Origin of the sequence: Caulobacter sp. (assembly GCF_017744445.1) — a bacterium.
Lineage (GTDB): Bacteria > Pseudomonadota > Alphaproteobacteria > Caulobacterales > Caulobacteraceae > Caulobacter.
Map to the genome: position 1 here is coordinate 111374 of NZ_JAGIBH010000002.1, position 112136 is coordinate 223509.

Below are 112136 nucleotides of genomic sequence, written 5' to 3' on the forward strand. Positions count from 1 at the left end.
CACCCTAGCCCGCGCCTCGCCGGCTCAGCTAGTGACTCGAGACGCCCAGGCGATTCCAGAGGTTGATCTGGGCGACGATGACCGTCAGGGCGCTGGCCTGCTGGTCGGTCCAGTGCTCGCGCAGGGCGGCCCGCAGCGGGGCGAAGCCTTCCGGCTGGGGCAGCTTGGTCAGGGCCTCGGCCCAGGCCAGGGCGGCCTTTTCGGCGGCGGTGAAGTCCTCGACGTGGCGCCAGACGACCAGGCGGTCCAGGCGCGCATTGGTCTCGCCGTCCTCGCGGGCCTCGTGGCTGTGCATCTTCACGCAGTAGGCGCAGTCATTCAGCTGCGAGACGCGCAGATAGATCAGGTGCTTGAGGCCGCTGGGGATGCCCGCGGCGCGCACCGCCATCTCGGCGGCGAAGAAGGCCTTGTAGACCTCGGGAACGTTCTGATCGTGGCGGAAGGCGGCGGTGTCGCCCATGGTCTCATCTCCTTGGGGCCGGAAGCGGCCCTTCAGAGACAAGACGAGGCAGGCGCGGCGGACGTGACGTCCGCCACCAGAAATTTACTGCAGGCCGGCGCGGCCGATGGCGTAGAAGCGCTCGGCGCGCTGCTTGCGCAGCGCCTCGGCGCTCATGGCGGCCATGCCCTTCAGCTCGTCCTCGACCGCGTCGCCGACGGCCTGGATGGCCGTCTCGGTATCGGAGTGCGCGCCGCCGGCGGGCTCTTCGATGATGCGGTCGACGATGCCCAGCTTGATCAGGTCCTGGGCGGTGATGCGCATGTTGGTCGCCGCGTCCTTGGCCCGGGCGCCGTCGCGCCACAGGATCGAGGCCGCGCCTTCCGGCGAGATCACCGAATAGATCGAGTGCTCCAGGATCAGCACGCGGTTGGCGCCGGCCAGGGCGATCGCGCCGCCGCTGCCGCCTTCGCCGACGATGGTGGCGACCATCGGCACACCCAGCGTCAGACACCTTTCTGTCGAGCGGGCGATGGCCTCGGCCTGGCCCCGCTCCTCGGCGCCCAGGCCCGGATAGGCGCCGGCGGTATCCACGAAGGTGATGACCGGCAGGCTGAAGCGCTCGGCCATGTCCATCAGGCGGACGGCCTTACGGTAGCCCTCGGGGCGGGCCATGCCGAAGTTGTGCTTCAGGCGCGTCGTCGTATCGTGGCCCTTCTCGTGGCCCATGACAACGACGGGCTGACCGCGGAAGCGGCCCAGGCCCCCGACGATGGCCTGGTCGTCGGCGAACTTGCGGTCGCCGCGCAGCTCGACGAACTCGTCGATCAGGCCTGCGACATAATCGCGCAGATGGGGCCGCTGGGGGTGCCGGGCGACCATGGTCTTCTGCCAGGCGTCCAGATTGGCGTAGGCTTCCTTGCGGAGGTCCTGAGCGCGATCGCGCAGGGCCTGGATCTCGGCGTCGAACGCGCCCGGCCCAGCCGTCTCGGAGAGCCGGGACAGCTCTTCGATTTTGCTTTCCAGGTCAGCGATTGGGCGTTCGAAATCGAGATAATGGGCGGCCATGGACTCTTAAACGTCGCCGTTGATGAAAGGGTGCGAACCTAGTGGCGGAATCCCTCAAGGGAAAGAGGCGAGATTCCGGCAGGGAACCGACTCGAATCCGCCGGATTCTATCCACAGGCTCGAAGGTGCGGTTCACAGGTGAGTCTCGAATTGAGACTCTCTCCCCTGGTGAATCGCGACAAAGAGTCCTACGTTGTTTTGTAGCAGGTCGCGGAAGACGACTTGCGCCCCTGCGGCCCCGCCATCGAATGTGCGCGGACCCGCCTGATGAGAGCGCACAGTTCCCATGCAGGTGTTCACCTTTTTCTGTGTCGAGTCTGACGGCTCGGTCCCGCGTTTTGACGTCACGCCCTGCGCTGATGACTCGGCCGCGCGTGCGAGAGCTTACGAGTTGCTGGACATGCACCACCGCTGTGACTTCGTGGAAGTCTGGCGCGGATCGCAGCGCGTGTTCGATGTCTCGCCTCTGGTTCTCGCTGCTTAAGTAATTTCAAGGCGCGATGAATTATTGCGCCGCAACCTGAGCGCGCTTAGGCTTCACGTCCGGATGGGATCCAAAACGGGTCCAGCTTTCCGGAAGGCCGCAGCTCCATGGACACCACAGTCCTCACCGCGCCGCTTATTCCTCCTGCTCCCAAGGTCCATCCACGTCCTCTCGGCGTCACGCCGCTGGGCCAACTGCGCGTGGCCCTGGAGATGGGCCGCAGCCTGATCGGGGCCTATTGCGAGGAAGATTATGAGAGCCTCGCCGCGCCTTACATGTTCATGGGCCAGCCGGGCCTGTTCCTGAACGACCCCGCCAGCGTGCGCCGCGTGCTGAGCTCGCCGAAATACGCCCGGCCGGTGAAGGCCGCCCGCTCGCTAAAGCCCCTGGTCGGCGAGGGCGTGCTGATGTCCGAGGGCGAGACCTGGCGGCGCCAGCGCAGGAGCCTGGCCCCGGTCTTCACCCCCGCCGCGACCGGCGGCCTGCTGCCCCACTTCATCGCCGCCGGCGCTGGACTGACCGACGCGCTGGCCGGGAAGGATCGCGCCAACCTGGCCCAGACCTTCCACCACGCCACCCTGGACGCCGTGCTACGGGCCCTGTTCTCACGCCGCGCCGACGCGGAAGGCGCGATCCTCGCCGACCTGGCTCGCCGCTACATGGAAGGGCCGGCGCACTTCAACCTCTTCGACTTCATGGCCAAGGGCGCCGACGACCTGACCTTCCTGGACGGCGAGCGACGGCGGATGGGGGCGCGCTGGTTCAAGGCGGTCGACGCCCTGATCGAGGAGCGGCGGCGCAATCCGCACCCCGAAGTCCTCGACATGCTGGACCGCCTGCTGGCCGCCCGCGACGAGGACGACCGGCCCCTGCCCGATCAGGAGATCCGCGACCAGTGCAGCTCGATGCTGGCCGCCGGCTTCGAGACCACCTCGCGCCTGCTGTTCTGGGCGACCTATCTGCTGGCGCTGGATCCCGTGACGCAGAGCCGCGTCCGGGCCGAGGTCGCGGCCTTTCCGTCCGAGCGGGTCGCCAGCCTGGACGACCTGAAGGTTTGGCCCCTGCTGCGCTCGGTGCTGTTCGAGACCCTGCGGCTCTATCCCACCGCCCCGATGATCGCCCGGCAGGCCCAGGAGGCGGACGAGGTGCTGGACTGCCCGGTCGTTCCCGGCTGCCAGATCACCATCAGCCCGTGGGTCATGCACCGGCACCGCAAGCTGTGGGACGCCCCCACCGCCTTCCGGCCCGAGCGCTTCCTAGACCAGGCCCATCCCTGGGGGATCGAGGCCTTCATGCCGTTCGGGGCGGGTCCCCGCGTCTGCATTGGGGCCGGCTTCGCCCTGGCCGAAGCCCAGATCGTGCTGGCCAGCCTGCTCGAGCGGTTCGAGGTGGCGATGGCCAGCGACCGGCCGGTCATTCCCCGCGCCTCGATCACCCTGGGGCCGGACCACGAACCAGAGTTCGTCTTGACGCCGATCGTGCAAGCGCGAGCGTGACGGTTGCGGTAGGAAGATCCGCCTTACCTGTTTCGAGGACCTCCCATGACCGAAGCCGCTACCCGCCCGTTCGCCACCGCCACCGACACCGGCACGGGCGTCCTGCAAACCTTCGTCACGGCCGGCCCCTCGACCATCGTCGCCGACATCTCGGTGGCTCAGGGCGGGCTGGACCTGGGTCCCGATCCGCACGAGCTGGTCGCCGCGGGCCTGGCGGCCTGCACCAGCCAGACCCTGCGCCTCTACGCCAACCGCAAGAACTGGGAAATCTCGGCCATGCATGTCGAGGTGTTCTCGCACTTCGACGCCGACGTGACCCCGCACGAACGCTTCGAGCGCGTCATCACCATCGAGGGCAACCTCAATGAGGAACAGATGGAGCGCCTGTTCGAGATCGCCGAGAAGTGCCCCATCCATAAGCTGCTGACGAACGGGGCGCGGGTGGTGACGACGGTGGGGGGCGCTGACTAGGCCACTTGCCCCCACCTGACCGCTTCGCGGTCGTCCGCCCCCGGAGGGGGCGGAAGGTGCGCGCCGATCCTTCTTCCCCCTCCGGGGGAGGAGCGCGCAGCGCGGAGGGGGCAAGTAAGACTAGAACCCGTACAGCCCCGCGTACTCCGCATCCTTCCCCGCGATCTGCCGCGCGCAATCGACCATCACCTTGGCCTGCTTCCAGGTGGCGTCGTCCTGCATCTTCCCGTCGATCATGGCCACGCCCGTGCCGTCCGGCATCGCCTCCAGGATCCGTCGCGCGAAGGCGACCTCGGCCGGGTCCGGACTGAAGACCTTCTTGGCGATGTCGATCTGGCTGGGGTGCAGGCTCCAGGCGCCCGCGCACCCCATCAGGAACGCATTGCGGAACTGCTGCTCGCAGGCCACGGGGTCATCGATCGCCCCGAACGGACCGTAGAACGGCTTGATCCCATGCGCCGCGCAGGCGTCGACCATCTTGGCGAAGGTGTAGTGCCATAGGTCCTGCTGCACCGAGACGCGCGGTGAACCATCCGCATGCGGATCTTCAACCACGCGGTAGCCGGGATGACCGCCGCCCACGCGGGTGGTCTTCATCGCTCGGCTGGCCGCCAGGTCCGCCGGACCCAGCGAAATCCCCTGCATGCGCGGGCTGGCCGCGGCGATGGCCTCGACGTTCATCACGCCCTCGGCCGTCTCCAGGATGGCGTGCAGCAGGATCGGCCGCGTGACGCCGTGCTTGGCCTCCAGCGAGGCCAGCAGCTGGTCCATGTACATGATGTCCCATGGCCCCTCGACCTTGGGAACCATGATCACGTCGAGCTTGTCGCCAGCCTTCTCGACGATGGTCGACACCTCATCCAGGTGCCAGGGCGAGTTCAGGCAGTTGATCCGCGCCCAGAAGCCGACGCCCAGCGCCTTGAAGTCGACCTCGCGCGACATGGCGACCAGGCCGGCCAGGGCCGCGCCCTTGGCGTCGGCGGGGATGGCGTCCTCCAGGTTGGCCAGGATGACGTCGACGGTCGGGGCGATCTCGGGGACCTTGGCGCGCACCTTCTCCAGGTGCGGCGGCACGAAGTGGATCATCCGCTCCACGCGGGCCGGCAGCTCGCGATAGGGCTCGGGCGCGCCGATGGCCAGGGGTTTGAAAAAGCCGCGCGGCGTCTTCATCCGCCTACTCCCCGATTGTTCTTTTCGCAGTTGCGAGAAGACTGCGGCGACGCCGCAACCAGGTCAAGGCTTCGCCGGCGGCGGCTTGGCGACAGGCGGCGGCATCTCGTCGGGATCCTCGCGCTCCAGATCCTGGGCCGCGTCGTTGCTGGAGCCGGGTTTCACCGCCTTGGCGGCCTTGCGGCGGCGGGCGGCGGGCTCCAGGCGCAGGCTGGTCAGGGCGTCTTCGCCCTCCTCGCCGAACAGACCGCGCAGACGCACGTCGCGCTGCGGGTACGGGATCTCGATGCCGGCCCCGCGCAGGGCGTCGTCGATCAGCCAGGTATAGGCCGCGAAGATCGCCGCCGGACGGCGCACGGCCTCGACCGTCGGCCAGACCACCAGCTCGAACTTCAGGCTGCTCTCGCCATAGCCGACCAGCCACACTTGCGCGCGGCGGGTGGCGTCGTCGGGCGAGGTGTAGGGCGCGGCCTTGGCGGCCTTCAGCACCGCCTCGCGCACCTTCTCCTTGTCGGCCCCGAAGGCGGTGACGAACGGCACCCGCAGGCGGCGGTTGGTGTTGCGCAGGGTCCAGTTGATGACCTGGTCGTTCACCAGCACCGAGTTGGGGACGATGATGTCGGTGCTGTCATTGGTGCGGATCCGCGTCGCGCGCGGGCCGATCTCGTGCACCACGCCCCGGCCGCCATTGGGCAGCTCGACGAAGTCGCCCACCGCCACCAGCCGCTCGAACACCAGGCTGACCCCGGACGCGAAGTCCTTGATGATCCCCTGCAGGCCCAGACCGACACCCACGCCCAGGGCGCCGGCGAAGACCGTCAGCGAGGTCAGGTCGACGCCCATGGTCGACAGGCCCGCCACGATGCCGATGACCACCAGGCCGTAGGTGGCGACCTTCTCGACGATGTACAGCGAGGCGGCGTTACCCGCCGCCTTCTCGCGCAGCCGGCGCAGGCCCGCCGAGGTCAGTCGCGCGGCGAAGATCGCCGCCACCACGATCAGGCTGCCCGCCGCCAGCCCGCCGACGGTCACCGACGCCTTGCCCAGCTTCAGGAGTTCAAAGGAATCGAGCGTGCGGAGCGGGTTGCCTTCCATGGCGCGCAGTGTGTCCGGATGACACGCATCGGATCAAGGCCTCCCCAATGTGCGTTATCCGACACTTCAACAAATGTAATTCGTGCGCCATGCTCACGCCTATAGCGTTCACGACGAGTTCCGACTCAATCAGTTAGCGAGCGTTTTGGAGGACGGCATGCTGAGACAGCCTAGGGGGCTGGCAGGCCGGAAGAAGCTACAGTCGATCATCGACGCGGCCAGCCGTATCGTGCTGGCGCAAGGCCTGGATCAGGCCAAGATGAGCGCCATCGCCACGGCGGCCGGCGTCTCCACGGCGACCGTCTACGCCTATTTTCCCAGTAAGGATGACCTATTCCGCGCGGTCGTCAAAAAGGTGGCCGGCAATATCGAGGTCGAGCTGCTGGAGGCGCTGCATGCGCCGGATGGCGATCCGATCGAGAAGCTGGCCCTGGCCATCATGGGCCGACTGAACGACCCGGAACTGCGCGCCCTATTCCGCATCATGGGTGAGCAGGGGCGAAAGTTCCCTGACGCCCTGGCCTTCTTCGACTCTCATAGCCGGCTGAAGGCGCACCAGTCGGCGGTCGCGCTGTTCGAGCGGCTGGCGAGGGAGGGCCGCTTCACCCATGGCGTGGCCGAGATGGCCTCGCGCCAGCTGCTGGGCATGCTGAAGCACGAGACCCTGGTCCTGGGCATCCTGAACGGCACCGACGATCCGGGACCGCGCAATGCCGCGGAAATCGCGCGCGAAGCGGTGAAGACCCTGCGGGCGCGGTTCGGACGGGACGGCGAAGCGCTTTAAGCGGCCATCGCGTGGCCGCCCAGCACCGGCTGCAGGGCCAGCATGGCCTGGGTGCGGTTGTGAACGCCCAGCTTGCGGAAGATGCCCGTCAGGTGGGCCTTGATGGCGGCTTCCGAGACGTGCAGGTCGGCGGCCACCTGCTTGTTCAGGCGGCCGTCGGCGACGCTCATCAGCACCTTCATCTGGGTGGCGGTCAGCGAGGAGAGACGCTTGCGCATGGCGGCGATCTCCTGATCGGCGGTGACGGCGCCGTTCAGCGACGGGAACGACCGCGCCCCGGCGGCGGCGGCTTGCAGCACCGATAGAAGCTCGTCGATCTGGGCGGACTTGTGGACATAGCCGGCCGCGCCCAGGGCGTTGCTGGAGCTGATCACCTGGTCATCGCGGCGGGCGGTGTAGACGACCACCGGCGCGTCCGGCAGGCGGCGCTGGATGGCGACCAGGGCCCCCAGGCCCGTTGCGTCCGGCAGGGCCGGCTCCAGGATCACCAAGCCGACATGCCCCGCGCGGCAGGCCGCGTCGACTCCGGCCAAATCACCGGCCTCGACGATGCTGGCCTTGGGCCAGGCGGTTTCCAGCAGACGGACGATGGCCGCGCGCATCAGCGGTTGGCTCTCGACGACCAGTACTCGTTTCATGTTCATGCCCCCACTCGGCAACTGCAAGGCGAGCATGGGCCGGATGTGCGACCACAGACAAAGTCCAATATGTCGCATAGGGGTGCGCGGGGCGTTTCTATTCGCACGCCGCACGCCACAATTTATTGTTTTATTTCATTGAGATAAAAGATAACGCCACTATATGGCCATCATCCTCCATAGCGACCGGATGTCGCGAAAGTGGTACTGACCGTTTTAGTTTTCGCAGGACGCGAGCCGCCTCAGCGCACGTAGTTGAAGGCGATGGCGGGCGTTACCGAGGCCGTGGTGTTGCGGCCGGCCGGGACGATCCGGGCGCCGACGATCACCCCGACGCGGCTGTTGAAGTTGTACTCCACCGCCGGGGCCAGGATCAGCGCCTTGCTGACGGGGTAGCGCCGCTCGAAGGCCGAACCGCGCAGCATGCCGGTGACCTTCGTCGAGGCGTCGCGCTGCCAGCCCAGGTCCAAGGCCGCCACCCAGTTGCGGGTGATGCTGTACTCGAAGGCCAGGTCGACCAGGACGCTGTCGCCCGGCTGGGCCTTGCCCGCGAAGCCCTTGGGCGTGCCGTAGACGCTGGCGCCCCGCACCCGCGTATTGTCCGAGCGCGTGTACTGGGCGTTCAGGCGTGTGCGGACGATGCGGCCGTTCGGGGCCCACCAGACGTACTGCGAATTGAGACCCACGGTCGTGGCGTAGGCCCCGCTGCCGAAGCCGTCATTGGGCCGGTCGTCCAGCCGGTCGTGGCGGCCAATCGGCAGGTTCTCCTGCAGCATCAGCGAGACGGTCGGCCGCTTGCCTTCCTCGTACTGCATCAGGCGGTACTGGGCCTGGGCGGTCAGGTCGCCGATGCCCAGCCCCTGGCTCCAGCCCCCGCCGGCGCGCCTGTAGCCCAGGTGCGGGATGAAGCCCGCCGTCAGGGCGTCGGTGACGCCGTACAGCATGTAGGCCGATGAGCCGATATTGTCGGCGTCGGGCGCGCTCCTGCGCTTGCCGCTGGCGTCGAAGCTGCCGTACGGCTTGGCGCCGTACAGATAGGGCTCGAACAGGATGTGGCCCTTCGGCAGGGTCGAGGCGCCGGAGGCCAGCAACGGCCCGGTCCACCAGGCGTCGTCCGGGCTCTGACGCTCCGGGGCCTCGACGGTGGCGAAGGCGGGCGTTGCGGCGGCGCAGGCGGCAGCCATCACGGCGGCGCGAATGGTCGAGTACATGAATCCTCCCCGGAAAGACGTCTTTGCGCCTTAGGCCGCACGGCGACGCGGCTCCGCCCGAAACTTGCGGATCGACGACCAAAACCTGTCAGCAGAATGCAGATGGGAGGCAGGAAATGACTGTGTGAGGCGCCAATCCCGAGGAGTTCCGGGGCGCCAGTCAGTCGGGCGTGAGGATCCCTTGCAGGCCAACGATCATGGCGATGACGCCGAACACCGCCAGCACCAGGCCTGGCCCGCTGGACCCGCTGGCCGGCAAGGCGCGCCCGGCCCGCAGGCGGTCCCACAGCAGCAGCACCCCGACGACGATCCCTACGACCTCGAAGTGGAAGACCTTGGGTCCGCTGGTCAGGTGGACGATCAGGAAGTAGCCGCCACACACCAGCGCCGCGACGCCGACGATCCAGCGAAACGGCGCCAGGCGCTCAGCGAACCGACCCAGGTCGTCACCAGCGCGCGGCAGCAGCGTCAGCAGGCCGATGGCGAGCAGGAAGCCGCCCAGGATGTTGCAGAGGTCGAGGATCAGTTCGAGCATGACCGGGGAATGCGGCGGGCTCGAGCTATGTTCCCTTCTCCCCTTGCGGGAGAAGGTGGCGCGAAGCGCCGGATGAGGGGTCGCGCAAACGAAAACCGCCGCGACGGCGGTGAGGCTGTCGCGGCGGTTCTGTCTTTCAACCCCTCACCCGACCCGCTGGCGCGGGCCCCCCTCTCCCGCAAGGGGAGAGGGAGAAGCGAGTCAGCGCCCCACCATCGCCAGCCCGGCCGGCGCATAACGCTCACCCTCGATGCCCGTCTCCGGCACCGCCGCCGCGATGGCGGCCAGGTCCTCAGCGGTCAGCACCACGTCCACGGCGCGGATGTTCTCCTCCAGCCGCGCCAGCTTGGTCGTGCCCGGGATCGGCGCGATGTCCTCGCCCTGCGTCAGGATCCAGGCCAGGGCCAGCTGGGCCGGGGTAATGCCCTTCTCAGCCGCGATGGCGGTCAGGGCGTCGACCAGCGACAGGTTCTTGGCGAAGGCCTCGCCCTGGAAGCGCGGCAGGCCGCGACGGAAGTCGTTCTGGGCCACGGGCGCATCCTTGAAGGCCCCGGTCAGGAAGCCGCGCCCCAGCGGGCTGTAGGGCACCAGGCCGATGCCCAGCTCGCGCAGGGTCGGGATGATCTCTGCCTCCAGCTCGCGGAACCACAACGAGTATTCGCTCTGCAGGGCCGCGACGGGCTGGACGGCGTGGGCCTTGCGGATGGTGGCCGCGCCGGCTTCCGAGAGGCCGAAATGCTTGACCTTGCCCTCGGCGATCAGGTCCTTGACCGTCCCGGCCACGTCCTCGATCGGCACGTTCGGATCGACGCGGTGCTGATACAGCAGGTCAATGACCTCGACGCCCAGGCGTTGCAACGAGGCCTCGACCACCGCCCGGATGTGCTCGGGGCGGCTGTTGACGCCGCGCATGCGCGAGAAGCCCTCGCCCGCGCCTTCCGGCGCGATGTCGAAGCCGAACTTGGTGGCGATCACCACCTTGTCGCGGAAGGGCTTCAGGCCGCCGCCGACCAGGACCTCGTTCAGATAGGGGCCATAGACCTCGGCGGTGTCGAAGAAGGTCACGCCGCGCTCGACCGCCTGGGCCAGCAGCTTGTGGGCGTCACCGGTCTCCAGCGCCGTGCCGTAGACCTGGCCCATGCCCATGCAGCCGAGGCCGATGGCCGACACTTCCAGGCCGTCGCCGAGTTTGCGCGTCTTCATGGGGATGCTCCTTGTCCGGAATGGCGCGGCGGTCCCTGCCGCCGGCTGCTGGGAGATGGGCGTCGCGCGCGTGCAGGCCAGGGCCCACCGCGCGGTTCTGGAGGATCGGGCAATAGTCCGCCTCCGACAGTCAATCGACGCGGCGAGATTTTCTTTTTCGCCCGTGTCGGAACGCCGGCGCCCCCACCGTCCTTGGCTCAGACAATGGAGGACGCCATGCCCAAGATCACCCCGTTCCTATGGTTCGACAACCAGGCCGAGGACGCCGCCAAGCTGTACGTCTCGCTGTTCCCCAACTCGAAGATCACCAGCGTCGACTACTATCCCGGCGAAGCCCCCGGCGGCGGCAAGCCCGGCAAGGTGATGACCGTGGTCTTCGAGATCGACGGCCAGAAGGTCACCGCCCTGAACGCTGGGCCCACCTTCAAGCTGGACGAGGCCTTCTCGTTCGTCATCGACTGCGATGGCCAGGCCGAGGTCGACCACTACTGGAACGCCCTGACCGCCGACGGCGGGCAGGAAAGTCAGTGCGGCTGGCTGAAGGACCGCTTCGGCCTGTCGTGGCAGGTCACGCCGCGCCAGCTGATCGAAGCCACCACCAGCAGCGACCGCGAAGCCGCCGGCCGCGCCTTCCAGGCGATGATGGGCATGAAGAAGATCGACGTCGCGGCGATCCAGGCGGCGTTTGAGGGGAAGGCCTAGATCCACCCCCACACCCCACACCCTCACCACCGATCATCCCCGCGAAAGCGGGGACCCAAGCCGAGTCAGCAGATGAGCCGCAGCAGCGCTACGTCCTGAAGGTCAGCTTGGGTCCCCGCTTTCGCGGGGATGGTCGGGTTAGGAGAGAGGTCTACGGACCTTGCTGACAGGCAGCGCCAACGCCAGGCTGCTGCCGCGCTGGGTTTCTTCCCAGCGGATGGCCCCGCCGATGGCCTCGGCGCGGCTGAGCTGGTTGGCCAGGCCCCGGCCGCCAGCGGGTAAGCCGGCTGGTTCGAAGCCCCGGCCGTCGTCCTGCACCCGCACCAGCACCTGGTCGCCCTCGGCTCGCACCGAGACCGTCAGGGTCTTGGCGCCGCTGTGCTTGAGCACGTTCGCTATGGCTTCCTGCATGATCCGCAGGATGTGCAGGGCGTGGCGCTGGTCCAGCCACTCCAGCGGCGGGACCTCGCCGGCGTCCCAGACCAGCTTGACCCCGGCCGCCTCCAGGCGCGGTTGCAGGCGGAAGCGCAGGGTGGCCAGCAATAGCAGCAGGTCGGTCTCGACCGGCTCCATGGAGTCGATGGTCAGCTTCAGGTCGTCGATGCAGCCGCGCAGGATGCCAACGGTGTCCAGTTCGGCGGTCTTGCCGCCCTCGAAGGCGCGCAGGGCGCCGACCAGGGTCGAGCCCAGGCCGTCGTGCATGTCCTGCATCAGCCGCTGGCGTTCCTGGTGCAAGAGCTCGCGGCGCTCGACCTCGCGCAGCTTGGCGTGGCTGGCGGTCAGCTCGGCCTCGCGCTGGGCGAGGCGCCGGGCCAGATCGGCCTTGGCCTGGGTCGCCGTCTCCAGCGCCTCGATGTAGCGGCCGAACATGATGTACCAGAACAGCAGGGTGAACCCGACGCCCGTGAAGTTGCTGACGAACACGCTCTCGATGCTGATCAGGTTCTGTTGCAGGCCCAGGTCGTAGATGCCCGACACCACCGTGATCAGGCACCAGATCGACAGAAGCATGGCGTCGCGCGACTTGAACCGGACCGACTGGCGTACGCCGTTGAAGGCCACCACCACCCCCAGGATCAGCAGGTTCACATAGACCGGCGCCGACATCAGCGTGGGATCGATCAGGCCTGGCAGGGTGGCGATGGTCGAGACGATGCTGACCAGCAGGGCCGCGCCGGTCAGCCAGGGCTGGCGCTTGCCGTGCAGCTCGGCCACGAACAGATGCAGCACCACGATCATCCAGTAGGGCGAGGCGACGGTGAGCCAGCCGAACCAGGCGTCGGAAATGATCAGCGGGTGCACCCCGACGAAGGTGTGCAGCATCCGCAGGAAGACCAGCGCCGAGGTCAGGAAATACAGCAGGTAGATCGGCTCGTTGCGCCGGGTCAGCCAGACGAAGAAGGCGAACACCCCCGTCGCCAGGAAGGCGAAGGACGAGAACGAGGTCAGCTGCACCTGCAGGATCTCGCGGATGGTGTAACGCGGGGCCAGCTGGCGGTAGGTCCCGATCCAGACCGACGAGAACGCCCCGCCGATGCCGCGCACGTGCTGCATGCGGATGTCCAGCCTGTGGGGCGGATGCGAGACGTCGGTGCGCGGGACCTTGATCAGCAGGGGCTCGTTGGAGCCGTTCCATTGCAGGTTGGCGTGCGACTGGTGGATCAGATGGCCATCGGCATAGACCGCCAGCGAGCCGTCCGACTTCCAGCGCGGGATGTAGAGATAGAGCTGGCGGCCGTCGTCCGGCAGCGGCGGGACGCTAAGCGAGTACCAGGTGACGCGGGTGGCGATCTTCTGCGGCGAGGTCTCGGCCGTGGGTGCGAACACCGGCGCCGGCGCGTGCGGCATGGTCACCGCCCGGCCGCTGGTCCGCAGGCTCTCAGGGCTGGTCGCCGGCGGCAGCTGGTAGCCGGTGGTGTCGCTCGTGGTCATCCGCGCGGCGGTCAGGCGATGGCCGCCGGATCGCGACTCGATGACGAAGGCCACGCCCAGGGCGACCAGGCCCGCCAGGACCCAGGCCACCCACGGAAACCAGCGGTGCTGCGTCAGCGCCAGCCTAGAGGAGGCCATAGGCGCGGGCCTCGAACACCGCCTCGGTCTTCGAGCGCACCTCCAGCTTGGCGTAGATGCGGCGCACGAAGGTCAGCACCGTGTTGCGCGACACGCCCATCAGCTCGGCGATCTCCTCGAACGAGAAGCCGCGGGTGATCAGCTGCAGCGTTTCCTTCTCGCGTTCGGACAGGCTGGGTATGCCCGACTTCTCGGCCGCCTCGGCGTCGGCGCTACCCTCCTCGGCGGGCTTCTCGTCGGGGCGGAAGCGCATCAGCACCTGGCGGGCGATGCGCGGGCTGATCGGGCTGCCGCCGGCGTGCAGGACGCGAATGTCCTCGGCGATGGTCGGCAGCGGGCTGTCCTTCAGCAGATAGCCGCTGGCCCCGGCCTCGATCGAGGCGATGACGTGACGCTCGTCGGCGAAGGTGGTGGCGACCATGATGGCGCAGCCGGGCCAGCGCCCGTGGGCCTCGCCGATGATGTCGACGCCCGAACCGTCAGGCAGGCCCAAGTCCACCACCAGCACGTCGCAGGGCGCTTCGCCCAGCATGACGCGCGCCTCGGCGGCGGTCGCGGCGACGCCGACCATCGACAGGTCCGGCGCGGCGGCCAGGGCGTTGCGGAACGCCTGCTGGAACGCGGCGTCGTCCTCGACCAGGGCGACCTTCAGCGGCGTCGTCGACGCAGCTTCCATGCTCATTCGGCCTTTCCTCGTCCTCCGGCCAAACCCGGAGACAAATCCCTACACAAACCCTTGTAGCAAAAGGCGTCCTGGAACTCGCGTCACACGACGTCATCACATCTTGCGACACCCCCGACATTGCTCCGCTCGCCTTCTGTCGGCAACTAGACTGTGTCGAAAGGCTGGTGAGCAACGGCCTTCGAAGGGCTCGCGCGGTGGGGCGCATAAGGGCCGGGGACGTCGCACGCCCGCGACGTCCCCGCTCCGGCTCGATCCCGTCTTGCGAGGCGGGCGGCATGTCGCCGCCGATCCGGCGACATGCCGCTAGCTCCGCGAGGCCTGTCCGTGCCGTGGCGTTCGTTCAGTTCCCGCCGATGGAGACCCGAGAACCGGGCGCTGGTGGTCGTGGTCACGGCGCTGCAACTGCTGCTGATCATCGTGGTCTGGCTGCTGGCCATCGTGCCGGCCGGCTTGCTGGCGCTGACGGCCATGGCCGTGAGGACGATCAAGGGCGGCGCGGCGCCCGGCGGGCCTGATCCTCGGCCGTAACCGGCGCGGCATAGTCGCCGGCCGGCGCCGGCTGGCTGTGGTCCAGCTGCGCCAGGCTGATCGGATACCCGCCAGCCGACACGAACACCTTGGTCTTGGCCTGGGCCAGGCCCTCGGCGCTGGTGGCGGTCAGGCGGATTTCCTTTAGGAAGACCGGCCCCGCCTTCGTCGGCGCGGCCTGCCAGGAGCAGGTCAGCTCATCGCACGCCATCCGAAAGACGACGCAGGCGCCGTCCGCGCAGGTCTGGCGCAGAAACTTCGCCGGCACGGTGTTGATGAAATCGTTGGAGACGACCTGGATCCGTACGCCCAGCCGCTGGACCGCCTGCTCATCGGCGCGGATCGCCCGTCCCGCCGTATCCACCTTGCGGAACATGCCCGTGGTCTCGGCCGCCGGGGCGTAGTCGCGGGCGATGCAGAACGGTGCGGTATCGCAGATCAGATCCAACATGGGCGGCCCCCGATCCACCCAAGGTAGATCAGATGCGCTTAGGCTTCCAGCTTCATCAGGCTGCCCGGCGGCATGTCGCGGCGGATCTGCTGGTCCAGGTCCTCGGTCATCGTCTCGAGGTCCTTGATGCCTTCCTCAGCCTCCTTGACCTCGTCCGAGCGCTCGAACTTGCCCGGCTGGGTCAGGATGCCCTTGGTCTTGGCCGTGGTCAGGTCGTCCTTCAGCGCGTTGGCGATGCTGCGCACGCCCTTGATGAAGTCCATGTCGGCGCTGGCCTCGCCCTTGGCCTGGTCCTCCAGGTCCTTGCGGGCCGCCATCTGCTGGTCGGGCGTCAGCGAGGCGTCCGGCGCGGCGGCGAAGTCGGCCTTGAACATCTCGCCGCTCTCCTTGGCGGCCTTGGCGTAGTCCTTGACCGCGCCCTGCAGCTCCTTGGCCGCGGCGGCCAGGGCCTTGGCCATCGTCTTGGGGTCGTTGGCATACAGCTTCTTGAGCAGCTTCAGCTTTTCCAAAAGCTTCTGCAGCTTCTCGCGGGCCCGCCCCTTGGCGTCGCCGATGGCGTTGCGGCGATCATTGCGCTGGCTAGCCTTCAGGCGATCCAGCGCCTCGGCCTCGGGGCTCTTGGGCGCCGCCGGCTCGTCCTTGTTCGGCGTAGGCGTCACGCCCATCGCCTTGCCATAGGCCGCCAGGACCATCGGTCCCGCCTGCCCCGCCGCCGTCATCATGGCTTCTGCCCCACCGGCCTTCTGGCCTGTTCGTGGGGCAGAGTAGCGCCGACGGGTTAAGCTAGGCCTTCTTCACGAACTCGGTGCGCAGAACCAGGCCCTTCACCTTGTCGACATTGGCCTCGATCTCGTCGGGGTCGCCGGTCAGGCGGATCTTCTTGACGACCGTGCCGCGCTTGAGGGTCACGCCGCCCGAACCCTTGACCTTCAGGTCCTTGATCAGGGTGACGGTGTCGCCGTCGGCCAGCAGGGTTCCGTTGGAGTCGCGGGTTTCTTCGGACATGTGAAGCCTTCCGGATGGGGCGGCCGATTGGCAAACCCGTACACTTTGTAGGGGTTTCCTACGCATTTTCGGGCCGGCGTCAACGCGAGCGGCGCCTTAAGGCTTCTTGCGCCCCAGCGGATGCTTGGTCTGGACGACGTGCGCCAGGTGCTCGCCGGCCACGTGGGTGTAGATCTGGGTGGTGGCGATGTCAGCGTGGCCCAGCAGGGTCTGGATGACCCGCAGGTCGGCGCCGCCTTCCAGCAGGTGGGTGGCGAAGGCGTGGCGCAGGACGTGCGGGCTGACCTTCTCGCGGTCGACGCCGGCGGCGATGGCGGCGTCCTCCAGCAGCTGGGCGACACGGCGGGCGGTCAGGCGGCCGGTCGAGCCGCGCGAGGGGAACAGCCAGGCGCTGTCCTTCGCGCCCTTCGGCAGGAATGATGGCCGTTCGGTCAGATAGGCCTTCACCGCCGTCCGCGCGGCGTCGTTCAGAGGCGCCAGCCGCTCCTTGCCGCCCTTGCCCTTGACGATCAGGTAGGCCGGATCGCGCGCCAGGGCCGACAGCGGCAGGGCCAGCAGTTCGGAGATCCGCAGGCCCGAGGCGTAGATCAGCTCGATGATGCAGGTCAGCCGCAAGCCTTGCGCGCCGTCCTTCCGGGTCGCGGCGGCCAGCAGGCGCTCGATCTCCTCGCGCTCCAGCACCTTGGGCAGCGGACGGCCGGCCTTGGGGGCGGCGACGCGTCTGGAGGGGTCGTCGGCGCGCCAGGTCTCGCCCAGCACGAAGCGGTAGAACTGGCGCACGGCCGAGCGCCGGCGGGCGGCGGTGGCCGGCGACAGGCCGCGCGCGGCGAGGTCCTGAAAATAGGCCTCGACCGTTTCGGCGTCGGCGTCGTCCAGGTCGCAACCCTTGCCGGCCAGGAAGGTCCGGGCGTCGTCCAGGTCCTTGCCATAGGCGGTCAGGGTGTTGCGGGCGGCCGCGCGCTCGACGGCCATCATCTCGAGGAACGCGTCGACCCAACCCGCGCCCTTGGTGCTCATTTCACGAAGGCCAGGCCCAGCAGGCCCTCGACGACGATGGCGCGGGCGTCGGCGGACAGGCCGGCGTGGTTCAGGGCGCGGGCGATACGGGCGCGGTCGGCGGGGATCGGGCCGGTCGCGCCGCTGTCGACGGCGATCGACAGCGCGATAAGGCCCGCCTCGCCCTTGCGCTTGGCCGCGCCTGCGTCCTCCAGCACCTGCATCCGGGCCGGCGAGGCGACGGGCTTTCCGAGGTCGAAGCCTGCGAACTGGGCGCGGGCCTCGGGATCCAGGCTGCCGCCCAGGCTGGACAGCAGCACGGCGGCCGCCTGAGCCTTGGCGCCGCCCGACACGCCGCGCGAGATCAGGTTGCCCAGCACCTGGTTGTCGACCTTGCCGGACGCCGCCGCGATCAGGGCGTCCAGCGTGGCCAGATCGGCGGCGGTCGCGCCGGGGATGGTGTCGCCGGTCAGGCGGCCGCGAATGGCCTGGGCGCTGGCGACATCGCCCGCCGCCAGGGCCGCGCGGGCCATCAGCACCGGATCCTGCAGCGGCCCTCCCGCCGCCGCCAGGGTGGCGATCGAGGCCGAGGCGGCGCGCGCGGCGTCGATGAAGGCCGGCAAGGTCTTGGCCTGGCGCAGGAAGGCCAGGTTCGAGGCTTCCTGCGCGGTCAGGTCGGCGCCGGACGACACGCCCGAGATGTCCCCGCTGGTGGTGATCAGGGGCTTCAGCGCCGGCGAGGCCGAGGCGATGGCGGCGGCCGACTGGATGTCCAAGTTCAGGCGGCGCGACAGGGCGTAGTTCACGCCGTTCTTGAGGTTGGCCGCGCCGGGGGCCGTGCCGCTCAGCGCCGCGCCCATCAGGCGGGCATAGTCGGCGTCCTTGGTGGCGTTCTGAGCCAATTGGAAAGTCAGCTGAGCGGGATCGGTCTGGCCCGCCTTCAGCTGGCAGAAGGCCCGCAGGCGCAGCCAGTAGGCGCCGCCGCGATCGACGGTCAGGGCGTCCTGGGTGCGGCAGGCCTTGTCGTCGTCGCCGGCGATCAGGGCCGCCTCGGCGGTGGCCATCGACAGCGCCGCGCTGCCCGGCGCGCCGGTCGCGCGGTCCAGGATCGTGTTGGCGCCCTTGGCCTCGCCCAAGGCGATCAGGGCCAGGGCCCGCTGGGCGCCCATCTCGACATTGTCACCCACGCCCGCCGGGCCGTTGGCGCCGGTCGACAGCAGCCGCTTGGCCAGGCTGGCGAAGGCCGGCGACAGGGGCTTGGATCCGCCAAGCTTGGGAATCACGTCGCGCAGGATGTCGGGGGCGGTGTCCTTCCACAGGTCGCCCGGGAGGCCGGTGTCAGCGGCGGGCGCCGAGAAGTAGTCGGGCGCGGCCAGGCTGGTGACCTTGACCTCTTCCTGGGCGGCGACAGGGGCGGAAACGCCCAGAGCGAGGAGCAGCGCGAGACGCATGATAAGGACCATGGACCGGTTATGACGCATGACGGAGTTCTCGCAAACTTGGCGGTTTGGCCAAGCCTCGTGTAAACCCGCGACCGCATCATGACCGAACACGCCCTCACCTCTGAAGATCTGGCCGCGCTGCGCGAGAAGACCATCGTCCTGGTGGGGCTGATGGGCGTGGGGAAATCCAGCGTCGGCCGCCGCCTGGCCGGGGTTCTCGACCTGCCGTTCCGCGACGCCGACAACGAGGTCGAGGCCGCCGCCGGCCGGTCGATCTCCGAGATCTTCGCCGAGCTGGGCGAGTCGGCCTTCCGCGACGGCGAGCGCCGGGTGATCGGCCGCCTGCTGGACGAGCCGCCACATGTGCTGGCCACCGGCGGCGGGGCTTTCGTCAATCCCGAGACCCGGGCCCTGATCAACGAAAAGGCCGTCTCGGTCTGGCTGAAGGCCGATGTCGAGCTGCTGGCTCGCCGCGTCTCGCGCAAGGACAACCGGCCGCTGGTGCGGGGCAAGGATCCCGTCCAGGTGCTGACCCAGCTGGCGCAGACCCGCAACCCCGCCTATGCCGAGGCCCAGGTGCACGTCCAGACGGGCGACACGCCGCACATGGTGGCCGTCGAGGCCATCCTGGCCGCGCTGCGCGCCCGTCCCGCTGTCGAGTAAGGAGCTTAAGCCCATGATCCGCACCGTTCCCGTGGGCCTGGGCGATCGCGCCTATGACGTGGTCATCGGTCCGGGCCTGCTCGACAAGGCCGGCGAGCAGATCGCCCCGGTCCTGGGCAAACGCAAGCGCGTGGCCATCGTCACCGACTCGAACGTCGGCGAACACCACGGCGAGCGCCTGGCCGTCTCGCTGGAAAAGGCCGGCGTCGCGGTCGACGTCATCACCATCCCGCCCGGCGAGGAGAGCAAGAGCTTCGAGGGTCTGCAGGATCTGTCGGACCAGCTGCTGGCCCTGGGCCTGGAGCGCGGCGACCAGATCGTGGCCTTCGGCGGCGGCGTCGTGGGCGACCTCGCCGGCTTCGCGGCGGCGATCTACAAGCGCGGCATCGACTTCGTGCAGGTCCCGACCACCCTGCTGGCCCAGGTCGACAGCTCGGTCGGCGGCAAGACCGCCATCGACACGCCGCGCGGCAAGAACCTGATCGGCGCCTTCCACCAGCCGCGCCTCGTCCTGGCCGACCTGGACGTGCTGTGCACCCTGCCCGCTCGCGAGCTGGCCTGCGGCTATGCCGAGATCATCAAGTACGGCCTGCTGGGCGACTTCGCCTTCTTCGAGTGGCTGGAGACCAATGTCCGGGCCGTGCTGGACCGCGACGTCGACGCCCTGGTCCGCGCCGTCGGCCGCTCGGTGCAGATGAAGGCCGAGATCGTCGCCGAGGACGAAAAGGAAGCCGGCCGCCGCGCCCTGCTGAACCTGGGCCACACCTTCGGCCACGCGATCGAGGCCGAGATGGGCTTTGGCGATGCGCTGAAGCACGGCGAGGCGGTGGGCGTCGGTATGGCCCAGGCGTTCCGGTTCTCGGCCAAGCAGGGCCTATGCTCGAGCCAGGACGCCGTCCGCGCGGAAGCGGCGATCAAGGCCGCCGGGCTGCCGACCACCATGGCCGATGTGCGGGCCGAGCCGTTCTCGGCCGACGCCTTGGTCGCCCACTGCGGCCAGGACAAGAAGGCCGAGGGCGGGAAACTGACCTTCGTCCTGGTGCGCGGGATCGGGGATGCGTTCGTGGCCAAGGACGTGGATCGCGAGGCGCTGAAGGCGTTCCTCTTAGAGGAAGGCGCCATCTAAAACCTCCGGGGCAGAGCCCTCTCCTCCCCCTCTTGGGGGAGGTGGCGCGCCTGCGAAGCGCGGCGTGACGGAGGGGGCTGGTCATGAGTCGGCCGCGCTGGCCCCTCCACCGGCGTTCGCCGGTCCCCCTCCCCCAAAGGGGGGAGGAGAGAAGAACCCCGCGATCAGACTGACTTGCGCCCCTTCACGGTGAGAGCAATGGCCGCCACCAGGAAATAAAACGCCCCGAACCCCGCATAAGGCGCGATCTCCACCGGCGCCGGGGGATGACCGCCGCCGGCGAGCGACCGCGTGATCATGAACACGCCCGCCAGCACCGACTGCGCCCCGCTCAGCACCATCGGCCACTGCCCGCCGACCGAGCGCCAGCGGCGCAGGCCCGCGACCAGTTGCAGGATGCCCGAGAACGCCGCCCAGACGCCGAACACGGTCAGCACCCGGTGCGGCTGGGCCTGCAGCGTGAACAGCACGGCGCAGGCCACCGTCAGACTGACGATCAGGTTGAAGGTCTGCGGCCCATTGGCCGCGAAGCCGCCGTTGCTCCGCGCGTCCAGCGCGTTGGCCAGAGCGTCCCAGGCCGGATAGGCGACCAGCAGCACGCCGCCAATCAGCGGATTGCCGGTCCCGACCGCCACGGCGGCGATGATCCAGGCGACCGACACGCCGGCCCGCAGGAAATAGTAGCGCTTGAGACCGTCGCGCTGAACGTCTTCGACATGGGCCATGACGGCCTCCCTGAAGTGAGATTTTTCATGCCGAGACATTATATGTCGCGACATATGAAATCCTCTAACGCATCGACCACCGCCGAGTCTAGCCGTTATTTGTCACGACATCTAATTTCGCGGTATGAAAGCCGACGACCAGGAGCCACGCCGTGTCCGACCACACCCCCACCCTCGACCAGCAGCTGTGCTTCTCGCTGTACGGCGCCAGCCTGGCGATCAACCGCGCCTACAAGCCGCTGCTGGACGCGCTGGAGATCACCTATCCGCAGTACCTGGTGCTGAGCGCCCTGTGGGAGACGGACGGCCTCAGCGTCGGCGCGATCGGCGAGCGGCTGGGGCTCGATTCCAGCAACGTCACGCCGCTGGTCAAACGCATGGAGGGCGCGGGCCTGGTCAGCCGCCTGCGCAACCCCGCCGACGAGCGCCAGGTGGTGGTCAGCCTGACCGACGCCGGCCGCGACATGCAGGCCCGCAGCACGTGCCTGGGCCAGACCCTGTTCGCCGCCGGCGGCATGAGCATTCAGCAGCTGGTGCAGCTGAACAAGGACGTCCAGGCGTTCAGGGACTCGGTCGCGCGGTTTGTCAGCGACACGCCGGCCACCTAGGAACGCCGAACGATCCCCGCCAGCGCCTCATTGATCCGCCCCTGCCACCCCGGTCCTTGGGCTTTGAAATAGTCGACGACGGTCCGATCCAGTCGAATGGAGACAGGGACCTTGGTGTCGGCCTTCTGCGCGCCCCGCACCCGCACGGCCGTCTTGGGAAAAGCCGCTAGAACGTGGGCCGGCAGGCTGTCGGCGCCTTTAGCGCGAGCGAAGTCGGCCTCCGACCATTCCGGGTTTTCAACATCGACAACCGGCTTACGGGACATGGCGCTTCATCTCCTTCTGATGGGCGCGGCGCAGGCTGATCGCCCCGCAACACGCCTTCTCGATCGGTGAACACCAGGCAATGGGCGATACCGTCGATCAGGCCGAACGCGCGGTAGCGGGTTTCGCCATAGTCGTGACGGTCGTCCTCAAGGACAGCCTGGATGTCCATCTCAGCGGCCCGTTCAAGCGAAACACCATGCTTGGCGATGTTGGCTTCGTTCTTGGCAGGGTCGAACTGCATATCAAATCGTATATACGATTTAACTCATCCGTTCAACGACACCCTCCCCGGCCTCACCGGCTTGGCCTAAGAACACCGATATGCTCACCGCCCTGCTCGGCCTCGCGCCCGTCGTCATCGCTCTGCTGACCCTGTCGGCGATCTTCTCGGCCGCCGAGACGTCGATGACGGGGGCCAGCCGCGCCCGCATGCACCAGCTGGAGCGGGAGGGCGACGCGCCGGCGCGGCGGGTCAACAAGCTGCTGTCCGACCAGGAGACGATGATCGGGGCGGTGCTGCTGGGCAACAACCTGATCAACATCCTGGCCTCGGCCCTGACGACCCAGGTGTTGACCACCCTCATCCCCGGCCCGTGGGGCGTGGCCGTCGCCACCGCCCTGATGACCGTGCTCGTCCTGGTCTTCGCCGAGGTGCTGCCCAAGACCGTGGCCATCGTCCGCTCCGACGATGTGGCCCGCACCCTTTCGGGGCCGACGCTGTTCATCGTTCGGCTGTTTGGTCCGATCATCTACGCCATCCAGTGGATCGTGCGCCGCACCCTGCGGCTGTTCGGCGTCAAGCTGGACATGGCCGTCGACGTGCTGGCCGCCCACGAGGAGATCCGCGGCGCGGTCGACTATCACCACTCCGAAGGCCTGGTCGAAGCCGGCGACCGGCGCATGCTGGGCGGGGTGCTGGACCTGTCGGACATGGACGTCTCGGAGATCATGGTCCACCGCAAGTCGATGGTGCTGCTGGACGCCGACCTGCCCGCCCGCGAGCTGGTCGACGAGGTGCTGGAGGCCCAGCACACCCGCGTGCCCCTCTATCGCGACGAGCCCGACAACATCGTCGGCGTGCTGCATGCTCGCGACCTGCTCAAGGCCCTGGCCCAGTCGCCGACGGGGGTCGAGGGCCTGGACATCGCCGCCATCGTCCGCGAGCCGTGGTTCATCCCCGACACGACGAACCTCAAGGACCAGCTGAACGCCTTCCTCAAGCGCAAGAGCCACTTTGCTTTGGTCGTCGACGAGTACGGCGCCCTGCAGGGCCTGGTGACCCTGGAAGACATTCTGGAAGAGATCGTCGGCGAGATCGACGACGAGCACGACACCGCGCTGGATGGCGTGCGGCGCCAGGGCGACGGCTCGGTCAATGTCGATGGCCACGTCACGGTGCGCGACCTGAACCGGGCCATGGACTGGCGTCTGCCCGAAGGCGACGCCGTCACCATCGCCGGCCTGGTCATCCACGAGGCCCAGATGATCCCCGAACCGGGCCAGACCTTCATCTTCCACCGCCATCGGTTCCAGGTGTTCCGTCGACAGAGGAACCAGATCACCGCCCTGCGGATCAGCGCCCCTCTGGACGACGACGACGAACTCTGAATCACTACAGCCAAGTTTCCGGCGCCATCTTTGGAACCGGATGAGAAAGGACGCGTTTCGTGTCCTTACGGACCAGGGGCGGTCCGGTGTGGAGGGGCGCGTTGGTCAAGTTGGCTGAGACCGACATTCGCGGGGACGGCGAAGCCGTTCTGCGTGCGCGTCTGGCCCGGCTTGAAGGCGCGCTGGCCGATGAGGTCCGCAAGTCCGACACCCTGGCAAGGGTCAGCGAGGCGGTCGCCTCCAGCCTGGACATCGACGCTTGCGTGCAGGTGGTGATCGACGGGGCCCGTGAGATCAGCGGCGCGGCGTTCGGCGCATTCTTCTACAATCTGGTCGACGCCGACGGGGAGTCCTACACCCTGTATCGGTTGTCGGGCGCGCCACCCGAGGCCTTCGCCAGCTTCCCGATGCCGCGCAAGACCGAGATCTTCGCCCCGACCTTCGACGGGACCGGGGTGGTGCGCTCGGACGACATCACCCAGGACCCCCGCTACGGCCGCAACGCCCCGCGCAAGGGCATGCCCGAAGGCCACCTGCCGGTGCGCAGCTACCTGGCCATTCCCGTCTCCACGCGCCAGGGCGAGGTGCTGGGCGGGCTGTTCTTCGGCCATCCCGAGCCCGGCCGCTTCTCGCCGCGCGACGAAACCCTGCTGGTCGGCCTGGGCGCCCAGGTCGCCGCCACCATCGAGTCGATCAAGCTGAACGTCGGCTCGCGCGCCGAGCTGGACCATCGTCGCAAGGCCGAGGAACGACTGAAGTTCGCCCTGGACAGCGGTCGCATGGGCTCGTGGGATCTGGACGTGGCCACCAAGGCCTACGAGGCCTCGGACCTGTGCAAGGTCAATTACGGTCGTCGGCCGGACCAGACCTTCACCTTCGCCGACCTGGTCGCCACCATCCACCCCGAGGATCGCCCGCGCATCCTCTCGGCCATCGAGGCGGCCATCCGCGATGGGGCCGAGTACGATGTCGAGTACCGCGTGGTGCACCCGACCGGCGAGCTGCGCTGGCTGCATGCTCGCGGCCGCGCGGCCACGATCGCCGACGACGGCGGCGTGCGTCGCCTGGCCGGGGTGTCGCTGGACATCACCGAGCGCAAGCGCGCCGAGGAACGCCAGAAACTGCTGGTCAACGAACTGAATCACCGGGTGAAGAACAGCCTGGCCACGGTGCAGTCGATCGCCGCCCAGACCCTGCGCTCGGTGGCCGCGCCGGAATTCTTCCGCGACGCCTTCGAGACCCGGCTGATCGCCCTGTCCCAGACCCACGACCTCCTGACCCGCGAAAGCTGGGCCGGCGCCAGCCTGCGCGAGGTGTTCGACGTCGAGCTGCACGCCATGGCTGGGGAGGACCGCGTGACGTTCGACTACACCGGCGACGTGCGGCTGAACCCCAAGGCCGCCGTGGCCTTGGGCATGGGCATCCATGAACTGGCCACCAATGCCGTCAAATACGGCGCCCTTTCGACACCGGATGGCCGCGTGGCCGTGGAATGGTCGGTCGAGGACGGAGTCCTCCGCCTGACCTGGACCGAAAGCGGCGGCCCGCCCGTCACCCCGCCGGCCCGTCGCGGCTTCGGCGTCCGCCTTCTTGAGCGCGGCCTCGCGGCCGAGCTATCCGGCGGGGTCGAGCTGACCTATGATGCCACCGGACTCGTCTGCCAAATGGCGTTGCCCCTGCGCGCGCTGGAGCCCTGACACATGACTGCACTTTCCGCCCTCAAGGTTTTGGTCGTCGAAGACGAGGCCCTGGTCTCGATGCTGGTCGAGGACATGCTGACCGATCTCGGCTGCACGATCGTCGGCCCCGCCGCCGAGATCGAGGAGGCCCTGAAGCTGGCCACCACGGCCGACATCGACGCGGCCCTGCTGGACGTCAATCTGGGCGGCCGCCCGATCTTCCCGGTGGCCGACGCCCTGAAGGCGCGCGGCGTACCCTTCGCCTTCGCCAGCGGCTATGGCGAGGCGGGCCTGACCGAGGACCACAAGGGCGCCACGGTGCTGCAGAAGCCCTTCCGCGAGGCCGACCTGCGCCGCGTGCTGGAGAGCCTGGTGGGCCAGACGGCGTAACCGCCTTCTCCACCGGAAAACAAAAAGGGGCGGCTCCGCGAGGAGCCGCCCCTTCTTTTTGGCTGAAGCCTGCTCTGGGAAGAGCGGCCGGGAGCCTGGGCTCCCGGCCGTCGTCGCTTAGAAGCGGGCGTTCAGGCCGATCTGGTAGTAGCGACCCAGGACGTCGTAGACGCCCAGGCCCGTGGTGCCCCACGGCGCTTCTTCGTCGAACAGGTTGCGGACGTTGAGGCGAGCCTTCACGCGGTCCAGACCCAGACGGCCGCCGACAACGTCGGTCAGGTCGTACGAGATGGCCAGGTCGTTCAGGTAGTAGTCCTTGACCCACAGCGGATCGCGGGTTTCCGGGGTGAAGTCCTTGTTGAAGTAGGACTTGCCCGTGAAGCTGGTCGTCAGGGTGACGGCCAGCGGACCGCGCTTGTAGGTGGTGTCCAGGCGCCAGGAGACGTCCGGGTTACCGATTTCGCCCTTGTCGTCGTTCAGGTCGAAGCCCAGGCCGGTGACCGAGGTCTCCTGCTTGTTGACGTGGAACAGGTCGAAGTTGAAGCCGAAGCCGCCCAGGTCGGCGCCGTTGGCGCTCTTAGCCAGGAACGGGATGTCGGTCAGTTCGAAGTTGTAGTCCACGCCCAGGGTGGCGCCCTGGAAGTTGGTGTAGCCGGCGTTGACGAAACCAGCGGCCGGGCCGGTGTAGCCCGTGGTGGTGTCGGCCGTGATGATCTGACCGGCCGAGTTACGACGGAAGCGCGAGCAGACGTCGGCCGGCTTGCTCGGCGAGTCGTAGCAGACCTGCATGATCGAGGTCAGGCTGAAGTTCACGATCGCGTCGGTGATGTCGACGTTCACCCAGTCGAAGCTGACCGCCAGGCCCTTGATGAACGAGGGCTGATAGACGAAGCCGACCGACCATTCGTCAGCCAGTTCGTTGCGCAGACCACGGTTGCCCGAGGTGGTGCCTTGGACGGTCGCGGCCTGGACGTTCGAGGTCAGGTTGAAGTTCGTCGGCAGACCCAGGGCGGCGAAGTCGGCGCGGCAGTTGGCGCCGCGGGTCGCCGGGTTCGGACCCGAGTTGATGTTACGCGCATCGCAGGGGTCGGTCGCGGTCATGAAGCTGACCGCGTTCGGCAGGAACAGCTCGGTGATCGCCGGAGCGCGGAACGCGCCCGAACGGGTGCCGCGGATCAGCAGGTCGTTGATCGGCTTCCAACGGATGCCATAGCTCCAGGCATCGTTCTTGCCGGCCAGCGAGTTGTCCACGCGACGACGGGCGCCTTCCAGTTCCAGGCTACGCATGCCCGGGAACGAGAAGTCGCCGCCGAAGATCGGGATCAGACCTTCGATGTAGGCTTCCTTGGTCGTGTACGAACCGCTCAGGGCCGTGATGGCGGCCGAACGGCCGACGCCCAGGCGCTGCGGATCGTTCGGCTGGAAGCGCGACTTCTCCTTGCGGTACTCGTAACCGGCGTTGAAGCTGACCATGCCGGCCGGCAGCTTGACCAGGTCGCCGCCGAAGTTGGCTTCGTAGCCCGTCTGGATCAGCGCGTAATCGCTGACGAACTGAACGCCGATGTACTTCTTGGCGGCTTCGCTGGGCGCGCCCAGGCCGAACATGTTCAGCGGGGCGCAGCCTTCGGCGCGAGCAGCGGCGCTGCGGCAGACGATGGCGCCCGACGAGTCACGCACCGCGTCGATCGCGTTGTTGAACTTCACCTGGTCGATGTTGGGCGACGAGAACGAGCCCCACGACTTGCCGAAGTTGGCCGCGGCGTTCCAGAAGAACTTGCGGTCGGCGAATTCGAAGTCGCCTTCCAGGTTGAACACCGTGCGCAGCAGGTCGCCTTCGGTGCTGGTCTTGTTGTTGCCCAGGTCGGCCGAAGCGCGGCTCAGGTAGAAGATGCCTTCGCCCGGGTTGGCGGCGTCCGGCGTCAGCGGGGTCGGTTGACCCAGCAGAGCGGTGCGGGTCGCGGCCGGCAGGAACGGGTTGGCCGTCGAGAAGGCCAGCGAAGCCGAGGTGCCGCCGAAGATCGGGGCGTTGTAGATCGGCTGGTTGTACGGCTCGACCGAGGTCTGGTGGTTGTAGAACACTTCCGAGTTGAAGCGGATGTGGTCGGTGACGTCGTAGCGCGCGAAGAAGGTCGCGACGTGACGCTTCACCGGCGAGATCAGCGACGACAGGTCGGCCAGGTTCATGCCGTCACCGCCCGAGGCGACGCTGGCGCTCCAGAACTGTCCGGTGTTGTACGGGATCAGCGTGCCGCCCGGACCAAACTGGGCCGTGACGCGCTGGCCCGGGTTGCTCGGGTCGGCGATGGTCAGCAGGCTCGACAGGGCCGAACCGTTGTTGCGGAACGCGATGCCGCCCAGGGTCACTTCCGGGATGCGGCGGTTCAGGGCGATGATCGAGCCCGGGATGCCGTCCGTGGTGGTGCGGTTGGCCGGGTTGACGACGAAGGCCAGCTGACGGGCGGTGATCGGACGATCGTTGAAGCCCAGCTGGGTGGTTTCGTTGTACTCGTAGCTGCCCGACAGGTTCAGGCGGCCGTCCATGAAGTTACGGCCGGCCGTGATGCGGCCGCGATAGACGTCAGCGTCGTTGCGGTCCGACACGCCGTACTGGCCGTCGATTTCCACGCCTTCGAAGTGCGTCTTGGTGATGACGTTGATGACGCCGGCGATGGCGTCCGAGCCGTAGACGGCGGCGCCGCCGGCCTGGATGGTTTCGATACGGTCGATCAGGCCGGTCGGGATGGCGTTGAAGTCGACCTGACCACCGCCGCCAGCGCCCGAGAACAGCGAAGCGACGTTGCTGCCGACGAAGCGGCGGCCGTTCACCAGGGTCAGGGTGCGGTTGGTGCCCAGGTTGAACAGGTTGATGTAGTTACGACCCGTGCCGAACGAGCCTTGGTCGCCGATCGGATTGATCGGGACGCCGGCCGACGGCATGTCGTTCAGGGCGTCGGCGACGTTGGTGTAGCCCTTCGAGTCGATCGACTCCGAGCTCAGCACTTGGATCGGTTGAGCCGAGACGAGGTCCGGACGGCGGATGCGCGAACCGGTGACGACGACGGCTTCGAGTTCAGCGGTATCCTCTTTCGGAGCGCTGGCTTGCTCGGCTTGAGCGAAAGCGGCGCCCGCGCTGGCCAGCGCGATGAGCATGCTGGTGCCGAGAAGGACGGAACGACTGATCATGTAAGGAAAAACCCCCGAATTGGACAAGCGGCCCACTGAGCCCCGCATCAGCCAAACGCGGGACTTCGGAGTGAGCCTTGTGGGGGAGCCTAGGCGAGCGTCGGGTGGGTGACATCACCCAATGAGGCGATTGCCTCGACTTCGTGCTGAAACCGTTACCTCCAGGACACAGAAATGCCATAGAGCCCCGACTTCGACACGCAACGTTGCATTACGCAAAGTTAATAGGTTCTGCCCGCCGGCCCGGAAATGGCGGCAAAAACATCCATTTTTCCGTACATGTCACGCAGTCAGGGCAAAAATTTTCACCTAACGTCAAAATTCGATGATTGAGTTCGGAACATGCGTTTGAACTGTACGTCGAAATTCTAAAGTCCAGGATTTTGACCTTTTCGCCCGAATTCGGCCTCAGTCCAGGTCTCGCGGACCGAAGGAATGCGGCAGCAGGCTCCAGAAATCGACCCGCTGGGTTGTCTCTCCGCCCTGCACCGAGACCACCTGACAAGCGTCACCGGCGAACTCGGCGATACGCTGGCGACAGGCCCCGCAGGGCTGGACCACGGCGTCCGAACCCGCCGCGATCAGCACCTTGTCGATGACCCGCGAGCCGCCGGCCGTGATCATCGCCCCGATCGCCGTCTGCTCGGCGCAAGTGCCGACTGGATAGGCCGCGTTCTCGACATTGACGCCGTAGTGGACCCGGCCCTCGGCGTCGATCACCGCCGCCGCCACCGTGAACTTGGAATAGCGGGCGTACGAACGCTCCAGGAGGCCCGGCAGGGCCTTGGCGGCGTCTTTTTCAAGCGAGTGAGCTGCGAGGCTTTCTGGGGCGCTCATGGTGTTCCTAGCCTTCCGGCAAAGGATCGCGCCGGGGAGAGAGGCAATCAGCCGCAGCCGTCCCACGCAAGTGAAAAAGTAAGCGCCGCCTTACCCCTCGCCAGGAGCCGTTGCGACGATCGACAGGGCGTGGACCGGCCCCGCCAGCTCCTCGGCCAGCACCTTCATCACCATGCGCTGGCGCATCACCCGCGCCTTGCCCGCAAAGGCCTCGGCTTCGATTCGCAGATTGAAGTGGCTTTCGCCCGAACCATTGTGCCCGGCGTGGCCATGGTGGCGATCGCTATCGTCCACCAACTCCAGGCGGGAGGGCGAAAAAGCCTCGTTCAGCTTGCGTACGAGGGTGTCGGCGACGGCGCCCATGTCGGTCTCTTGCTTGTCAATCCTTGAACGGAAATAGCCTGGGCTTACTCTAGACGCCATGAGCCGCGAGTTCGAATACCGCCCCAAATTCACCGACATCCGGGTCCGGCCGCCCAAGAAGGGCGAAGACGACCCGGTCAACGACGTGCTGGGCCTCAAGCCTGGCGAAAAGCGTTGCGACCATCCCGACTGCCGCCTGGCCGGAACGACCAAGGCGCCGAAGTCGCGCGACCTGCCCAACCAGCACTACTGGTTCTGTCAGGCGCACGCGGCCGAGTACAACAAGAACTGGAACTTCTACGCCGGCATGAGCGAGGCGCAGATCCGCGCCGCCCAGGAGACCGAGCGGATGACCGGCGGTCGTCCGACCTGGAGCTTCAAGGCCGACGCCAATTCGCGCGAGGCCGCGGCCGCCGCCGCGCGTGACGCCCGCGCCTTCGCCGACCCGTTCGGGATCTTCCGCGCCCAGCAGCGCCGGGCAGAGTCCGCGCGCACCGCCGCCGAGCGCAGCCTGGGCAAGCTGGAGCGCGGCGCTCTGGCCGACCTGGACCTGGAAGCCGGGGCCGACAGCGCCGCGATCAAGGCCAAGTACAAGGAGCTGCTCAAGCGCTTCCACCCGGACGCCAACGGCGGCGACCGCGGCACCGAGCACAAGCTGCAGCGGGTCATCAAGGCCTATAAGACGCTGCAGAAAGCCGGGATGGTGAAGAGCTAGGGGGCGGATGGCAGCTGCCGGTGGGAAACGGACATCCGGACTCGGAGAGCCAGGTCGCCCAGGTCAGCCGCCGTAGTCGAAGTTGGACGGCTTCTTGGACTTGCCGCCGAGGGCATAGCTTAGGCCCAGCGTGAATCGGCGCGAATTGTTGTCGTAGTCCACCCTCTGTCTCAGGCCGGACTGCGTAACGTATTCCCGGGTCTGGCTGGTGTTGAGCACGTCGCGCGCCGTGGCGACCAGCGACAGGCGCTCGTCGATCTTGTGGCGAAAGCCCAGGTTCAGCGTGCTGTAGGCCGGGGCGTAGCCTTGCGGCGTCAGGCGCTTGGCGCGGAGCTGGGCATTCAGCTGGAAGAGATCGGCGGAGGTGATCTGGCAGTTCAGTGAACCCTTGCCGCCCACCAACAGCGCCGAACGGGTCTTCTCGCCGGTCAAGCCCTCGGCCTCGATCTCGGAATAGGTCGCCGTCGTGCTGGCGGTGTAGGTCAGCTTCGAGGTCAGTCGCCCGCCCACCGACAGCTCCAGGCCGACGTTACGCTTGCGACCCAGGTTCTGCTTGGTCGACAGCAAGGTCCCGCCTTCCAGCGGCGTGACGATGTCGGTGACCGTGTCGCGGATGTCTCGATAGAACACCGTCGCCAGGTGATAGGCCGGGCCGTCGCGATACTCGTAGGAAGCCTCGACGCCACGGGTTTCTTCCGGTTTCAGGGCGGGGTTGCCGGCCGTGACCGTCAGCGCGCCGGCGGTGTTGGGGAAAGGGTTCAGATCGTCGGGATCGGGCCGCTCGAGGCGTTGGGTGTAAGACCCCTTCACCTGGCGGCGATCGTCGAGGGCGTAGCTGAGGTGCAGTGACGGAAAGGCGCGGGTGTCGGTGTCGCGATGCGTCCCGCCCAAAGTCAGCTGCTCGGTCTTGATCCGCGCGCTCTCGACACGCAGTCCCATCAGGGCTGTCAGCTTGCCGAACGGCCGCTCCAGCGTCGCATAGGCCGCCGAGACCACCTGGCCGTAGCGGAAGCGGTTGGTCAGGCTGGGGTCCGGGCGGGCCGTCGCCGCGTCGGCTCCCCGCGCGCCGCTGTTCTCGTAGAGATAGCCGTCGTCCTCGACCTGGACGCCGGCCGTCAACTTGGCGCCCTCCGGCAAGGGTTTGCGGTAGTCGGCGGAAAGCCGCGTCAAGGTCTGGCGCTGGTCGAAGTCCATGGCCTGATACGCGCCCGTTTCCGGCGCGCCGGCCAGGTAGGCGTAGGGCTGACGGTCCTTGTTGGTTATCGCGCCGTGATCAAGGTCCAGCGTCAGGTCGTGATCCTCGCCGGCGAACTTGCGCACCAGCTGGGCCTCGATCCCGTCGTCATAGACCCGATAGGTCTTGCGGCCGACGCGCGTGGACGAGATCTCGCGCCCAGGGGAGCGGATCTCGAAGGCGTCCGCCTCACGGGTGACCCAGTCGAGGCGCAGGTGGTGGGCGTCGGCGGAAAGCTGCGTACGCTCGCCGACCTCGTATTGCGCCGACAGATGGAGATTGCTGAAAGAGGCGGATGTGCGCCCCTGATAGACGCCGTCGCTCTCGACATCGCCAGCCAGGTCGCGGTGCTCGCGCGTCCTTTTCTTGAGGATGTTTCGCCGGACGGAAAGGTCCCCGTTCAGCGACAGCCTGCTGGAATTGTAGCCGACGTTCCCAGCGCCGTTCGCCAGGCCCTGGTCGCCGACATTGGCCTGCAGCGAGCCCGTGATCCCGGCGCCCTTGGCCTTCTTGCTGATCAGGTTGATGACCCCGCCCGAGCCGTTGGCGTCGAAGGCGGCCGACGGGTTGGTGATGATCTCCACCCGCGCGTATCGGTCGGCGGGCAGCTGCTGCAGGGCGGCGGCGCGACCCGCGCCCTTGAACAGGCCAGAGGGCTTGCCATCGACCAGGATGGTGACATTGGCGTCGCCGCGCAGCGAAAGCTTCCCGTCCGGATCGACCTCGACCGACGGCAGATTGCCCAGCGCATCGCCAATCGAACCGGTCTTGGCCTGGAGGTCGTCGGAGAGACTGTAGCTCCGGCGATCGATCCGCGTCTGCACACCCGCTTGCGAGGGCGCGGAGATGACGACACCGTCGATTTTGTTGGCGGGCGCAGGCGGCGTGGGAGCTTGGGCTAGAACGGGTTGAGCGGCAAAAATAACGGCGAGGCCCGACTGGCCAAGCAAAACTCTCATCGCCGCGTCTCACCCTGAAGGCTGCAAAATCCGAGCAACCTAGAGATTATGTCGGGGCCCGCAACAAGGACGAGGGCCCACCGGGCGGCGGCGGCGGCTACCTGTTTCCGCGACGGCCGCAGGTGGCGGACCTTCTTCGGCAATGACGACCAGACGCCCTTCCGCGAAAAGCCGGGCCTGATCGCCATCGCGTTCGACAAGGCCGGTCGCGTGGTCGCTTCCAGGGACCAGCCGTTCAAGCCTTTCGCGTAGGTAACTTGCGAAGCAGTCGCGGACTGAGCCATCTTTCGCCGCCTGGTTTCAGGACCATTGGGGCGAGGGACGACTCTTCGATGACCGACAGCGATCGCGAGTGGCGCGCCCCGGCCGATCCGCCGACGCCGGTGACGCCGGTGCCGTTCGGCAAGCCCTGGAGCATCTGGTTCTGGGGCGGCCTGCTGTCGACGGCGGGCCTGGCCCTGGCCGTCGCCCCGCGCGTGGTCCTGCACCTGCTGGACGTCGATGTCGGCGAGGCGGGCCTGCCCTGGGTGCGGTTCGCCGGCCTCGTCCTCCTGGCATACGCCATGGGCTATCACGTCGCCGGCTGGACCGGGCAACGCACCTATATGCGGGCCTCGGTGGTGCTGCGGGTGTTCTCGCTGGTGGTGATCGGTGCCTTCGTGCTGCTGGACTGGCTGCCGAAAGCCTGGCTGGCCGTGGGCCTGGTCGACTTCGTCGGCGCGGTGTGGACGACGCTGGAACTGCGCTGGCGGCCTAAGCCGAAGGCCGCTTGAACCGTCGCTGCACCAAAAAGGCCGCCAGCCAGCAGGCCATCGCCCAGGCCGCGCCCACGCACCAGCCGGCCAGCACGTCGCTGGCCCAGTGGACGCCCAGATAGACGCGGCTCGCGCCCACCAGCAGGCTGACCAGCACCGCCGCGACCATCGCCAGCACCTTGACCCGCCGCCGATCGGCGAAGCGCGAGGCCAGCACGCCCAGGGTCAGGAACACCACGGCCGACAGCATGGCATGGCCTGACGGAAAGCTGGCGTTTACCGCCTCGACCGCGCGATAGGCCAGGTCGGGCCGCTCGCGCCCGAAGACCAGCTTCAAAGTCTGACTGATGACCAGGCCGCCGCCCGCACCGGCCAGCAGCAGCAAGGCCTCGGTCCAGCGGCGCAGGGACGCCAGCAGGGCGACGGCCAGGGCGATCACCAGGGTCAGCACCGCCACCGAGCCCAGGGCCGTGATGTCGGTCGCCGCCAGGTGCAGCCACTTGGGACCGATCATCTGGTCGGGCAGGCCATCGACTCGCAGAGCGCGCAGCACCGCCATATCGAAAGCCCGAGTCTCACCTTCCGCCACTTCGTCGGCGATCGACAGGAACCCCCAGGCCCCAAAGGCGGCGATCAGCAAGGCGGCGGTCGCGCCCAGCTCGCGCCGCGCGGTGTCCAGCAACCCTCGAAAGGCGATACGGATCAAGCGGATAGCTCCAGCAATGCAGGGGTCACGCTACAATATTTCCTTGTTGAAACATGAACTTAAGCTGACCAAGGCCGTTCAGGTTCCGACCATGTTGGACCTCGTAGGTTCGACTTCTCAACAAGGAGACCCGACATGAAACGCCTGATCACTGCTTCCCTCGCTGTTCTGATGCTGGCTGGTACGGCCGGCGCCGCCTCGGCCCAGTACCGCGACCACAACAACAACGGCCGCTACGACCAACGCGACCGCGCCTATGAACAAGGCCGCCGCGACCAGGCCCGCGCCGAAGACCGTCGCGACCGTCGCGACTACCGCCGCTGGGCCAAGGGCCAACGCCTAGACCAGCGCTATCGCGACAACCGCTACTATGTCAGCGACTATCGTCGCTACGGCCTGCGCCAGCCGCCGCGCGGCTATCGTTGGCAGCGTGTGGACAACCAGTACCTGCTGACGGCGGTCGCCACCGGCCTGATCGCCTCGGTGATCATCGCCAACCACTAAAAAAATGGGTCTCTGGGGGCGTCGCGGTGCGGCGCCCCCTTCCCTCACCCAGAGCGCGACGGGTCGCGCTCAGTGTTTGAATCCTGCCGTTTCAATTGGATTTCCAATTGAAACGTGGGGGGTCAAAGCGCTAATTCGGGACCATGCCCGAGTTCGCCGATAACAGCTCCGCCAACGATCCCCTGATCACCCTGGTCCCCGACAAGTGGGTGACGCTGCGCGACACGTTCGGCGTCGACAGCGACATGAAGGTCCCGTTCTTCTCGCACCGCGACGCGCACGTCCCCGAGATCGACACGGCCTACAAGTTCGATCCGCAGACGACGAAGGCCATCTGCGCGGGCTTCGCCAAGGACCGCCGCGTGATGGTCCAGGGCTATCACGGCACCGGCAAGTCGACCCACATCGAGCAGATCGCCGCGCGCCTGAACTGGCCGCTGGTCCGCGTGAACCTGGACAGCCACGTCTCGCGTATCGACCTGGTAGGCAAGGACGCCATCGTCCTGAAGGAAGGCAAGCAGGTCACCGAATTCCGCGAAGGCATTCTGCCCTGGGCCCTGCAGCGCCCGATCGCCCTGGTGTTCGACGAATATGACGCCGGCCGTCCGGACGTGATGTTCGTCATCCAGCGCGTGCTGGAAGCCGGCGGCAAGCTGACCCTGCTGGACCAGAACCGCGTCATCCGCGCCAATCCGTATTTCCGGCTGTTCTCGACGACCAACACCATCGGTCTGGGCGACACCACCGGCCTCTATCACGGCACCCAGCAGATCAACCAAGGCCAGATGGACCGCTGGTCGATCGTCACGACGCTGAACTATCTGGAGCACGACGTCGAAGCCGCCATCGTGCTGGCCAAGAACCCGTCGTACGACACCGCCGAGGGCAAGCGCACCCTGGCCGCCATGGTCCGCGTCGCCGACATGACCCGCAACGCCTTCATGAACGGCGACATCTCGACCGTCATGAGCCCGCGCACGGTCATCACCTGGGCCCAGAACGCCGAGATCTTCGATCACGACGTGGCCTTGGCCTTCCGCCTGACCTTCCTGAACAAGTGCGACGAACTCGAACGCCCCACGGTCGCCGAGTTCTTCCAGCGCGCGTTCGGCACGGACCTCCCGGAAAGCGCGGCGCGGGTGAAGGTGGCTTAGCGCCTGGAGGTCACGCCGCTCGCGGCGTGATCTTCTCTAGTTCAGCACCCATCTTCCGGCGCTGCTCCATCAGGTCGTAGTCCATCTGAAGGTGAAGCCAGAAACCTTCAGAGAGCCCCCAATAGCGCGCCAGGCGCAGGTCCGTGTCGGCCGTGACCGCGCGTTTGCCCAGAACAATCTCGTTGATCCGGCGCGGCGGCACGTTGATCGCCTTGGCCAAGGCGGTCTGGCTCATGCCGATCGGCTTGAGGAACTCTTCCAGCAGAATGTCGCCCGGCGTGGGATTGGGCAGCCAATCGGCCGGGTCGATCTCAATGGTAGTCGCAAATCTCGACATCTTGGGCGCCTTGGTCACACCAGCGGAAGCAGATGCGCCACTGGTCATTGATGCGGATGGAGTGCTGCCCGGCGCGGTTGCCCTGCAACGCCCCTTATAACGCATAACGTTATACGGATCAAACATTCACCACCTTCGCTTGATCACGTTTAAATTACTTAACCATAGAGTGCATTTTTGGCAATGCAAACCCATAGCGACGCCGCGGTCATTTCCGACAAGACCGCGTCATCGGAACCGCGTTAACTGGCGGTCGTTCGATCCTGACATTTTTCGGAGACGCCCCATGACCGACATCACCTACAACATCGTCGAGCACGACGGCGGCTGGGCCTACAAGGTCGGCGACACCTTCTCCGAGACCTTCCCGTCGCACGATGCGGCGCTGAAGGCGGCCAAGACGGCGGCGGCTGAACAGCGCCAGCCCGGCGAGACCGAGGGCATCGTCTATGAGGACAAGAACGCCGTCTGGCACGGCGAGGTCTCGTCCGGCGACGACCGCCCGACGACCCACGTCCGGGACTCCGAATAGCGCGGTTCGGAAATTGGCCCTGATCTTGCGGCACGAAGCTTCCTGAAGCCCATTTTGAGACAAGGTCGCCGCCGATGTTCGCCAAGAAGAAAGAAGCCCCCGCGTCGCTGGCCCTGACTCCGCTGGAACAACCGCGCCCGGCAGCGCCGGCGGCGCAGGTCCAGCCGCAGCAGGCCGCCCCCGCGCGTCCCAAGCCCGCCTCGCTGTTCTCGCAAGGCCTGACCGTGCGCGGCGACATCGTCGGCGACGTCGAGGTGCACGTCGACTGCGCGGTGCTGGGCGACGTGAAGGTGGGCAAGCTGGTGGTCGGTCCGAACGCGCGCATCGAAGGTTCGGTCGTGGCCCAGGCCATCGAGGTCCACGGCCTGGTCATCGGCTCGGTCACAGCCCAGGCCGTGCGCCTGTACGGCACCGCCCGCGTCGACGGCGACATCACCCATGAGCAGCTGGCCATGGAGACCGGCGCCGAGTTCCAGGGCCGCAGCCTGAAGTTCCGCCGCCCGGCTCCGCCGCAACCGCAGGCCCAACCGCAGCAGCACGCGCCGCAAGCTCACGCGCCCCAGCCGCAACCGGCCCCGCAAGCCGCGCCGGCGACGCCGTCGGCCTCGCAAAGCCCCTACAGCCACACCTCGCACTGACGCGTTTTGAGGCGCCGCGCCGCTCATTGTGGCGCGGCGGCCACGCTGCCGAGGGTTCGGGAAAACCGGCGGAACGCTCACGCTAAGCCGGGCTTTGTTATGGTGTGGGTTGGCGTCAGCCGACCCGGATCCAAGGAGCCCAAATCCATGGCCGGCAAGCCGTTGAAGATCGTGTCGCCCGTCCCGGGCGTGGCCGAGGTCTACGACCTGGGGCGTGGCCCCGAGTCCACCGCCCAACGCGTCAAACGCCTTCAGGACGAGGCCCGCATGCTGGCCCGCGAAGAGGTCGAGCGCCTGGATCGCGACCTTCGCAAGCTGGCCGACCAGGCCAAGACGATCGCCGACGGCGGCGACGCCTATCCGGCCGGCATCCGCGAACTGGCGGGCCGCATCGGGGTGGACACCGCCCAGCGGGCGGAGATCCTGCGGGCGCTGCTGGAGCGGCTGCACTAAGGCGCAGTACCCATCCCACCCAAATTGCCTTCCTAGGCCTTGTGCCTAGGACCCATGGATCGACTTGGCTGAGATTGCCCGTGAGCACGCCGTCAGCGTGGGCGCACACCCTGCCGAGCCGTAGCAGCTGAACGATGGGTCCTAGGCACAAGGCCTAGGAAGGCAGGATCTTTTGAGCTGTGGGCGCAGCGTCCCAAAACGACCCTACGCCCCCGCATTCGCCATCTTCCTCAGTCGCCGCGCCAGGTCTTCCGGCCGGTCGGCGATCTGGTCGAACAGGGCCTGGACCTCGGCCTCGCCGAAGCCCGCCGCGCGCAGGGTGCGCCAGGCGCCCGCCAGCACGGCCTCGGCGATGTCCAGGCGGTCGTCGGCCAGGGCGAGGCCCGCGCCAAACGGGCTCTGCGAAACAGCGTAATCAGCGGCGAGCGACATGACGGCCTCCATCGGTCGGCAGTAATGTTCCTTTTTTGTTCGCATTCCGCAAGAGAGTCGAGTCCCCATTTCAGGACACGAAAAACCCCGAGGTCCGGAGACCTCGGGGCTCGCGCGGTCGGGGCGGACCTACGCGGTATCAGGCGGTCGGCTCACAACGCCCGCCCAATTGTCAGAAGGGCTTAGCGGCAGACGGTCCGCTCGCGGTAGACGCCCTCGTAACGATCGTAGTCGCGCGTGGTCCAGCACTCGCGGTCGCCATAGTACGGACGAGGGGCGTAGCCGTAGCCATAGCCGTAACGCGGCGGGGGCGGCGGGGCGTAGGCGCGGCGGCCGTAATAGCGATCGTCGTAGTAGCGGTCGCCTCGGTTGCCGTCCGAGATGGCGGCGCCGACGGCCAGGCCGACAATGCCGGCGGCGACGGCCACGGCGGCGGTGTCGTTGCCGTGACCACGGTGATGACGATAGCGCGGATCGGCCGAGGCGGTCGTCGCCACGACCAGCGACAGGGCGGCCGCGCCGGCGGCGACCTTGCCGATCGTGCTGAACAGGTTGCGGGCCATGGAGCCCTCCTTGGGTTTCGCTTCCCGGCGCCCTTCGCGTCGTCCAGCGTCGAAGATGACGATCGGACTTCGTCCCTGAACGGCGCCTGAACGGAGCATTCAACGGACCTATTCAACGATCGGCGGAACCGGTTTGTTCACCTTTTTGCGCCAGGGTGGTGTCGAACGGGGGTTCCAAGCGACCTCCGCGCTACGGAGATCGCCATGTCCAGCACCGTGTCGTACGCCCAAGGCCAGGCCCTGCAGGTCCTGTCGTTCGAGGTTGGCGCCCAGACCTATTGCGTGCCCGTCAGCGCCGTCCGCGAGATCCGCGGCGTCACCCCGCCAACCCCTCTGCCCGAGGCGCCGCCCTATGTGCGCGGCGTCATCAACCTGCGTGGCCAGGTCATGCCGGTCATCGACCTGTCGTGGCGCCTGGGCAAGGGCGCGGCGCAGGACGGCGCCCGCCAGGTGATCATCGTGGTCGAGAACCAGAACGACGTCGCCGGCCTGCTGGTCGACGCGGTCTGCGACAGCTTCACCGTCGAGGCCGAACACATCAACGCCCCGCCGCCCCTGGGCGATGGCGAGGACTCGCCGCTGGTCTCGGCCGTGATCACCTCGGGTGAGGGCGACATGACGGTCCTGCTGGCCGTCAGCCGTATCCTGCCCGAGCGCCAGATCCAGCTCGCGGCCTAAACCGCCACTTCTCCTGCCACCTCGGCGATCAGCGCCCGCAGCCAGCGGTGCGCGGGATCCTGCCGATAACGCACGTGCCAGCCCATCTGCACCGGGAAGGTCCCCAGATCGACGGGGGCCGGCAGCACCTTGAGCCGTGGATCGCGCGTCAGATGGCGGCAGATCAGGTTCGGCAAGGTCGCGCAGTAGTCCGTGGCCGCCACCATCTCCGGCACCGCCAGGAAGTGGGTGACCGACACGGCCACCTCACGCCTTAGGCCCCGCTGATCCAGCGCCTGGAACAGGCCCGTCCGCATTCGCCCCGGCGGCAGCACGTTGACGTGTTTCAGCCGCTCGTACTGCTCGCGCGAGAGCGTGTCGCCGATCTCCGGATGATCGGCGCGCACCACGCAGGACAGGCCCTCGTCCATCAGGTGCTGCACGACCAGATTGTCCGGCGGATCGACGATGCGCCCCAGCACCATCGCCGTGTCGCCTGACATCACCCCCGTCTCGGTCAGGTCATTGCCGAACGGCATGAGCCGCAGCTTGATGCCCGGCGCCCGCTCGCGCAGCCGCGTGACGATCGCCGGGGCCAGCACGAACTCGACATAGCTGTTGGGCGCGATGGTGAAGAGGCGCACGGCCTCCCCCGGATCGAAGTCCTGCTGCCCCAGGATGGCGTCGTCCAGCCGGGCCAGGGCCGCGGCGATCACCGGGGCCAGCTCCTCGGCCATCTGGGTGGGCCGCACGCCGTAGCGCTCGCGGATGAACAGTGGGTCGCGCATCGTCGTGCGCAGCCGCGCGAGGGCGTTCGACAGGGCCGGCTGGGTGATGCCCAGGCGCTGGGCCGCGCGCGTGACGCTGCGCTCTTCCATCAGGGCCACGAAGATCGGCAGCAGGTTCAGGTCGTATCGCATCAGATATCAGCCTGATGGATATCCAAGATCACATCAATAAAGTTCTGGAATACTTGCGTCCGGCGCATGTTTGGTCTGTCCCGAGGGGACGCCAACAACCGGCTCAGGAGGCCAACATGTCCAAGGGTAAGGTTCTCATCATCGGCTCGAACGCTACGCAGATCGAGGTGCGCGGCGGCCTGGGCGCCACCGGCCAATATCTGAACGAGACCGTCGTGCCGGCCATGGCGCTGGTCGAGGCCGGCTACGAGATCGTGCTGGCCACGCCTACGGGTGCGAAGCCCTACATCGATCCGGCCTCGGACGACGCCGGTCACTTCGACAACGACCAGGCCGCCTATGAGCGGGGCAAGGCCTTCTACGAGACCGATCCGGCCATGAACCAGCCGCGCACCCTGCGCTCGGTGATCGGCGAGGGTCTGGACAACTTCGTCGGCGTGTTCGTGCCCGGCGGCCAGGCTCCGGGGGTCGACCTGATGCAGGACGCCGAGACCGGCGTGATCCTGCGCCACTTCCACGACCGTGGTCAGCCGACGGCCCTGCTGTGCCACGGCCCGATCGCCATCGCCTCGGCCATCGATGACGCCGCCGGCTTCCGCGCCGCCCTGATCGCCGGCGACACCGCCAGGGCCGCGCAGCTGGCCAAGGGCTGGCCCTATGCCGGCTACAACATGACCATCTTCTCCAACAGCGAAGAGAAGGTCGTCGAGGAGCACATCCTGCACGACAAGCTGTTCTTCAACGTCGCCGACGCGCTTGAAATCGCCGGCGGCAAGGTGAGCACCAACCCGGTGAACTTCGAGCCGAACGTGATCGAGGACCGCGAGCTGATCACCGGCCAGAACCCGCGCTCGGACCACCCGCTGGCCGCGACGCTGGTCGCCGCGCTCGACCGGTCGCTGAAGGCGGCCTAATCCCTGACGGCCTGGGCGGTCGGTACACCGGCCGCCCGGTCTCTGAACGAGGAACTCCTACGATGTCGAACACCGTGAAGATCGTGGCCATCCTGACCGCCCGCCCGGGCAAGGCGCAAGCGCTGTGGACCCTGCTGTCCGGCATGGTCGCCCCCAGCCGCGCCGAGCCGGGCAACCTGCGCTGGGACATCTGGCGCGACCAAGCCGACGCGACGCGCTTCGTGCTGGACGAGCTCTATGTCGACAACGCCGCCGTGGCCGCCCACCGCCAGACGCTGCATTTCCAGGACTATTTCGCGCGCATCAACGACCTGGCAGAGCGGACCGCCTTGGTCGCCGATCCCGTCGAGGTCGCCGACTAAACATTTGTTCGAATTTCCTCTTCCGCTCGCCCCTCGGCGAACGCTAGTCTCCCGGCAAGTCAAAGGGAGAGACGCATGAAGGCCGCTGTTCTGCGCGAGGTGGGCAAGCCCCTCGAGATCGAGACCGTGGCCATCGGCAAGCCCGGCCCGCGCGAGGTGCTGATCCGCACCAAGGCGGCCGGCGTCTGCCACTCCGACCTGCACTTCATCGAGGGCTCCTACAACCACCCCCTGCCCGCCGTGCTGGGCCACGAGAGCGCCGGCATCGTCGAGGCGGTTGGCGACGAGGTGCGGACCGTGAAGGTCGGCGACCACGTGATCACCTGCCTCAACCCCTATTGCGGCCACTGCGAGGTCTGCCTGACCGGGCACATGAACCTGTGCATCAGCCCCGAGACCAAGCGACCCAAGGACGCCGAGCCCCGGCTGTTCAAGGAAGACCTGGGCGGCGGCGGCAACGGCAAGATGGCCCAGTTCCTGAACCTGTCGTCCTTCGCCGAGTACATGCTGGTGCACGAGCACGCCTGCGTCGCCATCCGCAAGGACATGCCGTTCGACCGCGCCGCCCTGATCGGCTGCTCGGTGATGACGGGGGTCGGCGCGGTGATGCACACCTCCAACGTCCGGCCGGGCGAGACCGTGGCCGTGATCGGCTGCGGCGGCGTGGGCCTGGCCACCATCAACGGCGCGGCCATCGCTGGGGCCGGACGGATCATCGCCATCGACCGCGTGGCCTCCAAGCTGGAGCTGGCCAAGCAGTTCGGCGCCACCGACGTCATCGACGGCTCGGCGGTCGACGATATCGCCAAGGCCGTGGTCGAGCTGACCGGCGGCGGCGTGCACCACAGCTTCGAGGCCATCGGCCTGAAGGCCACCGCCGAGGCTTCCTTCAAGATGCTGCGCCGGGGCGGCACGGCCAACGTGATCGGCATGATCCCGGTCGGCACCAAGATCGAGCTGCACGGCGTCGATTTCCTGGGCGAGCGCCGCATCCAGGGCAGCTATATGGGCTCCAACCGCTTCCCGGTCGACATGCCGCGGCTGGTGGATTTCTACATGCAAGGCCGGCTGAAGCTGGACGAACTGATCTCGCGCCGGATCAAGCTGGAGGACGTCAACTCGGCGTTCGACGAGCTGAAGCGCGGGGAGCTGGCGCGATCGGTGATCGTGTTTGACTAACACTCCCTAACCCGTCTCCCCGGCGAAAGCCGGGGCCCAGATCGAACACATGAGCGCTTCGGAAGCGGACAGAGCGTTAGGCGCGAACACCCAAACCTCTCCGGATGAATCTGGGCCCCGGCTTTCGCCGGGGAAATCGGATAGGGGTTGAGTCTTGGATTGTTTAGGACGCCACCGCATGCTCCGCCCCTCCCTGCTCGCGCTCGCCGTCGCCCTGGTCGCCCTGCCCGCCTCGGCCGCGGCAGACCCCGCCAAGCTGGTCGCCTCGCCGGCGTTCAAGAAGGCCGTGGCCAAGCTGGACGCCGACTACGACCGCACGGTCGCCGACATCGTCACCCTGACCGAGATCCCGGCCCCGCCGTTCAAGGAAGAGGCGCGCGCCAAGGCCTATCTGGAGATGCTGAAGGCCCACGGCCTGACCAATGTCGAGATGGACGCCGAGGGCAATGTCATGGGCGTGCGCCCTGGCACGGCGACCAAGGGCAAGGGCCCGTTCGTGGTCATCGCCGCCCACCTGGACACCGTCTTCCCCGAAGGCACGGACGTGAAGGTCAAGCGCGAGGGCACGAAGCTGATGGCCCCCGGCATTGGCGACGACACCCGGTCCCTGGCTACCCTGCTGGCCTATCTGCGCGCCCTGGACGCGGCGGGCGTCAAGACCAAGAGCGACATTCTGTTCGTCGGCAATGTCGGCGAGGAAGGCCCCGGCGACCTGCGCGGCACGCGGTTCCTGTTCAACAAGGGTCCGTACAAGGGTCGGATCAGCGCCTTCTTCTCGATGGACGGCTCGGACCCGTCGCGGATCGTCGACAAGGGCGTGGGCTCCAAGCGCTATCGCGTCACCTTCAAGGGTCCGGGCGGCCACAGCTACGGCGCGTTCGGCATCGTCAATCCGATGGCGGCGATGAGCCAGGCCGTGGTCGACCTCTACGCCGTACAGGCACCGAAGGCCCCGAAGGTGACCTATTCGGCCAGCGTCACGGGCGGCGGCACCTCAGTGAACTCGATCCCGAACGCGGTGTTCATGGAGTTCGACATGCGCTCGGAAAGCGCCGCCGAACTGGCCAAGCTGGACCAGACCTTCATCGGCATCCTGGACAAGGTCGTCGCCGGCGAGAACGCCGCGCGCGACACCCGCAACGGCAAGATCAGCTACGAGGCCAAGGTGATCGGCGAACGCCCGGCGGGGAACACGCCCCAGACGGCGGAGATCGTGAAGCTGACGGCGGGCGCGATCACCGCCCTGGGCTTCACGCCCCAGCACGAGGACAGCTCGACCGACAGCAACGTGCCGATGAGCCTCGGCATCCCCGCCGTCACCATCGGCGCCGGCGGCAAGGCCGGCCGCGCCCACGCCCTGGACGAATGGATCGACGTCGAGAAGGCCGACAGCGTGAAGGGGATGCAGGTTGGGCTGGCGGCGTTGTTGGCCGTCGCTGGCGTCAACTGACTCCCACACCGCTCATCCCCGCGAAAGCGGGGACCCAAGCCGAGTCCGAAGATTGGAGTTCGGCCGCGCCAAATCCTGAAGGGCCGCTTGGGTCCCCGCTTTCGCGGGGATGAGCGGTTTATTGGGGTTTGGCCTGGGGTTTGCGCGTCACCAGCCAGATCCCCGCGCACACCAGCGCCAGGGCGGCGGCGTTCTTCCAGGCCAGCACCGGCTCATGCAGGAACACCGCCGACAGCAGCACCCCGAACACCGGGATCAGGAAGTTGAACACCGCCAGCATGCCGACGGGGTTGTGCTTGATCAGCAGGCTCCACAGCGCGAAAGCGGCCGCCGACAGCGCCGCCATATAGGCCAGCAGGGTCAGCGACCGCGCGTCGAAGCCGCCCAGATGTCCGCCCGCGACCTCGCCGATCGCCAGCAAGGCCGCCCCGCCGATGGCCAGCTGCCAGCCCGTCATCACCATCGGGTCGATCGTCCGCGAGATGGCCTTGCCCCAGATCGAGCCCGCGGCCAGCACGGCGGCGGCGATGACCACGAAGCCTTCGCCCAGCAGGCTGAACTCAAAGTCCAGCCCCTTGCCGCCAAGGTTCACGGCCAGCACGCCGGCGAAGCCCAGCAGGCAGCCGGCGACCTTGCGCGGGGTCAGGCGGTCGTCCTCGAACAGGAAGTGGGCCAGGATCACGCCGAAGAACGCGCCGGTGGCGTTCATGATCGACGACTTCACGCCGGTGGCGTGGGCCAGGCCGACATAGAAGAACACGTACTGCACGGTGGTCTGAAACAGGCCCAGGCCGACGATCCGTCCGACCTGATCGCGCGGAATGGCGACGGGCTTGCGATTGACCAGCGCCAGGACCAGCAGGATCAGCCCCGCTGCCAGGAACCGCCAGCCGGCGAACAGCATCTGCGTCGCCGTGTCGGTCTTGGCCACATGCAGCAGGGCGTAGCCGGCCTTCACCGCCGGAAACGCGCTGCCCCACAGCAGGCAGCACAGCACGGCCATGCCGATGACGAAACGCTTGTCGCGATAGAGGTCGGCGGAGGAACTGGACAAGCAAGGCGTCTCGAAGGGCGGTCGAAGCGCCGCTTCTAGGGCGCAGGGCGGCGCGCTTCAATCACGACCACAGCCGGGCGTTCATGGAAATATTCGTTGAACGACTTTGAATAACATCGTTCTTCACGGAGACATTTCGCCGCAGGCTACAAGTCTTCTCAGGCAATCTTCCCAGGGTTGTCACGCTACTCAAGCGTCACTGATATCGATGTTCTAGCTTTCGATGTCAGCGAGGGACCTGGTCGCGATGACCCAGACGGCCGTCCACAAGACCCTGTCCGAGGACATCATCGCCTTCTTCGACGTCTCGCTGGACCTGCTGATCATCCGCGACATCGAGGGCCGCGTGCTCAAGGCCAGCGGCTCGTGGCTGACCAAGCTGGGTCACGACCCCAAGGAGATGGAAGGCCAGAAGCTGCTGCGCCTGGTCCATCCCGAGGACATGCCCGGCACGCTGAGCAGCGTCATCGAGGTCGAGAACCGCAAGGATGGCGATGCGGTCGTCGGCTACACCAACCGCTACCGGCACAAGGACGGCCACTACCTGACCTTCGAATGGCGGGCCCAGCGGCTGGGCGACCGCATCTATGGCGTGGCCCGCGACGTCACCGAACGGGTGGAGGCCGAGCGCGCCCTGGTCGAGGCCAAGGCCGCCGCCGAGGCCTCCAACCGCGCCAAGACCGACTTCCTGGCCAATATCAGCCACGAGATCCGCACGCCGCTGAACGGCGTGATCGGCATCGTCGACGCCCTGTCGCGCACGCCGCTCAACGCTGATCAGGCCGAGATGGTCGGGCTGATCCGCGACAGCGGCGCCACACTGGAGCGGCTGGTCTCGGACTTCCTGGATGTCGCCAAGATCGAGGCCGGCCAGCTGCGGCTGGAAGAGCGCGCGTTCTGCCTGGACCAGACCCTGCGCCCCGGCATCGAGGTCATGCGCCACCGCGCCGAGGAGAAGGGCCTGTCCTTCCAGGTCGAGGGCGAGGTGCGCGGCCGTTACCTGGGCGACGGCACGCGCATCGGCCAGGTGGTCGGCAACCTGCTGTCCAACGCCATCAAGTTCACGGAAGACGGCGGCGTCACCTTCCGCGTCGCCACGCAGGCAGCGGGCCTGACCCTGGAGGTCGAGGACACCGGCATCGGCTTCGACGCCGAGCACGCCGCGGGCCTGTTCGCCCGCTTCCACCAGGCCGACGCCTCGATCAGCCGCCGGTTCGGCGGCACGGGCCTGGGCCTGGCGATCTGCCATTCGCTGGTCGAGATGATGGGCGGACGGATCTCGGCGGTCTCGACGCCCGGCGCCGGCAGCCGCTTCACCGTCTTCCTGCCGCTGTTGCCGATCGATGCGACGCCGGAGGTGCGCGAGACGTCGACCGACGCCATCGAGCCTTCCGACGCCCCTCTGCGCGTGCTGCTGGTCGAGGATCACCCGACCAACCAGCGCGTCGCCCAGCTGATCCTGGCCACCCAGGGCGCGGAGGTGGTCACGGTGGGCGACGGGCTGGAGGCGATCGACGCCTTCAAGGCCGGGACCTTCGACGTCGTGCTGATGGACATGCAGATGCCGCGTATGGACGGCCTGGCCGCCACCCGCGCCATCCGCGCCCTGGAGCTGGAGGCCGGCGCGGCCCGCACCCCGATCATCATGCTCAGCGCCAACGCCCTGACCGTCCACCGGGAGCAGACACTGGCGGCGGGCGCGGACTTGCACGTGTCCAAGCCGATCACCGCCGCGAACCTGCTGGCGGGGATCCAGGCGGCGGTGGGCTAGCCCGCTAGCGCTGGAACATCATCAGACCCACACGCCACATCCGCTGGAAGTGTTCCTTGAGGAACGCCCGGCGTTCGGCCGGATCGTACCCGGCGAGAACCGGGTCCGCCTCCATTGCCGCGATCGTTCGCGAACCGTCGCACCAGGGGAAGACAAGCGTCTCGGCCTCGCTCACGGGGAAGCCCGCGGATCCCCGGATGATCAGCCGCTGGCCATCCTGCACACCGACCGACGCGTCGGGAAAAGCGCGGGGCCGATACGCCAGGTAGTCATCCCCCTCGAACGACACCCGATGCACACGGTCAGGATGGCGCAGAATGAACATGTGGCGCATCGCCGTGCCCAGAAGGGCCTCGACCGCCGCCCAGCGATCCTCGTCGGGCAGCGCCTCCAGCCTGGACGCGATGTCCGGCAGGTGGGCATAGGGCTCGTACCGGGCGTTCTCCATCCACGACTGGAACCCCAGGCCGACGCCTTTGACCCAGTCCATGATCTGCGACACGTCGTAGGCGCGGTCCTGAGGATGCAGGAACGTATCCACGATCCCCGCGTCATAGCTCAGGTCCGTCGCGCAGCTGCGGTACCACTGCACGGGATGGCCGGGCGGCAGCTTGTCGAGCAGCGCCCTTACGAAGGCCACGTCCTCGGGGGTCTGGGACACCCCCATGCGCCGAAGCGCGTCCTGCACCAGATAGACGCCGGCGCGGCCGATCGAGGCGTAGAGCATGATGAACATGGCGCCGTCGGGCGACAGCACCGACTTCAGGGCCGACAGCCCCGAGGCCGGATCGGCCATGTGGTGCAGCACGCCCGTCGAGACGATCAGGTCGAACGTCCCGCCGATCTTGCCGACGTCACGCAGGTCGCCTTGATAGAGCTCGAGATTTTTCAGGCCGAACGTTTCGCGCAGATAGCGCTGGTGCCCCAGGCTGGCGTCGGAGATGTCGATGCCGACAACCTGGGAATCCGGGTTCGAGTAGGCGATCACCGAGGCCTGGACGGTGCCGCAACCCGCCACCAGGATCCGCGGCGGCGTCGACCGCCCCTCGGGCCAGAACATCGGCCCGAAATACGCAGGGTCGCCGAAGTCGACGTGGCCGGCCTTCATCCTGACATCCAGGTCGGCGAAGGCCTCAGGATAGCTATAGGCCGTGTACTGCGCGGCGACGCGAGCGGTGACGTTGTCCATGCCGCCTGAATAGCCGATCACGCCTACCGCGCAACCGCTCTGGCTCGTCCTAGCGCAGCTTGACCTTGTCCAGGTCGGCCTGGGCCAGCTTCGGGGTGTCCTCGCCGCTGACCGCCTCGCCGCCGGCCGCCAGCATGCGGTCGATGCGCGACTTCTGCGACTTGAACGAGGCCAGTTCCGAGCCCGCCAGGATGGTGCCTTGCGGCACCTTGGCGCCGATCGGATTGACCCGCTCGCCCTTCAGCCAGACCTCGTAGTGCAGATGCGGACCGGTCGCCAGACCCGTCGAGCCGACATAGGCCACGACCTGGCCCTGGCGCACGCGCGTGCCGGCGCGGATGCCCGGCGCGTAACGCGAGATGTGGCCATAGCCGGTGTCCCACTGGCCCGAATGGCGGATGCGCAGCCAGTTGCCGTAGCCGCTCCAGCGGCGGGCCTCCAGCACGACGCCGTCGCCGGCGGCCAGGATCGGGGTGCCGGTGCCGGCCCCGAAGTCGACGCCCTTGTGGGCGCGGGTGTAGCCCAGCACCGGGTGCTTGCGGGTGCCGAACACCGAGGTGATCCGCGCGCCGTCCACCGGCGTGCGCAGCAGGAAGCCTTTGATGTTCTTGCCAAACTCGTCGAAGAACTGGCTCTTGCCGTCGCTGTCTTTCCGGTCGAAGGCGTAGAACTTCTGGCCCTTGACCTCGGCATATTCGAGATCGCCGGCCTCGATGGTGCGGCCGCTCTCGGTGACCTTGCGGTCGAACACCAGGCAGAAGCGGTCGCCTTCCTTGATGTCGCGCGAGAAGTCGATCTTGTGCGAGAACAGCTTGGCCGCCTGGCTGATGATGGCCGGCGTGCCGCCGACATTGGCCACGCTCTCGTAGAACGAGCCGTTCATCTCGCCGCACGCCACCTTCTGCTCGTCGCGGACCTTTTCCTCCAGCTCGCGCAGGCGCATGGCGCCGTCGAAGGTGCGCGAGACGGTCAGGGTCGAGGACGGGCTGGCCCGCATGGACAGGCCGATCAGGCGGGCCGGGCCACGCTGGCCGCGACGCTGGGCGATGGCGGCCTCGAAGGCCATGCCGGCCTTGATGTTCACGGTGTCGATCGCGCCTTGCAGGGTGGCGACCACGGCCTGGGCGTCTTCCGGGGCGACGCCGGCGCGCTGCACGGCGCCTTGCAAGGTCTCACCCGGACGAACCTTGACGGCGACGTTCTCGGGACGCTCGAAGCCGGGCTGAGCCTCGGCGCTGGCGAAGGCGACGTGTTGCAGGGCGACCAGGGCGGCGGGATCCAGCGCGGCCTTCTCCGCGCCCGGAGTCTTGGCGTCATCGGCGGTCAGCTTCCAGCCCAGGCTCAAGGCGGCAAGGCCGGCCACGGCGGTGAAAACCCTCGGCGCCCAGCGCGTTGCGCTGCGTCGCGGATCAAATTCCTGCATCGTGCCCCCGTCGGTTCGATGCCGCGCAAGTCAAAATGACACGGCCGAGAAGCCCCCCAGCAACTGTCGGGCCGGAACATGCTCAGGCGCGCCCTCGGCGGCAAGAACTATTCGGCGCTTCGGTCGATTTGTCACGGCATGGTTAACGTCGGTTAACGGCCGAAGCGTAACCATATGATCGATAAAAGAAAACGCCCACCGTTTCCGGTGGGCGTCTTGGGTACGCTTTTACTGTTACGCTTACTGAAACTTGGAGACCTTAGGCGGCGTTGACCGCTTCGTTCGGGTCGCGCAGCACGTAGCCGCGGCCCCAGACCGTCTCGATGTGGTGCTTGCCATGGGCCGAGGCCGCCAGCTTCTTGCGCAGCTTGCAGATGAAGACGTCGATGATCTTCAGCTCGGGCTCGTCCATGCCGCCGTACAGGTGGTTCAGGAACATTTCCTTGGTCAGGGTCGTGCCCTTACGCAGGGAGAGCAGCTCGAGCATCTGGTACTCTTTGCCGGTCAGGTGAACGCGGTTGCCGTTCACTTCGACCGTCTTGGCGTCCAGGTTCACGATGATGTCGCCGGTCTTGATGACCGATTGAGCGTGACCCTTCGAACGACGAACCACCGCGTGGATGCGGGCGATCATTTCGTCCTTGTGGAACGGCTTGGTCATGTAGTCGTCGGCGCCGCCCGAGAAGGTCTTCACCTTCGTGTCGATTTCCGACGAGCCCGACAGGATCATGATCGGCGTGTTGATCTTCGCGACCCGCAGGGTGCGCAGAACATCAATGCCGCTCATATCCGGAAGATTGAGGTCGAGCAGGATGAGATCGTAGTCGTAGATCTTGCCCAGATCGACGCCTTCCTCACCCAGATCCGTCGTATAGACGTTGAAGCCTTCAGACTTCAGCATCAGTTCGATGGTCTGCGCCGTCGCGCTGTCATCCTCGATCAACAGTACGCGCATGAGCCCCTCCACGCCAAAGCTGGCGTATTCGAACGTCTTAGGCGGAAGTCCGCCGATAAACCCTGCGGCCACTGTGGCGTAGAGTTAATTTAAGACTGGTTAATGGTGAATGTTTCCGTTGGCCGAATGGTTAATCTGATTTGCGAATCGGGTGCAAGCGGCCCGCGGGCCCTTGGTCACATTGGTCGCAGGCGTCGCAGGGGCCTCTGAGAAACCCCTAATTCGGCGGTAAAGATCCCTAAAATCCGTGCGCTTGCAACGATCCGAACGGCGTTACGCCAGTAAGGCTCAGCTGCCTTTCCGTTCGCTCATGAGGCGAGATTGCGGCGTTCCGTCGCGGGAATTTGAACGCCATGCTCGCGCTTTGCGGGTGGCGATCCGCAGGTTGAAGCTTGGCTGTTTCGACGAGGCCGCGACGCCCCGCCGCAGCCCTCAGGCGGGATTTTCTTCGGCCAGCCAGCCGGCGGCCCGCAGCTTGGCCACCGAGGCCCGGCTGACCGGCGCGGTTTCGCCGTCCACGAGCTTCAGCCGAAGGTTCCGACCATCGCGCTCCACGCCCACGATCGCCCGACGCGCCACCCACCACGAGCGGTGAACCTGCAGCCCCTCGATCCCGGACAGGCCGGACGTCACCCGCCCCAGCGGCCCCATCTCCAGCCGCGAGCCATGCTCGGTGCGGATCCGGACATAGTGGTCCTCCATCTTCAGATAGAGCACCGCCCCCGGATCGGGCGCCGGCGCGGCCACCGGGACCAGCCCCTCGCGCGCGGGCGTATGCGTGAGCGCCCGCGTGTGCGCTCGTACGCGGAGGAAGTAGTAGGCCAGGACGATCGGCGTCGTGATGGCCACGCACTGCCCGTACCATTCCAGCGGCGGCACGGCCCGCTGGATCTGCGGCCAGATGGCGATCGCCACGGCCCGCAGCGGCAAGCCCTGGATCGCGCTGCCTAGCAAGATGACCGGCGGGACGATGGCCCAGTCCGGAACACCGAACCGCAGCGCGCCCGCCGCGGCCAGCCGCGTCAGGATCCCGAAGAACACCATGCCGCTGCAGGTGGTCCCGACCCAGTAGGCGATCCGCAGCGGCGGGTTATCGTTGAAGAAGCTCCCGAACGGCCCCATCAGCCCGAGCAGCAACCCGACGCCCACGCCCACGGCCAGGTCTGCCGCCCATTCACGGGCGGTCCCCAGCAGCGGCGGATTGGAAGCGGCGGTCATATCCCTCGTATAGATCGCCGTTACGCGGAGTCGCCAGAGGTCAGGCGGCGGCCTCGTCGCCAGCGTCGCCATCCGCTTCGGACGCCTTGGAGACGGTCAGCTTCAGCCCCAGCGCCTGAATGACCCGCAGCACGGTGTCGAACCGCGGCGAGGCGCCGTCCTTCAGGGCCTTGTACAGGCTCTCGCGACCTAACCCGGCCTTCTCGGCGACCTCGGTCATACCCTTCACGCGAGCGGCCACGGACAACGCGTCGAGAATGACGCCCGTATGGCCGCTCTCCAGGCAGTCAGTCAGGAAAATCGCCAGATCCTCGTCGTCCTCGAGATAGTTCGCGGGATCGAAACGCCTCAATTCCAGCGTCATGGGTCTGCTCCGAAGATCCGCAACGACGTCAAATCGCTCGCCTGGAGCGCTTCCGCCATCGCCTTTGCGCGTTCGATATCCGCTGCCTGCGAACCCTTGTCGCCACCCGAAAGCAGCACCACCACGAGTTCGCCTCGGCGGACGAAGTAGATGCGATAGCCGGGACCAACATGGATGCGCAGTTCGCTGACGCCGCCGCCAACAGGTCTCGCATCACCGAACAGACCGCGCTGAAGACGATACAGACGACCGATGACCAGGTTGCGCGCCTGCCTGTCTCGCAGAGCATCAACCCAATCGATAAAGGCCTTGGTTTCCAGAACATCGACCACGGAAACGTATCCAATTAGATACAAACATGCAAGGCCGGACCAACAGCCATCGCTAGCTCTCAAATAGAACATAACAGGAACACAACTTTCTCGATACCCGCAAGCTGCAACCCATCCGCCCGCCCGCGAACCCATTCGCCCATTCGCGCAAACGCCCTGGCGAGGCGGCGGCCCGGCGGTCACAGCGGCGTCATCGTCACTCGCTGAAGGACCGCCATGTCGCTCCGCCATTTCTTCGCCGCCGCCGTGATCGCGGCCGCCGTTTCCTCCCCCGCCCTCGCCGCCAACGCCGGTTTCATGGTGCTGCAGGAGCCCCGCCCGAACGCGCCGCCGGTCGAGGTCGGGGTCTGGTATCCCACCGACGCCGCGCCCAGCTTCATGGCCCTGGGCGCCTGGGGCCACACGGTGGCGGCCGGCGCGCCGATCACCGGCGAGCGCCTGCCGTTGATCGTCATGTCGCACGGCAACGGCGGGTTCTTCGGCGGTCATGCCGACACCGCCCAGGCGCTGGCGGAGGCCGGCTTCGTGGTCGCCGCCCTGACCCACCCCGGCGACAACTACAAGGACCAGAGCCGCGCCACGGCCATGGCCGATCGCCCGGCGGCGCTGTCGAACCTGATCGGGTGGATGTTGGACGCCTCGCCGCTGAAGGCCAAGCTGGATCCGAGCAGGGTCGGGGCGTTCGGCTTCTCGTCGGGTGGCTTCACAGTGCTGGCGGCGGCGGGCGGTGAGCCGGACATGGGCCGGGTGCCCAGCCACTGCAAAGTCCACCCGGCCAACTACGACTGCAAGCTGACCGCCAGCCACCCGATCCCAGCCGACATCCTGACCGCCAAGTGGGCGCATGACTCCCGCATCAAGGCCGTGGTCTCGGCCGCGCCCGCCCTGGGCTTCGCGTTCGGCAAGGATGGGCTGAAGGGGATCAAGGTCCCGCTGCAACTCTGGAAGGCGGCCGACGACGAGGTTCTGCCCGGCGACGACTATGCCGAGTTCGTCCACAGGAACCTGCGCCGCCCGCACGACTACCGGGTCGTCAAAGGGGCGCGGCATTTCGACTTCCTGACGCCCTGCACCACCGCCAAGGACGTCGAGATCCTGTGCGTCAGCGCCCCCGGCTTCGACCGCGTGGCCTTTCACAAGGACTTCAACACGGCGGTCACCCGGTTCTTCACCGACCAATTGGTCGCACCGGCAAAGCCGCCCACCAGGCCGTAATTTCATACCTGATTAACCACGATCGCAGAGTCTGGCCATGCACTTCAGGAGCCGTCTTGCGTAGCCTCATCGCCGCCGTCGACCGTATCGATCCGCTGACCATCTACGGCCGCGTGGCCGCCGTGAACGGTCTGCTGATCGAGGTGCGCGGCGGCCTGACCCGGCTGTCGGTCGGGGCCCGCGTCGAGATCGAGCGCCTGGGCCAGAAGCCCCTGCCGGCCGAGGTCGTCGGCTTCCGCGAGGCTCGCGCCCTGCTGATGCCGTTCGGCCCCGTCGAGGGCGTCGGCCCGGGCGCGGAGATCCGCATCATGCCCGAAGGCGCCGTGGTCCGTCCGACCAAGGCCTGGCTGGGCCGCATCATCAACGCCTTCGGCGAGCCCATCGACGGCCTGGGCCCGCTGCCCCAGGGCGAGATCCCCTATCCGCTGAAGACCTCTCCGCCGCCGGCCCACGCCCGCGGCCGGGTGGGCGAGCGCCTGGACCTGGGCGTGCGCTCGATGAACGTCTTCACCACCACCTGCCGGGGCCAGCGCCTGGGCATCTTCGCCGGCTCGGGCGTCGGCAAGTCGGTGCTGCTGTCGATGCTGGCCAAGGAGGCCACCTGCGACGCCGTCGTCGTCGGCCTGATCGGCGAACGGGGCCGCGAGGTCCGCGAGTTCGTGGAAGAGACCCTGGGCGAGGACGGCCTGCGCCGCGCCGTCGTCGTCGTCGCCACCTCGGACGAGCCGGCCCTGACCCGCCGCCAGGCCGCTTACATGACCCTGGCGATCAGCGAGTACATGCGCGACCAGGATCAGGAAGTCCTGTGCCTGATGGACTCGGTGACCCGCTTCGCCATGGCCCAGCGCGAGATTGGCCTGGCCGCCGGCGAGCCGCCGACCACCAAGGGCTATACGCCCACCGTCTTCACCGAGCTGCCCAAGCTCTTGGAACGCGCCGGTCCCGGTCCGATCCGCCCGGACGGCACCACGGCCGCGCCGATCACCGCCCTCTTCACCGTCCTGGTTGATGGCGACGACCACAACGAGCCGATCGCCGACGCCACGCGCGGTATCCTGGACGGCCACATCGTCATGGAGCGCGCCATCGCCGAGCGCGGCCGCTTCCCGGCGATCAACGTCCTGAAGTCGATCAGCCGGACCATGCCGGGCTGCCAGCACCCGCACGAGCGCGACATCGTCAAGGGCGCGCGCCAGGTGATGGCCGCCTACGCCAACATGGAAGAGCTGATCCGCATCGGCGCCTATCGCGCCGGGGCCGACCCGACGGTCGACCGCGCGATCCGGCTCAATCCCGCAATCGAGGCCTTCCTTAGCCAGGATAAGGAAGAAGCAACCTCTCTGGACGACTCTTTCGGTCATCTGGGGCACATCCTGGCGAGTGAGTACTGATGACCAAGTGGGCCGCCTCGCTGATCCGCATCTCGAACCACGAGGTCGAGACGCTGCAAAAGCGCCTCGCCGAGATCAATGAGCGCCGCATGGCGGCCGAACTGCGCATCACCATGCTGGACGCCGAGGCGGAAGCCGAAGCCAAGAACGCCGAGGGCGACGCCCAGGCCGGCTGGTACATGATCGGCTACCGCGAGGGCTACAAGCGCCGCCGCGCCGACATGCTGGTGCAGATCGAGCAATGCCAGGCCGAGGAAATCGGCGCCCGCGACGCCCTGTCGGAAGCCTTCGAAAACCTCAAGAAATACGAGCACGTCGCCGAGCAGGCCAAGGTGCTGGCGGCCAAGAAGCTGGGCCAGTTCGAAGCCGCCCAGATGGACGAGGTCAGCATCCGCCGCGCCGCCATGGGCGGCCGGTAAACACGATGACGCGGCTGACCCGCCGCTCCGCGATCGCCTCGGCGCTGGCCCTCACCGCCTGCAGCCAGGGGGCCAAGAGCCAGCCGGCCGTGACGCCGCCCCCGCCGCTGCGGACCCTGACGCCCTTCCCGATCGGCTGCTGCGTCCAGGAACGCTGGCTGCACGAGCCCGAATACGCCGACCTTCTCGGCGAGCAGTTCTCCCAACTCACCGCCGAGTGGGAGATGAAGATGGAATACATCCTGCGCGACGACGGCGGTTTCCAGTTCGACCGGCCCGACAGCATCGCCTCGTTCGCCAAGGCTCGCGACATGGCCCTGCACGGCCACTCGCTGATCTGGTTCGCCAACGAGAACGAGGCCTTCAAGCGCCTGGACGGTCGAGGCAAGCCATTCGCCGACGCCTATCGCAACTACATCCTGGCCGTGGCCGGACGCTACAAGGGCGTGGCCCGCAGCTGGGACGTGGTCAACGAACCGGTGGCCGACGACGGCGAGCGCCTGCGCGACAGCCTGTGGAGCCGGAACCTAGGCTCGGACGACCACATCGCCCTGGCCCTGGAGCACGCCCACGAGGCCGATCCAAACGCGGTGCTGTTCCTCAACGACTACCACCTGGAACTGAAGCCCAACAAACGCGCCACCTTCATGCGGCTGATCGAGCGCCTCTTGAAGCGCGGCGCGCCGCTCAGCGGGATCGGCACCCAGACCCACATCGACTACGACCTGCCCCAGGGCGCGGTCGCTGAGGCCCTGCGCGACCTGGCCAACTTCGGCCTGCCGATCCATCTGTCAGAGCTGGATATCTCGCTGGGCGACCACTACGTCCCGGCCATCCCCGGCGACCGCGTCAAGCGCCAGGTCGCCAAATACGCCGAGGTCGCGGAAGCCTTCATGGCCCTCCCCGCCCGCCAGCGCTTCGCCTTCACCATCTGGGGCCTGCGCGACGACAACACCTGGCTGCGGGGAGATTCCGGCCAGCGCCCGAAGGACCAGCCGCTGCTGTTTGATGAAGCTGGCAAGGCGAAGGCCACGTGCCGGGCGCTGGCGGACGTGTTTGGGCGGCGGGGTTAGGCACGCGGCTCTGAGCCACCCCTTCCCCGATTTTCCCCGCGAAGGCGGGGATCCAAGCCGAGTCAGCGGATCATCGCTCGGCCTTGCCCCATCCTGAGAACCAGCTTGGGTCCCCGCTTTCGCGGGGATGGTCGGTGGTTGGGGGTGATTTCGCTGAACTCGGGCAGCTCGCCCATAAGGTGCAGCTTTGCACAGCCAGCACCGGGGTCCAGCGCCCAAATTCCCCCCGTGCTCGCCTTAACGAAACACCGACGTTTTGCGACGCATAGTCGCATCCTTAGACCATCGGGGAGAGGTGGGGCGAAGTGAGCGTGGGCGTGCAGCGGGGGGCGGCGTTCCAGGGGTCGGCCAAGCCGATCGCCTTGACCTGCGCCTATGTCGCCGGGCTCGCCTACAGCCTGTTCCTGGCCGGCGCCACGCACAACATCCCCACGATCTGGACGGCCAATGCGGTCGCCATCGCCGCCTTCATGATCCTGAACCGGCGCCAGGCGCTGAGCTTCATGGTCGCCACCGGCGTGCTGCACATCGTCGTGGAGCTGCTGATCGGCGCGCCGCTGCGCTTCGTCATGATCGTCACCGTGCTGGACACGATCCAGACGGCCGGCACGGCGGCGCTGCTGCGCTGGATGCGCGTGCCGACCCGGGTGCGCGACCCGCGCAGCCTGTTCCTGGTCATCGTCGTCGCCTCGCTGGTGACGGCCATCGGCTCGATCCTGGTCCACGGCATGCTGGTCGCCAGCCGAGGCGGGCCCTTCTTCAAGGGCTGGGAGGACTGGACGGCGTCCAACGTGCTGGGCGTGGCGGTCATCCTTCCGGTGATCCTGATCCTGACCGACCACCGTCATCGCGAAGGCTACCACGTGCGCCCGCTGGAGGCCGCCGCCACCCTGCTGATGGTGATCGGGGCCTCGTCCTGGGTGTTCGTCAACGACGCCAGCCTGCAAGTGCTGCTGTTCGCTCCCGCCTTGCTGGCCGCGTTCCGAGGCGGGCCGCGCGCGGTGGCGGTGATCGTCACCACCTCGCTGGCCGTGGCCATTCCGGCCGTGCTCCATCGCACCGGCATCGACATCAAGATCGCCCTGGGCCCGCTGCGCCATGCCCTGCTGTTCCACGTCGTGCTGTACGCCGTCAGCTTCGTGGCCGCCCTGGCCTTGAGCCGCCAGGCGCGCCTGCAAGCCCTGCTGCTGCGCCGTCAGGCCGCCGCCCGCGCCGCCCAGGCCCGCGCCCAGGCCGCCAGCCAGGCCAAGTCCGACTTCCTGGCGACCATCAGCCACGAGATCCGCACGCCGCTGAACAGCATCCTGGGCTTCGCCTCGCTGGTCGCCGACGATCCGCAGCTGTCGCCCGAGAACCGCCGCCGCCTGGACCTGGTCGGCCGCGCCGGCCGCTCGCTGGCCGAGATCGTCGGCGACCTCCTGGACTTCGCCAAGGTCGAGGCCGGTCGCCTCGATTTGACCCTGACCCCCGCCTCGCCGTCGGCCCTGCTGCGCGACGCCGTGGCCATCATCGCCCCCGAGGCGGCGGCCAAGGGCCTGTATCTACGCACCGTCTGCACCGCCGAGGGCGAAGGCGACGTCGACCAGCCGCTGTCGCTGGACGAGACCCGTCTACGCCAGGTGCTGCTGAACCTCTTGGCCAACGCCCTGAAGTTCACGTCCGAAGGCGGCGTCACCGTGCGCCTGACGGCCGGTCCCACGCCGGGCCTGCTGCGGTTCGAGGTGGTCGACACCGGCATCGGCATCGCGCCCGAGGTGCAGGCGCGCCTGTTCCAGCGCTTCAGCCAGGCCGACAGCTCGATCAGCCGCAGCTATGGCGGCACGGGCCTGGGCCTGGCGATCAGCAAGGCCCTGGTCAGCCGCATGGGCGGTTCGATCGGCGTCGAGAGCCAGCTGGGCCATGGCGCGCGCTTCTGGATCACCCTGGCCGCCGAGCCGGCGATCCTGCCGCTGCCGTCCGACGGTCCGGCCGCCGAGACGCCCGAGCGCGCGGCCCGCGTGCTGCTGGTCGACGACCACCCGATGAACCGCGAGCTGGGCAAGGCCCTGCTGACCCTGGCCGGCTGCGAGGTGGTCACCGCCGACGACGGCCATCAGGCGCTGGACGCCGTGCAGTCAGGCGACTTCGACCTCGTCTTGATGGACGTGCACATGCCGGGGATGGACGGCCTGGCCGCCACCCGCGCCATTCGCGCCCTGCCCGGCCCGGTCGCGGCCATCCCGATCGTGGCGCTCAGCGCCGACGTCCTGCCCGAGCAGATCGCCCGCTGCCGCGCCGCCGGCATGGACGACCACGTGGCCAAGCCGATCCGCCGCGAGGAGCTGATCGCCACCGTGGCTCGCGCCCTGGAAGCCGCGCCTTACGCCCGCCCGGACGCCGCTCACGGCTGATTTTGTCGCCTGGTCTCGTCGCCGGCCGCCCCGGTCGCGGCCGCCGAGACGTCGCGCGAAGGCTTGGACTACCCATCCCCTGTCGCGCTTCGCAGGGTTAAATCCGCCTCATGACAATCTTGTAAGTTGAGACTTACCTCGGTCGCCCGTACACCGCGCGACCTCGGCGAAGTAACGCCGTTCGATTTTCCATCATCAGCGTATCCCGAACGCGCGCGACGGCTGTTGCGCGCCGCGCGGACGGTTGCGCCTTCATCACGCAGAGCAGCACTCCAATGATCCACCACCTGTCCGTCAGCGCCGCCGCCCCCCAGGGCGCGGCCGAGTTCTTCGCCGACATCATGGGCGGCGTCGTCGTCGACTTCCCGCCCAATCCCGGCAGCTTCATGGTGTTCAAGGCCGACGGCATGGGCACCGCCATCGAGATCTATCCGGCCGGCAGCGTCATGGTCCCGAACGGCGAGCCCGGCTCGATCTTCGTGCGCCAGGCCGAAGGCGCCGATCGCCGCTCGCCGACCCACTTCGCCCTCAGCGTCTCGATGGCTCGCGAAGAGGTCATGGCCAAGGCCGCGGCCAAGGGCTGGGAGACCTATGTCTGCGACCGCGGCGGCCACTTCCACGTCATCGAGGTGTGGATCGAGAACACCTGGCTGGTCGAGATCCTGCCGCTGGACTTCGCCGCCGAGTATCTGAGCTTCGCCGGCGCGATCACCGAGATGGCCGACCCGAACGAGGCGCTGGACGCTCACCAGCCGCAGGCCAAGACGCTGGAAAACGCGTAGTCCGCCTTCATTGTCATCCCGGACAAGCGCGTAGCGCGCCGATCCGGGACCGCAGGAAGCGCCGAGCTTGTTGCGGTCCCGGCTCTTCGCTTCGCTACGGCCGGGATGACAGGAAGGCTCAAAAGCCAGCCAGCATCCGCGTCAGCGCCCCCGCCCCCATCGGCCGGCTGGCGCGGAACGCCTGGCCGGCCCAGAGGGAGCTGAAGTCGCCGCGGCCGCCGGCTTCGGCGGCCTTGCGCAGGGGCAGCACCGCCGCGCCAGCGGTGGGGAACGGCGGGGCGATCTCCGACAGCGGACCGACCTCGGCCATCAGACGGTTGACGATCCCCCGCGCCGGGCGGCCGGTGAAGAGGTTGGTCACGGCGGTGGCCTCCTCGGCCGACGCCAACGCCTGTCGATAGACCTCCGAGATCGCCGCTTCGGGCGTGAACAGATAGGCCGTGCCGACCTGGGCGGCCTCGGCCCCCAGCGCGAAAGCCGCCAGCACCCCGCGCCGATCAGCGATGCCGCCGGCCGCGATCACCGGGACCGAGACGGCGTCGACGATCCGGGGGACCAGCGAGAAGGTCCCGACCTGCTGGCTCATGTCGTCGGTCAGGAAATTCCCGCGATGGCCGCCAGCGTCGAAGCCCATGGCGATCACCGCATCGACGCCCCGCGCCTCCAGCCAACGCGCCTCGACCACGGTCGTCGCCGACGAGATGACCTTGGCGCCGGTGCGCTTGACCCGCTCGACCAGCTCCGGCGACGGCAGGCCGAAGTGGAAGCTGACCACCTCGGGCCGGTAGTCCTCGACCACCTTGGCGAAGGTGTCGTTGAACGGCGCGCGGCCAGCGGCGGGGATCGGCTGGTCGGGATCGAGGCCTTCCTCGATGTAGTAGGGCCGTAGCCGCTCGCGCCAAGCCGACTGCCGGGCGGGTTCGTCCTCCGGGGTCTGGTGGCTGAAGAAGTTGACGTTGATCGGCTTCTTCGTCCCCGCCCGCACCGCATCCAGCGCCGCCCGTAGCTGCTCCTCGGAATAGAGCGCGCTGGGCAGGGAGCCCAGGCCCCCTGCCTCGCTGGCGGCGATGACCATGTCCGGCGAGGTCGCCCCGGCCATCGGGGCCTGGATGATCGGCAGCTCGATCCCGAACAGGTCGAGCACGCGGTTGGACGTGGTCATCACGACCTCCTAGACCTGACCGGCGGCCTGGCGCCGACGGTATTCGAGCACGGGCACGCCGCCCACGCCCCAGTTCTCCAGCTCGACCTCCTGGATGACCACGAACGTCGAGTCCAGCGGCTTGCCCAGCACGTCCAGCAACAGCTGGCTGACGCCCGCGATCAGCTGAGCCTTCTCGTCCGCCGTGACGGCCGAGCGGCCGGGGGCGGAACCTTGGCGGGTGACTTGGATGGTGACCATCGGCATGGCGGCTCTCCCCCTAGTGACCGGCGCTCTGGCCGCCGTCGACGTGCAGGATCTCGCCCGTCACGAAGCCTGCGGTCTCGAGGTAGAGAACGGCCTCGACCACGTCGCGGATCTCGCCCAGGCGACCCACCGGATGCAGGCCGGCCAGGAAGGCGTGGGTTTCGGGGGCGTGCATCGGGGTCTTGATCACCCCCGGTGAGACGGCGTTGACCCGCACGCCCTTGTTCGCGAACTCGATGGCCAGCGACTTGGTGGCCGAGTTGATGCCGCCCTTGGTCAGGCTGGCCAGCACCGAGGGTACGTCGGCCAGGGCGTGGTCGGTCAGGGTGGTGGTGATGCTGACGATGTGGCCGCTGCCCTGCTTCAGCATCTGCGCGGCCGCCCGCTGGGTGACGTGGAAGAAGCCGGCCAGGTTGGTGGCGGTCTTGGTGGCGAAGTCCTCGGCGGTGTAGGCCGTGAACGGCTTGGCCATGAAGATCCCGGCGTTGTTGACCAGGGTGTCGACGCGACCGAACCGCGCCAGGGCTTCAGCGACCACACGGTCGGCGGTGTCGGGATCGCCGATGTCGCCGGCGACGGCCAGGATGTCCGGGTCGCTGCCTTGCTTGATCGATCGCGAAGTGGCGACCACCCGATAGTCGCGGTCGCGATAGGCCTTGACCAGCGCCTCGCCGATGCCTTGCGAGGCCCCGGTGATAATGGCGACTTTCCGTTCGTTGCTCATGACTGCCTCCTTGGCGTTGTCTGATGAGCAGGAAGATCGGATCGATCGCCTTTCGCGTGAATGGGTGCCTTAAGGCAGTCACCCTTCCGTCAAACGGCGGAATGAAAGCTCGTCATCCCGGCCGCAGCGCAACGGAGAGCCGGGACCCAGGGGCCAAGGCAATGCGGTTGCCCCTGGGTCCCGGATCGGCCTTCGGCCGTCCGGGATGACGGCGATGGGTAGGAAGGATTTCTCAGCTCCCCGCCAGCACCTCGGAGTCCGCCGACAGCCGCGCGAACACCGCCCGCAGCCGGGGCGCGGCGAAGTCGATGAAGGCGCGGACCTTGGGCGTGGCGGTGCGGCCCTGGGGCGTGAGCAGGTGCACCGGTAGCGGCGCGGGCTCGGCGTCGCGCAGGACGATGCGAAGACTCCCGTCCAGCACCCGCTCGGCCACGTGATAGGTGTAGAGCCGGGTCACGCCGCGCCCCTCGACCGCCGAAGCCAGGGCCGCGCGCACGCTATTGACCACCAGGCGGGGCTTGAAGTGAACGGCGCGGGCGATCGTCTGGCCCGGCGCGGGCGGGAACACCCAGGTGTCGTGGCCGAAATGGGTGGTGGTGACGACCTGGTGCTTGGCCAGATCCGCCGGCTCGTCGATGCGCGGATGCTGGTCCAGATAGCGCGGCGCGCCGACGATCACCCGCCGCACGTCGCCGCCAACCCGCGTGGCCACCAGCGAACTGTCCGGCAACTGGCCCACCCGCAGGGCGACATCGAAGCCCTCCTCGACCAGGTTGGTGTGGCGGTCGAGCAGGACGAGGTTCACCGACACGGCCGGATAGGCGTCCAGATACGCATCGACGATCGGGCGCAGCACGTCCTCGCCGCTGATCGGCGGGGCGGTGATGGTCAGCATGCCGCGCGGGGCCGAGCGCTCGCCCAGGGCCGCCAGGTCCGCCTCCTCCAGGTCGGTCAGGATGCGGCGGCAGGCGACGGCGTAGCGCTCGCCGGCTTCGGACAGCCGCAGCGAACGGGTCGTGCGGTGCAGCAGCTCGGCCCCGACATGCTGCTCCAGGAAGGCGATGGCGCGGCTGACCGCGGCCGGCGAGCGGTTCAGGCGGCGGCCGGCTCCGGCCAGGCTGCCCTCTTCCAGGGCCGCCACGAACACCCGCATCGCTTCGATCCGATCCATTCGACCACTTTCCGCACGAGTGAGCGCTAAGACGGGCAAGCTACCGCTGCCGTGCAGCGCAATCCACGCATTACGCCGAGTTCACTTCCCTCGCTACAGGCGTAGCGCTACACCTGTAGCGACACGTGAGGGAGCCTGCCTTGATCGACGCCCTGCCCAGACGCGAACGCGAGGTCTTCGAGACCCTGTGCCGGCTCGAGGCCGGCACGACCGCCGAGGTGCGGAGCGCCCTGTCGGATCCACTCAGCGACAGCGCCGTGCGCACCATGCTCTCGCGCCTGGAGGCCAAGGGCCTGGTCGAGCGGACCAGCGGCCCGGACGGCGTGCGTTTCAGCCCCGTGCAGGAGACCGAGACGGTCGCCGTCAGCGCCCTGCGCCGGGTGATCGACACCTTCTTCGCGGGCTCGGCCGCCAGCGCCGCCACAGCCCTGCTGGGCATGGGCGAGCGGCTGACGCCGGAAGAAGCCTCCGCCCTGGAAGCCCTCATCGACGAGCGTGTGGAGACCAAGTCATGACCTGGATCCTGCTGATCTCGCTGCTGGTGAAGTCCAGCCTGGTCGCCGGCGCGGGCCTGATCTGCTCGCGCTACATGACCCGCCGCCCGGTCGAGCGCGTCGACATCCTGCGCGGCACGGTCTGCCTGCTGCTGGCCCTGCCGGCGATCATGAACATGCTGCCGCCGCTGGAACTGGCCCTCTTGCCGCCCCTGCCGGCCGAGCCCGTCGTGACCTTGCCCGTCACCGGCGATGGGCCGGCGCCGCAGTTGGATCCCTATCCCTGGTGGATGTCGCCCGCCTCGATCACCGGCGGCCTGTGGCTGCTGGGCGCGGCGCTGATCGGCGGCCGCCTGGCCGTGGGCCTCAACACCCTGGAGCGCTGGACCCGCAAGGGCGAGCCCGTGACCGATCCCGCCTGGCTGGCCCCGATCGAGGACCTGTCGCCCGCTGACCGTCCGGGCCTGGTCGCCTCAGACCGTGTCTCAGGCCCGCTCAGCTGGGGCGTCGCGCCGGGCGCCATCCTGCTGGACCCGGCCACCCTGGCCGAACCGCAGACCGCCCCCGCCATCATGGCTCACGAACTGGCCCACCTGCGCCGCCACGACTGGATCTTCCTGATCCTGTCACGGCTGGTCCTGGCCATCTTCTGGTTCAACCCGCTGGTCTGGCGCCTGCACGCGGTGCTGGCCGAACGCACCGAGGAGGCGGCCGACGCCGCCGCCGTCGACAGCGTGGACCGCACCCTCTACGCCCGCACCCTGGTGCGCCTGGCCGCTTCACCCGTCCCGCACGGCGCCACTGCGATGGCCGCCGACGCCAAGACGCTCAAGACAAGGATCGCCTGCCTGATGACCGACACGCCCGAACGCCGCCGCCCGCTGACCGTGGGCCTCACCGTCGCCGCCCTGGCCATCGTCGCCACCCCGCTGGCCGCCTTCGGCCTCAGCCGCCAGGTCGCCCCGGTCCCGCCCGTTCCGCCGACGCCGCCGGCCATCACCAGCGCGCCGCCGGCTCCCCCTGCGCCGCCTGCCGCTCCGGCTGAAGCCGCCCCGCCCGCGCCCGAAGCGCCGCCCGCCCCGCCGACCCCCGCCGCGCCCCCGGCAAGTCCCTGGACCTACGCCTTCTCGCACCGCTGGCTGAGCGACGCCGACATCAAGGCCATCGAGGAAGCCCGCCAAGGCGCCGAACACGCCCGCGCCCAGGCCGAGCTGGTCCGCCTGTCGGCCGAAGACACCCGTCGCATCGCCGAGGACGCCCGCCGCGAAGTCGAGGCCCATCGCGGCGAGATCGAAGCCGCCGCCCGCATCGCGTCGGAGCAAGCCCGCCTCTCGGCCGAGGACGCCCGCCGGATCGGTGAGGAAGCCCGACGCGCCGGTGAAGAAGCCCGCCGCGACGGCGAACGCATCCGGATCCAGGCCATGAAGGTGGCGCGTGTCGAGATGACCAAGGGCGTAGGCCAGATGCGCGCCGGCGCCCGCCAGATGCGCGAAGAAGCCATCCGCCTGCGCGATCCCGCCTACCGCGCCAAACAAATCGCCGACAACCGCGCCCGGGGTAACCGCGAGGTCACCGACGAGGAACTGCTGGACGTGGCGCGCAAGCTGCCGGCGCAGGCCGATGACCTGGAGCGCCAGGCCGAGAAGCTGGCGGAGAAGGTGCGGGATATGAGCTGATCTCTAGCCGCTCATCCCCGCGAAAGCGGGGACCCAAGCCGACCATCCAACAACACCCCGCTTTCCTAGGCCTTGTGCCTAGGACCCATGGGTCAGCTGGGCGGGCAGTCCTCCGGGAGAGTTGCCGCCGACCTTGGCGAACACCGGCCCGTCCCATGCTCTCGGAACGATGGGTCCTAGGCACTAGGCCTAGGAAGGCAAATTAGATGAAGCGTCTGACGGGTTGTGGCTGGCCGGTCCTCTCAGCACTACACCGCGAGTGCGGGCGGGAGGTACGAGCAGGCGGGATTGCACGACCGGACGTCGAACCCCCATCTTACGGCATAGCGCCTTGACCATTTCCAGGAACCAAACATCTGCCGCCGGTGAAATGACGACGCGCTCTATGAGATGGTTCAGATTGCACGCAACCTCTACCCCCGGCGGAGGCGTAGGAAGCGGTCCTATTTTACCGCCGCTTCCGAACATATGGATTAATATAGCTTCAGATTCATAGGCATAGCTGAGCCGCTTCTTAAGCGCGACATCAAACAGATTGGGCCCCATGAACTGAGCTTCATGGTCCACATAGCTGACTTGGCCGAGGTGGACTTCTAGTTTCGATTTTCGAAATGCTCGAGCCATTCGCTCAGAGCTGCTCACTATCGCGATGCCTGCATGCTCTGAAGCATATATTTTCCACATCGCGACAGATTCGACCGCCGACATGTGCCAACAATTTACAAACAGATAGGGTCGAACCGTCTCATAAAGCTTTGCAAGTTGCTCTTGAAAGTCAGGCATGTCGGCATGCCCGGCATTCTGAAGATCCGCTCTAGCAAAGTCAGAAAAAGCCTTAGCCGAAGGCTCAGGCAGGGTCGCCTCGTAAGGATCTTGGACGGCGAGTTGCTCAGCGCTCGATAGCCATAGCTTTTGTCCGAGCAACAACGCCGTGAACTTAGCAAGGTCAGTATATCGCCAGAGCAGTACTGAAGCCGCTGGCTCCGTTACATTCGGATGGGAGACCAGCGGCATTTAAATCGTTAGCTGTCCAGGAAGCTCCGCAGCTTCCGCGACCGGCTCGGGTGCTTCAGCTTGCGCAGGGCCTTGGCTTCGATCTGGCGGATGCGTTCGCGGGTGACCGAGAACTGCTGGCCGACTTCTTCCAGGGTGTGGTCGGTGTTCATACCGATGCCGAAGCGCATGCGCAGCACGCGTTCTTCGCGCGGGGTCAGCGAGGCCAGCACGCGGGTGGTGGTCTCCCGCAGGTTGGACTGGATGGCCGCGTCGATCGGCAGGACGGCGTTCTTGTCCTCGATGAAGTCGCCCAGGTGGCTGTCTTCCTCGTCGCCGATCGGCGTTTCGAGCGAGATCGGCTCCTTGGCGATCTTCAGGACCTTGCGGACCTTTTCCAGCGGCATGGCCAGCTTTTCGGCCAGCTCTTCCGGGGTCGGCTCGCGGCCGATCTCGTGCAGCATCTGGCGGCTGGTGCGGACGATCTTGTTGATCGTCTCGATCATGTGCACCGGGATACGGATGGTCCGGGCCTGGTCGGCGATCGAGCGGGTGATCGCCTGGCGGATCCACCAGGTGGCGTAGGTCGAGAACTTGTAGCCGCGACGGTATTCGAACTTATCGACCGCCTTCATCAGGCCGATATTGCCTTCCTGGATCAGGTCCAGGAACTGCAGGCCGCGGTTGGTGTACTTCTTGGCGATCGAGATCACGAGACGGAGGTTGGCTTCCACCATCTCCTTCTTGGCCTGACGGGCCTCGCGCTCGCCCTTCTGCACCGTCTGGACGATGCGGCGATAGTCGTCGATCGGCACGCCGGTCTCGGTGGCCAGGGCGGCGATCTCGCCACGGATGTCGGTCACCGACTGGCTGTCGTTCTCGACGAACTTGGTCCAGCGCACGCCCATGCCCTTGACCTGGTCGCCCCAGTTCGGGTTCAGCTCCGAACCGAAATAGGCCTTCAGGAACTCGCCGCGGCTGATGCCGTAGCTGTCGGCCAGGCGCAGCAGGCGGCCTTCCAGGCCGATCAGGCGCTTGTTGATCGCATAGAGCTGCTCGACCAGAGCCTCGATACGATTGTTGTTCAGCTTCAGCGTCTTCAGGTGCTGGATGATCGTCGCCGACAGGCCTTCATAGGCCTTGCGGTCGGCGTCGGTCAGGTCCTCGCCCTTCAGGCGGCTGCCGACCAGCTTGTCCTGCAGCTTGCGGAAGCTTTCGAACTCGCTGGCGATGGCGTCCAGGATGGCCATGACGCCTTCGCGCAGCTCGCCTTCCATGGCGCTGACGGTGGGCCCGGCGCCGTCGTCGAAGTCGTCCTCGTCCTCGCCGCCTTCGCCCTCGGCCTTCTGCTCGCCGCCGGCTTCATCGTCGACGGGCTCGGCCGGGCCTTCCTCGTCGTCGGCGGCCGGCTGGGCGGCCACGCCGTTGATCGCGGCATAGGTGGCTTCCAGGTCGATCACTTCACGCAGCAGGATGCGGCCGGTGCCCAGTTCCTCGCGCCACACCATGATGGCTTCGAAGGTCAGGGCCGACTCGCACAGGCCGCGGATCATGGTGTCGCGGCCGGCCTCGATGCGCTTGGCGATGGCGATTTCGCCCTCGCGCGACAGCAGCTCGACCGAGCCCATTTCGCGCAGATACATGCGCACGGGGTCGTCGGTGCGGTCGTAGGCGGCCGGCTTGTCGCTGGTGATGACGGCGGTGTTCTCGTCACGGGTGGCGACTTCGCCGCCTTCCGAGCCCTCGGCGTCTTCTTCGGCTTCAACGACGTTGACGCCCATCTCGCTGAGCATGGCCAGCGTGTCTTCGATGGCGTCGGGACTGACTTCCTCGGACGGCAGCACCTTGTTCAGCTCGTCCATCGTGACGTAGCCGCGGGCTTTCGCCTGCTTGATGAACTTCTTTACGCCGGCATCGGTCAGGTCGAGCAGAGGACCGTCACCACCGGTGGCTTCGGGCGCTTCCGTCTCGGCCGAGGAATTGTTGCTCATCAAGCTCTCCGAAATCGACACCGCCAGCTCTGCAAGAGCGGCGCCGAGAAAATCCGTTTCGAAAAGGACCGCCGTCGTCGGTCGGCGCTGTGATTCAGCGCACGCCCAACGATCACGTTCCCGTCAGAAGCCGCCCAAGCGCGCCCTTTCCGCCATGTACGAACGCTCCGCGGGAAACCCGGCGGAGGCCCAGAGGCGTGGGCGCGGCCTGGCGTCTGCCCTGATCGGGTCGACGACCGCTGGGGACCTGGGGCGGCAACGAGGGTGACATCCTGTTTCGGTATAGGGCGCGCGCTGCGGCGGCCCGAGCGATGTCAGTCAGTTGCTTGGCAGTTCCTTGAGTCGGCATGTGGCTTTGGGTGACGCCGGTGTCAAGATGGCACGGGTGACTATCGCAAAATTTGCAGGCTCCTCTCCCACCCGTTTCTCCGGCGAAAGCCAGGGCCCAGATCCATCCGGAGAGGTTTGGGCGATCGCGCATGGGGCCTAGCCAAGACCACTTCGCGTAGTGGGTTCGATCTGGATCCCGGCTTTCGCCGGGAAGACGGAGAAGGGCCGTTACTGCGCCCGCCAGAACTCCAGATTGCTGATCTGGCGCTGCAGGACGCCGATCCGGTCGCGCAGATCGCGGGTGGCGGCGAGGCTGGCGGCGGTGACCTCCTCGCGGCGCATGCCCTCCAGGGCCCGCTCGGAATCGGCGATCTCGATCACCGCCTCGTAGCAGGCGGCCCACAGGGCGCGGGCCTTGGCCGGGTCGAAGCGGGCGTCCAGGAACGGGGCGTCCGAGATCGCCAGCCGCTCGATCTCGGCCAACGGTTCGGACAGGCCCTTGCGCGACAGCCGCTCGCGCAGGGGCACATCGTCGCCGTGGTCGTCGCACAGGGCCAGGAACAGCTCGTGCGACAGAGGCTTGAGGCGCGGATCCCCGAAGCCGACACGCTCGATCGCCTCGTCATAGCTGCGTGCCCAGCCGGGATGGTCGATGGCGGCCAGGGCGATGGCGGCGTGGAAGGGCTTGATGCGGCCGGTGATCTGCACCCGCGCCGTCGGACGCAGGCCCGGGTCGGGCGGCTCGCGCTTGCCGTTCTTCCAGGTCCCACCGCCCCCGCTTCGGGGCGTGAACGGACGGTCGCGGAAACCGCCGCCGCCGCCGTTGAAGCCGCCGCCATACTCCCCGCCGCCGCCGTCTTGAGGCGGCCGCCGGCGCTGGAACAGTTCGTCATAGCGTTCGCGCAGGTCGTCCTTGTAGGCCTGGGCCAGGTCCTTGTCGGCGATGGTCCCGGCGGCGGCGCGCAGGCGCTGGCGCAGGCCGGCCTTGCGCTCGGGGGTGTCCAGTTCCTCGAGATCCCGCTCGCGTTCGAACAGGGCGACCACGAAGGGCTTGGTGTCGGCCAGCTGCTCGCGCAGGGCCTCGGGACCCTGGTCGCGCAGCACGTCGTCGGGATCCTTGCCGCCGACCGGCATCGAGAAGCGGAACGAGCGGCCGGGCTTGAGCAGCGGCAGGGCGCGGTCGATCGCGCGGTGGGCGGCGCGCTGGCCGGCCTTGTCGCCGTCGAAGCACAGGGTCGGCTCGGGATGCAGGCGCCACAGGGCCTCCATCTGCTCCTCGGTCAGGGCCGTGCCCATGGCCGCCACGGCCGGCACGTTGGCGCGCTGGCAGGCGATGACGTCCATATAGCCCTCGACCACCACCATCGGCGTGCGCTCGTTAGGCGCGGCCGACTGGTTGGCGTGCAGGATCTTTCGGGCCTCGAACAGGCCATAGAGGACCCGGCTCTTGTGGAAGAGCCCGGTCTCGGGACCGTTCAGGTATTTGGCGCGGGCGTTGGGATCCATGGCCCGGCCGCCGAACGAGACGACCTTCCCCCGGCTGTCGGCGATCGGGAAGATGATGCGGTCGCGGAAGCGGTCATAGGGCTGGCCGCCGTCCTCGGGCGAGATCAGCACGCCGGCGTCCACCAGGTCGCCCGGCTTGGCGCCCTTGGCGACCAGATAGTCCTTCAGGCCCGTGCGGTTGTTGGGCGAAAAGCCGATGCGGAAGCGGCTCCATTCCTTCTCGGGCAGGCCGCGCTTTTCGAGGTAGGCGCGGGCGGTCTGGCCACCAGGGCGACGCAGCTCGGCCTCGAACCAGGCGGTGGCCAGCTCCATCCAGTCGCCCAGGGATGAACGCTTCTGCTCCTCGCGGGCCATCTGCGGATCGACGGCGGGCAGGGTCATGCCGGCTTCGGCCGCCAGCCGCTCGACCGCCTCGGCGAAGGTCAGCCGCTCGGTCTCCTGCAGGAAGCTGATGATGTCGCCGTGCTTGCCGCTGGAGAAGCAGTGATAGAAGCCCTTCTCGTCATTGACGAAGAACGACGGGCTCTTCTCCTTGGTGAACGGCGACAGCCCCGCATATTCGCGCCCCTGCCGCCGCAGCTTCACCGACTTGCCGACGACGTCGGACGGGCGAAGGCGGGACTTCAGTTCTTCGAGGAAACGATCGTCGAAACGCATCTAGGGGTAGGCGGAACTTCGCGGGCCAGAAAACAACACCCTATGTAGGATGACGCTTCGGCATAAGCGGTCGCAGGCCCGCCATCCAAGCCGGGGGATCAATCCCCCACAAGTTACCCACAGATTAACGGTTCGCAGCTCGGCAGTAGGAACACCGACTCCGCCCTCTCCGTTTTGAGAGCCGGGGCGCCTCGACGCGCCCACAGCTTTCAACAACGCCACGGAGAAGATCCATGCCCCAGAGATGGAATGACCGCGAAGGCCGCTTCGATGTCGAGGCCGACGGCGATTTCGACCGCAACCGCCAGGATCGTGGCTACGGCTACGACGCGTCGCGCCGACGAGACCCCGAACGGTCCAGCTACGCCAATTCCGGCTATGACCGCTCGTACGGGCAGGACGCGCCGCGCGAGCGTTATAACGGCTCCAATCGTAGCCCAAGTCGCGGCGGCAGCGAGTTCCTGCGCGCCGCCCAGCAAGGGACGCGCGACTACGGCGCCGGATCCCGCGGCTACGAGTCGCCAGGCGGCTATGGCCGGGTGGGCGGCCACGACTTCGGCGGCGCGACCGGCGACTACGGCTCCAGCGGCTATTCCAGCCGCACGGCCGACTATGGCGACGAGCGCTATTTCGACCACCACGACCGTGACCAGGAAGCCCGGGAGCGCAGCTATCGCGGCGCCTATGGCAATCACGATCCCTATCGCGCGTTCGGCCCCGGCCGGCGGCACGAGGAGGATCGCAGCTGGTTCGACAAAGCCCGTGACGAGGTCTCCTCGTGGATGGGCGACCAGGACGCCCTGCACCGGCGCGAAGCCGACGGCGCTCATCGTGGCCGTGGGCCGAAAGGCTATCGCCGCTCGGACGAGCGCATCCGCGAGGATGTCAGCGACCGCCTGACCGACGACAGCTGGCTGAACGCCAGCGACATCGAGGTCTCGGTCTCCGACGGCGACGTCACCCTGACTGGCTCGGTCCGCTCGCGCGAGGACAAGAAGCGCGCCGAGGCCCTGGCCGAGAGCGTGACGGGTGTCGACAACGTCCAGAACAACCTGCGTATCGACCGCGGGACCGGAACGACGGCGACGAGCGTGCCGCTGTCGGATCCGCTGTAAGCCTGAAGGCCCCGGCGTCAGCCGGGGCCTCTTCTTTACTACCCCACCGCCGCCATCCCGGCCGCCGCCAGGATCGCGCCGCCCATGGCCCAGTTCATGGCCCGCTGGCCCTTCACGCCCAGCTTCACCCGGCCCAGCACCACGCCCAGCGCCAGCCAGGCGATATCCACCACGATCATCACCGCCACGCACAGCGCCCACTTCACCGGCGCATCCCAGCGCGGGCTGGCCACCACGAACGAGCCGAACAGCGAAACGAAGGCCAGATAGGCCTTGGGATTGGCCGCCCCCAGCACGAAGCCGCCCGCGAAGGTCAGGCTGGCCGAGGTCCCGCCACCGACCTCCCCTTCCGGCGGCGCGGTCGCCACGCTCCAGGCCAGCCAGACCAGATAGCCGACCGACACCACCGTCAGCGCCAACCGCAGCACCGGCGCGGCCGCCAGCAACGAGGCCAGTCCCGCCGCGCTGAGCCCCGCCGCCAGGGCCAGGCCGACCTGCATCCCGGCATAGAGCCGCAAGCCGCCGGCCAAGCCCAGGGTGCGCCCCGCCACGATCAACGCGGCGATCCCCGGGCCAGGCGAGCCCAGCAAGGCCGTCGCCGCCAGCACGAACAGAAGCGCTTCCATCGCTCACCCCATGACATAAAGATATGCATATATTTTTATGTCACACTCGAAACCCCTGTAAACCGGGCGTTCCGATTGCGCGCGCGTCGCTTTGTTTCCGTCCGGAAACGGAACAGCGCTCCGCGTACCCATGTTCTGCATACGGAGGCCAAGTTGTTCTCGACAAGCACAGGTTAACGACACAAACATCCCGGCTTCTCAGCCGCGGGAGGGAGCCCGCGCGCCGCATTGGGGTGTTTCGTGAAAGCGCTGTTCTTCTCCGTCTCCGTCCTGTCGCTGGTCGCGACCGCCGCCATGGCCCAGGTCCCGACCCCGGCCGCCAACCAGCCGATGCCGGAGGCCGCCTCGACGACCCCGCCGATCGAAGCCCCGCGCGACGTGCCCTATGCTGGCACGGTCAAGGTGGCCGTCGACGCCACCGATCTGGACCGCAAGATCTGGAACGTCACCACGACCATGCCGGTCAGCAAGGCGGGCGACTTCGTGTTCCTGTATCCGCAGTGGGTCCCGGGCGGTCACTCGCCGCGCAACGACCTGGACAAGCTGGCGGGCCTGGTCGTCACGGCCAATGGCAAGCGCATCCCCTGGACCCGTGACGTGGTGTCGGTGAACGCCTTCCACGTCGACGTCCCGGCCGGCGTGACGGAACTGCAGATCAGCTACCAGTTCCTGACCGCCGTCGAGGCCAAGGTCGGCCGCACGGAAGTCACGCCCGAGATGCTGAACCTGCAATGGCTGCAGGTCACCATGTACCCGGCCGGCTACTACACCCGCCAGATCCCGATCGACGCCAGCGTCAAGCTGCCCGACGGCTGGAAGCTGGCCACGGCGCTGGAAACCGCCAAGACCGAGGGCGCCACGACCACCTTCAAGACCACCACGGTCGAGACCCTGGTCGACTCGCCGATCTTCGCCGGCAAGTACTTCAAGTCGATCGACCTGGACCCGACCGGTCCCGCGCCCGTCCGCCTGAACCTGGTCGCCGACAGCCCAGAGCTGCTGGACGCCAAGCCCGAGCACATCCAGATCCACAAGGATCTCGTGCAGCAGGCCTACAAGCTGTACGGCTCGCACCACTACGACCACTACGACTTCCTGGTCTTCCTGTCGGACAAGATCGGCGGCATCGGCCTGGAGCACCACCGCTCGTCCGAAAACCGCGTGGTTCCGAAGTACTTCACCGAGTGGGACAAGAGCTTCGTGGGCCGCGACCTGCTGAGCCACGAGTACACCCACTCGTGGAACGGCAAGTTCCGCCGCGCCGCCGACCTGTGGACCCCGAACCTGAACGTGCCGATGCGCGACAGCATGATGTGGGTCTATGAGGGCCAGACCCAGTACTGGGGCAACGTCCTGGCCGCCCGCTCGGGCCTGCTGACCAAGCAGCAAGCCCTGGACAGCCTGGCGGCCACCGCCGCGACCTACGACAACCGTCGCGGCCGCGACTGGCGTCCGGTGCAGGACACCACCAACGACCCGATCATCGCCAACCGCAAGCCGCTGTCGTGGCTCAGCTACCAGCGCAGCGAGGACTACTATTCCGAAGGCCTGCTGGTCTGGCTCGACGCCGACACCCTGATCCGCGAGAAGACCGGCGGCAAGAAGTCGCTCGACGACTTCGCCAAGGCCTTCTTCGGCGTCGACAACGGCTCGTACGTGTCGCGCACCTACACGTTCGACGACGTGGTCAGCACGCTGAACGGCGTCTACGCCTATGACTGGGCCACCTTCCTGAAGACCCGCATCCAGGACGTGCAGGAAAAGGCCCCGCTGGATGGCTATGCGCGCGGCGGCTACAAGCTGGTCTATACCGACACGCCCACCGAGTTCATGAAGACGGCGGAGAGCAAGTCCAAGAGCACCGGCCTGCCCTATTCGCTGGGCCTGTCGGTCGGCTCGGACGGCGTGCTCAGCGACGTGCAGTGGGGCGGCCCGGCATTCAAGGCCGGCCTGACCCAGGGCCTGACGGTCGTGGCGGTCAACGGCGAGGCCTTCGATGGCGACAAGCTGAAGGCCGCCGTCACCGCCGCCGTGAAGCCCGAGAACCCGCTGGTCGAGCTGCTGATCAAGGACGGCTCGCGCTATCGGATGGTCAAGATCGACTATCGCGGTGGCCTGCGTTACCCGCGCCTGGAGAAGATCCCTGGCGCGCCGTCGCGCCTGGACGACATCCTGACGCCGCGCAAGTAACAGGCGAGCTATACGTCGCCAGGTTGCGAACCGCTCGCAGCCTGCGACGATTTGGGGAAGGGCGGGAAGACGGCCGGTGTGTCATCTTCCCGACTGTTCAATCCCTCTGAACGCGTACCGAAAAGGGCCCGCTCCCTCTCCCAAGGCGGGCCCTTTTTTACGTCCGCGGCCTTGGCGCTCGGCCGGCCGCCCCGCTATTCAGTCGGCTATGCCGGACTGCCCTGAACTCCAGCGCATCACGACCGAATACGTGACGATCGAGGACCGCCTGCGGCTGACGGGCGCGACGGGCGACGATCAGATCGTGGTGTTGTGGCTGACGCAGAAGCTGCTCAACCTGCTGGTCCCGCAGCTGACCGGATGGCTGGAGCGTCAGGGCGGGGCCGGCGGCGAGCTGTTGCAGGAGTTCGCCCAGCAGGCCGCCGAAGCGTCCTTGCCCATCGAGGCGGCGGTGCGGGCGGCCGCTCCGGAGACGAACGCCCTGGTGGTCACGGTCGACATCGCCACTCGCGCGGAGGGCGCCATCCTGGTCTTCAAGACCGAGGACAACACCCCATTGGCCAGCCTGCCGCTTCCCTTCGAGGCCCTGCGCCAGTGGCTGGGCATCGTTCGCAACCAATATGTCGCCGGCGGCTGGCCGACGAGCGCCTGGCCAGCCTGGATGGACGAGACCCACATAGCGCCGCCCGCCCAGACGACCGCCTTGCACTAGCAGGCCGCGCAAGACAGAAATGAGACCGGTACCATTTCTGCCTTGAGTGGTCAGACAACTGCCCCCATAGTGCCGGCCAACGGCGGCCAGCTCAGAGCCGCCATGACGCAATGCGCAGCCTCGGGGAAGCACCAGGATGACCACCACCCTCACCCGCCGCCTGTTCGGCGCGAGCCTCGCCGCCCTCTCCGCGGCCGCCATGCCTGGCCTGGTTCAAGCCGCCGAAAAGGCCGCTAAAAAGGGCGACAAGCCGCTCTACAAGGATCCGACCCAGCCGATCGACGCCCGCGTCCAGGACCTGCTGGGCCGCATGACGCTGGAAGAGAAGGCCGCCCAGCTGATCGGCATCTGGCTGACCAAGGCCAAGATCCAGACCGACGCCGGCGAGTTCTCGGCCGAACAGGCGGCCAAGAACTTCCCCAATGGCCTGGGCCAGATCTCGCGTCCGTCGGACCGTAAGGGCCTCAAGCCCGCCACCGTGGTCGATGCGGCCGCCGGCGCCGACGACGGCGCGATCAACCGCAACGCCAAGGAAACCGCCCGCTACACCAACGCCGCCCAGAAGTGGGCGATGGAAAAGACCCGCCTGGGCATCCCGCTGCTGATGCACGACGAGGCCCTGCACGGCTATGTGGCGCGTGACGCCACCAGCTTCCCGCAGGCCATCGCCCTGGCCTCGACCTTCGACACCGAGCTGACCGAGAAGATCTTCGCCGTCGCCGCCCGCGAGATGCGCGCCCGGGGTTCGAACCTGGCGCTCGCGCCGGTCGTCGACGTGGCCCGCGACCCCCGCTGGGGCCGCATCGAGGAGACCTATGGCGAGGACCCGCACGTCTGCGCCGAGATCGGCCTGGCCGCCATCCGCGGCTTCCAGGGCACGACCCTGCCGCTGGCCAAGGACAAGGTCTTCGTCACCCTCAAGCACATGACCGGCCACGGCCAGCCCGAGAACGGCACCAATGTCGGCCCGGCCCAGATCGCCGAGCGCACCCTGCGCGAGAACTTCTTCCCGCCCTTTGAGCGCGCGGTGACCGAGCTGCCGGTGCGCGCGGTCATGCCGTCGTACAACGAGATCGACGGCGTCCCCTCGCACGCCAACCGCTGGCTGCTGACCAAGATCCTGCGCGAGGAGTGGGGCTATAAGGGCTCGATCCAGAGCGACTACTTCGCGATCAAGGAGCTGATCGCCCGCCACAAGCTGACCACCGACCTGGGCCAGACCGCCGTGATGGCCATGCATGCCGGCGTCGATGTCGAGCTGCCCGACGGCGAGGCCTACGCCCTGATCCCGGACCTGGTGAAGGCCGGCCGCATCCCGCAGTTCGAGATCGACGCCGCCGTCGCCCGCGTCCTGACCATGAAGTTCGAAGGCGGCCTGTTCGAGAACCCGTACGTCGACGAGAAGACGGCCGACGCCAAGACCAACACGGCCGACGCCATCGCCCTGGCCCGCGAGGCCGCCCGCAAGGCCGTGGTTCTGCTGAAGAACGACAAGGGCCTGCTGCCGCTGGACGGCAAGAAGGTGAAACGCGTGGCCCTGCTGGGCACCCACGCCAAGGACACCCCGATCGGCGGCTATTCGGACATCCCTCGCCACGTGGTCTCGATCCACGAGGGCCTGACCGCCGAGGCCAAGGCCCAGGGCTTCCAGCTGGACTACGCCGAGGCCGTGCGCATCACCGAGTCGCGCATCTGGGCCCAGGACGAGGTCAAGCTGGTCGACCCGGCCGTCAACGCCAAGCTGATCGCTGAAGCCGTCGAGGTCGCCAAGAACGCCGACGTGGTGGTCATGGTGCTGGGCGACAACGAGCAGACCAGTCGCGAGGCCTGGGCCGACGCTCACCTGGGCGACCGCGACAGCCTGGACCTGATCGGCCAGCAGAATGACCTGGCCAAGGCGATCTTCGACCTGGGCAAGCCGACCGTGGTGTTCCTGCTGAACGGCCGCCCGCTGTCGATCAACCTGCTGGCCCAACGCGCCGACGCCATCATCGAGGGCTGGTACCTTGGCGAGCAGACCGGCTTCGCCGCCGCCGACGTGCTGTTTGGCCGCGCCAATCCGGGCGGCAAGCTGCCGGTCAGCATCGCCCGCGACGTCGGCCAGCTGCCGATCTACTACAACCGCAAGCCCACGGCTCGCCGCGGCTACCTGCTGGGCGACACCAGCCCGCTGTACCCGTTCGGCTTCGGCCTGTCGTACACCACCTTCGACATCTCGGCCCCGCGCCTGGCCAAGGCCAAGATCGGCACGACCGAAAGCGTCAAGGTCGAGGTCGATGTCACCAATACCGGCAAGGTCGCCGGCGACGAGGTGGTGCAGCTGTATGTCCACGACGAGGAGGCCAGCGTCACCCGTCCGGTGCTGGAGCTGAAGCACTTCAAGCGCGTGACCTTGGCGGCCGGCGCCAAGACCACGGTGACCTTCGAGATCAAGCCGTCGGATCTGTGGATGTGGAACCTGGACATGAAGCGGGTCGTGGAGCCGGGGGATTTCAAGATCCTGGTCGGCCCGAACTCCGTGGACCTGAAGGCGGCGACGCTGACGGTGGCGTAAGGCTACTGAAGCGCTTTCCCAAAAACCGATCTCCCCGGCGAAAGCCGGGGCCCAGATCGAGCCCAGGGCAGAGTGGGCTTTGCCGAGGCTTTCGGCGGGCCCACCCAGACCGCTCCGGATGAATCTGGGCCCCCGGCTTTCGCCGGGGAAACGGGGTTAGATTGATACCGCCCGAGAGAGGCGGACGGAGGACTCCCCCATGCGCCGTTTCGCGCCGATCCTGCTGGCCGCCCTCGCCGTCTCGCCAGCCTCCGCCCAGTCTCTCCTCAACGGCCTGTTCTCCGACCACGCCATCGTCCAGCGCGACCGGCCCCTGCCCGTGTTCGGCACGGCCAAGCCCGGCGAGACGGTCACCGCATCCTTCGCCGGCCAGACCCTGACCGCCAAGGCCGGCGCCGACGGCGCCTGGCGCGTCGACTTCCCGGCCACGCCCGCCGGTGGTCCCTACCAGATCACCGCCTCCGCCCCCTCGGGCAGCGCCGCCGCCGCCGACGTCCTGGTCGGCGATGTCTGGCTGTGCTCGGGCCAGTCGAACATGGAGATGCAGGTCGGCGCCTCGGGCGACGCCTGGAACCAGATCAACAACGGCGCGGCCAACGACACGATCCGCATGGTCACGGTCGAGAAGGCCGACGGCCGCGCGCCCGCCGCCGACTTCAAGAAGCCGCCGGTCTGGAAGCCCACCAACAAGGACAATGTCGGCGCCTTCTCGGCCGCCTGCTTCTACTTCGCCCGCGAGCTGCAGAAGACGCGCAAGGTTCCGATGGGCCTGGTCCACGCCTCGTGGGGCGGGTCCGGCATCGAGGCCTGGATGACCCCGGCCGCCCTGCGCAAGGTCGGCGGCTATGACGACGCCATCGCCACCCTGGAACTCTCGCTCAAGGACCCCGCCGCCGCCAACCGCCGCTGGGGCGAGACCATCAAGGGCTGGTGGACCGCCAAGCATCCCGGCGCGGCGGCGACCGCTCCCTGGACGGGCGGCGGCGCCTGGACAGCCGCGCCCGACGGCCTGGGCGTCTGGGAGCGCTGGGGCGTGCCGGCCCTGGCCGACTTCAACGGCGTGGTCTGGTTCAAGGCGCAGGTCGAGCTGACCGCCGCCCAGGCCCGACAGACCGCCACCCTCGCCGTCGGCCAAGTCGACGACATGGACACCACCTACCTCAACGGGGTGGGCGTCGGCGCGACCTCGGGCGGCTGGGTCGATCGCGACTATCCGCTGGCGGCCGGCGCGCTAAAGGCGGGCAAGAACACGATCGTGGTCTCGGCCTACGACACCTATGCCAATGGCGGCATGTACGGGGATCCGGCCAAGCGGGCCCTGACCCTGGCCGACGGCACGAAGCTGCCGCTGACCGCCTGGACCTATCAGATCGAGCCTCGGGTCGGTCCCGACCAGCCCCGCGCGCCGTGGGACACCCTGGCCGGCGTCTCGACGCTCTACAACGGCATGCTGGCGCCCATGGGTCCATACGCCTATGCCGGCGTGGCCTGGTACCAGGGCGAGACCAATGTCGGCCGCGACCAGACCTATGCTCCGCTGCTGAACGCCTTCATGGCCGAGCGCCGCCAGGGCCAAGCCGCCGACATTCCGTTCCTGGTGGTGCAGCTGGCCGACTACGGGGCCTTCGCCGAGCAGCCGGGGACCTTCGCCACGGCCGCCCTGCGCGACGCCCAGCGCCGCGCCGTCGTCGCCGATGGCCACGCCGGCCTTGCCGTCACCCACGACATCGGCAATCCCCTGGACATCCATCCGGGCGAGAAGCAGGAGGTCGGCCGGCGTCTCGCCCTGGCCGCCCGCCGCGTCTATGGCGAAGCCGTGACCACGGGTCCGGAGGTCGTCTCGGCCAAGCGCGTCGGCGACACGGTGGTGGTGAGCTTCGCCCAGGTCGGCGGACGTCTCGTCGCGCGGGGCTCGGATCGCGTCATAGGCTTCGAGCTGTGCGACGCGACCTGCCGCTGGGCGGATGGGAAGATCGACGGCAACACGGTGGTGCTGACCGGTGTCGGGACGAAGGTCCGCTTCGCCTGGGCCGACAGCCCGACCTTCAACCTGTTCGACGCGTCGGGCTTGCCGGCGGGGCCGTTCGAAGTTTCGGTTCAGTAGATGCCCTCCACCAATCCTCATCTTCGTTTCCCCGGCGAACGCCGGGGCCCAGATTTATCCGGAGAGACTGGGGTGTTCGCGCCTTTCGCCAACGCCAAGGGCGCACACGCTCGTGGGTTCGATCTGGGCCCCGGCTTTCGCCGGGGAAACGGGATTGGGGTTGCTGCTCTCGCCCTGGCGATTGGGCTTCTTACCACCACCCCGACCTTCGCCGCCGAACCCGCCGCGATCACGCTGACCGCTTCCGCCGACGCCTTCCCGCTGATCGCGGCCGGCAAGACCGCGCGGATCGAGTACGACCAGACCGACTTCCCCGGCGCGATCCGCGCGATCCAGGGCCTGCGCGACGACCTCGCCGCCCTGTCCCGGACCGCCGCCCCCGCCAAGGACGCGCCGGTCGTCATCATCGGCACGATCGGCAAGAGCGCCGCCATCGACGCCCTGGTCGCCTCGGGCAAGCTGGACGTCTCTAAAGTCACCGGCCAGTGGGAAGCCTTCGTCCAGCAGGTGGTCGAGAACCCGCGGCCCGGCGTCGCCCGCGCCCTGGTCATCGCCGGAGCCGACAAGCGCGGCACGATCTTCGGGGCCTATGACCTGTCGGAACGCGCCGGCGTCTCGCCCTGGACCTGGTGGGCCGATGTCCCCGTCCCCAAGCGCACCGACGTCTTCGTCGCCCCCGGCGCCAACGTCCAGAAGCCCTCGGTCAAGTACCGCGGCATCTTCCTGAACGACGAGAACCCGGCCCTGTACGGCTGGGCCAACAAGACCTTCGGCGGCTTCAACCACGCCTTCTACGAGCGGGTGTTCGAGCTGATCCTGCGGATGAAGGGCGACTATCTGTGGCCGGCCATGTGGGGCAAGTCGATCTATGACGACGACCCGATGAGCGCGCCCCTGGCCGACCAGATGGGCGTCGTGCTGGGAACCTCGCACCACGAGCCGATGAGCCGCGCCCACGTCGAGTGGGAGCGCTATGGCCAGGGCCGCTGGGACTACGCCAAGAACTCCGAAAAGCTGCGCCAGTTCTGGCGCGAGGGCGTCACGCGGATGGGCTCAAACGAGAGCCTGGTCACGGTCGGCATGCGCGGCGACGGCGACGAGCCGATGAGCGAAGGCACGGCCACCCAGCTCCTGGAAACCATCGTCGCCGACCAGCGCAAGATCATCGGCGAGGTGACCGGCAAGGACCCCGCCAAGACCCCTCAGGTCTGGGCGCTCTACAAGGAGGTCCAGGACTATTACGACGCCGGCATGCGGGTCCCCGACGACGTCACCCTGCTGTTCGCCGACGACAACTGGGGCAACATCCGCCGCCTGCCGGAACTGGGGAAGACGCGCCCCGGCGGCTACGGGGTCTACTACCACTTCGACTATGTGGGAGGTCCCCGGAACTACAAGTGGTTGAACACCAACCAGATCGAGCGCACCTGGGAGCAGATGAAGCTGGCGTCCGACTACGGGGCCAACCAGCTATGGATCGTCAATGTCGGCGACCTGAAGCCCATGGAGCTGCCGACCGAGTTCTTCCTGGACTATGCCTGGAACCCGGACGCGATCCCGCTGGAGAAACTGCCGGCCTACACGAAAGGCTGGGCGGCCCAGCAGTTCGGGCCCGACCACGCCACCGAGATCGCCGCGCTGCTGGACGGTTACACCAAGCTGAACGCCCGCCGTAAGCCCGAACTGATCAATGAGGCGACCTTCAGCCTCGTGAACTTCCGCGAAGCCGAGCGGGTCGAGGCCGAGTGGACGGATCTCGAGAAACGCGCCGACGCCCTGCGCGCGGTGATCCCCCAGGCCCAGGATAGCGCCTTCTTCCAGCTGGTCTGGTTCCCGATCAAGGCCAGCGCCAACTTCAACCGGCTGTATATCGCCACGGGCCGCAACCGGCTCTATGCCAGCCAGGGCCGGATGGCCGCCAAGGCCCAGGCGACTCTGGTGCAGAACCTGTTCGACCGCGACGCCGACCTGACCCGCCAGCACGACGCCATCAACGGCGGCAAGTGGGTCCACATGATGGACCAGACCCACATCGGCTATACGGGCTGGCAGCAGCCGGATGCGAACATCATCCCCAAGACGCAGATCGCTGACCCGACCGGCGGCTGGGGCGTGGCGCTGGAAGGCGGCGGTGAAACCTTGCCGTCCCTGACCCGCTGGGGCCCGCAGAGCCGCTGGATCGACGTCTTCAGCAAGTGGGCGCCGATCAATGTCCGGCCCAGCGTCGACGTCCCGTGGCTGAAGGTCGCCAAGGGCCGGGCCAGCAACACCGGCGACGTGCGGCTGGAGGTCTCGGTCGACTGGGCCAAGGCGCCGAAGGGCGACCACGTCGCCACGATCACCCTGGTCGATGGCGAGACGAAAACGATCCCCGCCCCGATCTCCAACCCCGACCGCAAGCCCGCCAAGGGCGCCTTCGTCGAGGCCGGCGGCCTGACGGCGATCGAGGCCGAGCACTATGCGGCGGCCTCGGGCGGGGTGTGGAAAGTGATCCCGAACCTGGGGCGCACGCTGTCGGGCGTGACCAGCTATCCGACCACTTCCGCCGCGAGCACGCCTGGGAAGGGCGGGGCGTCGCTGGACTACCTCGTGGACTTCGAGAAGGCCGGACCGGTCGACCTGACCGTGCTGGTCTCGCCGACGCTGGACTTCCGGGGCGGCAAGGGCCTGACCTACGCGGTGTCGCTCGACGACGGCGCGCCGGTGGTGGTCAACAGCCAGCCGGATCAGTCCGATAAGGCCTGGAACAAGGCCGTGGCGGACAATGTCCGCTCGCAGACCACGACACTGAACGTGCCCGCGGCCGGTCCGCACAAGGTGCGGCTGTGGCGGGTGGATCCGGGGGTGGTGTTCCAGCGGCTGGTGCTGTCGCGGGGGGCGGTGGCGGAGAGTTATCTCGGGCCGCCGGAGAGTGTGCGGGCCAAGTAAAACCCTCTCTCATAGAGAGAGGGAGGGGCCCACCGCGAAGCGGTGGGAGGGTGAGAGGTTACACTCTCTCCGGACAAAACTCTGACTAAAGGGCGCTGGCGGAACGGTCCGGACTATCCGGCCAATGGCGAAACCTCTCACCCCTCCCACCGCCTTTGCAGCGGGCCCCTCCCCTCTCTCTATGAGAGAGGGTGTCACGTCCCTGTCCCCCTTAAGTAAGAATCCGAAGCTAAGTTTGATCTCGGCGGGGTTCAGCTGCCGCCTCGAAAGACCCATGTTCCGGCCATGGCTGTTCCCCCGCCCCAATTCACCGATGACGAGATCGACCGCTTGGTCGAGACCTTCTACGCGCGCATCCGCCGGCACCACCGCCTGGGGCCGATCTTCGAGAACGCGATCGGCGAGGACGGCTGGCCGCATCACCTGGCGACGCTGAAGGACTTCTGGTCGTCGGTGCTGAACACCACCGGCCGCTACAAGGGCCAGCCGATGATCGTCCACCAGAGCGTGGAAGGCATCACCGAGGGCCTGTTCACGCCCTGGCTGAACCTGTTCCACCAGACCGCCGTCGAGATCTTCGACGCGCCTCGCGCCGCCATCGTCGGCCAGAAGGCCGAGCGCATCGCCGCCAGCCTGAAACTGGGCCTCTTCTTCAAGCCGGGCGCGGTCGCTTGAGCGCGCTCGCGACGGAAGGCTTCGTCCGCTTCGAAGCCGACGAGACCCGCGCCCTGCTCGGCCCCGAGGCCTCAGCCGCATGGACTAGCTTCGCCGACAGCTGGAACGACCTGGGCCTGGACACCTTCATGGCCGACGGCGGTCGTTATCGCCGCCGGCGGTTCGCGGCCTTCTCGGCCCTGCCCGGCGCGGTCGAGCGCAAGCCGCACCAGCCCCACTGGCAGAGCCGCGACTACAACCCGCTGAACGGCGGCGTGCAGCGCTGGTTCGAGCCCGTCACCGACACGATCGCCGAGCACCCGGTGACCCAGGCGGTGATCAAGGCGGGCCTGGACCAGCTCCACCCGCTGTCGCCGGCCTCGGACCAGCCCTGGCACGTCGAACTGCACCAGTTCCGCATCGAGGCCCGCGCGGGCGAGCAGGGCATGCCCACACCCGAGGGCGCGCACCGCGACGGCGTCGACTGGGTGATCGTCATGCTGGTCGACCGCCAGAACGTCGACAGCGGCGTCACCGACATCTTCGCGCCGGACGGGGCGAGCCTGGGCTCGTTCACCTTGGTCGCGCCCGGCGACGCGGTATTCCTGGACGATCACCGCGTGCTGCACGGCGTCACCCCCATACGGCCGCTAGATCCGGCCCAGCCGGCGGTTCGCGATGTGCTGGTCGTGACCTACCGCCGCGAGGCCGTCGGTTAACCAAACACCCGCCAAGGTTGCCGCTGCGACCGCTTGTCGCATGCGGTCTGTGATCACGACGTGCCACGGTGAGGCTCCGCTGCCCCAGGGAAAGAGCGTCCGTCACGCATGTCTCGAGACGACAACGCCTTGCCGTCCTACCCGCCCCTGGAAAGACGCGCCGTCTTCTCCAGCGCGATGGCCGACGCGGTGCCCATCCTGATCGGCTATGTCGACCGCGAGCAGCGCTATCGCTTCGTCAACCGCGCCTATGAACAGTGGTTCGGCATCGACCGCTCGCTGATCGAGGGTCGCACCCTGCTGGAGGTGCTGGGCCACGAAGCCTATGGCCGACTGCGCGGTCACGTGACCCGCGCCCTGGCCGGCGAGAGCGTCACCTTCGAGGGCGAGGTCAGCTACCAGGCCGGCGCCCGCTATATCGAGGCGCAGTACGTGCCCGACATCGCCCGCAACGGCGAGATCCCCGGCTACTACGTGCTGGTCACCGACATCTCCGAGCGCCGGCAGCAGGCCGCTGAGCTGGAGCGCATGCTGGTCGGCGAGCGTCGCCGGGCGGCCCTGCTGGACCTCGGCCAGAAGCTGCGCGACGAGACCAATCCCGTCGCCATCGCCCAGCTGGCCGCGCGCATGCTGACCCAGCAGCTGGGCGTCGCCCGCGCCGGCTATGCCGAAATGGACGAGGACGGCGACGTGGCCGACATCGTCGCCGACGACGGCAGCACCCACAGCGGCGTGGCGTCGCTGAAGGGCCTGCGCTTCCGCCTCGACGACTTCGGGCCCGACATGAGCGCCGACATGCGCGCCGGCCGGCTGGTGTCCGTCGGCGACGTGGCCCTGGACCCGCGCACCAATTCACCCGAAGCCCTGGACGCCTATGAGGCCATCGGCATCCGCGCCTTCGTCACCGTCTCGCTGATCAAGGCCGGGGCGCTGTCGGCCTATCTGTTCCTGGCCCATGACGGCCCGCACGCCTTTTCCGCCAACGAGACCGCCTTCGTCGCCGATGTCGCCGAGCTGATCTGGACGGCCAGCGAGCGCGCCCGCTCGGACCTGGCCCTCAAGCGCGCCCAGGAGACCGAACGCCTGCTGATCCGCGAGGTCGACCACCGCGCCAAGAACGTGCTGGCCGTGGTCCAGTCGCTAGCTCAGCTGACCCCGTTCGAGGACAAGGCCCAGTACGTCCAGGCGCTGTCGGGCCGCATCGGCTCGCTGGCCCGCGCCCACAGCCTGCTGTCGACCGCCCGCTGGAGCGGCGTCGACCTGCACGACCTCCTGCGGCTGGAGCTGGATCCCTATGGCATCGACGGCGAGGGCCAGATCGTCATCGACGGCCCCCCGGCCCTGATCGACGCCCAGGCCGCCCAGTCCCTGGCCCTGGTCATCCACGAGCTGGCCACCAACGCCAGCAAGTACGGCGCGCTGTCGCGTCCGCTGGGGCGACTGAACGTCAGCTGGATCTGGGGTGTGGGCGACGTGCTGCGCCTGATCTGGCGCGAGGACGCCGGCGCGCCCGTGGTCGCTCCGGCCCGGCGTGGCTTCGGCTCGACCCTGATCGAGAGCGCCGTCAAACAGGTGGGCGGCCGGGTCGAGCTGACCTGGCGGCCGCAGGGCCTGAAGGTGCGCCTGGACATCCTGAAGGGCGCCCAGGCCCGCGCCACCGAGTCGACGCCAGCCTATCGTCCTGGCCTCTCCGTCGAGGAAAGCCCCGCCCTGCGCGACCAGCGCGTGCTGGTGGTCGAGGACGAGGCCGTGGTGGCCATGGAGCTGACCCGCGTGCTGACCGCCGCCGGCGCCAAGGTCGTGGGGCCGGTCGGCACGATCGAGGAGGCGCTGCATTTGCTGGACGACCAGCCGATCGACCGCGCCCTGCTGGACGTCAATCTGGGCGGCCGACTGATCACCCCGGTGGCCCTGGCGCTCAGCCGCCGCCGTATCCCGTTCGTCTACCTGACCGGCTACCAGGAGCCCGACGTCGACGACGGTCCGGTCCTGCGCAAGCCCGTGGCGCCCAGCGCCCTCCTGGGAGCGCTGGCGAGAGGCGCACTGGTCCCCGCGCAGTAACCCACCGTCGCCTTCCTAGGCCTTGTGCCTAGGACCCATCTGTCCGCCGGCCTTGCGCACGAGCGCTTGCTCGCCCTCCCCGCATTCCCTGCTTAGCGTCCCTGCCAGCTGAACCATGGGTCCTAGGCACAAGGCCTAGGAAGGCAGCTGTTGGGATAGTTCCTACCCACAGCGCGTGTTGTGGCTTGAAATTGCAATTCGTTCTCAAGTAAGGACGAGCCTTCCAACGCCAAGGTTCGTCAGTACGCCGTGAAATCCGCCGCCGACCAGCATCGCCGCTCTTTCTGGCTGAAGCAGCTGCACCAGTGGCACTGGATCAGTGCGGCGGTGTCGCTGATCGGCATGCTGCTGTTCGCCATCACCGGCATCACCCTGAACCACGCCGGCCAGATCGAGGCCAAACCCGTCGTCGTCTCGCGCAAGGCCACCCTGCCCGCCGACCTGCTGGCCGTGCTGGCCAAGGGTCCGGAAGAGGGCAAGCGCCCCCTGCCCGTCCAGCTGGAGCCGTTCCTCGACAAGGCCGTCGGCGCCGACGTCGCGGGCCGCGAGGGCGAATGGTCGGCCGACGAGGTCTATGTCGCCCTGGCCCGTCCGGGCGGCGACGCCTGGGTGTCGATCGACCGCGAGACCGGCGCTGTCGAGCACGAGAAGACCACGCGCGGCGCGGTCAGCCTGCTCAACGACCTGCACAAGGGCCGCAACACCGGCAAGGCCTGGGCCTGGTTCATCGACGTGTTCGCCGCCGCCTGCGTGGTCTTCACCGTCACCGGCCTGATCCTGCTGCAGTTCCACGCCCGCGCCCGGCCGCTGACCTGGCCGCTGGTCGGCCTGGGCCTGGCCGCCCCGCTCATTCTCATCATCCTGTTCGTCCACCTTTAGAGGCAGACCCCGTGAAGCGTCCGATCTCCCTGCTCACCTTTGCTGGCGCCGCTGTCGCCGGCGCTCCGGCCCTCGCCGCCGACCTGAACGTCACCGTCGAGGTGCCGAAGCTGACGGTGGCCGAGTACCACAAGCCCTATGTCGCCATCTGGATCGAGAACGCGGCCGACAGCACCGCCGCCGGCACCCTGGCGGTCTGGTACGACGCCGACTCCAAGGAAGACCACGGGACCAAGTGGCTGAAGGACATGCGCCAGTGGTGGCGCAAGGCCGGCCGCGAGATGAGCTTCCCGGCCGACGGCGTCACCGGCGCCACCCGCGCGCCGGGCCCGCAGACCGTGGTCTTCGGCGGCTCGAAGGGCGCGCTGAAGGCCCTGAAGCCCGGCCAGTACAATCTGGTGGTCGAAGCCGCTCGCGAAGTCGGCGGCCACGAGGCCGTCCGCGTGCCGTTCACCTGGGGCAAGCCGGGTAAAGCCACTGCCAAGGGCGCGACCGAACTGGGCGCCGTCACCGTTTCCGTGAAGTGAGAAAAGCCATGACCTTCAAGAAGCGCCTTCTCGCCGTCGCCGCTGTTGGCGTGGCCCTCGCCCTGCCGATGACCGCCTCGGCCCACCGTGGCTGGATGGTTCCGTCGTTCACCAACCTGTCGGGCGAAGGCGCGTGGGCGACCATCGACGCAGCCGTCTCGAACGAGCTGTTCCACCCCGACCACCGCCCGATGCGCCTGGACGGCGTGCAGGTGCTGGCGCCGGACGGGACGCCGGACAAGATCCAGAACAGCGTCACGGGCCAGCTGCGCTCGGTCTTCGACGTCCAGCTGAGCAAGCCGGGCACCTACAAGATCTTCACCGCCACCAACTCGGTGATGGCCAGCTACACCGAAGGCGGCGTGGTCAAGCGCTTCCGCGGTTCGGCCGAAGACTTCGCCAAGCAGGTCCCGGCCGGCGCCGCCGACCTGAAGGTCATCAAGATGGCCAGCCGCAACGAGACCTTCGTCACGCGCGACAAGCCCAACACCGACGCCCTGAAGCCGACCGGCAAGGGCCTGGAGCTGGTCCCCGTCACCCACCCGACCGACGTGGTGGCGACGGAAGCCGCGACCTTCAAGTTCGTGCTGGATGGCAAGCCGGCCGCCGACCTGGAAGTCACCTTCGCCCCCGGCGGCCACCGCTGGCGCGCCAATCCCGGCGAGATCAAGCTGAAGACCGGCCGCGACGGCGCGGTGAAGTTCACCCTGCCCGAACCCGGCATGTACTGGGTCAACGCCACGGTACGCACGGGTGAGACCGGTCGCGGCGGCGGCATGGGTGGTCCGGGTGGCGGCGCTCCGCCGGCGCCGGGCGCGGCTCCGGCCCCTGCGCAACCGCTCGCCGGCAACGGCCAGAGCGCCAGCTACACCGCCGTGATCGAAGCTCAACGGCCGTAAAGCCGTTCTCCTCCCTCGCGTAGCGGGGGAGGTGGCGCGGCGCGAATACGCGCCGTGACGGAGGGGGCGCACCCCACCGTCGACGCCCCCTCCACCGCTTCGCGGTCCCCCTCCCCCGTTTCACGGGGGAGGACGAGATTTCAAATGCCCCGCGTCCTCGTCCCCGCCCTGACCACGCCGCCTGCCCGCCCCGTCGGCGGCAGCGTGCGCGCGTTCGGCGGCGAGACCATGGGCACGACCTGGTCGGTCAAGGCGGTGCTGCCGGCCACGACCGACCTCCCGGCGCTCGAAGCCATGGTCCAGCGCGCGCTCGACGCGGTCGTCGCGCAGATGAGCCCGTGGGAGCCCCTGTCGGACCTCTCGCGCTACAACCGCGCCGCTGCGGGGAGCTGGACCACCCTGCCCGCCGCGACCGCCACGGTCCTGCGCCGCGCGATCGAAGTCGCCGAGCGGACCAACGGCGCCTTCGACCCGACCTTGGGCGCGCTGACCGATCTCTGGGGCTTTGGCCCCCGCCCCTTCTCCGGCAGCCCGCCGGAAGCGGCCAACATCGCCGCGCGGAGAGACGCCGGCGGCTGGAAGCGCCTGGCCCTCGACGGCGACGCCTTGTTCCAGCCCGGCGGCCTGCGCCTCGACCTGAACGGCATCGCCAAGGGCTTCGGCGTCGACCAGGCCGCCGCCGCCCTCGATCGCGCCAAGGTGACGAGCTACCTCGTGGAGGTTGGCGGCGAGCTGCGCGGCACGGGCGCCAAGCCCGACGGCCAGCCGTGGTGGGTCGAGCTGGAGCGTCCTCCGACGGCGAACGACGCCGAAAAGACCGTCGTCGCCCTGCACGATCTCTCCGTCGCCACCTCGGGCGACTACCGCCGGTTCTTCGATCACGACGGCCGCCGCTATGCCCACACCCTGGACCCGGCCACCGGCGCGCCGACGACCAATCCGACCGTCAGCGTCACGGTCCTCGCGCGGGACTGCATGAGCGCCGACGCCTGGGCCACGGCCCTGACCGTCATGGCCCCCGACGCCGCCCTGGCCTTCGCCGCCGAGCACGACCTGGCGGCGCTGATCGTCAGCCGGGGTCCGGCGGGCCTCGAGGAGCGCCTGTCGCCGGCCCTGCGGGCGATGCTGGACTGATGCTCGACCTTTCCGCTTTCCCGCCCGAGACCCGCCGCCTGATCGAGGCCGGCGCCGTGGCTGGCGTCTACGCCCTGTTCTGCGCGGGCGTCGCCGTCCGCGAGGCCCTGCGCGCCGCCGCCGTCCGCCGCGAGGCCAAGGCCCTGTCGCAAGGCGCCGGCGAGCCCGTGCTGGTCGCCTTCGCCAGCCAGACCGGCTTCGCCGAGGAACTCGCGACCGCCACCGCCAAGGCCCTGTCGGAAGCCGGCGTCCCGGTCACCCTGCGCGAGCTCGGCGCCGTCACCGCCGCCGACCTGACCGGCCGCGCCCTGTTCGTCGTCAGCACCACCGGCGAGGGCGACGCGCCCGACCCGGCCCGCGCCTTCATCCGCGACGTGATGAAGGACGGCGTCGCGCTGCCGGGCCTGCGATACGGCGTGCTGGCCCTTGGCGATTCTACCTATGCCGAGTTCTGCGCCTTCGGCCGCAGTTTGGACGCCTGGCTGGCCCACTCAGGCGCGCAGCCCTTGTTCGATCGCGTCGAGGTCGACGACGGCGATCCCGCCGCGCTGCGTCACTGGCAAGGGCAGCTCTCCCTGCTCACCGGCGTCACCGACGCTCCGGACTGGACCCGCCCCGCCTATGGCCGCTGGACCCTGGCCGAGCGCACCCTGCTGAACCCAGGCAGCCCCGGCGGCGAAGCCTGGCACATCCGCCTGGAACCTAAAGACGCCACGACCTGGCAGGCCGGCGACATCCTTGAAGTCGGCCCGCGCAACGACCCGGAACTCCCGCACCGCGAATATTCGATCGCCTCCCTGCCCAGCGACGGCGCCGTCGAGCTGATCGTCCGCCTGATGACCCGCGCGGACGGCCAGCCGGGCCTGGGCTCGGGCTGGCTGTGCCACTCCGCTGAAGTGGGCCAGACGATCGACGCCCGCGTGCGGACCAACCGCAGCTTCCATGCGCCGGACGCCAGCCGCCCGCTGATCCTGATCGGCTCGGGCACCGGCCTCGCCGGCCTGCGCGCGCACCTGAAGGCCCGCGCGGCCGCCGGCGTGCGCTGGAACTGGCTGGTCTTCGGCGAGCGCACCAGCGCCCACGACTTTTTCCACCGCGCCGAGATCGAGGGCTGGAAGGCCTCGGGCCTCTTGGACCGCGTGGACCTGGCCTTCTCGCGCGACCAGGACAGCCGCATCTACGTCCAGCACCGCCTGCGCGCGGCCGCCGACATCCTGCGCCGCTGGGTGGCCAACGGCGCGGCGATCTATGTCTGCGGCTCGCTGGAGGGGATGTCGCGCGACGTCCATGCCGTGCTGGTCGAAGTGCTGGGGGCGGAGATGGTCGAGCGCCTGGCCGACGAGGGGCGGTACCGGCGGGACGTGTACTGACCAAATAAACTCCGCTCATCCCCGCGAAAGCGGGGACCCAAGCGGCACTGGTCATCAAACGCCGTGCATCACAGTCTTGCTCAGCTTGGGTCCCCGCTTTCGCGGGGATGAGCGGTTTGGGTGAGAACCTCGCGCTCCTCCGGCGTATTCGCCCCCCGCAGCCTTGCCAGCGCACCCTCAGGGACCGGCAGCGCCATCAATCCCGCCCGCTCCACGAACCGCCGCAGCGGCCAGCCAGCCTGTGCATCGGCGGGCAGCGCGGCCGTCTCGACTACCATCGGCACGGGCAGGCCCTCGTAGTAGCCGCCCGCCGCCAGCAACGGCGCCAGATCCTCGACCGTCACGGTCGGCGCATCCACGGCCAGCACCAGCAGCCGCTCGCAGCCCAGCGCTCGCGCCCCCGCCAGCACCCCGCCGACCGGCCCCGCGCCGGCCTCGTCATCGGCAATCCACGGCAAGCCCAGGTCCGCCCCGGCGGTGACCAGGGCCTGCGCCCCCACGGCTCGCGCCAGGGCCGCGACCCGGTCCACCGCCCGCACGCCATCCCAGGCCAGCACAGCCTTGTCGCACCCCATCCGCCGGGAGCCGCCGCCGCACAGAATGATCGCGCCCAGCATGGTCATGCCCGCGTCTTAGCAGGATTTTCGCTTGCTCTTCCAAGCTCTGCCCGAAGCGGTCTAGTGTCCGCCCCGCAAAGGGACGGAAAAAGAATGAGCCAGCCTGCCGAGCGCCAGCGTCGTCGCACGACCCAGAGCGCCACGATCCGTGACGTCGCCGCGCGGGCGGGCGTGTCGCCCATGACCGTGTCGCGGGTCATCAATCGCGAGAGCACGGTCAAGGAAGAGACCCGGGCCCTGGTCGAGAAGGCCATCGCCGATCTCAACTACGCCCCCAACCCCGCCGCCCGCAGCCTGGCCGGCAGCGCGCCCTTCCGCATCGGCCTGCTCTACGACAACCCCTCGACGGGCTATCTCTCGGAGTTCTTGGTAGGGGCCCTGGACGAAAGCAGCCGCACTGGCGCCCAGATCGTCATCGAGAAGTGCGCCGAGCCCGAGCTGGCCGGCGCCACCCTGACCCGCCTGCTCAAGACCGGCGTCGACGGCCTGATCCTGCCGCCGCCGCTGTGCGAGTCGGCCCAGGTCCTGGCCGAGGTCCGCGCCGCCGGCGCCGCCGCCGTGGCCGTCGCGCCCGGCATGGCCAGCACCGACATGGCCACCATCCGCATCGACAACGAGGCGGCCGCCTTCGAGCTGACCCAGCACCTGATCGGCCTGGGCCACAGGCGCTTCGGCTTCATCAAGGGCCACCCGAACCAGACCGTCAGCCAGCAGCGCCTGGACGGCTTCATGGCCGCCCTCAAGGCCGCCAATATCCCCATGGAGGACATCCGGGTCGAGCAGGGCTACTTCACCTATCGTTCCGGCCTGGAAGCGGCCGAGCGCATCCTGGCCGTCGAACCGCGCCCCACCGCCATCTTCGCCGCCAACGACGACATGGCCGCCGCCGCCGCGGGCCTGGCCCACCGCTTGAGCCTGGACGTGCCGGGCGACGTCTCGATCGTCGGCTTCGACGACACCTCGATCGCCGACAATATCTGGCCCGCCCTGACCACCGTCCACCAGCCCATCGCCGCCATGGCTCGCGCCGCCGTCGACCTGGTCCTGGAAGAAATCCGCCGCCACCGCGACGGCGGCGGCGAGCCGAGGCAGCTGATGCACCCGCACACGCTGATCGTGCGGGATTCGTCGGGGCCGGTTAGCGCCGAATAGCTCCCTCTCCCATAGGGAGAGGGTTGGGGTGAGGGGTTACACCCTCAACCGGCGTGCCGGCACGCCGTCTGCTCTCGTAACCTCTCACCCTCCCACCGCTACGCGGTGGGCCCCTCCCTCTCTCTATGAGAGAGGGACAAATAAGATTGGTCAGACAACGTGCTTGCCGTCTCCACATGTTAGCGCTACCAAGCATCTGACGAACGAGCGCCGCCGATAGTCCTCGGCTGCCTTGAGACGCTCGAACAAAGGGGAGACGACGCCGTGGGCGTGAGTGAATTCCTTCCGGAAGACTGGAAAGACGCGACTCTGCTGGGTCGGATCGACTTCGGCGATGGCCCGACGCCCGTGCTGGTGCGCGGCGGCCGTGTCGAGGATGTCTCGAAAATCGCCCCCACCGTCGCCGACCTGATGAACGCCTTTGGTCCCGGCGCGGCGATCCCGCGCGGCGAGGACAAGGGTCCGCTGGAAGCCCTCGACATCCGCCCCGTCTGGGAAGACGCCGACGGCCAGGCGGCCGTGAAGCTGCTGGCGCCCGTCGACCTGCAGGTGCTGAAGGCCGCCGGCGTGACCTTCGCGGTCTCGACCCTGGAGCGGGTGATCGAGGAGCGCGCGCGCGGCGACGCCGCCGCCGCCCTGAAGATCCGCGAACAGCTGTCGGCCAGCATGGGTGGCGACCTGAAGAGCGTGAACCCGGGCTCGGAGGGCGCCGAGCGCCTGAAGCAGACCCTGATCAAGGACGGCCTGTGGTCGCAGTACCTCGAGGTCGCCATCGGCCCCGACGCCGAGATTTTCACCAAGGGCCCGACCCTGTCGTCGATGGGCTGGGGCGACCATGTCGGCGTCCGCTATGACAGCCACTGGAACAACCCCGAGCCGGAAGTCGTGCTGCTGTGCGACGGCCAGGGCCAGATCCGCGGCGCCTCGCTGGGCAACGACGTCAATCTGCGCGACTTCGAAGGCCGCTCGGCCCTGCTGCTGAGCAAGGCCAAGGACAACAACGCCTCGTGCGCCATCGGTCCGTTCTTCCGCCTCTTCGACGACGCCTTCAGCCTGGACGACGTCCGCTCGGCCGAGGTCACGCTGAAGATCACCGGCCGCGACAACTTCGTGCTGGATGGCCACAGCAACATGAGCCTGATCAGCCGTGATCCTGCCGTGCTCGCGGGCCAGGCGTTCGGCAAGCAGCACCAGTATCCGGACGGCTTCGCCCTGTTCCTGGGCACCATGTTCGCCCCGATCCAGGACCGTGACACCGCCGGCCAGGGCTTTACGCACAAGGTCGGCGACCGCGTCCGCGTCTCGACCGCCAAGCTGGGCGTGCTCGAGAACGAAGTCACCACCTGCGACAAGGCCCAGCCGTGGACGTTCGGCATCTCGGCCCTGATCCGCAACCTGGCCGGCCGCGGCCTCCTCTAATTCGAAAGCAAGCGCGATGACCGATACCCTGCGCCACTACATCGGCGGCGAACGCGTCGCTTCGGACGCCCCGACCCAGAGCCTGAACCCGTCGAACACCAACGACGTCGTCGCCCAGGTGCCGAACGGCGGCTCGGCCGAGGTCGACGCCGCCGTCGACGCCGCCAAGAAGGCCTTCCCCTCGTGGTCGGAAGCCTCGCCGGAAGTCCGCTCGGACCTGCTGGACAAGGTCGGCAGCACGATCATCGCGCGCAGCGCCGACATCGGTAAGCTGTTGGCCCGCGAAGAAGGCAAGACCGTTGCCGAAGGCGTCGGCGAGACCGTCCGCGCCGGCCGCATCTTCAAGTACTTCGCCGGCGAGGCCCTGCGCCGCCACGGCCAGAACCTGGAAAGCACCCGTCCAGGCGTCGAGGTCCAGACCTACCGCCAGGCCGTCGGCGTCTTCGGCCTGGTCACCCCCTGGAACTTCCCGATCGCCATCCCGGCCTGGAAGGCGGCTCCGGCCCTGGCCTTCGGCAACACCGTGGTGATCAAGCCGGCCGGCCCGACCCCGGCCACCGCCAACGTGCTGGCCGACATCATGCAGGAATGCGGCGCTCCGGCGGGCGTGTTCAACATGCTGTTCGGCCGCGGTTCGATGGGCGACGCCCTGATCAAGCACAAGGACGTCGACGGCGTCTCGTTCACTGGCTCGCAAGGCGTGGGCGCGCAAGTCGCGGCCGCCGCCGTGGCCCGCCAGGCCCGCGTGCAGCTGGAGATGGGCGGCAAGAACCCGCTGATCATCCTGGACGACGCCGACCTGGAGCGCGCCGTCGCCATCGCCCTGGACGGCTCGTTCTACGCCACCGGCCAGCGCTGCACCGCCAGCTCGCGCCTGATCGTCCAGGACGGCATCCACGACAAGTTCGTGGCCCTGCTGGCCGAGAAGGTCGCCGCCCTGCGCGTCGGCGACGCTCTGGACCCCAACACCCAGATCGGCCCGGCCGTCTCCGAAGACCAGATGGAGACGTCGTACAAGTACATCGACATCGCCAAGGGGGAAGGCGGCCGCCTGGTCACCGGCGGTGATCGCCTGAAGCTGGACAACCCCGGCTGGTACGTGCAGCCGACCCTGATCGCCGACACCCAAGCCGGCATGCGGATCAACAACGAGGAAGTCTTCGGCCCCGTCGCCTCGACCATCCGCGTCGGGTCGTACGAGGAAGCCCTGGAGATCGCCAACGGCGTCGAGTTCGGCCTGTCGGCCGGCATCGCCACGACCTCGCTGAAATACGCCCGCCACTTCCAGCGCCACGCCAAGGCCGGCATGACCATGGTCAACCTGGCCACGGCCGGCGTCGACTACCACGTGCCGTTCGGCGGCACGAAGAGCTCGAGCTACGGCGCCCGCGAACAGGGCTTCGCGGCGGTCGAGTTCTTCACCCAGACCAAAACCTCCTACTCGTGGTCGTAAGCAGCATGTCGTCAGCCATCTACCCCAGCCTGAAGGGCAAGCGCGTCGTCATCACCGGCGGCGGCTCGGGGATCGGGGCCGGCCTCACCGCCGGCTTCGCGCGCCAGGGCGCGGAAGTGATCTTCCTGGACATCGCCGACGAGGACTCCAAGGCGCTGGAAGCCGAGCTTTCGGGCTCGGCCATTCCGCCGGTCTACAAGCGTTGCGACCTGATGGACCTGGACTCGATCAAGGCGGTCTTCGCCGAGATCGGCGACGTCGACGTGCTGGTCAACAACGCCGGCAATGACGACCGCCACAGCCTGGGCGACGTCACCGGCGCCTATTGGGACGAGCGGATCAACGTCAACCTGCGCCACATGCTGTTCTGCACCCAGGCCGTCGCGCCGGGCATGGCCAAGCGTGGCGGCGGGGCGGTGATCAACTTCGGCTCGATCAGCTGGCACCTGGGTCTGGAGGACCTGGTCCTGTACGAAACCGCCAAGGCCGGCATCGAGGGCATGACCCGCGCCCTGGCCCGAGAGCTGGGCCCCGACGACATCCGCGTCACCTGCGTGGTGCCGGGCAACGTCAAGACCAAGCGCCAGGAGAAGTGGTACACGCCGGAAGGCGAGGCCGAGATCGTCAAGGCCCAGTGCCTGAAGGGCCGCATCGTGCCCGACAACGTCGCCTCGCTGGTGCTGTTCCTGGCTTCCGACGACGCCTCGCTGTGCACCGGCCACGAGTACTGGATCGACGCGGGCTGGCGGTAACCGGAGAGGCCGTTCGACCAAAGGGGGACTTCCCTGGAAGCCCTCCCCGTCCTATCGAACGGCCAACACCGGTTTTACGGAGACTATGCGAGTATGAGCGCCGCCACCTGCGTCTGGGATCTGAAGGCCACTCTGGGCGAGGGTCCCATCTGGACCGGCAATGCGCTGTGGTTCGTGGACATCAAGGGCCACAAGATCCACCGCTATGAGCCGGCGACCGGCGACGCCGTCACCATCAACGGCCCCGAGCAGATCACCTTCCTGGCCCCGCTGGCCGTGGGCGGCGGCTTCATCGCCGGCCTGAAGTCGGGTCTCTACAAGTTCAACCAGCTGACCGGCTTCCAGCGGATCATGGAAGTCGAGGATCCGGCGCTGAACAACCGTCCCAACGACGCCACGGTCGACGCTCAGGGCCGCCTGTGGTTCGGCACCATGCACGACGGCGAAGACGTCAAGAGCGGCTCGCTGTACCGCATGGACGCGACCGGCGTGGCGCGGATGGACAAGGACATCTGCATCACCAACGGTCCGTGCGTCTCGCCGGACGGCAAGACCTTCTACCACACCGACACCCTGGAAAAGATCATCTGGGCCTTCGACCTAGCCGAGGACGGCGCGCTGTCGAACAAGCGCGTCTTCGTGCAGATCGCCGTCGGCGACGACGTCTATCCCGACGGTTCGGTGGTCGACGCCGAAGGCTATGTCTGGACGGCCCTGTGGGGCGGCTTCGGCGCCATCCGTTTCTCGCCCACCGGCGAGGCCGTGGCCCGTATCGAGCTGCCCGCCCCGAACGTCACCAAGCCCTGCTTCGGCGGGCCTGACCTGAAAACCCTGTTCTTCACCACCGCCCGCAAGGGCCTGAGCGACGAAACCCTGGCCCAGTATCCGCTGGCCGGCGGTCTGTTCGCGGTTCAGGTCGACGTCGCGGGCCAGCCGCAATACGAGGTTCGCCTTGCCTGATCGCACGCCCCGCCGGTTCCGGTCCCGCGATTGGTTCGATAACCCCGACCATATCGACATGACGGCGCTCTATCTGGAGCGCTTCATGAACTACGGGATCACGCCGGAGGAGCTGCGCAGCGGCAAGCCGATCATCGGCATCGCCCAGACCGGCAGCGACATCTCGCCCTGCAACCGTATCCACCTGGACCTGGTAGCCCGTGTGCGGGATGGCATTCGGGACGCCGGCGGCATCCCCATGGAGTTTCCGGTCCACCCGATCTTCGAGAACTGCCGTCGCCCGACGGCGGCGCTGGACCGGAACCTCTCGTATCTCGGTCTCGTCGAGACCCTGCACGGCTATCCGATCGACGCCGTGGTCCTGACCACCGGCTGCGACAAGACCACCCCGGCCGGCATCATGGCCGCCACCACGGTCAACATCCCGGCCATCGTCCTCTCCGGCGGTCCGATGCTGGACGGCTGGCACGAGAACGAGCTGGTCGGCTCGGGCACCGTGATCTGGCGCTCGCGCCGCAAGCTGGCGGCCGGTGAGATCACCGAGGCCGAATTCATCGAGCGCGCCGCCTCCTCGGCCCCCTCGGCCGGCCACTGCAACACCATGGGCACGGCCTCGACCATGAACGCGGTCGCTGAGGCCCTAGGCCTGTCGCTGACCGGCTGCGCGGCCATCCCCGCCCCGTACCGTGAGCGCGGCCAGATGGCCTATCGCACGGGCCAGCGGATCGTCGACCTGGCCTATGAGGACATCAAGCCCAAGGACATCCTGACCAAGAAGGCCTTCGAGAACGCCATCGCCCTGGTGGCGGCGGCCGGCGGTTCGACCAACGCCCAGCCGCACATCGCGGCCATGGCCCGCCACGCCGGCCTGGAGGTCACCGCCGACGACTGGCGCGCGGCCTACGACATCCCGCTGATCGTCAACATGCAGCCGGCCGGCAAGTATCTGGGCGAGCGCTTCCATCGCGCTGGCGGTGCTCCCGCCGTGCTGTGGGAACTGCTGCAGCAGGGCCGCCTGCACGGCGACGTGCTGACGGTGACCGGCAAGACGATGGCCGAGAACCTGGAAGGCCGCGAGACCAGCGACCGCGAGGTGATCTTCCCCTACGCCCAGCCCCTGGCCGAGAAGGCCGGCTTCCTGGTGCTGAAGGGCAACCTGTTCGACTTCGCGATCATGAAGGCCAGCGTCATCGGCGCCGACTTCCGCGAGCGCTACCTGTCCCAGCCGGGCCACGAGGGCGTGTTCGAGGCCCGAGCCATCGTGTTCGACGGCTCGGACGACTATCATCACCGGATCAACGATCCGGCGCTGAACATCGATGAAAGCTGCATCCTGGTGATCCGCGGCGCTGGTCCGATCGGCTGGCCGGGTTCGGCGGAAGTCGTCAACATGCAGCCGCCGGATCACCTGCTAAAGAAGGGGATCATGAGCCTTCCGACGCTGGGCGACGGCCGTCAGTCGGGCACCGCCGACAGCCCTTCGATCCTGAACGCCTCGCCGGAAAGCGCCGTCGGCGGCGGCCTGTCGTGGCTGCGCACCGGCGACACCATCCGCATCGACATCAACACCGGCCGCTGCGACGCGCTGGTGGACGAGGCGACGATCGCCGAGCGCAAGAAGGAAGGCATCCCGGCCGTGCCGGAGACCATGACCCCCTGGCAGGAAATCTACCGCGCCCACACGGGCCAGCTGGAGACCGGCGGGGTCCTGGAATTCGCCGTGAAGTACCAGGACCTGGCGTCGAAGCTGCCCCGGCATAACCACTAACCTCTTCCCTTCTCCCCTTGCGGGAGAAGGTGGCCCGAAGGGCCGGATGAGGGGTCGATAAACGCAGAACGCCGCGACTGGCCGATGGGCCGGTCGCGGCGTTTCTGTTCGTGCAACCCCTCACCCGAGCGCCTATGGCGGCCACCCTCTCCCGCAAGGGGAGAGGGAAACTCAGTCCTCGGCGAACGACCGCCGCTCGGAATCTATGCCGCTCTGCTCGAGCACGTCGTTGGCGATGGCCAGCACCGACTCCGCGTCCTGCTTCGAGCGCGAGACCAGCACGACCTCGTCGCCGACCGCCACGGCCCAGCGGTCGCCGTAACGGCGGACGGAAAGATTTCGGTTCTGGTCGGACATCCAGCCACTCAAACGCTGAACCCAGGGTCGAGCCCCAATGGGGCCAGAGCATGGCAGCTTGACCGCTTGGCCTGTGGACCGCCTCATGGTGAACGGAGGGGCCCATGACATCGCAGGACTTCGAGGACGGCCTGGCGGCCATGGCAGCGGCCGCGCGGGAAGCGATCGCCTATCGGCGCGGGGTGGCCGCCGCCGAGACGACGCCGGTGGCGACCTATCGCGACATGCTGGCCGCCTTCGACGCGCCTCTGCCCGAGACGTCGGGGGCGCCCGGCGAGATCATCCAGGACCTGATCACCCGCGCTACGCCAGGCATCCGCGCCGCGACCGGACCGCGCTTCTTCGGCTGGGTGATCGGCAATTCGCACCCGACGGGCGTGGCCGCCGACTGGCTGGCCTCGGCCTGGGGTCAGAACGTCGGCAACCTGGTCTCGGCCCCGGCCGCCTCGGCGATCGAGACGGTGGCGGCCAACTGGCTGCTGGAGATCCTGGACCTGCCGCGCCAGGCCTCGGTAGGCTACGTGACCGGCGCGACGGTCGCCAACTTCGTCTGCCTGGCCGCCGCGCGGTCCGAGGTCCTGGCTCGCATCGGCTGGGACGTCGAGGCCGACGGCCTGATCGGCGCTCCCCCCGTGCGGGTGCTGATCGGCGCCGACGCCCATGCCACCGTGTTCTCGGGCCTGAAGTATCTGGGCCTGGGCGCCAGGCGGGTGATCACGGTCGAGACCGACGACCTGGGCCGCATGCTGCCGTCCGCCTTCGAACAGCGCGACCACCGACCGCGACGGCGAGATCACGGTCGCCGCGGTGATTTCGGCCTGGCGTATGGTTAAAGAGGCCCGGAAGTAAACAAGCCTGACCATGTAAAGAAGCTTAAGAATTTCCTAAAAAACCTGCAGTGAATTGTAAAATTCTCTTCTGGGTTGAAACTCAAAATAGGTCTATGGTTGCGAGATCGGGGGCTGTTTTATCTAGTGCGGACAGCATGTTGTCGGTGACACGCGCCCCTCTTCAACGCCCTGAATCGCCAACCCTCGTGGTCCTGGTGACGGCGCTGCAGCTCGGCCTGGTCGTGGTGGTCTGGCTCCTGGCCTTGATCCCCGCCGCGATCGCCGCCTTAACCGTCTTGAGCTTCAAGGCCGTGCGCGGCGCGTTGCGAAAGGCTCCGGCTGTCCTGCCTCCCCTGAAAAACAAAATGGGGGAGGATGGCCGATGAGCGTTCGCCCCGCCCAGGCTCCTGATCTCGCGCCCCTGGCCCGCCTGTGGTGGCAAGGCTGGCGCGACGCCTATTTGCCGCTGGTCCCCAAGGCCCTGGCCGCCCGCCGCACCCTGGACAGCTTTATCGACCGCATGGCCGTGGCCCTGCCCCGCGTGCGCACGCTAGGCCCTGTCGGCGCGCCGCTGGGCTTCCACCTGGTCAAGGACGATGAGCTGAGCCAACTCTATGTCGACGAGGAGTATCGGGGCGCGGGCATCGCCACCATGCTGGCGGTCGACGCCGAACAGCGCCTGCTGGACGCCGGGATCACCACGCCCTGGCTGGCCTGCCCCATCGGCAACGCCCGCGCCGCCCGCTTCTGCCAGAAGTCCGGCTGGACCCTGGCCCGCGCCCAGACCATCCCGACCGAGATCCCCGGCGGCTGGTACCCGCTGAAGATCTGGCGCTACGAAAAGCACCTGACCCAGCCCTCGCCCTGGGCCGCCCGCGCGGAGGATGAGCTGTCGGGCTCGGCGCGGCCCAAAACCCTCTCTCATGGAGAGAGGGAGGGGCCCGCCGCGAAGCGGTGGGAGGGTGAGAGGGTACGCCCTCTCCAATAGCGCACGGTCAGTGCGCCAAGGGCCTCGGGATTTTCCGGCTAAGGGTGAAACCTCTCACCCTCCCACCGCCCATGGCGGCGGGCCCCTCCCTCTCTCTATGAGAGAGGGAATTCATCCCTAACCCGGCCCGCCGCTGCTGAAGTCGAACTGCTCGGGCCGCGCCTTGCCGCCGCCGAAGGCGTAGCTGAAGCCGAAGAACACCGAGCGGACATTGGCGGTGCGGCGGGTGCGGTCGCGCAAGGTCGGGGTCTCGGTGACCACCACGTCCTGGAACCAGTCGGCCACGTCCTGGGCCGTGACCACGAACGACAGCTTGTCGTTGACCTTACGGCGATAGCCCAGGTTCAGCATCTTGAACGGCTCGCGATAGCCCTGCGGCGTGATCCGCTTGCCCGAGCTGAAGACGTTGGCCTGGAAGAAGTCCTTCGGGGTCGCCTGCCAGTTCAGGTTGGCGCGGCCCGACAGCGTCGTGCCCGAGCGCGTGCCGGTGAAGCCCAGGTTGGCCGCGTCGATCTCGTTCCAGAACACATTGCCCGACAGGTTGTAGGTCAGGGTCTTGGTCAGGCGGCCGTTGGCGACCAGCTCGACGCCGCCGCTGCGGCTCTTGCCCAGGTTCTCGCGGGTGGTCAGGAAGACGCCGTTGCCCAGGTTGCTGACCACGTCGGTCACCCCGTCCTTGGCGTCGCGGAAATAGGCCGTGGCCAGGTAGGTCGTCGGCCCTTTGCGGTACTGGTAGCCCAGCTCGAACGAGTCGGTGATCTGGGGCTTCAGGTTCGGGTTGCCCTGCCGGTAGTTGAAGGGGTCGATATAGACCCGATACGGATGCAGGTCCTGGGCGCCCGGCCGCTGGACGCGGCGGCTGAAGCTGGCGCTGAGGTTCTGGTTCTCGTTCAGCTGATAGCGCGTGTGCAGGGTCGGATAGACCTTGAAGTAGCTGTTGTCGGCCTTCAGGGCGTGGGTCACGTCGTTCAGGTCGATCTGCACCTGCTCGGCGCGCAGGCCGCCCTGCACCGTGAAGTCGCCGAACGGGCGCTCATAGGTCACGTAGCCCGCATAGACGTCCTGGTCGTACAGGTAGCGGTTGGTCCGCGCCGGATCGGTCACCAGGCCGCCGGCCGTGGCGCCGCTGGCCCCGAAGTTGGTGAAGTCGTTGCTCGAAAGCTCGAAATCCAGGCCCGTCTTCAGCTTGACGTCCTTGGGCAGCGGCTTTGAGTAGTCCAGCTTCCAGTTGGCCCGCTCCTGGTCGACGCCCAGGCCGACGTGCTCATAGACCGTCGCGCCCGGCGTGTTGGCGGTGCGGGCGTCGAAGTCGCGCTGGAAGTCGGTGACCTCGTACTCCAGGTGCGAGGTCAGCAGGTGATCGGCGCCCTTCAGCTGCCGGCGCCAGTCGGCGCTGGCGGCGGCGTTGTCGCGGGTCATCTCGCCGTCCAGCGTGCGGACATAGGAACGCGCCAAACCACCGGCGGCGTTCTGGGCCGCGTAGGTCTCGTCGATGTCGCTGTCGAACTGCATGCGGCGATAGCGGACCTCGCCGCTGATACGGTTCTGCTTGTCGAGATCGTAGTCGACGCCGCCGCGCAGGTTGGCCATGCCGCCCTTGTTCTGGACGTCGGCGTCCTGGGTGCTGGGCAGGAAGCGGCCGCTGGCCGTGTCCAGGGTCTCGCGCTGGATCAGCTGGCGGGCGTCCTGGGTGTCATAGCGATAGCTGGCGTCGCCGCTCAGGGTCAGCTTGCCGTCGCGGCGCGTGGCGCTGACGCCGCCGTTGTGGCGGCCTTGGGTGTCGACATTGAAGCGGAACGTGCCGTTCGTGCCCGGCTTCATGGTCTTCTTGGTGATCAGGTTGATGATCCCGGCCGAGCCGTCCGGACGGAAGGCGGCCGACGGGTTGGTCATCACCTCGACGCGCTCGATCTGGTCGGCCGGCATCGACATCAGGGCGTCGCCCTTGCCCTCGCCGGTAAACTGGTTGCTGGGCTTGCCGTCGATCATGATCGTGACATTGGCGTCGCCGCGCAGGCTGACATTGCCGCGCACGTCGACCTCCACCGAGGGCACGTTGCGCAGGGCGTCGGCGATCGAGCCGGTCTTGGCCGTCAGGTCGTTGGCGACGCTGTAGCTGCGGCTGTCGATCGAGGTGCGGGTGGCGGTGTTGTCGGACGTGATGGTCACGGCCTCGACGGCGGTCGAGCCCTCTTTCGCAGCGGGCTTGGGCGCCGTCTGCGCGGCGGGCGCGGGAGCCGTCTGCGCTTGTACGGCAACCGGCAGCAACGCCGTCGCGGCGGCGAAAAGAGCAAGCTTCAGACGCACGGATATCCCCCAGAGACGCAGCAACCGACGCGCCGACGCTGCAACGCCGACACCGGCAACATTACAAAATGTACATGTGTAAGATTTAGCCTTCCGATGTGTAGCGCCCCTTTGGCCCGGAAGACAAATATCTTTTCCGCAATGTTCCCCGCCGCGCGTCCTACTCACGGACACTGCGGAAACTGCTATCCAGGGTCCGCAGGGGTGAGTCTCGTGCGCTGAAGGGGGCCCTAAGAACCGCCGCTTGCGCGCTGATACCGGTAACACTAAGGTCGCCGGCAACTAGAGGTCCGACAAGGACCATAGGGCATCAAACGGGCCGGACGGGCCCAACGGGGAGGACACCTGTGGCTTCAGTTTCCAACGCTGGCCCTAGCGCCGGCATGAGCGCCGATGGGGGCAAGGTCAACATGGCCTTCGTCGCCGGCATCGTCGCCGTCGCCACGATCGGCGGCTTCATGTTCGGCTATGACAGCGGCGTCATCAACGGCACCCAGGAAGGCCTGAACAGCGCCTTCAAGCTCACCGAATTCGGCACCGGCCTGAACGTGGCCGCCATCCTGATCGGCTGCGCCATCGGCGCTTTCGCCGCCGGCCGCCTGGCCGACGTGTGGGGCCGCCGCACGGTGATGATCATCTCGGCGATCCTGTTCATCATCAGTGCGCTGGGCACCGGCGCGGCCCACACCTCGACCATCTTCGTCATCTTCCGCCTGATCGGCGGCCTGGGCGTCGGCGCGGCCTCGGTGCTGTGCCCCGTCTACATCTCGGAAGTCACGCCCGCGAACATCCGCGGCCGCCTGTCGTCCGTGCAGCAGATCATGATCATCACCGGCCTGACCGGCGCGTTCCTGGCCAACTACGTGCTGGCCCACACCGCCGGTAGCTCGACCGCCGAGTTCTGGCTGGGCCTGCCCGCCTGGCGCTGGATGTTCTGGATGCAGGTCATCCCGGCCGGCGTGTTCTTCCTGTGCCTGCTGGGCATTCCGGAAAGCCCGCGCTACCTGGTCGCCAAGGGCCAGGACGCCAAGGCCGAGGCCATCCTGTCGCGCCTGTTCGGCGAAGGTCAGGGCGCCAAGAAGGTCGCCGAGATCCGCGCCTCGCTGAGCGCCGACCACAAGCCGAAGTTCTCGGACCTGCTGGACCCGGTGACCAAGAAGATCCGTCCGATCCTGTGGGCCGGCCTGGTCCTGGCCATCTTCCAGCAGTTCGTCGGCATCAATATCGTCTTCTACTACGGCTCGGTGCTGTGGCAGTCGGTGGGCTTCACCGAGGACGACAGCCTGAAGATCAACATCCTGTCGGGCGCCCTGTCGATCCTGGCCTGCCTGGCCGCGATCGCTCTGATCGACCGCATCGGCCGCAAGCCCCTGCTGCTGATCGGCTCGGCCGGCATGGCCGTGACCCTGGGCATCCTGACCTGGTGCTTCTCGACCGCCACCACGGTCAATGGCGCCCTGCATCTGGACGGCAGCGTCGGCCCGATCGCCCTGGTCGCCGCCAACCTGTACGTGATCTTCTTCAACCTCTCCTGGGGCCCGGTCATGTGGGTCATGCTGGGCGAGATGTTCCCCAACCAGATGCGCGGTTCGGCCCTAGCCGTCGCGGGCTTCGCCCAGTGGATGGCCAACTTCGCCATCTCGTTCAGCTTCCCGGCCATGGCCAAGATGAGCCTGGCGGCCACCTACGGCTTCTACGCCGTCAGCGCCGTGGTCTCGTTCTTCCTGGTCCAGAAACTGATCCACGAAACCCGTGGCAAGGAACTGGAGGCGATGGAGGGCTAAGCCTCTTCGTCAGCCTGAAAAAGGAACGCCCGGGGGTCATCTCCCGGGCGTTTTTTTGTGCGGATTTTCAGGGTCGATCGTTGTTACGGCCCTTTGTAGCGTTTTTGAAAAACGTCATAGAAATCAAACGCAACAAAGCATGACACCGGTGGACATCGCCACGGGCTTGCCGCTAAGTGACCGCAACCAAAGTACTCGTCGGGAGGAATACCCCATGGTCGATATCAATCGTCGCGGCGCGCTGGGCTCGCTGCTGACCGGCGCCGGCCTGGCCGCCCTGCCCGCCACCTCCGAGGCCGCCGGCCAGATGGGCCTGCTGCCCGCCAAGGCCACGACCGGCCCGACCTGGGTGAAAGGCGTCGAGGGTCAGCGCAAGGCCGACCTGGGCGACGGCACGTTCCTGAATCCGATCCTGGCCGGCGACCACCCCGACCCGTCGATCCTGAAGGACGGCGACGACTACTACATGACCCACTCGTCGTTCGACGCGTATCCGGGTCTGCTGATCTGGCACTCCAAGGACCTGGTGAACTGGACCCCGGTCACCACGACGCTGAAGACCAACGTCGGCTCGATCTGGGCGCCCGAGATCTGCAAGCACAAGGGCCGCTACTACATCTACCTGCCGGCCAAGTTCCCCAACAACAACACCAGCTACGTGATCTGGGCCGACAAGATCGAAGGCCCGTGGTCCGAGCCGGTCGACCTGAAGCTGCCGCGCTATATCGACCCTGGCCACATCGTCGACGAAAAGGGCGATCGCTGGCTGTTCCTGTCGGGCGGCGACCGCATCAAGCTGGCGCCCGACGGCCTGTCGACGGTGGGCGAGCCCGAACACGTCTATAACCCTTGGCGCTATCCCGACACCTGGGACGTCGAGGGCTTCTCGCCCGAAGGCCCCAAGGTCATGAAGCGCGGCGAATACTTCTACATGATCACCGCCGTGGGCGGCACGGCGGGTCCTCCGACCGGCCACATGGTCATCGTGGCGCGCAGCAAGTCGCTGGCCGGTCCGTGGGAGGATCACCCGCACAATCCGGTCGTGCGCACCGTCGACAACAGCGAGAAGTGGTGGTCGCGCGGCCACGCCACCCTGGTCGAGGGCCCGACGCCGGGCGACTGGTGGACCGTCTATCACGGCTACGAGAACGGCTATTACACCCTGGGCCGCCAGACCCTGCTGGCCCCGGTCACCTGGACCGCCGACGGCTGGTTCGAGGTGGGAGGCGGCGATCTCTCGCAGCCGATCAAGAAACCCAAGGGCGGCGAGCCCGGCCCGCACGGCAAGGCGCTGTCGGACGACTTCACCACCGACAAGCTGGGCGTCCAGTGGGCATTCTTCGACCCCAAGCCGGGCGAGGCCAGCCGCATCAGCCGCGCCAACGGCGTCATGACCTTGAAGGGCGCCGGCGAGGCCCCGTCCAGCGGCGCGCCGCTGATCTTCGTCAATGGCGACCAGGCCTATGAGATCGAGTGCGAGATCGAGGTCGACGCCGACACCCGCGCCGGCCTGATCCTGTTCTACGACCGCCAGCTGTATGCGGGCCTGGGCTTCGATCAGAAGAACTTCGTCACCCACCAATACGGCATCGAGCGCGGGCGGCCGGCGAACCCGCACGGCGCCAAGATGCTGATGAAGCTGATCAACACCCGCCACATCGTCAGCTTCCACACCAGCGGCGACAGCGGCCAGACCTGGAAGCGCTTCGACCGCGGCATGGAAGTCAGCGGCTACCACCACAATGTCCGCGGCGGCTTCCTGATGCTGAAGCCGGGCCTCTATGCGGCCGGCAAGGGCTCGGCGCGGTTCAAGAACTTCAAGTACCGGGCGCTGGCCTAACCCCTTCACCGATCGCCCCGGCGCCACGGGTCGCGCTTTGCGCGCCCGAGCATAAACTCCAGCCGGGGTCCAGATCGAACCCACGAACGCTCGACGGGCGGACAGGCAGACTGGCGCGAACACCCCGGCTGCTCAGGATGAATCTGGGTCCCGGCCTTCGCCGGGAAGACGGGAGATTGAGATGTCGTTGAAGGCTTTTGCGGCGATTGCCGCCCTCCTTCTCCCCGCCGCCGCCCACGCCCAAGAACCGATGTTCAAGGCCCCGAAGATCGTCCTCGTGGGCGACTCCACCACGGCGGTAAGCAGCGGCTGGGGCGGCAGTTTCTGTGCGAAACACGTCAGCTCGAACGTCGCCTGCGTGAACCTGGGACGCGGCGGACGCTCCAGCCGGACCTATCGCGAGGAGGGCTCGTGGGCCCTGGCCCTGAAGGAGATGACGTCGGGCGGCTTCGCCAAGACCTACGTCCTTATCCAGCTGGGCCACAACGACCAGCCGGGCCGGCCCGAGCGCTCGACGGATCTCGCCACCGAGTTCCCGGTCAACATCAAGCGCTTCGTCGACGAGGCCCGCGCGGCCGGCGCCACCCCGGTGCTGGTCACCCCACTGATCCGCCGCCAGTTCAAGGACGGCCAGATCCATGACGACCTCGCCCCCTGGGCCGACGCGATCCGCAAGGTCGCCGCCGAGACCGGCGCGCCACTGGTCGACCTGCACAAGCTGTCCAAGGACGCCGTTCAGGCCATGGGCCCGGTGGAGGCCCTGAAGCTCGGCGAAGCCCCGCCATCGGCCGAGGTCGCGGCCGCCGCCAAGACCGGCACCACCACCGGCGCGGCCTTCTACGAACCGGCGATTCCCGGCGCCGTGGTCCCGCCGCGTCCGCCGGCGGCTCCGCCGACGCCGCCCGGCCCGATGGGCAGCTTCAAGCCGGTGTTCGACTACACGCACGTCGGGCCTGACGGCGCGGATCTATTCTCGGCGATGGTGGCCAAGGCGCTGGCGGCGGCCGTGCCGGAGTTAGGGCGGCAGCTGCTGCCTTAGGACTTGCTCCCTCTCCCATAGGGAGAGGGTCGGGGTGAGGGGTTACAGCGTCAGCCGAAGTGCCGGCACGCCGTCAACCAGCGTAACCACTCACCCTCCCACCGCTCCGCGGCGGGCCCCTCCCTCTCTCTATGAGAGAGGGATTCTAGACGTCCGACATGTGTGGTTGGCGGACACGGGCTTAACCGCAGCGCGTGCCGTTTTGGCTACGCCATCGAGGATCGAGAGGCGCTAATCTCCATGGCCCTGGAAGGTCTGACTAGCTAAGATTGTAGCCAGACACGCTGGCAATCATTAGTCGGACGAGAGCATGGGTGGATCAGACGATAGCGGCTCCGGCGACAAGAGCCTTGATATTTTCGGCGTTAAGCCGGTCGGGCAGGCCGCACTGAAGGTGACGGAAGCCACGGTCGACGGGGCTGGAGAGTTTCTCAGCCGCATCTGTCTTCCAGCCGCTGAGGAATTTGGCTTGCTCCTGCAAGACCGAGTAAGGGTTTGGCGTTCGGATCAGATGCTCAAACTTACCGTTCGCAGCCAGAAAAAGTATCAGGAGGCATTTGGCAACGCCAAACGGCACGCCCATCCGCGCCTAGTCTCAGCGATTCTCGAGCACGGTTCATGGGAGGACGACGCCCAAATCCAAGATCTTTGGGCGGGGTTGCTGGCAGCGTCATGCACCGCTGACGGAAAGTCTCAGGAGACGCTGATTTTCATCAATCTACTCAAAGATATGACCTCGCCCGAGGCCAAACTGATCGCATTCCTTGCTGGCAAGTGCGCCAAGCGGAAAACTAAAACCGGCCTCATACTCAGCGAGTCGACTTTCTTCTCGACCCCAGATCTCTTTGAGGTAACGGGCGTGAACGATATCCACGTTCTCGACATCATGATCGATCATCTACATCAACTGGGGATGCTTGATGTCGGCTCATCGCTAGCCACCGACGGCCTCGAGCTGCACTCCCTCTCGATCGCCGCGCTCGCTCTCCACTTCTATTCGCGATGCATGGCGCCGGGAAAGTCTGTCTTCGAATTCTATGACGTCAAGGATCCACCTAATGGCGGCTGAAGGCCGCTCTCGACGACGCCAACATTACCTTCGACTCCAGTAAGCTCGACGCCGAGCCTGCGATACAGCTGCAGCGGGCCGACGCCTATCGCGAGCTGCTCAATCCTGCATCAACGAGGCGGCTCGCTCTACCATGGCGGCCTGCGCCATCGGTAGGCCTCTCCTCGCTAACGTCCGCAACGGGTCGGCAGACGCCGTTCTGCCCCTTGCTACAGACCGTCAGTCGGCGGCCGTGTCCGTGTTCACCGCCATCATCCTCGGCACGATCAGTCCCGCCGCATTCACCCGATCCCCGCCCGGCGCCAGGATCTCCAGGTGCACGTGGTCGGTGATGCCGGGGTAGTGGCTCTGCAGGCTCTCGACCTTGCCGATCCGGTCACCCAGGCGGACGGTTGCGCCGACCTCGACGTCCGGGGTCACGTAGAACGACCGCGCCGCGTAGCCCAGGGCCGGGTTGGTGATCTCGACGAACTTCAGGTCGGTGTCGCCGGCATAGGCGTAGCCGATCTTGGTGACGTAGCCCGACATCGGGGCGTGGACGGTCTGGCCGGCCCGGGCGACATAGTCGACGCCCTCGTGGGCGCGGCTGCCGCCGTCGCGGCGGGCGCCGAAGAAGCCGTCGCCGAAGTCGTCATGGCCGCGCGGGGCCGAGCCCGTGGGGTTGGCGAAGTCGCTGGCCCCGTCGCCGTCGATGTCGGCGCCCTTCCAGACCAGCTCCATGACTGGCGGCGGCGCGGCCTTGGCCGGGGCGATGCCGGCCAGCAGCTTGACGATCGGCGACGGGGTGGGATGGCGCGCGACCGGCCGCTCCATGGCCGCCACCACCATCGGCGCGAAGACAACCGCCAGGCCCAGGGCGCACCGCAGGGCAGCGGGCTTCGTCGCGATCGATGCGGTCATGGGAGACTTTCTGCCGTTGGGAATGGACGGCAGATATGGATTGGTTAACGCGCCTTCGCCATGCGACCGGACGTCGCGAAAATTCATGCTTAAGCTATGAATTCATTGGCGAATTTTTGACACAATCGCGAAGAGCGCCCCCTCCGTCTCGATGCGTATCCGCATCGATCCACCTCCTCCGTTTCACGGGTGAGGAGGCAGCTGCCCCCTCCTGCCCCGCTTGCGGGGAAGGTGGCGCGCTGTCGATAGACGGCGTGACGGAGGGGGCGCTAAGCCCCTATGTCAGCAGCCCACGAATGGTCGCCCGCAGCACCCCCGTCAGGGCCTCGCGGTTCAGGTCCGGGTGGTTCACCCCCCGCATCAGCAGACCGTCGAAGATCAGGCCCACGACCTCGCAGCGGGCCTGGAACTCTTCCTCGGTCCATTCGGGCTTGCGGTCGCGCTCCATCATGGTCTTGGCCAGGGCCCGTTCCTGGTGGTCGGCCTCGCGGACGATGGCGGCGACCTTGGGATTGCGGGCGGCCTCGGCCACGACCTCGAGGGCCAGGGCGGCGCGGCGCGGATCGAAGCACTTGTCTATGCCTTCCGGCAGATGGTCCTCGATCGCGTCCAGCAGGGTGCCCGGCTGGCTTTCCATCTCGGCGAACTTGTCGCGCATCTCGGCCAGGTCCTGGGCGACGATGGCGGCGATGATCGCTTCCTTGTTCTCGAAGTAGCGGTAGATCTGCCCGACGCTGAGACCTGCGGCCTTGGCGATGTCGGCCATGCTGGCGCCATGGAAGCCCGACTGCCTCACGCGTTCGCACGCGGCGTCCAGAATCTGCTGGCGGCGAGATTCCGGCGACGGGCGGTTGGAATGTGTCTCGTCAGGCATCAAAGGTCCCATTTGGGAAATTCCGGGTCGGCATTACATTTCCGTCAGGTCAACCAAAGCGTGGGACGGAGAGGTTGACTTGCGCCAGTACCGCTCCTATGTCCAGCCCGCTTGAGAATGAACGTTCATTCTCAGATTGTTCATCATGCCGGCTTCGTCAAGAGCAATAGCTCACGCAGCCATCGCATCCGGGGTCAGATAATGCACTTCCAACGCTCCGCCACGGTCACCGCCGTGGGGCTCGCCGCCATCGCCCTCACCCTCGCGGCCTGCGGTCAGAAAGGCGGCGCCGGCGGCGGCATGGGCGCGGGTGGTCCCGCCGAGGTCGGCGTCGTGATCGCCCAGACCCAGCCCGTGGCCCTGACCACCGAGCTGTCGGGCCGCACCTCGGCCTATCTGGTCTCGGAAGTGCGCCCGCAGGTGGGCGGCGTGATCAAGTCGCGCCTATTCCAGGAAGGCTCGTACGTGCGCGCCGGCCAGTCGCTCTATCAGATCGATCCGGCGATCTTCCAGGCCAACGTCAACAGCGCCGCCGCCGCCCTGGCCCAGGCGCAAGCCACCGCTACCGCCGCCAAGCTGAAGGCCGACCGCTACAAGGGTCTGGTCGAGACCGGCGCGGTGTCCAAGCAGGATAATGACGACG

At 67.8% G+C, this 112136-nt stretch carries 110 protein-coding genes and 5 pseudogenes (1 of these 115 cut by a window edge); 65 read left to right on the forward strand and 50 right to left on the reverse strand.

All coding sequences use genetic code 11. The features are described 5' to 3' along the window. Positions 1-28: 28 nt before the first annotated feature. Positions 29-460, reverse strand: a complete 432-nt coding sequence (locus J7528_RS03885; RefSeq protein ID WP_291871533.1) for a carboxymuconolactone decarboxylase family protein — start codon at positions 458-460, stop codon at positions 29-31. A gap of 84 nt (positions 461-544) precedes the next feature. Next, positions 545-1507 (reverse strand): acetyl-CoA carboxylase carboxyltransferase subunit alpha, encoded by a 963-nt coding sequence (locus J7528_RS03890; RefSeq protein ID WP_291871535.1) that lies wholly within the window; start codon positions 1505-1507, stop codon positions 545-547. 286 nt (positions 1508-1793) lie between these two features. On the opposite strand from J7528_RS03890, the gene J7528_RS03895 reads away from it, so the two are divergent. The 3 genes from J7528_RS03895 (at position 1794) to J7528_RS03905 (ending at position 3958) form a co-directional block, all read left to right on the forward strand. Next, positions 1794-1991 carry a hypothetical protein gene (locus J7528_RS03895; protein WP_291871537.1) on the forward strand — a complete coding sequence of 66 codons (198 nt, stop codon included), beginning with the start codon at positions 1794-1796 and terminating at the stop codon, positions 1989-1991. 107 nt (positions 1992-2098) lie between these two features. Further along, positions 2099-3487: a cytochrome P450 gene (locus J7528_RS03900; protein WP_291871539.1), complete on the forward strand. Its 1389-nt coding sequence runs from the start codon at positions 2099-2101 to the stop codon at positions 3485-3487. Positions 3488-3532: 45 nt separating this feature from the next. After that, entirely contained in the window at positions 3533-3958 is a 426-nt protein-coding gene (locus J7528_RS03905; protein WP_291871541.1) for an OsmC family protein, read from the forward strand. Between the two features lie 120 nt (positions 3959-4078). Here the strand turns inward: J7528_RS03905 and J7528_RS03910 are convergent, their stop codons facing one another. Both J7528_RS03910 and J7528_RS03915 read right to left on the reverse strand, forming a co-directional pair. Then, the gene (locus tag J7528_RS03910; RefSeq protein ID WP_291871543.1) at positions 4079-5128 is read right to left on the reverse strand and encodes a CoA ester lyase; all 1050 of its coding nucleotides are present in this window, start codon (positions 5126-5128) and stop codon (positions 4079-4081) included. 63 nt (positions 5129-5191) lie between these two features. Further along, positions 5192-6223 (reverse strand): mechanosensitive ion channel domain-containing protein, encoded by a 1032-nt coding sequence (locus tag J7528_RS03915; protein ID WP_291871545.1) that lies wholly within the window; start codon positions 6221-6223, stop codon positions 5192-5194. Positions 6224-6380: 157 nt separating this feature from the next. Here J7528_RS03915 and J7528_RS03920 point away from each other — a divergent pair, with 157 nt between their 5' ends. Beyond that, the gene (locus J7528_RS03920) at positions 6381-7007 is read left to right on the forward strand and encodes a TetR/AcrR family transcriptional regulator (protein ID WP_291871547.1); all 627 of its coding nucleotides are present in this window, start codon (positions 6381-6383) and stop codon (positions 7005-7007) included. Here the strand turns inward: J7528_RS03920 and J7528_RS03925 are convergent. The 4 genes from J7528_RS03925 to J7528_RS03940 all read right to left on the reverse strand — a co-directional run bounded on the left by J7528_RS03925 (position 7004) and on the right by J7528_RS03940 (position 10594). After that, positions 7004-7645, reverse strand: a complete 642-nt coding sequence (locus J7528_RS03925) for a response regulator transcription factor (RefSeq protein WP_291871549.1) — start codon at positions 7643-7645, stop codon at positions 7004-7006. The genes J7528_RS03920 and J7528_RS03925 overlap by 4 nt on opposite strands. Positions 7646-7887: 242 nt before the next feature. Continuing rightward, positions 7888-8856, reverse strand: a complete 969-nt coding sequence (locus tag J7528_RS03930) for a transporter (RefSeq protein WP_291871550.1) — start codon at positions 8854-8856, stop codon at positions 7888-7890. 160 nt (positions 8857-9016) lie between these two features. Next, positions 9017-9391, reverse strand: a complete 375-nt coding sequence (locus J7528_RS03935) for a hypothetical protein (RefSeq protein ID WP_291871552.1) — start codon at positions 9389-9391, stop codon at positions 9017-9019. A 201-nt stretch (positions 9392-9592) separates the two neighbouring features. Beyond that, complete coding sequence (locus tag J7528_RS03940) at positions 9593-10594, reverse strand: aldo/keto reductase (RefSeq protein WP_291871554.1); 1002 nt, start codon at positions 10592-10594, stop codon at positions 9593-9595. A gap of 216 nt (positions 10595-10810) precedes the next feature. On the opposite strand from J7528_RS03940, the gene J7528_RS03945 reads away from it, so the two are divergent. Next, the gene (locus tag J7528_RS03945) at positions 10811-11296 is read left to right on the forward strand and encodes a VOC family protein (protein ID WP_291871556.1); all 486 of its coding nucleotides are present in this window, start codon (positions 10811-10813) and stop codon (positions 11294-11296) included. Between the two features lie 138 nt (positions 11297-11434). Here J7528_RS03945 and J7528_RS03950 read toward each other — a convergent pair whose 3' ends face one another. Together J7528_RS03950 and J7528_RS03955 are read right to left on the reverse strand one after the other, a co-directional pair. Next, positions 11435-13366 (reverse strand): ATP-binding protein, encoded by a 1932-nt coding sequence (locus J7528_RS03950; protein ID WP_291871558.1) that lies wholly within the window; start codon positions 13364-13366, stop codon positions 11435-11437. Further along, positions 13353-14048: a response regulator transcription factor gene (locus J7528_RS03955; RefSeq protein ID WP_291871560.1), complete on the reverse strand. Its 696-nt coding sequence runs from the start codon at positions 14046-14048 to the stop codon at positions 13353-13355. Before J7528_RS03955 ends, J7528_RS03950 begins: the two co-directional genes overlap by 14 nt. Before the next feature lie 327 nt (positions 14049-14375). Between J7528_RS03955 and J7528_RS03960 the strand changes: the two genes are divergently transcribed. After that, positions 14376-14579, forward strand: a complete 204-nt coding sequence (locus J7528_RS03960; protein ID WP_291871561.1) for a hypothetical protein — start codon at positions 14376-14378, stop codon at positions 14577-14579. Here the strand turns inward: J7528_RS03960 and J7528_RS03965 are convergent. From J7528_RS03965 to J7528_RS03985, 5 genes are all read right to left on the reverse strand, one after another. Beyond that, the gene (locus tag J7528_RS03965; protein ID WP_291871563.1) at positions 14536-15030 is read right to left on the reverse strand and encodes a hypothetical protein; all 495 of its coding nucleotides are present in this window, start codon (positions 15028-15030) and stop codon (positions 14536-14538) included. The two genes, J7528_RS03960 and J7528_RS03965, sit on opposite strands and share 44 nt — an antisense overlap. A 38-nt stretch (positions 15031-15068) precedes the next feature. Next, a complete protein-coding gene (locus J7528_RS03970) occupies positions 15069-15752 on the reverse strand; it encodes a hypothetical protein (protein ID WP_291871565.1) in 684 nt (227 codons plus the stop codon). A gap of 61 nt (positions 15753-15813) precedes the next feature. Then, positions 15814-16035, reverse strand: a complete 222-nt coding sequence (locus tag J7528_RS03975; RefSeq protein WP_291871567.1) for an alkylphosphonate utilization protein — start codon at positions 16033-16035, stop codon at positions 15814-15816. A gap of 96 nt (positions 16036-16131) precedes the next feature. Next, positions 16132-17052 (reverse strand): tyrosine recombinase, encoded by a 921-nt coding sequence (locus J7528_RS03980; RefSeq protein ID WP_291871569.1) that lies wholly within the window; start codon positions 17050-17052, stop codon positions 16132-16134. After that, positions 17049-18512 (reverse strand): hypothetical protein, encoded by a 1464-nt coding sequence (locus J7528_RS03985; RefSeq protein WP_291871571.1) that lies wholly within the window; start codon positions 18510-18512, stop codon positions 17049-17051. Before J7528_RS03985 ends, J7528_RS03980 begins: the two co-directional genes overlap by 4 nt. Positions 18513-18572: 60 nt before the next feature. Between J7528_RS03985 and J7528_RS03990 the strand changes: the two genes are divergently transcribed. Together J7528_RS03990 and aroB are read left to right on the forward strand one after the other, a co-directional pair. Then, positions 18573-19136: a shikimate kinase gene (locus J7528_RS03990; protein ID WP_291871573.1), complete on the forward strand. Its 564-nt coding sequence runs from the start codon at positions 18573-18575 to the stop codon at positions 19134-19136. 13 nt (positions 19137-19149) lie between these two features. Then, entirely contained in the window at positions 19150-20262 is a 1113-nt protein-coding gene (gene aroB, locus J7528_RS03995; RefSeq protein ID WP_291871575.1) for a 3-dehydroquinate synthase, read from the forward strand. Positions 20263-20426: 164 nt separating this feature from the next. Here aroB and J7528_RS04000 read toward each other — a convergent pair whose 3' ends face one another. Continuing rightward, entirely contained in the window at positions 20427-20987 is a 561-nt protein-coding gene (locus J7528_RS04000) for a DUF308 domain-containing protein (RefSeq protein ID WP_291871577.1), read from the reverse strand. 152 nt (positions 20988-21139) lie between these two features. Here J7528_RS04000 and J7528_RS04005 point away from each other — a divergent pair, with 152 nt between their 5' ends. After that, complete coding sequence (locus J7528_RS04005; protein WP_291871579.1) at positions 21140-21595, forward strand: MarR family transcriptional regulator; 456 nt, start codon at positions 21140-21142, stop codon at positions 21593-21595. Here J7528_RS04005 and J7528_RS25570 read toward each other — a convergent pair. Beyond that, entirely contained in the window at positions 21592-21861 is a 270-nt protein-coding gene (locus J7528_RS25570) for a BrnA antitoxin family protein (protein ID WP_363269674.1), read from the reverse strand. The two genes, J7528_RS04005 and J7528_RS25570, sit on opposite strands and share 4 nt — an antisense overlap. Continuing rightward, positions 21762-22103, reverse strand: coding sequence for a BrnT family toxin (locus tag J7528_RS04010; RefSeq protein ID WP_291871581.1), 342 nt, complete (start codon positions 22101-22103; stop codon positions 21762-21764). The genes J7528_RS25570 and J7528_RS04010 overlap by 100 nt, the downstream gene beginning before the upstream one ends. 80 nt (positions 22104-22183) lie before the next feature. Between J7528_RS04010 and J7528_RS04015 the strand changes: the two genes are divergently transcribed. The 3 genes from J7528_RS04015 (at position 22184) to J7528_RS04025 (ending at position 25539) form a co-directional block, all read left to right on the forward strand. After that, entirely contained in the window at positions 22184-23470 is a 1287-nt protein-coding gene (locus J7528_RS04015) for an HlyC/CorC family transporter (protein ID WP_291871583.1), read from the forward strand. A 101-nt stretch (positions 23471-23571) separates the two neighbouring features. After that, a complete protein-coding gene (locus J7528_RS04020; RefSeq protein WP_291871586.1) occupies positions 23572-25167 on the forward strand; it encodes an HWE histidine kinase domain-containing protein in 1596 nt (531 codons plus the stop codon). A gap of 3 nt (positions 25168-25170) precedes the next feature. Continuing rightward, the gene (locus J7528_RS04025) at positions 25171-25539 is read left to right on the forward strand and encodes a response regulator (protein WP_291871588.1); all 369 of its coding nucleotides are present in this window, start codon (positions 25171-25173) and stop codon (positions 25537-25539) included. A gap of 117 nt (positions 25540-25656) precedes the next feature. Here J7528_RS04025 and J7528_RS04030 read toward each other — a convergent pair whose 3' ends face one another. From J7528_RS04030 to J7528_RS04040, 3 genes are all read right to left on the reverse strand, one after another. Further along, positions 25657-28722: a TonB-dependent receptor gene (locus J7528_RS04030; protein WP_291871590.1), complete on the reverse strand. Its 3066-nt coding sequence runs from the start codon at positions 28720-28722 to the stop codon at positions 25657-25659. Between the two features lie 408 nt (positions 28723-29130). Next, complete coding sequence (gene cdd / locus J7528_RS04035) at positions 29131-29586, reverse strand: cytidine deaminase (protein ID WP_363269675.1); 456 nt, start codon at positions 29584-29586, stop codon at positions 29131-29133. Between the two features lie 63 nt (positions 29587-29649). Further along, a complete protein-coding gene (locus J7528_RS04040) occupies positions 29650-29922 on the reverse strand; it encodes a BolA family protein (protein WP_291871594.1) in 273 nt (90 codons plus the stop codon). 58 nt (positions 29923-29980) lie between these two features. Here J7528_RS04040 and J7528_RS04045 point away from each other — a divergent pair, with 58 nt between their 5' ends. Next, positions 29981-30637: a J domain-containing protein gene (locus tag J7528_RS04045; RefSeq protein ID WP_291871596.1), complete on the forward strand. Its 657-nt coding sequence runs from the start codon at positions 29981-29983 to the stop codon at positions 30635-30637. Between the two features lie 63 nt (positions 30638-30700). Here the strand turns inward: J7528_RS04045 and J7528_RS04050 are convergent, their stop codons facing one another. Next, positions 30701-32695 carry an outer membrane beta-barrel family protein gene (locus J7528_RS04050; RefSeq protein WP_291871598.1) on the reverse strand — a complete coding sequence of 665 codons (1995 nt, stop codon included), beginning with the start codon at positions 32693-32695 and terminating at the stop codon, positions 30701-30703. A 183-nt stretch (positions 32696-32878) separates the two neighbouring features. Here J7528_RS04050 and J7528_RS04055 point away from each other — a divergent pair, with 183 nt between their 5' ends. Next, positions 32879-33082, forward strand: coding sequence for a hypothetical protein (locus J7528_RS04055; protein WP_291871599.1), 204 nt, complete (start codon positions 32879-32881; stop codon positions 33080-33082). Between the two features lie 80 nt (positions 33083-33162). Continuing rightward, entirely contained in the window at positions 33163-33603 is a 441-nt protein-coding gene (locus J7528_RS04060; RefSeq protein WP_291871601.1) for a hypothetical protein, read from the forward strand. On the opposite strand, the gene J7528_RS04065 is transcribed toward J7528_RS04060, so the two are convergent. After that, a complete protein-coding gene (locus J7528_RS04065; protein WP_291871602.1) occupies positions 33584-34291 on the reverse strand; it encodes a phosphatase PAP2 family protein in 708 nt (235 codons plus the stop codon). The two genes, J7528_RS04060 and J7528_RS04065, sit on opposite strands and share 20 nt — an antisense overlap. A 135-nt stretch (positions 34292-34426) precedes the next feature. Here J7528_RS04065 and J7528_RS04070 point away from each other — a divergent pair, with 135 nt between their 5' ends. Both J7528_RS04070 and cobS read left to right on the forward strand, forming a co-directional pair. Beyond that, positions 34427-34795, forward strand: coding sequence for an RcnB family protein (locus J7528_RS04070; protein WP_291871604.1), 369 nt, complete (start codon positions 34427-34429; stop codon positions 34793-34795). 143 nt (positions 34796-34938) lie between these two features. Further along, on the forward strand, positions 34939-35949 hold the full coding sequence (cobS, locus tag J7528_RS04075; protein WP_291871606.1) for a cobaltochelatase subunit CobS: 1011 nt from the start codon (positions 34939-34941) through the stop codon (positions 35947-35949). A 10-nt stretch (positions 35950-35959) separates the two neighbouring features. Here cobS and J7528_RS04080 read toward each other — a convergent pair whose 3' ends face one another. Further along, positions 35960-36286 (reverse strand): HigA family addiction module antitoxin, encoded by a 327-nt coding sequence (locus tag J7528_RS04080; protein ID WP_291871608.1) that lies wholly within the window; start codon positions 36284-36286, stop codon positions 35960-35962. Next, positions 36261-36374, reverse strand: a complete 114-nt coding sequence (locus J7528_RS04085; protein WP_291871610.1) for a type II toxin-antitoxin system RelE/ParE family toxin — start codon at positions 36372-36374, stop codon at positions 36261-36263. Before J7528_RS04085 ends, J7528_RS04080 begins: the two co-directional genes overlap by 26 nt. A gap of 198 nt (positions 36375-36572) precedes the next feature. Between J7528_RS04085 and J7528_RS04090 the strand changes: the two genes are divergently transcribed. The 3 genes from J7528_RS04090 to J7528_RS04100 all read left to right on the forward strand — a co-directional run bounded on the left by J7528_RS04090 (position 36573) and on the right by J7528_RS04100 (position 37909). Next, positions 36573-36818, forward strand: coding sequence for a DUF2188 domain-containing protein (locus J7528_RS04090; protein WP_291871612.1), 246 nt, complete (start codon positions 36573-36575; stop codon positions 36816-36818). 74 nt (positions 36819-36892) lie between these two features. Next, positions 36893-37456, forward strand: a complete 564-nt coding sequence (locus tag J7528_RS04095; protein ID WP_291871614.1) for a polymer-forming cytoskeletal protein — start codon at positions 36893-36895, stop codon at positions 37454-37456. 147 nt (positions 37457-37603) lie between these two features. Next, positions 37604-37909: a hypothetical protein gene (locus J7528_RS04100; protein WP_291871616.1), complete on the forward strand. Its 306-nt coding sequence runs from the start codon at positions 37604-37606 to the stop codon at positions 37907-37909. 204 nt (positions 37910-38113) lie between these two features. Here the strand turns inward: J7528_RS04100 and J7528_RS04105 are convergent, their stop codons facing one another. Both J7528_RS04105 and J7528_RS04110 read right to left on the reverse strand, forming a co-directional pair. Next, positions 38114-38341: a hypothetical protein gene (locus J7528_RS04105; protein ID WP_291871618.1), complete on the reverse strand. Its 228-nt coding sequence runs from the start codon at positions 38339-38341 to the stop codon at positions 38114-38116. A gap of 182 nt (positions 38342-38523) precedes the next feature. Then, a complete protein-coding gene (locus J7528_RS04110; RefSeq protein WP_291871620.1) occupies positions 38524-38904 on the reverse strand; it encodes a hypothetical protein in 381 nt (126 codons plus the stop codon). 204 nt (positions 38905-39108) lie between these two features. Here J7528_RS04110 and J7528_RS04115 point away from each other — a divergent pair, with 204 nt between their 5' ends. Next, the gene (locus J7528_RS04115) at positions 39109-39582 is read left to right on the forward strand and encodes a chemotaxis protein CheW (protein ID WP_291871622.1); all 474 of its coding nucleotides are present in this window, start codon (positions 39109-39111) and stop codon (positions 39580-39582) included. Here J7528_RS04115 and J7528_RS04120 read toward each other — a convergent pair. After that, positions 39579-40481, reverse strand: coding sequence for a LysR substrate-binding domain-containing protein (locus J7528_RS04120; RefSeq protein WP_291871624.1), 903 nt, complete (start codon positions 40479-40481; stop codon positions 39579-39581). The genes J7528_RS04115 and J7528_RS04120 overlap by 4 nt on opposite strands. Positions 40482-40597: 116 nt before the next feature. Here J7528_RS04120 and J7528_RS04125 point away from each other — a divergent pair, with 116 nt between their 5' ends. From J7528_RS04125 to J7528_RS04140, 4 genes are all read left to right on the forward strand, one after another. Beyond that, positions 40598-41395, forward strand: coding sequence for a type 1 glutamine amidotransferase domain-containing protein (locus tag J7528_RS04125; RefSeq protein WP_291871626.1), 798 nt, complete (start codon positions 40598-40600; stop codon positions 41393-41395). Between the two features lie 62 nt (positions 41396-41457). Next, positions 41458-41757 (forward strand): putative quinol monooxygenase, encoded by a 300-nt coding sequence (locus tag J7528_RS04130; RefSeq protein ID WP_291871628.1) that lies wholly within the window; start codon positions 41458-41460, stop codon positions 41755-41757. A gap of 75 nt (positions 41758-41832) precedes the next feature. Then, entirely contained in the window at positions 41833-42936 is a 1104-nt protein-coding gene (locus J7528_RS04135) for a Zn-dependent alcohol dehydrogenase (protein ID WP_291871630.1), read from the forward strand. 178 nt (positions 42937-43114) lie between these two features. After that, complete coding sequence (locus J7528_RS04140) at positions 43115-44386, forward strand: M20/M25/M40 family metallo-hydrolase (RefSeq protein WP_291871632.1); 1272 nt, start codon at positions 43115-43117, stop codon at positions 44384-44386. Between the two features lie 118 nt (positions 44387-44504). Here J7528_RS04140 and J7528_RS04145 read toward each other — a convergent pair whose 3' ends face one another. Next, positions 44505-45389 (reverse strand): DMT family transporter, encoded by an 885-nt coding sequence (locus J7528_RS04145; RefSeq protein ID WP_291871859.1) that lies wholly within the window; start codon positions 45387-45389, stop codon positions 44505-44507. 298 nt (positions 45390-45687) lie between these two features. Between J7528_RS04145 and J7528_RS04150 the strand changes: the two genes are divergently transcribed. Further along, positions 45688-47211, forward strand: coding sequence for an ATP-binding protein (locus tag J7528_RS04150; RefSeq protein ID WP_291871634.1), 1524 nt, complete (start codon positions 45688-45690; stop codon positions 47209-47211). A gap of 4 nt (positions 47212-47215) precedes the next feature. Here the strand turns inward: J7528_RS04150 and J7528_RS04155 are convergent, their stop codons facing one another. From J7528_RS04155 to J7528_RS04180, 6 genes are all read right to left on the reverse strand, one after another. Then, positions 47216-48421, reverse strand: a complete 1206-nt coding sequence (locus tag J7528_RS04155) for a methyltransferase domain-containing protein (RefSeq protein ID WP_291871636.1) — start codon at positions 48419-48421, stop codon at positions 47216-47218. A 28-nt stretch (positions 48422-48449) separates the two neighbouring features. Further along, entirely contained in the window at positions 48450-49823 is a 1374-nt protein-coding gene (locus J7528_RS04160) for a peptidoglycan DD-metalloendopeptidase family protein (protein WP_291871638.1), read from the reverse strand. A gap of 259 nt (positions 49824-50082) precedes the next feature. Then, a complete protein-coding gene (ctrA, locus tag J7528_RS04165; RefSeq protein WP_172271054.1) occupies positions 50083-50778 on the reverse strand; it encodes a response regulator transcription factor CtrA in 696 nt (231 codons plus the stop codon). A 432-nt stretch (positions 50779-51210) separates the two neighbouring features. Continuing rightward, a complete protein-coding gene (locus tag J7528_RS04170; protein ID WP_291871643.1) occupies positions 51211-51996 on the reverse strand; it encodes a LytTR family DNA-binding domain-containing protein in 786 nt (261 codons plus the stop codon). A 40-nt stretch (positions 51997-52036) separates the two neighbouring features. Then, a complete protein-coding gene (locus J7528_RS04175; protein WP_291871646.1) occupies positions 52037-52360 on the reverse strand; it encodes an addiction module antidote protein in 324 nt (107 codons plus the stop codon). Then, positions 52357-52692: a type II toxin-antitoxin system RelE/ParE family toxin gene (locus tag J7528_RS04180; protein WP_291871647.1), complete on the reverse strand. Its 336-nt coding sequence runs from the start codon at positions 52690-52692 to the stop codon at positions 52357-52359. The genes J7528_RS04175 and J7528_RS04180 overlap by 4 nt, the downstream gene beginning before the upstream one ends. A gap of 216 nt (positions 52693-52908) precedes the next feature. On the opposite strand from J7528_RS04180, the gene J7528_RS04185 reads away from it, so the two are divergent. The 6 genes from J7528_RS04185 to J7528_RS04210 all read left to right on the forward strand — a co-directional run bounded on the left by J7528_RS04185 (position 52909) and on the right by J7528_RS04210 (position 59962). Then, the gene (locus J7528_RS04185) at positions 52909-53907 is read left to right on the forward strand and encodes a dienelactone hydrolase (RefSeq protein ID WP_291871649.1); all 999 of its coding nucleotides are present in this window, start codon (positions 52909-52911) and stop codon (positions 53905-53907) included. Between the two features lie 56 nt (positions 53908-53963). Continuing rightward, on the forward strand, positions 53964-55298 hold the full coding sequence (gene fliI / locus J7528_RS04190; protein ID WP_291871651.1) for a flagellar protein export ATPase FliI: 1335 nt from the start codon (positions 53964-53966) through the stop codon (positions 55296-55298). After that, positions 55298-55717 (forward strand): flagellar export protein FliJ, encoded by a 420-nt coding sequence (locus J7528_RS04195; protein ID WP_291871653.1) that lies wholly within the window; start codon positions 55298-55300, stop codon positions 55715-55717. The genes fliI and J7528_RS04195 overlap by 1 nt, the downstream gene beginning before the upstream one ends. A gap of 5 nt (positions 55718-55722) precedes the next feature. Further along, positions 55723-56790 carry an endo-1,4-beta-xylanase gene (locus J7528_RS04200; RefSeq protein ID WP_291871655.1) on the forward strand — a complete coding sequence of 356 codons (1068 nt, stop codon included), beginning with the start codon at positions 55723-55725 and terminating at the stop codon, positions 56788-56790. A gap of 305 nt (positions 56791-57095) precedes the next feature. After that, positions 57096-59180 carry an ATP-binding protein gene (locus J7528_RS04205; RefSeq protein WP_291871657.1) on the forward strand — a complete coding sequence of 695 codons (2085 nt, stop codon included), beginning with the start codon at positions 57096-57098 and terminating at the stop codon, positions 59178-59180. Positions 59181-59455: 275 nt separating this feature from the next. Continuing rightward, a complete protein-coding gene (locus J7528_RS04210; RefSeq protein ID WP_291871659.1) occupies positions 59456-59962 on the forward strand; it encodes a hypothetical protein in 507 nt (168 codons plus the stop codon). A 118-nt stretch (positions 59963-60080) separates the two neighbouring features. Here the strand turns inward: J7528_RS04210 and J7528_RS04215 are convergent, their stop codons facing one another. The 3 genes from J7528_RS04215 to J7528_RS04225 are packed head-to-tail and all read right to left on the reverse strand — an operon-like array spanning position 60081 to position 62094. Further along, positions 60081-61124, reverse strand: a complete 1044-nt coding sequence (locus J7528_RS04215) for a nitronate monooxygenase (protein ID WP_291871661.1) — start codon at positions 61122-61124, stop codon at positions 60081-60083. Positions 61125-61133: 9 nt separating this feature from the next. Beyond that, positions 61134-61370, reverse strand: coding sequence for a 4-oxalocrotonate tautomerase family protein (locus tag J7528_RS04220; RefSeq protein WP_291871663.1), 237 nt, complete (start codon positions 61368-61370; stop codon positions 61134-61136). 13 nt (positions 61371-61383) lie between these two features. Further along, entirely contained in the window at positions 61384-62094 is a 711-nt protein-coding gene (locus tag J7528_RS04225; protein ID WP_291871665.1) for an SDR family oxidoreductase, read from the reverse strand. Positions 62095-62195: 101 nt separating this feature from the next. On the opposite strand from J7528_RS04225, the gene J7528_RS04230 reads away from it, so the two are divergent. Continuing rightward, positions 62196-62303: a hypothetical protein gene (locus J7528_RS04230; protein WP_291871860.1), complete on the forward strand. Its 108-nt coding sequence runs from the start codon at positions 62196-62198 to the stop codon at positions 62301-62303. Between the two features lie 23 nt (positions 62304-62326). On the opposite strand, the gene J7528_RS04235 is transcribed toward J7528_RS04230, so the two are convergent. After that, positions 62327-63265, reverse strand: a complete 939-nt coding sequence (locus tag J7528_RS04235) for a LysR family transcriptional regulator (RefSeq protein WP_291871667.1) — start codon at positions 63263-63265, stop codon at positions 62327-62329. Positions 63266-63405: 140 nt separating this feature from the next. Between J7528_RS04235 and J7528_RS04240 the strand changes: the two genes are divergently transcribed. Together J7528_RS04240 and J7528_RS04245 are read left to right on the forward strand one after the other, a co-directional pair. Then, positions 63406-63780, forward strand: a complete 375-nt coding sequence (locus J7528_RS04240; RefSeq protein WP_291871669.1) for a BlaI/MecI/CopY family transcriptional regulator — start codon at positions 63406-63408, stop codon at positions 63778-63780. Further along, entirely contained in the window at positions 63777-65435 is a 1659-nt protein-coding gene (locus J7528_RS04245; RefSeq protein WP_291871671.1) for a M56 family metallopeptidase, read from the forward strand. The genes J7528_RS04240 and J7528_RS04245 overlap by 4 nt, the downstream gene beginning before the upstream one ends. A gap of 189 nt (positions 65436-65624) precedes the next feature. On the opposite strand, the gene J7528_RS04250 is transcribed toward J7528_RS04245, so the two are convergent. The 3 genes from J7528_RS04250 to dnaG form a co-directional block, all read right to left on the reverse strand. After that, positions 65625-66449 (reverse strand): DUF2971 domain-containing protein, encoded by an 825-nt coding sequence (locus J7528_RS04250; protein ID WP_291871672.1) that lies wholly within the window; start codon positions 66447-66449, stop codon positions 65625-65627. A gap of 8 nt (positions 66450-66457) precedes the next feature. Then, a complete protein-coding gene (gene rpoD / locus J7528_RS04255; RefSeq protein ID WP_291871674.1) occupies positions 66458-68419 on the reverse strand; it encodes an RNA polymerase sigma factor RpoD in 1962 nt (653 codons plus the stop codon). 558 nt (positions 68420-68977) lie between these two features. Then, a complete protein-coding gene (gene dnaG / locus J7528_RS04260; RefSeq protein WP_291871676.1) occupies positions 68978-70912 on the reverse strand; it encodes a DNA primase in 1935 nt (644 codons plus the stop codon). Between the two features lie 233 nt (positions 70913-71145). Here dnaG and J7528_RS04265 point away from each other — a divergent pair, with 233 nt between their 5' ends. Then, on the forward strand, positions 71146-72027 hold the full coding sequence (locus J7528_RS04265; protein WP_291871678.1) for a BON domain-containing protein: 882 nt from the start codon (positions 71146-71148) through the stop codon (positions 72025-72027). A 38-nt stretch (positions 72028-72065) separates the two neighbouring features. On the opposite strand, the gene J7528_RS04270 is transcribed toward J7528_RS04265, so the two are convergent. Next, positions 72066-72653 (reverse strand): LysE family transporter, encoded by a 588-nt coding sequence (locus tag J7528_RS04270; RefSeq protein ID WP_291871680.1) that lies wholly within the window; start codon positions 72651-72653, stop codon positions 72066-72068. A 228-nt stretch (positions 72654-72881) separates the two neighbouring features. Between J7528_RS04270 and J7528_RS04275 the strand changes: the two genes are divergently transcribed. The 12 genes and pseudogenes from J7528_RS04275 (at position 72882) to J7528_RS04330 (ending at position 88880) form a co-directional block, all read left to right on the forward strand. Next, positions 72882-74843, forward strand: coding sequence for a peptidase M61 (locus J7528_RS04275; protein ID WP_291871682.1), 1962 nt, complete (start codon positions 72882-72884; stop codon positions 74841-74843). Between the two features lie 208 nt (positions 74844-75051). After that, entirely contained in the window at positions 75052-75555 is a 504-nt protein-coding gene (locus J7528_RS04280; protein ID WP_291871684.1) for a hypothetical protein, read from the forward strand. A gap of 136 nt (positions 75556-75691) precedes the next feature. Further along, positions 75692-78109, forward strand: a complete 2418-nt coding sequence (locus tag J7528_RS04285) for a glycoside hydrolase family 3 N-terminal domain-containing protein (protein ID WP_291871686.1) — start codon at positions 75692-75694, stop codon at positions 78107-78109. Positions 78110-78308: 199 nt separating this feature from the next. Then, positions 78309-80213, forward strand: a complete 1905-nt coding sequence (locus J7528_RS04290) for a sialate O-acetylesterase (RefSeq protein WP_291871688.1) — start codon at positions 78309-78311, stop codon at positions 80211-80213. A gap of 72 nt (positions 80214-80285) precedes the next feature. Then, positions 80286-83141 carry a glycosyl hydrolase 115 family protein gene (locus J7528_RS04295; RefSeq protein ID WP_291871690.1) on the forward strand — a complete coding sequence of 952 codons (2856 nt, stop codon included), beginning with the start codon at positions 80286-80288 and terminating at the stop codon, positions 83139-83141. Positions 83142-83426: 285 nt separating this feature from the next. Next, a complete protein-coding gene (locus J7528_RS04300; RefSeq protein WP_291871692.1) occupies positions 83427-83816 on the forward strand; it encodes a group III truncated hemoglobin in 390 nt (129 codons plus the stop codon). Beyond that, positions 83813-84514 (forward strand): 2OG-Fe dioxygenase family protein, encoded by a 702-nt coding sequence (locus J7528_RS04305; protein WP_291871694.1) that lies wholly within the window; start codon positions 83813-83815, stop codon positions 84512-84514. Before J7528_RS04300 ends, J7528_RS04305 begins: the two co-directional genes overlap by 4 nt. Positions 84515-84691: 177 nt before the next feature. Then, positions 84692-85531, forward strand: a pseudogene (locus J7528_RS04310) (PAS domain-containing protein); the annotation flags it as partial. 42 nt (positions 85532-85573) lie between these two features. Further along, a pseudogene (locus J7528_RS04315) lies at positions 85574-86575 on the forward strand (HWE histidine kinase domain-containing protein); the annotation flags it as partial. A gap of 249 nt (positions 86576-86824) precedes the next feature. Beyond that, positions 86825-87454: a PepSY-associated TM helix domain-containing protein gene (locus tag J7528_RS04320; RefSeq protein ID WP_291871696.1), complete on the forward strand. Its 630-nt coding sequence runs from the start codon at positions 86825-86827 to the stop codon at positions 87452-87454. Between the two features lie 11 nt (positions 87455-87465). Beyond that, positions 87466-87981 (forward strand): DUF2271 domain-containing protein, encoded by a 516-nt coding sequence (locus J7528_RS04325; protein ID WP_291871698.1) that lies wholly within the window; start codon positions 87466-87468, stop codon positions 87979-87981. Continuing rightward, positions 87978-88880: a DUF4198 domain-containing protein gene (locus tag J7528_RS04330; protein WP_291871700.1), complete on the forward strand. Its 903-nt coding sequence runs from the start codon at positions 87978-87980 to the stop codon at positions 88878-88880. Before J7528_RS04325 ends, J7528_RS04330 begins: the two co-directional genes overlap by 4 nt. A gap of 1 nt (position 88881) precedes the next feature. Here the strand turns inward: J7528_RS04330 and J7528_RS04335 are convergent. Beyond that, positions 88882-89014, reverse strand: a pseudogene (locus J7528_RS04335) (hypothetical protein); the annotation flags it as partial. A gap of 10 nt (positions 89015-89024) precedes the next feature. Here J7528_RS04335 and J7528_RS04340 point away from each other — a divergent pair. After that, the gene (locus J7528_RS04340) at positions 89025-90014 is read left to right on the forward strand and encodes an FAD:protein FMN transferase (RefSeq protein WP_291871702.1); all 990 of its coding nucleotides are present in this window, start codon (positions 89025-89027) and stop codon (positions 90012-90014) included. Beyond that, the gene (locus J7528_RS04345) at positions 90014-91384 is read left to right on the forward strand and encodes a sulfite reductase subunit alpha (protein WP_291871704.1); all 1371 of its coding nucleotides are present in this window, start codon (positions 90014-90016) and stop codon (positions 91382-91384) included. Before J7528_RS04340 ends, J7528_RS04345 begins: the two co-directional genes overlap by 1 nt. Before the next feature lie 80 nt (positions 91385-91464). On the opposite strand, the gene J7528_RS04350 is transcribed toward J7528_RS04345, so the two are convergent. Next, positions 91465-92007, reverse strand: a complete 543-nt coding sequence (locus J7528_RS04350; RefSeq protein WP_291871706.1) for a molybdenum cofactor guanylyltransferase — start codon at positions 92005-92007, stop codon at positions 91465-91467. 87 nt (positions 92008-92094) lie between these two features. On the opposite strand from J7528_RS04350, the gene J7528_RS04355 reads away from it, so the two are divergent. After that, the gene (locus tag J7528_RS04355) at positions 92095-93153 is read left to right on the forward strand and encodes a LacI family DNA-binding transcriptional regulator (protein WP_291871708.1); all 1059 of its coding nucleotides are present in this window, start codon (positions 92095-92097) and stop codon (positions 93151-93153) included. Here J7528_RS04355 and J7528_RS04360 read toward each other — a convergent pair. Next, positions 93140-93274, reverse strand: a pseudogene (locus J7528_RS04360) (hypothetical protein); the annotation flags it as partial. The gene J7528_RS04355 and the pseudogene J7528_RS04360 sit on opposite strands and share 14 nt — an antisense overlap. Positions 93275-93417: 143 nt before the next feature. Here J7528_RS04360 and J7528_RS04365 point away from each other — a divergent pair. The 5 genes from J7528_RS04365 to xylD all read left to right on the forward strand — a co-directional run bounded on the left by J7528_RS04365 (position 93418) and on the right by xylD (position 99505). After that, entirely contained in the window at positions 93418-94572 is a 1155-nt protein-coding gene (locus tag J7528_RS04365) for a fumarylacetoacetate hydrolase family protein (RefSeq protein WP_291871709.1), read from the forward strand. Positions 94573-94588: 16 nt separating this feature from the next. Continuing rightward, the gene (locus J7528_RS04370) at positions 94589-96025 is read left to right on the forward strand and encodes an aldehyde dehydrogenase family protein (protein WP_291871711.1); all 1437 of its coding nucleotides are present in this window, start codon (positions 94589-94591) and stop codon (positions 96023-96025) included. 5 nt (positions 96026-96030) lie between these two features. Continuing rightward, the gene (gene xylB, locus J7528_RS04375) at positions 96031-96777 is read left to right on the forward strand and encodes a D-xylose 1-dehydrogenase (RefSeq protein WP_291871713.1); all 747 of its coding nucleotides are present in this window, start codon (positions 96031-96033) and stop codon (positions 96775-96777) included. A gap of 93 nt (positions 96778-96870) precedes the next feature. Further along, a complete protein-coding gene (locus J7528_RS04380; RefSeq protein ID WP_291871715.1) occupies positions 96871-97737 on the forward strand; it encodes an SMP-30/gluconolactonase/LRE family protein in 867 nt (288 codons plus the stop codon). After that, entirely contained in the window at positions 97730-99505 is a 1776-nt protein-coding gene (xylD, locus tag J7528_RS04385; RefSeq protein WP_291871717.1) for a xylonate dehydratase XylD, read from the forward strand. The genes J7528_RS04380 and xylD overlap by 8 nt, the downstream gene beginning before the upstream one ends. A gap of 171 nt (positions 99506-99676) precedes the next feature. On the opposite strand, the gene J7528_RS04390 is transcribed toward xylD, so the two are convergent. After that, positions 99677-99862, reverse strand: coding sequence for a hypothetical protein (locus J7528_RS04390; protein ID WP_291871719.1), 186 nt, complete (start codon positions 99860-99862; stop codon positions 99677-99679). A gap of 104 nt (positions 99863-99966) precedes the next feature. Here J7528_RS04390 and J7528_RS04395 point away from each other — a divergent pair, with 104 nt between their 5' ends. The 3 genes from J7528_RS04395 (at position 99967) to J7528_RS04405 (ending at position 101680) form a co-directional block, all read left to right on the forward strand. Further along, positions 99967-100695, forward strand: a complete 729-nt coding sequence (locus J7528_RS04395) for a pyridoxal-dependent decarboxylase (protein WP_291871721.1) — start codon at positions 99967-99969, stop codon at positions 100693-100695. 203 nt (positions 100696-100898) lie between these two features. Continuing rightward, positions 100899-101078 carry a hypothetical protein gene (locus tag J7528_RS04400; RefSeq protein ID WP_291871723.1) on the forward strand — a complete coding sequence of 60 codons (180 nt, stop codon included), beginning with the start codon at positions 100899-100901 and terminating at the stop codon, positions 101076-101078. After that, positions 101075-101680 (forward strand): GNAT family N-acetyltransferase, encoded by a 606-nt coding sequence (locus J7528_RS04405; RefSeq protein ID WP_291871725.1) that lies wholly within the window; start codon positions 101075-101077, stop codon positions 101678-101680. The genes J7528_RS04400 and J7528_RS04405 overlap by 4 nt, the downstream gene beginning before the upstream one ends. A 117-nt stretch (positions 101681-101797) precedes the next feature. On the opposite strand, the gene J7528_RS04410 is transcribed toward J7528_RS04405, so the two are convergent. Beyond that, positions 101798-103987, reverse strand: coding sequence for a TonB-dependent receptor (locus J7528_RS04410; RefSeq protein WP_291871727.1), 2190 nt, complete (start codon positions 103985-103987; stop codon positions 101798-101800). A 347-nt stretch (positions 103988-104334) separates the two neighbouring features. On the opposite strand from J7528_RS04410, the gene J7528_RS04415 reads away from it, so the two are divergent. From J7528_RS04415 to J7528_RS04435, 5 genes and pseudogenes are all read left to right on the forward strand, one after another. Next, positions 104335-105771 carry a sugar porter family MFS transporter gene (locus tag J7528_RS04415; RefSeq protein ID WP_291871729.1) on the forward strand — a complete coding sequence of 479 codons (1437 nt, stop codon included), beginning with the start codon at positions 104335-104337 and terminating at the stop codon, positions 105769-105771. A 214-nt stretch (positions 105772-105985) separates the two neighbouring features. Then, positions 105986-107611, forward strand: coding sequence for a family 43 glycosylhydrolase (locus J7528_RS04420; RefSeq protein WP_291871731.1), 1626 nt, complete (start codon positions 105986-105988; stop codon positions 107609-107611). A 181-nt stretch (positions 107612-107792) separates the two neighbouring features. Next, a complete protein-coding gene (locus J7528_RS04425; protein ID WP_291871732.1) occupies positions 107793-108650 on the forward strand; it encodes a rhamnogalacturonan acetylesterase in 858 nt (285 codons plus the stop codon). 34 nt (positions 108651-108684) lie between these two features. Next, positions 108685-108798: pseudogene (locus tag J7528_RS04430) on the forward strand (hypothetical protein); the annotation flags it as partial. A 162-nt stretch (positions 108799-108960) separates the two neighbouring features. Next, a complete protein-coding gene (locus J7528_RS04435; protein ID WP_291871733.1) occupies positions 108961-109719 on the forward strand; it encodes a hypothetical protein in 759 nt (252 codons plus the stop codon). Between the two features lie 219 nt (positions 109720-109938). On the opposite strand, the gene J7528_RS04440 is transcribed toward J7528_RS04435, so the two are convergent. Both J7528_RS04440 and J7528_RS04445 read right to left on the reverse strand, forming a co-directional pair. Continuing rightward, positions 109939-110619, reverse strand: a complete 681-nt coding sequence (locus J7528_RS04440) for a M23 family metallopeptidase (RefSeq protein WP_291871734.1) — start codon at positions 110617-110619, stop codon at positions 109939-109941. Between the two features lie 277 nt (positions 110620-110896). Continuing rightward, positions 110897-111493 carry a TetR/AcrR family transcriptional regulator gene (locus tag J7528_RS04445; RefSeq protein ID WP_291871735.1) on the reverse strand — a complete coding sequence of 199 codons (597 nt, stop codon included), beginning with the start codon at positions 111491-111493 and terminating at the stop codon, positions 110897-110899. A gap of 201 nt (positions 111494-111694) precedes the next feature. Here J7528_RS04445 and J7528_RS04450 point away from each other — a divergent pair, with 201 nt between their 5' ends. After that, a protein-coding gene (locus J7528_RS04450) for an efflux RND transporter periplasmic adaptor subunit (protein WP_291871736.1) crosses the window boundary here: on the forward strand, positions 111695-112136 show its beginning. Its footprint extends 716 nt past the window's final position; the window shows 442 of its 1158 coding nt (coding positions 1-442); it begins with the start codon at positions 111695-111697; its stop codon lies off the right edge, out of view.

Coding starts and splice junctions, on each gene's coding strand:
- J7528_RS04150 (WP_291871634.1), top strand. CDS start 45,688: ATGACCCAGACGGCCGTCCACAAGACCCTGTCCGAGGACATCATCGCC.
- J7528_RS04420 (WP_291871731.1), top strand. CDS start 105,986: ATGGTCGATATCAATCGTCGCGGCGCGCTGGGCTCGCTGCTGACCGGC.
- J7528_RS04195 (WP_291871653.1), top strand. CDS start 55,298: ATGACCAAGTGGGCCGCCTCGCTGATCCGCATCTCGAACCACGAGGTC.
- J7528_RS04425 (WP_291871732.1), top strand. CDS start 107,793: ATGTCGTTGAAGGCTTTTGCGGCGATTGCCGCCCTCCTTCTCCCCGCC.
- J7528_RS04200 (WP_291871655.1), top strand. CDS start 55,723: ATGACGCGGCTGACCCGCCGCTCCGCGATCGCCTCGGCGCTGGCCCTC.
- J7528_RS04290 (WP_291871688.1), top strand. CDS start 78,309: ATGCGCCGTTTCGCGCCGATCCTGCTGGCCGCCCTCGCCGTCTCGCCA.
- J7528_RS03905 (WP_291871541.1), top strand. CDS start 3,533: ATGACCGAAGCCGCTACCCGCCCGTTCGCCACCGCCACCGACACCGGC.
- J7528_RS03970 (WP_291871565.1), bottom strand. CDS start 15,752: ATGATGACGGCGGCGGGGCAGGCGGGACCGATGGTCCTGGCGGCCTAT.
- J7528_RS03930 (WP_291871550.1), bottom strand. CDS start 8,856: ATGTACTCGACCATTCGCGCCGCCGTGATGGCTGCCGCCTGCGCCGCC.
- J7528_RS04270 (WP_291871680.1), bottom strand. CDS start 72,653: ATGGAAGCGCTTCTGTTCGTGCTGGCGGCGACGGCCTTGCTGGGCTCG.
- J7528_RS04225 (WP_291871665.1), bottom strand. CDS start 62,094: ATGAGCAACGAACGGAAAGTCGCCATTATCACCGGGGCCTCGCAAGGC.
- J7528_RS04090 (WP_291871612.1), top strand. CDS start 36,573: ATGACCGACATCACCTACAACATCGTCGAGCACGACGGCGGCTGGGCC.
- J7528_RS03965 (WP_291871563.1), bottom strand. CDS start 15,030: ATGTTGGATCTGATCTGCGATACCGCACCGTTCTGCATCGCCCGCGAC.
- J7528_RS04080 (WP_291871608.1), bottom strand. CDS start 36,286: ATGTCGAGATTTGCGACTACCATTGAGATCGACCCGGCCGATTGGCTG.
- J7528_RS03945 (WP_291871556.1), top strand. CDS start 10,811: ATGCCCAAGATCACCCCGTTCCTATGGTTCGACAACCAGGCCGAGGAC.
- J7528_RS04010 (WP_291871581.1), bottom strand. CDS start 22,103: ATGCAGTTCGACCCTGCCAAGAACGAAGCCAACATCGCCAAGCATGGT.
- J7528_RS04340 (WP_291871702.1), top strand. CDS start 89,025: ATGCCCCGCGTCCTCGTCCCCGCCCTGACCACGCCGCCTGCCCGCCCC.
- J7528_RS03980 (WP_291871569.1), bottom strand. CDS start 17,052: ATGAGCACCAAGGGCGCGGGTTGGGTCGACGCGTTCCTCGAGATGATG.
- J7528_RS03915 (WP_291871545.1), bottom strand. CDS start 6,223: ATGGAAGGCAACCCGCTCCGCACGCTCGATTCCTTTGAACTCCTGAAG.
- J7528_RS04040 (WP_291871594.1), bottom strand. CDS start 29,922: ATGGGCGCCGTCGCCGACACCCTCGTACGCAAGCTGAACGAGGCTTTT.
- J7528_RS04115 (WP_291871622.1), top strand. CDS start 39,109: ATGTCCAGCACCGTGTCGTACGCCCAAGGCCAGGCCCTGCAGGTCCTG.
- J7528_RS04370 (WP_291871711.1), top strand. CDS start 94,589: ATGACCGATACCCTGCGCCACTACATCGGCGGCGAACGCGTCGCTTCG.
- J7528_RS03975 (WP_291871567.1), bottom strand. CDS start 16,035: ATGTCCGAAGAAACCCGCGACTCCAACGGAACCCTGCTGGCCGACGGC.
- J7528_RS04160 (WP_291871638.1), bottom strand. CDS start 49,823: ATGCAGGAATTTGATCCGCGACGCAGCGCAACGCGCTGGGCGCCGAGG.
- ctrA (WP_172271054.1), bottom strand. CDS start 50,778: ATGCGCGTACTGTTGATCGAGGATGACAGCGCGACGGCGCAGACCATC.
- J7528_RS04120 (WP_291871624.1), bottom strand. CDS start 40,481: ATGCGATACGACCTGAACCTGCTGCCGATCTTCGTGGCCCTGATGGAA.
- J7528_RS04110 (WP_291871620.1), bottom strand. CDS start 38,904: ATGGCCCGCAACCTGTTCAGCACGATCGGCAAGGTCGCCGCCGGCGCG.
- J7528_RS03925 (WP_291871549.1), bottom strand. CDS start 7,645: ATGAAACGAGTACTGGTCGTCGAGAGCCAACCGCTGATGCGCGCGGCC.
- J7528_RS04125 (WP_291871626.1), top strand. CDS start 40,598: ATGTCCAAGGGTAAGGTTCTCATCATCGGCTCGAACGCTACGCAGATC.
- J7528_RS03985 (WP_291871571.1), bottom strand. CDS start 18,512: ATGCGTCATAACCGGTCCATGGTCCTTATCATGCGTCTCGCGCTGCTC.
- rpoD (WP_291871674.1), bottom strand. CDS start 68,419: ATGAGCAACAATTCCTCGGCCGAGACGGAAGCGCCCGAAGCCACCGGT.
- J7528_RS04380 (WP_291871715.1), top strand. CDS start 96,871: ATGAGCGCCGCCACCTGCGTCTGGGATCTGAAGGCCACTCTGGGCGAG.
- J7528_RS04280 (WP_291871684.1), top strand. CDS start 75,052: ATGCCGGACTGCCCTGAACTCCAGCGCATCACGACCGAATACGTGACG.
- J7528_RS04145 (WP_291871859.1), bottom strand. CDS start 45,389: ATGGCCGTGCTGTGCTGCCTGCTGTGGGGCAGCGCGTTTCCGGCGGTG.
- J7528_RS04300 (WP_291871692.1), top strand. CDS start 83,427: ATGGCTGTTCCCCCGCCCCAATTCACCGATGACGAGATCGACCGCTTG.
- J7528_RS04055 (WP_291871599.1), top strand. CDS start 32,879: ATGTCGGGGCCCGCAACAAGGACGAGGGCCCACCGGGCGGCGGCGGCG.
- J7528_RS04220 (WP_291871663.1), bottom strand. CDS start 61,370: ATGCCGATGGTCACCATCCAAGTCACCCGCCAAGGTTCCGCCCCCGGC.
- J7528_RS04025 (WP_291871588.1), top strand. CDS start 25,171: ATGACTGCACTTTCCGCCCTCAAGGTTTTGGTCGTCGAAGACGAGGCC.
- J7528_RS04015 (WP_291871583.1), top strand. CDS start 22,184: ATGCTCACCGCCCTGCTCGGCCTCGCGCCCGTCGTCATCGCTCTGCTG.
- J7528_RS04345 (WP_291871704.1), top strand. CDS start 90,014: ATGCTCGACCTTTCCGCTTTCCCGCCCGAGACCCGCCGCCTGATCGAG.
- J7528_RS04390 (WP_291871719.1), bottom strand. CDS start 99,862: ATGTCCGACCAGAACCGAAATCTTTCCGTCCGCCGTTACGGCGACCGC.
- dnaG (WP_291871676.1), bottom strand. CDS start 70,912: ATGCGTTTCGACGATCGTTTCCTCGAAGAACTGAAGTCCCGCCTTCGC.
- J7528_RS03885 (WP_291871533.1), bottom strand. CDS start 460: ATGGGCGACACCGCCGCCTTCCGCCACGATCAGAACGTTCCCGAGGTC.
- J7528_RS04185 (WP_291871649.1), top strand. CDS start 52,909: ATGTCGCTCCGCCATTTCTTCGCCGCCGCCGTGATCGCGGCCGCCGTT.
- cobS (WP_291871606.1), top strand. CDS start 34,939: ATGCCCGAGTTCGCCGATAACAGCTCCGCCAACGATCCCCTGATCACC.
- J7528_RS04445 (WP_291871735.1), bottom strand. CDS start 111,493: ATGCCTGACGAGACACATTCCAACCGCCCGTCGCCGGAATCTCGCCGC.
- J7528_RS04170 (WP_291871643.1), bottom strand. CDS start 51,996: ATGACCGCCGCTTCCAATCCGCCGCTGCTGGGGACCGCCCGTGAATGG.
- J7528_RS04100 (WP_291871616.1), top strand. CDS start 37,604: ATGGCCGGCAAGCCGTTGAAGATCGTGTCGCCCGTCCCGGGCGTGGCC.
- J7528_RS04130 (WP_291871628.1), top strand. CDS start 41,458: ATGTCGAACACCGTGAAGATCGTGGCCATCCTGACCGCCCGCCCGGGC.
- J7528_RS04095 (WP_291871614.1), top strand. CDS start 36,893: ATGTTCGCCAAGAAGAAAGAAGCCCCCGCGTCGCTGGCCCTGACTCCG.
- J7528_RS04175 (WP_291871646.1), bottom strand. CDS start 52,360: ATGACGCTGGAATTGAGGCGTTTCGATCCCGCGAACTATCTCGAGGAC.
- xylB (WP_291871713.1), top strand. CDS start 96,031: ATGTCGTCAGCCATCTACCCCAGCCTGAAGGGCAAGCGCGTCGTCATC.
- J7528_RS03900 (WP_291871539.1), top strand. CDS start 2,099: ATGGACACCACAGTCCTCACCGCGCCGCTTATTCCTCCTGCTCCCAAG.
- J7528_RS04210 (WP_291871659.1), top strand. CDS start 59,456: ATGATCCACCACCTGTCCGTCAGCGCCGCCGCCCCCCAGGGCGCGGCC.
- J7528_RS04000 (WP_291871577.1), bottom strand. CDS start 20,987: ATGGCCCATGTCGAAGACGTTCAGCGCGACGGTCTCAAGCGCTACTAT.
- aroB (WP_291871575.1), top strand. CDS start 19,150: ATGATCCGCACCGTTCCCGTGGGCCTGGGCGATCGCGCCTATGACGTG.
- J7528_RS04265 (WP_291871678.1), top strand. CDS start 71,146: ATGCCCCAGAGATGGAATGACCGCGAAGGCCGCTTCGATGTCGAGGCC.
- J7528_RS04245 (WP_291871671.1), top strand. CDS start 63,777: ATGACCTGGATCCTGCTGATCTCGCTGCTGGTGAAGTCCAGCCTGGTC.
- J7528_RS04350 (WP_291871706.1), bottom strand. CDS start 92,007: ATGACCATGCTGGGCGCGATCATTCTGTGCGGCGGCGGCTCCCGGCGG.
- J7528_RS04395 (WP_291871721.1), top strand. CDS start 99,967: ATGACATCGCAGGACTTCGAGGACGGCCTGGCGGCCATGGCAGCGGCC.
- J7528_RS03895 (WP_291871537.1), top strand. CDS start 1,794: ATGCAGGTGTTCACCTTTTTCTGTGTCGAGTCTGACGGCTCGGTCCCG.
- J7528_RS03890 (WP_291871535.1), bottom strand. CDS start 1,507: ATGGCCGCCCATTATCTCGATTTCGAACGCCCAATCGCTGACCTGGAA.
- J7528_RS04235 (WP_291871667.1), bottom strand. CDS start 63,265: ATGGATCGGATCGAAGCGATGCGGGTGTTCGTGGCGGCCCTGGAAGAG.
- J7528_RS25570 (WP_363269674.1), bottom strand. CDS start 21,861: ATGTCCCGTAAGCCGGTTGTCGATGTTGAAAACCCGGAATGGTCGGAG.
- J7528_RS04355 (WP_291871708.1), top strand. CDS start 92,095: ATGAGCCAGCCTGCCGAGCGCCAGCGTCGTCGCACGACCCAGAGCGCC.
- J7528_RS03920 (WP_291871547.1), top strand. CDS start 6,381: ATGCTGAGACAGCCTAGGGGGCTGGCAGGCCGGAAGAAGCTACAGTCG.
- J7528_RS04140 (WP_291871632.1), top strand. CDS start 43,115: ATGCTCCGCCCCTCCCTGCTCGCGCTCGCCGTCGCCCTGGTCGCCCTG.
- J7528_RS03950 (WP_291871558.1), bottom strand. CDS start 13,366: ATGGCCTCCTCTAGGCTGGCGCTGACGCAGCACCGCTGGTTTCCGTGG.
- J7528_RS04045 (WP_291871596.1), top strand. CDS start 29,981: ATGAGCCGCGAGTTCGAATACCGCCCCAAATTCACCGACATCCGGGTC.
- J7528_RS03910 (WP_291871543.1), bottom strand. CDS start 5,128: ATGAAGACGCCGCGCGGCTTTTTCAAACCCCTGGCCATCGGCGCGCCC.
- J7528_RS03990 (WP_291871573.1), top strand. CDS start 18,573: ATGACCGAACACGCCCTCACCTCTGAAGATCTGGCCGCGCTGCGCGAG.
- J7528_RS04215 (WP_291871661.1), bottom strand. CDS start 61,124: ATGACCACGTCCAACCGCGTGCTCGACCTGTTCGGGATCGAGCTGCCG.
- J7528_RS04070 (WP_291871604.1), top strand. CDS start 34,427: ATGAAACGCCTGATCACTGCTTCCCTCGCTGTTCTGATGCTGGCTGGT.
- J7528_RS04135 (WP_291871630.1), top strand. CDS start 41,833: ATGAAGGCCGCTGTTCTGCGCGAGGTGGGCAAGCCCCTCGAGATCGAG.
- J7528_RS04285 (WP_291871686.1), top strand. CDS start 75,692: ATGACCACCACCCTCACCCGCCGCCTGTTCGGCGCGAGCCTCGCCGCC.
- J7528_RS03935 (WP_291871552.1), bottom strand. CDS start 9,391: ATGCTCGAACTGATCCTCGACCTCTGCAACATCCTGGGCGGCTTCCTG.
- J7528_RS03955 (WP_291871560.1), bottom strand. CDS start 14,048: ATGAGCATGGAAGCTGCGTCGACGACGCCGCTGAAGGTCGCCCTGGTC.
- J7528_RS04030 (WP_291871590.1), bottom strand. CDS start 28,722: ATGATCAGTCGTTCCGTCCTTCTCGGCACCAGCATGCTCATCGCGCTG.
- J7528_RS04435 (WP_291871733.1), top strand. CDS start 108,961: ATGGGTGGATCAGACGATAGCGGCTCCGGCGACAAGAGCCTTGATATT.
- J7528_RS04230 (WP_291871860.1), top strand. CDS start 62,196: ATGAAAGCTCGTCATCCCGGCCGCAGCGCAACGGAGAGCCGGGACCCA.
- J7528_RS04405 (WP_291871725.1), top strand. CDS start 101,075: ATGAGCGTTCGCCCCGCCCAGGCTCCTGATCTCGCGCCCCTGGCCCGC.
- J7528_RS03940 (WP_291871554.1), bottom strand. CDS start 10,594: ATGAAGACGCGCAAACTCGGCGACGGCCTGGAAGTGTCGGCCATCGGC.
- J7528_RS04105 (WP_291871618.1), bottom strand. CDS start 38,341: ATGTCGCTCGCCGCTGATTACGCTGTTTCGCAGAGCCCGTTTGGCGCG.
- J7528_RS04250 (WP_291871672.1), bottom strand. CDS start 66,449: ATGCCGCTGGTCTCCCATCCGAATGTAACGGAGCCAGCGGCTTCAGTA.
- J7528_RS04440 (WP_291871734.1), bottom strand. CDS start 110,619: ATGACCGCATCGATCGCGACGAAGCCCGCTGCCCTGCGGTGCGCCCTG.
- J7528_RS04060 (WP_291871601.1), top strand. CDS start 33,163: ATGACCGACAGCGATCGCGAGTGGCGCGCCCCGGCCGATCCGCCGACG.